This window comes from Streptomyces sp. NPDC006197, from assembly GCF_040613865.1.
GTDB lineage: Bacteria > Actinomycetota > Actinomycetes > Streptomycetales > Streptomycetaceae > Streptomyces.
On sequence record NZ_JBEXSZ010000008.1, the window covers coordinates 1 to 105,966 of the forward strand.

Annotated in this window: 84 protein-coding genes, 1 tRNA gene and 2 pseudogenes; 39 read left to right on the plus strand and 48 right to left on the minus strand. The window is 73.3% G+C overall.

The features are described from left to right. Window positions 1–190: 190 nt before the first annotated feature. Window positions 191–391, minus strand: a complete 201-nt coding sequence (locus tag ABZ318_RS03930) for a hypothetical protein (protein ID WP_185094539.1) — start codon at window positions 389–391, stop codon at window positions 191–193. A gap of 272 nt (window positions 392–663) precedes the next feature. Here ABZ318_RS03930 and ABZ318_RS03935 point away from each other — a divergent pair, with 272 nt between their 5' ends. Continuing rightward, complete coding sequence (locus ABZ318_RS03935; RefSeq protein WP_356900905.1) at window positions 664–3,780, plus strand: beta-N-acetylglucosaminidase domain-containing protein; 3,117 nt, start codon at window positions 664–666, stop codon at window positions 3,778–3,780. 34 nt (window positions 3,781–3,814) lie between these two features. Here the strand turns inward: ABZ318_RS03935 and ABZ318_RS03940 are convergent, their stop codons facing one another. Then, a complete protein-coding gene (locus ABZ318_RS03940; RefSeq protein ID WP_190156696.1) occupies window positions 3,815–4,378 on the minus strand; it encodes an HNH endonuclease in 564 nt (187 codons plus the stop codon). A 298-nt stretch (window positions 4,379–4,676) separates the two neighbouring features. On the opposite strand from ABZ318_RS03940, the gene ABZ318_RS03945 reads away from it, so the two are divergent. The 14 genes from ABZ318_RS03945 (at window position 4,677) to ABZ318_RS04010 (ending at window position 23,632) form a co-directional block, all read left to right on the plus strand. Further along, window positions 4,677–5,693 carry a mechanosensitive ion channel family protein gene (locus ABZ318_RS03945; protein ID WP_356900976.1) on the plus strand — a complete coding sequence of 339 codons (1,017 nt, stop codon included), beginning with the start codon at window positions 4,677–4,679 and terminating at the stop codon, window positions 5,691–5,693. A 162-nt stretch (window positions 5,694–5,855) separates the two neighbouring features. Then, window positions 5,856–7,070, plus strand: coding sequence for an ROK family transcriptional regulator (locus ABZ318_RS03950; RefSeq protein WP_356900906.1), 1,215 nt, complete (start codon window positions 5,856–5,858; stop codon window positions 7,068–7,070). A gap of 52 nt (window positions 7,071–7,122) precedes the next feature. Next, on the plus strand, window positions 7,123–8,466 hold the full coding sequence (locus ABZ318_RS03955; protein WP_356900907.1) for an ABC transporter substrate-binding protein: 1,344 nt from the start codon (window positions 7,123–7,125) through the stop codon (window positions 8,464–8,466). 6 nt (window positions 8,467–8,472) lie between these two features. Beyond that, window positions 8,473–9,414: a sugar ABC transporter permease gene (locus ABZ318_RS03960; protein ID WP_356900908.1), complete on the plus strand. Its 942-nt coding sequence runs from the start codon at window positions 8,473–8,475 to the stop codon at window positions 9,412–9,414. 3 nt (window positions 9,415–9,417) lie between these two features. Next, window positions 9,418–10,314, plus strand: coding sequence for a carbohydrate ABC transporter permease (locus ABZ318_RS03965; protein WP_356900909.1), 897 nt, complete (start codon window positions 9,418–9,420; stop codon window positions 10,312–10,314). A 6-nt stretch (window positions 10,315–10,320) separates the two neighbouring features. Continuing rightward, a complete protein-coding gene (locus ABZ318_RS03970; RefSeq protein ID WP_356900910.1) occupies window positions 10,321–11,586 on the plus strand; it encodes a 6-phospho-beta-glucosidase in 1,266 nt (421 codons plus the stop codon). Next, entirely contained in the window at window positions 11,577–12,566 is a 990-nt protein-coding gene (locus ABZ318_RS03975; RefSeq protein ID WP_356900911.1) for a BadF/BadG/BcrA/BcrD ATPase family protein, read from the plus strand. The genes ABZ318_RS03970 and ABZ318_RS03975 overlap by 10 nt, the downstream gene beginning before the upstream one ends. A 429-nt stretch (window positions 12,567–12,995) precedes the next feature. Then, window positions 12,996–14,285 carry a hypothetical protein gene (locus ABZ318_RS03980; protein ID WP_356900977.1) on the plus strand — a complete coding sequence of 430 codons (1,290 nt, stop codon included), beginning with the start codon at window positions 12,996–12,998 and terminating at the stop codon, window positions 14,283–14,285. A 152-nt stretch (window positions 14,286–14,437) separates the two neighbouring features. After that, window positions 14,438–15,397 (plus strand): glutamate ABC transporter substrate-binding protein, encoded by a 960-nt coding sequence (locus ABZ318_RS03985; RefSeq protein ID WP_356900978.1) that lies wholly within the window; start codon window positions 14,438–14,440, stop codon window positions 15,395–15,397. 56 nt (window positions 15,398–15,453) lie between these two features. Continuing rightward, on the plus strand, window positions 15,454–16,749 hold the full coding sequence (locus ABZ318_RS03990; RefSeq protein WP_356900912.1) for a hypothetical protein: 1,296 nt from the start codon (window positions 15,454–15,456) through the stop codon (window positions 16,747–16,749). A gap of 59 nt (window positions 16,750–16,808) precedes the next feature. After that, window positions 16,809–19,340, plus strand: coding sequence for a tetratricopeptide repeat protein (locus ABZ318_RS03995; protein ID WP_356900913.1), 2,532 nt, complete (start codon window positions 16,809–16,811; stop codon window positions 19,338–19,340). 2 nt (window positions 19,341–19,342) lie between these two features. Further along, window positions 19,343–20,815, plus strand: a complete 1,473-nt coding sequence (locus ABZ318_RS04000; protein ID WP_356900914.1) for a PP2C family serine/threonine-protein phosphatase — start codon at window positions 19,343–19,345, stop codon at window positions 20,813–20,815. 64 nt (window positions 20,816–20,879) lie between these two features. Continuing rightward, a complete protein-coding gene (locus tag ABZ318_RS04005) occupies window positions 20,880–22,205 on the plus strand; it encodes a VWA domain-containing protein (protein ID WP_356900915.1) in 1,326 nt (441 codons plus the stop codon). A gap of 41 nt (window positions 22,206–22,246) precedes the next feature. Further along, window positions 22,247–23,632 carry an FHA domain-containing protein gene (locus ABZ318_RS04010; protein WP_356900916.1) on the plus strand — a complete coding sequence of 462 codons (1,386 nt, stop codon included), beginning with the start codon at window positions 22,247–22,249 and terminating at the stop codon, window positions 23,630–23,632. A 16-nt stretch (window positions 23,633–23,648) separates the two neighbouring features. On the opposite strand, the gene ABZ318_RS04015 is transcribed toward ABZ318_RS04010, so the two are convergent. After that, the gene (locus ABZ318_RS04015) at window positions 23,649–24,608 is read right to left on the minus strand and encodes a methyltransferase domain-containing protein (protein WP_356900917.1); all 960 of its coding nucleotides are present in this window, start codon (window positions 24,606–24,608) and stop codon (window positions 23,649–23,651) included. A gap of 119 nt (window positions 24,609–24,727) precedes the next feature. On the opposite strand from ABZ318_RS04015, the gene ABZ318_RS04020 reads away from it, so the two are divergent. Beyond that, window positions 24,728–25,132, plus strand: coding sequence for a globin (locus ABZ318_RS04020; RefSeq protein WP_356900918.1), 405 nt, complete (start codon window positions 24,728–24,730; stop codon window positions 25,130–25,132). Window positions 25,133–25,296: 164 nt separating this feature from the next. Then, window positions 25,297–25,884 (plus strand): hypothetical protein, encoded by a 588-nt coding sequence (locus ABZ318_RS04025; protein WP_356900919.1) that lies wholly within the window; start codon window positions 25,297–25,299, stop codon window positions 25,882–25,884. On the opposite strand, the gene ABZ318_RS04030 is transcribed toward ABZ318_RS04025, so the two are convergent. From ABZ318_RS04030 to ABZ318_RS04070, 9 genes are all read right to left on the minus strand, one after another. Beyond that, the gene (locus ABZ318_RS04030) at window positions 25,874–26,263 is read right to left on the minus strand and encodes a GNAT family N-acetyltransferase (RefSeq protein ID WP_356900920.1); all 390 of its coding nucleotides are present in this window, start codon (window positions 26,261–26,263) and stop codon (window positions 25,874–25,876) included. The genes ABZ318_RS04025 and ABZ318_RS04030 overlap by 11 nt on opposite strands. Then, a complete protein-coding gene (locus ABZ318_RS04035; RefSeq protein ID WP_356900921.1) occupies window positions 26,260–26,919 on the minus strand; it encodes a hypothetical protein in 660 nt (219 codons plus the stop codon). Before ABZ318_RS04035 ends, ABZ318_RS04030 begins: the two co-directional genes overlap by 4 nt. Next, a complete protein-coding gene (locus ABZ318_RS04040; RefSeq protein WP_123452396.1) occupies window positions 26,916–27,341 on the minus strand; it encodes a thioesterase family protein in 426 nt (141 codons plus the stop codon). Before ABZ318_RS04040 ends, ABZ318_RS04035 begins: the two co-directional genes overlap by 4 nt. Window positions 27,342–27,348: 7 nt before the next feature. Continuing rightward, window positions 27,349–29,013: an energy-dependent translational throttle protein EttA gene (gene ettA / locus ABZ318_RS04045; protein WP_356900922.1), complete on the minus strand. Its 1,665-nt coding sequence runs from the start codon at window positions 29,011–29,013 to the stop codon at window positions 27,349–27,351. Between the two features lie 273 nt (window positions 29,014–29,286). Next, window positions 29,287–29,487: a dehydrogenase gene (locus tag ABZ318_RS04050; RefSeq protein ID WP_356900923.1), complete on the minus strand. Its 201-nt coding sequence runs from the start codon at window positions 29,485–29,487 to the stop codon at window positions 29,287–29,289. Window positions 29,488–29,896: 409 nt separating this feature from the next. Next, entirely contained in the window at window positions 29,897–31,333 is a 1,437-nt protein-coding gene (locus ABZ318_RS04055) for an LAETG motif-containing sortase-dependent surface protein (RefSeq protein ID WP_356900924.1), read from the minus strand. 225 nt (window positions 31,334–31,558) lie between these two features. Further along, complete coding sequence (locus ABZ318_RS04060; RefSeq protein WP_356900925.1) at window positions 31,559–32,008, minus strand: single-stranded DNA-binding protein; 450 nt, start codon at window positions 32,006–32,008, stop codon at window positions 31,559–31,561. Window positions 32,009–32,180: 172 nt separating this feature from the next. Continuing rightward, complete coding sequence (locus tag ABZ318_RS04065; protein WP_356900979.1) at window positions 32,181–33,992, minus strand: GTPase; 1,812 nt, start codon at window positions 33,990–33,992, stop codon at window positions 32,181–32,183. A gap of 4 nt (window positions 33,993–33,996) precedes the next feature. After that, entirely contained in the window at window positions 33,997–35,628 is a 1,632-nt protein-coding gene (locus ABZ318_RS04070; RefSeq protein ID WP_356900926.1) for a dynamin family protein, read from the minus strand. 301 nt (window positions 35,629–35,929) lie between these two features. On the opposite strand from ABZ318_RS04070, the gene ABZ318_RS04075 reads away from it, so the two are divergent. After that, window positions 35,930–36,002 (plus strand) — tRNA-Arg (locus tag ABZ318_RS04075). 269 nt (window positions 36,003–36,271) lie between these two features. Here the strand turns inward: ABZ318_RS04075 and ABZ318_RS04080 are convergent. After that, window positions 36,272–36,602 (minus strand): annotated as a pseudogene (locus ABZ318_RS04080) (hypothetical protein); the annotation flags it as partial. A gap of 123 nt (window positions 36,603–36,725) precedes the next feature. Between ABZ318_RS04080 and ABZ318_RS04085 the strand changes: the two are divergent. Then, window positions 36,726–37,718: a DUF3592 domain-containing protein gene (locus tag ABZ318_RS04085; protein ID WP_356900927.1), complete on the plus strand. Its 993-nt coding sequence runs from the start codon at window positions 36,726–36,728 to the stop codon at window positions 37,716–37,718. Window positions 37,719–37,897: 179 nt separating this feature from the next. On the opposite strand, the gene ABZ318_RS04090 is transcribed toward ABZ318_RS04085, so the two are convergent. Then, a complete protein-coding gene (locus ABZ318_RS04090; RefSeq protein ID WP_356900928.1) occupies window positions 37,898–38,182 on the minus strand; it encodes a hypothetical protein in 285 nt (94 codons plus the stop codon). Window positions 38,183–38,847: 665 nt separating this feature from the next. Beyond that, on the minus strand, window positions 38,848–40,047 hold the full coding sequence (locus tag ABZ318_RS04095) for a transposase (protein WP_356900929.1): 1,200 nt from the start codon (window positions 40,045–40,047) through the stop codon (window positions 38,848–38,850). Between the two features lie 159 nt (window positions 40,048–40,206). Here ABZ318_RS04095 and ABZ318_RS04100 point away from each other — a divergent pair, with 159 nt between their 5' ends. Then, window positions 40,207–40,461 (plus strand): hypothetical protein, encoded by a 255-nt coding sequence (locus tag ABZ318_RS04100; protein ID WP_356900930.1) that lies wholly within the window; start codon window positions 40,207–40,209, stop codon window positions 40,459–40,461. Window positions 40,462–41,061: 600 nt separating this feature from the next. On the opposite strand, the gene ABZ318_RS04105 is transcribed toward ABZ318_RS04100, so the two are convergent. Beyond that, window positions 41,062–42,579 (minus strand): MFS transporter, encoded by a 1,518-nt coding sequence (locus ABZ318_RS04105; RefSeq protein WP_356900931.1) that lies wholly within the window; start codon window positions 42,577–42,579, stop codon window positions 41,062–41,064. 103 nt (window positions 42,580–42,682) lie between these two features. Here ABZ318_RS04105 and ABZ318_RS04110 point away from each other — a divergent pair, with 103 nt between their 5' ends. Beyond that, window positions 42,683–43,621, plus strand: a complete 939-nt coding sequence (locus ABZ318_RS04110; protein ID WP_356900932.1) for a helix-turn-helix transcriptional regulator — start codon at window positions 42,683–42,685, stop codon at window positions 43,619–43,621. A gap of 211 nt (window positions 43,622–43,832) precedes the next feature. After that, window positions 43,833–44,762, plus strand: a complete 930-nt coding sequence (locus ABZ318_RS04115) for a PhzF family phenazine biosynthesis protein (protein WP_356900933.1) — start codon at window positions 43,833–43,835, stop codon at window positions 44,760–44,762. Here the strand turns inward: ABZ318_RS04115 and ABZ318_RS04120 are convergent. Then, complete coding sequence (locus ABZ318_RS04120; RefSeq protein ID WP_356900980.1) at window positions 44,737–45,033, minus strand: helix-turn-helix domain-containing protein; 297 nt, start codon at window positions 45,031–45,033, stop codon at window positions 44,737–44,739. The genes ABZ318_RS04115 and ABZ318_RS04120 overlap by 26 nt on opposite strands. Before the next feature lie 224 nt (window positions 45,034–45,257). On the opposite strand from ABZ318_RS04120, the gene ABZ318_RS04125 reads away from it, so the two are divergent. After that, on the plus strand, window positions 45,258–45,824 hold the full coding sequence (locus ABZ318_RS04125) for a carboxymuconolactone decarboxylase family protein (RefSeq protein WP_356900934.1): 567 nt from the start codon (window positions 45,258–45,260) through the stop codon (window positions 45,822–45,824). A 12-nt stretch (window positions 45,825–45,836) separates the two neighbouring features. Here the strand turns inward: ABZ318_RS04125 and ABZ318_RS04130 are convergent, their stop codons facing one another. Then, entirely contained in the window at window positions 45,837–46,724 is an 888-nt protein-coding gene (locus ABZ318_RS04130) for a LysR family transcriptional regulator (RefSeq protein WP_356900935.1), read from the minus strand. A 122-nt stretch (window positions 46,725–46,846) separates the two neighbouring features. Between ABZ318_RS04130 and ABZ318_RS04135 the strand changes: the two genes are divergently transcribed. Then, window positions 46,847–47,302 (plus strand): cupin domain-containing protein, encoded by a 456-nt coding sequence (locus ABZ318_RS04135; RefSeq protein ID WP_356900936.1) that lies wholly within the window; start codon window positions 46,847–46,849, stop codon window positions 47,300–47,302. On the opposite strand, the gene ABZ318_RS04140 is transcribed toward ABZ318_RS04135, so the two are convergent. Continuing rightward, window positions 47,281–49,065, minus strand: coding sequence for an IucA/IucC family protein (locus ABZ318_RS04140; RefSeq protein ID WP_356900937.1), 1,785 nt, complete (start codon window positions 49,063–49,065; stop codon window positions 47,281–47,283). The genes ABZ318_RS04135 and ABZ318_RS04140 overlap by 22 nt on opposite strands. A 73-nt stretch (window positions 49,066–49,138) precedes the next feature. On the opposite strand from ABZ318_RS04140, the gene ABZ318_RS04145 reads away from it, so the two are divergent. Then, window positions 49,139–50,752 carry an IucA/IucC family C-terminal-domain containing protein gene (locus tag ABZ318_RS04145; protein WP_356900938.1) on the plus strand — a complete coding sequence of 538 codons (1,614 nt, stop codon included), beginning with the start codon at window positions 49,139–49,141 and terminating at the stop codon, window positions 50,750–50,752. Here the strand turns inward: ABZ318_RS04145 and ABZ318_RS04150 are convergent. From ABZ318_RS04150 to ABZ318_RS04160, 3 genes are all read right to left on the minus strand, one after another. Further along, on the minus strand, window positions 50,727–52,067 hold the full coding sequence (locus ABZ318_RS04150) for an esterase-like activity of phytase family protein (RefSeq protein ID WP_356900939.1): 1,341 nt from the start codon (window positions 52,065–52,067) through the stop codon (window positions 50,727–50,729). The genes ABZ318_RS04145 and ABZ318_RS04150 overlap by 26 nt on opposite strands. Before the next feature lie 214 nt (window positions 52,068–52,281). Further along, window positions 52,282–52,683 (minus strand): hypothetical protein, encoded by a 402-nt coding sequence (locus tag ABZ318_RS04155; protein ID WP_356900940.1) that lies wholly within the window; start codon window positions 52,681–52,683, stop codon window positions 52,282–52,284. Between the two features lie 44 nt (window positions 52,684–52,727). After that, a complete protein-coding gene (locus tag ABZ318_RS04160; RefSeq protein ID WP_356900941.1) occupies window positions 52,728–54,500 on the minus strand; it encodes a DUF2079 domain-containing protein in 1,773 nt (590 codons plus the stop codon). 52 nt (window positions 54,501–54,552) lie between these two features. Here ABZ318_RS04160 and ABZ318_RS04165 point away from each other — a divergent pair, with 52 nt between their 5' ends. Both ABZ318_RS04165 and pucL read left to right on the plus strand, forming a co-directional pair. Continuing rightward, window positions 54,553–55,698 carry a winged helix DNA-binding domain-containing protein gene (locus ABZ318_RS04165; RefSeq protein ID WP_356900942.1) on the plus strand — a complete coding sequence of 382 codons (1,146 nt, stop codon included), beginning with the start codon at window positions 54,553–54,555 and terminating at the stop codon, window positions 55,696–55,698. 203 nt (window positions 55,699–55,901) lie between these two features. Further along, the gene (pucL, locus tag ABZ318_RS04170; RefSeq protein ID WP_356900943.1) at window positions 55,902–56,819 is read left to right on the plus strand and encodes a factor-independent urate hydroxylase; all 918 of its coding nucleotides are present in this window, start codon (window positions 55,902–55,904) and stop codon (window positions 56,817–56,819) included. A 6-nt stretch (window positions 56,820–56,825) separates the two neighbouring features. On the opposite strand, the gene crcB is transcribed toward pucL, so the two are convergent. Both crcB and ABZ318_RS04180 read right to left on the minus strand, forming a co-directional pair. Beyond that, a complete protein-coding gene (gene crcB, locus ABZ318_RS04175; RefSeq protein WP_356900944.1) occupies window positions 56,826–57,182 on the minus strand; it encodes a fluoride efflux transporter CrcB in 357 nt (118 codons plus the stop codon). Further along, window positions 57,179–57,595, minus strand: a complete 417-nt coding sequence (locus ABZ318_RS04180) for a CrcB family protein (protein ID WP_356900945.1) — start codon at window positions 57,593–57,595, stop codon at window positions 57,179–57,181. Before ABZ318_RS04180 ends, crcB begins: the two co-directional genes overlap by 4 nt. Before the next feature lie 384 nt (window positions 57,596–57,979). On the opposite strand from ABZ318_RS04180, the gene ABZ318_RS04185 reads away from it, so the two are divergent. Continuing rightward, on the plus strand, window positions 57,980–59,242 hold the full coding sequence (locus tag ABZ318_RS04185; protein WP_356900946.1) for a transposase: 1,263 nt from the start codon (window positions 57,980–57,982) through the stop codon (window positions 59,240–59,242). Between the two features lie 60 nt (window positions 59,243–59,302). On the opposite strand, the gene ABZ318_RS04190 is transcribed toward ABZ318_RS04185, so the two are convergent. The 4 genes and pseudogenes from ABZ318_RS04190 to ABZ318_RS04205 all read right to left on the minus strand — a co-directional run bounded on the left by ABZ318_RS04190 (window position 59,303) and on the right by ABZ318_RS04205 (window position 64,818). Beyond that, a complete protein-coding gene (locus ABZ318_RS04190) occupies window positions 59,303–61,330 on the minus strand; it encodes a helix-turn-helix domain-containing protein (protein ID WP_356900947.1) in 2,028 nt (675 codons plus the stop codon). A gap of 143 nt (window positions 61,331–61,473) precedes the next feature. After that, complete coding sequence (locus ABZ318_RS04195) at window positions 61,474–62,391, minus strand: AfsR/SARP family transcriptional regulator (protein WP_356900948.1); 918 nt, start codon at window positions 62,389–62,391, stop codon at window positions 61,474–61,476. 325 nt (window positions 62,392–62,716) lie between these two features. After that, window positions 62,717–63,199: a DUF1772 domain-containing protein gene (locus ABZ318_RS04200; protein ID WP_356900949.1), complete on the minus strand. Its 483-nt coding sequence runs from the start codon at window positions 63,197–63,199 to the stop codon at window positions 62,717–62,719. Window positions 63,200–63,232: 33 nt separating this feature from the next. Continuing rightward, a pseudogene (locus ABZ318_RS04205) lies at window positions 63,233–64,818 on the minus strand (von Willebrand factor type A domain-containing protein). Window positions 64,819–65,033: 215 nt separating this feature from the next. On the opposite strand from ABZ318_RS04205, the gene ABZ318_RS04210 reads away from it, so the two are divergent. Next, entirely contained in the window at window positions 65,034–65,753 is a 720-nt protein-coding gene (locus ABZ318_RS04210) for a DNA-binding response regulator (RefSeq protein WP_356900950.1), read from the plus strand. Window positions 65,754–65,759: 6 nt separating this feature from the next. On the opposite strand, the gene ABZ318_RS04215 is transcribed toward ABZ318_RS04210, so the two are convergent. From ABZ318_RS04215 to iolC, 6 genes are all read right to left on the minus strand, one after another. Next, the gene (locus ABZ318_RS04215; protein ID WP_356900951.1) at window positions 65,760–66,635 is read right to left on the minus strand and encodes an ABC transporter permease; all 876 of its coding nucleotides are present in this window, start codon (window positions 66,633–66,635) and stop codon (window positions 65,760–65,762) included. After that, the gene (locus ABZ318_RS04220; RefSeq protein ID WP_356900952.1) at window positions 66,632–69,310 is read right to left on the minus strand and encodes an alpha/beta fold hydrolase; all 2,679 of its coding nucleotides are present in this window, start codon (window positions 69,308–69,310) and stop codon (window positions 66,632–66,634) included. Before ABZ318_RS04220 ends, ABZ318_RS04215 begins: the two co-directional genes overlap by 4 nt. A gap of 174 nt (window positions 69,311–69,484) precedes the next feature. Next, the gene (mmsA, locus tag ABZ318_RS04225; protein ID WP_356900953.1) at window positions 69,485–70,987 is read right to left on the minus strand and encodes a CoA-acylating methylmalonate-semialdehyde dehydrogenase; all 1,503 of its coding nucleotides are present in this window, start codon (window positions 70,985–70,987) and stop codon (window positions 69,485–69,487) included. 23 nt (window positions 70,988–71,010) lie between these two features. Further along, a complete protein-coding gene (iolD, locus tag ABZ318_RS04230; RefSeq protein WP_356900954.1) occupies window positions 71,011–72,873 on the minus strand; it encodes a 3D-(3,5/4)-trihydroxycyclohexane-1,2-dione acylhydrolase (decyclizing) in 1,863 nt (620 codons plus the stop codon). Further along, entirely contained in the window at window positions 72,870–73,682 is an 813-nt protein-coding gene (gene iolB / locus ABZ318_RS04235) for a 5-deoxy-glucuronate isomerase (protein ID WP_356900955.1), read from the minus strand. The genes iolD and iolB overlap by 4 nt, the downstream gene beginning before the upstream one ends. A gap of 10 nt (window positions 73,683–73,692) precedes the next feature. Continuing rightward, window positions 73,693–74,640 carry a 5-dehydro-2-deoxygluconokinase gene (gene iolC / locus ABZ318_RS04240; RefSeq protein WP_356900981.1) on the minus strand — a complete coding sequence of 316 codons (948 nt, stop codon included), beginning with the start codon at window positions 74,638–74,640 and terminating at the stop codon, window positions 73,693–73,695. 175 nt (window positions 74,641–74,815) lie between these two features. On the opposite strand from iolC, the gene ABZ318_RS04245 reads away from it, so the two are divergent. Further along, the gene (locus tag ABZ318_RS04245; protein WP_356900956.1) at window positions 74,816–75,736 is read left to right on the plus strand and encodes a sugar phosphate isomerase/epimerase; all 921 of its coding nucleotides are present in this window, start codon (window positions 74,816–74,818) and stop codon (window positions 75,734–75,736) included. 304 nt (window positions 75,737–76,040) lie between these two features. Next, window positions 76,041–76,238 (plus strand): MarR family transcriptional regulator, encoded by a 198-nt coding sequence (locus ABZ318_RS04250; RefSeq protein WP_356900957.1) that lies wholly within the window; start codon window positions 76,041–76,043, stop codon window positions 76,236–76,238. Between the two features lie 64 nt (window positions 76,239–76,302). On the opposite strand, the gene ABZ318_RS04255 is transcribed toward ABZ318_RS04250, so the two are convergent. Beyond that, complete coding sequence (locus tag ABZ318_RS04255) at window positions 76,303–78,606, minus strand: MMPL family transporter (protein WP_356900958.1); 2,304 nt, start codon at window positions 78,604–78,606, stop codon at window positions 76,303–76,305. A gap of 164 nt (window positions 78,607–78,770) precedes the next feature. Between ABZ318_RS04255 and ABZ318_RS04260 the strand changes: the two genes are divergently transcribed. Next, complete coding sequence (locus ABZ318_RS04260) at window positions 78,771–79,424, plus strand: TetR/AcrR family transcriptional regulator (protein WP_356900959.1); 654 nt, start codon at window positions 78,771–78,773, stop codon at window positions 79,422–79,424. Window positions 79,425–79,471: 47 nt separating this feature from the next. On the opposite strand, the gene ABZ318_RS04265 is transcribed toward ABZ318_RS04260, so the two are convergent. Next, the gene (locus ABZ318_RS04265) at window positions 79,472–80,704 is read right to left on the minus strand and encodes a cation:proton antiporter (protein WP_356900960.1); all 1,233 of its coding nucleotides are present in this window, start codon (window positions 80,702–80,704) and stop codon (window positions 79,472–79,474) included. A 134-nt stretch (window positions 80,705–80,838) separates the two neighbouring features. Between ABZ318_RS04265 and ABZ318_RS04270 the strand changes: the two genes are divergently transcribed. Both ABZ318_RS04270 and ABZ318_RS04275 read left to right on the plus strand, forming a co-directional pair. Continuing rightward, window positions 80,839–81,063 (plus strand): cation transporter, encoded by a 225-nt coding sequence (locus ABZ318_RS04270; protein WP_356900961.1) that lies wholly within the window; start codon window positions 80,839–80,841, stop codon window positions 81,061–81,063. Between the two features lie 72 nt (window positions 81,064–81,135). Continuing rightward, a complete protein-coding gene (locus tag ABZ318_RS04275) occupies window positions 81,136–83,349 on the plus strand; it encodes a heavy metal translocating P-type ATPase (RefSeq protein ID WP_356900962.1) in 2,214 nt (737 codons plus the stop codon). A 368-nt stretch (window positions 83,350–83,717) separates the two neighbouring features. On the opposite strand, the gene ABZ318_RS04280 is transcribed toward ABZ318_RS04275, so the two are convergent. Continuing rightward, a complete protein-coding gene (locus tag ABZ318_RS04280; RefSeq protein ID WP_030685223.1) occupies window positions 83,718–85,007 on the minus strand; it encodes a citrate synthase in 1,290 nt (429 codons plus the stop codon). Between the two features lie 178 nt (window positions 85,008–85,185). Beyond that, window positions 85,186–87,411 carry an ATP-dependent RecD-like DNA helicase gene (locus ABZ318_RS04285; protein WP_356900963.1) on the minus strand — a complete coding sequence of 742 codons (2,226 nt, stop codon included), beginning with the start codon at window positions 87,409–87,411 and terminating at the stop codon, window positions 85,186–85,188. Window positions 87,412–87,700: 289 nt separating this feature from the next. On the opposite strand from ABZ318_RS04285, the gene ABZ318_RS04290 reads away from it, so the two are divergent. Continuing rightward, a complete protein-coding gene (locus tag ABZ318_RS04290; protein WP_356900964.1) occupies window positions 87,701–88,174 on the plus strand; it encodes a hypothetical protein in 474 nt (157 codons plus the stop codon). Window positions 88,175–88,274: 100 nt separating this feature from the next. On the opposite strand, the gene ABZ318_RS04295 is transcribed toward ABZ318_RS04290, so the two are convergent. The 3 genes from ABZ318_RS04295 to ABZ318_RS04305 are packed head-to-tail and all read right to left on the minus strand — an operon-like array spanning window position 88,275 to window position 91,374. Continuing rightward, window positions 88,275–89,048, minus strand: a complete 774-nt coding sequence (locus ABZ318_RS04295; protein WP_356900982.1) for a sugar phosphate isomerase/epimerase family protein — start codon at window positions 89,046–89,048, stop codon at window positions 88,275–88,277. Between the two features lie 26 nt (window positions 89,049–89,074). Then, the gene (locus ABZ318_RS04300) at window positions 89,075–90,226 is read right to left on the minus strand and encodes a dihydrodipicolinate synthase family protein (RefSeq protein ID WP_356900965.1); all 1,152 of its coding nucleotides are present in this window, start codon (window positions 90,224–90,226) and stop codon (window positions 89,075–89,077) included. After that, window positions 90,223–91,374 carry a Gfo/Idh/MocA family oxidoreductase gene (locus ABZ318_RS04305; protein WP_356900966.1) on the minus strand — a complete coding sequence of 384 codons (1,152 nt, stop codon included), beginning with the start codon at window positions 91,372–91,374 and terminating at the stop codon, window positions 90,223–90,225. The genes ABZ318_RS04300 and ABZ318_RS04305 overlap by 4 nt, the downstream gene beginning before the upstream one ends. A gap of 130 nt (window positions 91,375–91,504) precedes the next feature. On the opposite strand from ABZ318_RS04305, the gene ABZ318_RS04310 reads away from it, so the two are divergent. Next, window positions 91,505–92,551, plus strand: a complete 1,047-nt coding sequence (locus ABZ318_RS04310; RefSeq protein WP_356900967.1) for a LacI family DNA-binding transcriptional regulator — start codon at window positions 91,505–91,507, stop codon at window positions 92,549–92,551. Window positions 92,552–92,719: 168 nt separating this feature from the next. Here ABZ318_RS04310 and ABZ318_RS04315 read toward each other — a convergent pair whose 3' ends face one another. After that, entirely contained in the window at window positions 92,720–93,328 is a 609-nt protein-coding gene (locus ABZ318_RS04315) for an AAA family ATPase (protein ID WP_356900968.1), read from the minus strand. Then, window positions 93,325–94,320: an EamA family transporter gene (locus tag ABZ318_RS04320; RefSeq protein ID WP_356900969.1), complete on the minus strand. Its 996-nt coding sequence runs from the start codon at window positions 94,318–94,320 to the stop codon at window positions 93,325–93,327. The genes ABZ318_RS04315 and ABZ318_RS04320 overlap by 4 nt, the downstream gene beginning before the upstream one ends. 101 nt (window positions 94,321–94,421) lie before the next feature. Here ABZ318_RS04320 and ABZ318_RS04325 point away from each other — a divergent pair, with 101 nt between their 5' ends. Next, window positions 94,422–95,333, plus strand: a complete 912-nt coding sequence (locus ABZ318_RS04325) for a LysR substrate-binding domain-containing protein (RefSeq protein ID WP_356900983.1) — start codon at window positions 94,422–94,424, stop codon at window positions 95,331–95,333. 109 nt (window positions 95,334–95,442) lie between these two features. Then, window positions 95,443–97,269 carry a glycoside hydrolase family 3 protein gene (locus tag ABZ318_RS04330; protein ID WP_356900970.1) on the plus strand — a complete coding sequence of 609 codons (1,827 nt, stop codon included), beginning with the start codon at window positions 95,443–95,445 and terminating at the stop codon, window positions 97,267–97,269. A gap of 52 nt (window positions 97,270–97,321) precedes the next feature. Here the strand turns inward: ABZ318_RS04330 and ABZ318_RS04335 are convergent, their stop codons facing one another. The 4 genes from ABZ318_RS04335 to ABZ318_RS04350 form a co-directional block, all read right to left on the minus strand. Then, entirely contained in the window at window positions 97,322–98,773 is a 1,452-nt protein-coding gene (locus ABZ318_RS04335; RefSeq protein ID WP_356900971.1) for an aminopeptidase, read from the minus strand. Window positions 98,774–98,872: 99 nt separating this feature from the next. Then, window positions 98,873–99,298 carry a hypothetical protein gene (locus ABZ318_RS04340; RefSeq protein WP_356900972.1) on the minus strand — a complete coding sequence of 142 codons (426 nt, stop codon included), beginning with the start codon at window positions 99,296–99,298 and terminating at the stop codon, window positions 98,873–98,875. Window positions 99,299–99,377: 79 nt separating this feature from the next. After that, window positions 99,378–99,734, minus strand: coding sequence for a hypothetical protein (locus tag ABZ318_RS04345; RefSeq protein ID WP_356900973.1), 357 nt, complete (start codon window positions 99,732–99,734; stop codon window positions 99,378–99,380). 94 nt (window positions 99,735–99,828) lie between these two features. Continuing rightward, window positions 99,829–103,551 (minus strand): ABC transporter ATP-binding protein, encoded by a 3,723-nt coding sequence (locus tag ABZ318_RS04350; RefSeq protein ID WP_356900974.1) that lies wholly within the window; start codon window positions 103,549–103,551, stop codon window positions 99,829–99,831. A 149-nt stretch (window positions 103,552–103,700) separates the two neighbouring features. On the opposite strand from ABZ318_RS04350, the gene ABZ318_RS04355 reads away from it, so the two are divergent. Further along, window positions 103,701–104,072, plus strand: a complete 372-nt coding sequence (locus tag ABZ318_RS04355; protein WP_356900975.1) for a hypothetical protein — start codon at window positions 103,701–103,703, stop codon at window positions 104,070–104,072. A 111-nt stretch (window positions 104,073–104,183) separates the two neighbouring features. Here ABZ318_RS04355 and ABZ318_RS04360 read toward each other — a convergent pair whose 3' ends face one another. Next, window positions 104,184–105,866, minus strand: a complete 1,683-nt coding sequence (locus ABZ318_RS04360) for a thiamine pyrophosphate-binding protein (RefSeq protein WP_356900984.1) — start codon at window positions 105,864–105,866, stop codon at window positions 104,184–104,186. Window positions 105,867–105,966 lie beyond the last annotated feature (100 nt).

A 105,966-nucleotide genomic window follows, 5' to 3' on the forward strand; every position in this document is an offset into this window, starting at 1 on the left:
GCGGCTGCGGCTACGGCTGGGTCTCGGGGGCGGACTCGGAGGCGAGGCGGTCGGACGTGGACTGGAGATCGGCGTCCAGCTGGGAGAGGTCGGCGCCACGGTGGCGTCCGGCACGGGCACGGTGACGCCTTCTGACGGGCTGTGGGCGGTGGCGACGCCGTGACGGGCGGCGAGACGGGCCAGGGTCACTTCACACTCCGGGGGACTCCGGGCCGCCCGCGCTGCCGGGGGCGGTGGGTTCGCTGGTCAGGGGTGCCGCCACGGCCAGCGGCGGCTCGCTGGTGAGGGGGGAGGCGTCGGGCAGGGGCGGCTCGCTGGTCAGCGGTTCACCGGCTTGTGCCGACTGCTGGGGAACGCGTATCCGTCCGAGATGGCGGGCGGTCGTGGTCACGGGGGTCTCCCGGTTCGTCTCGACAGGTTTGACCTGGGCAATGACAGAGCCCTACCCAGCGCACCTCGTTTTACCGGCGGAACACGGCGAAATGACGTCACCTCGCCGACGGCTCGCCGGGCAAAGCCGACACATCGGCCACGCGCATTGACACCCTGTGCGACGGGTGGTGGGCTCGTGACCCACTCGTGACCAACCGGCGGAGTCGCCGGGGCCCGTCCTCCGGCCTGATCCGGAGGACGGGCCCTCCCCCGGCCGAAGGGAGACCACCCGTGCACCTCGGGCGCAGGAAGCGCACCGCGACGGCCGTCGCCGCCGCCGTCATCGGCGGCCTCCTCGGCGGCGCGGTGCCGGGCTCGGCGCAGGCGACCCCGACGGCCCCCGCGACCCCGACGACACCGGTGGCCCCCGTCTCCCCGGCCGCTCCCGCGGCTCCGTCGTCCCCGTCCCGCACGGCCCCCTCGACTCCTGCCGCTCCCGCCTCGCCCTCGGCCGGCGCCACCGGGTCGGCCCCGCCCGCCGTCTGGCCCCGGCCGCAGTCCCTGACCGCCGCCGGGTCCTCCGTACGCCTCGGGGACGAGGTGACGCTGCTCGCGGACGCCGACGCCGATCCGTACGCCCTCGCCGCCCTGCGCGAACTGCTGCGGGCAGCCGGGGTACGGACCGTCCACACCGGCCTGCCGGGCCGGGGTCCGGTCCTGCGGGCCGCCGGGCCCTCCGGCGAGGGCGCGGAGGAGGCCCTGACCGCCCTGCGCGTCCCCGAGCGGCTCGACCTCCCGCGCGGCGGCTACCGGCTCGCGACGGGCCGCTTCCGGGGGCGGGACACGGTCGTCCTGGACGGCGTCGGCGAGGACGGCCTGTTCCACGCCGTGCAGACGCTGCGTCAGCTCCTCGGCACCGGCCGGGAGGTCCCCGGCGTCGTCGTCCGCGACTGGCCCGGCACGGCCGAGCGCGGCATCACCGAAGGCTTCTACGGCCGTCCCTGGACCCTGGAACAGCGGCTCGCCCAGCTGGACTTCCTGGGCCGGACCAAGCAGAACCGCTATCTGTACGCGCCCGGGGACGACCCGTACCGCCAGGCGCAGTGGCGCGAGCCCTACCCGGCCGCGCAGCGGGGTGAGTTCCGCGCGCTCGCCGAGCGGGCCCGCGCGAACCACGTGACACTCGGCTGGGCCGTGGCGCCCGCCCAGTCCATGTGCCTGGCCTCGGACGGCGACGTGACGGCGCTGACGCGGAAGCTGGACGCGATGTGGGAGCTCGGGGTGCGCTCCTTCCAGCTCCAGTTCCAGGACGCCTCCTACGACGAGTGGCACTGCGACCGGGACGCCGACGCCTTCGGGCGCGGCCCGGAGGCCGCGGCCGCCGCCCACGCGCGCGTGGCGAACGCCGTCGCCCGGCGGCTTGCCGAGCGGCACCCGGGTGCCGAGCCGCTCACCGTGATGCCGACGGAGTACTACCAGGACGGCGCGAGCGCGTACCGGACGAAGCTCGCCGAGGCGCTCGACGCGGACGTGCGGGTGGCGTGGACGGGCGTCGGCGTCGTCCCGCGCACGATCACCGGCCGCGAACTGGCGGGTGCGCGCTCGGCCCTCGGCGACCACCCGCTGGTCACCATGGACAACTACCCGGTCAACGACTACGCCCAGGACCGGCTCTTCCTCGGCCCCGCCACGGGCCGCGAGCCCGCCGTGGCCGCCGGCTCCGCCGCCTTCCTCGCGCACGCCATGGAGCAGCCCGCGGCCTCCCGCGTCCCGCTCTTCACCACCGCCGACTACGCCTGGAACCCGAGGGGCTACCGGCCCCGGGAGTCCTGGCGGGCCGCGGTGGACGACCTGGCGGGGCCGGACCCGGCCGCCCGCGAGGCGCTGCGCGCGCTCGCCGGGAACGGCTCCTCGTCGATCCTCGACCCGTCGGGCGAGTCGGCCTATCTGAAGCCGCTCCTGGCCGCGTTCTGGGCGTCCCGCACGGGCACCGGCACGGCCGCGCGGGAGAAGGCGGCGCGCGAGCTGCGGGCCGCGTTCACCGTGATGCGCCGCGCCCCCGGAGGGCTCACGGCCGCGGCCGGCGGCACCCTCGACGACGAGACGGGCCCCTGGCTGGAGCAGCTCTCCCGGTACGGCCGGGCTGGCGAGACGGCGGTCGACATGCTCCTCGCCCAGGCGCGCGGCGACGGCGCGGCGGCCTGGCGGGCGCAACTGGACCTGGAAGGGCAGCGGAAGGAGCTGAAGGCGAGCCGGGTGACGGTCGGCTCGGGGGTCCTCGATCCGTTCCTCACGCGCGCGGTGGCGGAGTCCGCGGCCTGGACCGGCGCCGACCGGGCCCCGGCGGCCCGGGCCGACCGCATCCCCGGCTCGTACACCGTGCGGCTCGACCGGGCGCGGCCCGTGGAGGCCCTGACGGTCATGGCCGAGCCCGGCGGGGCCGGTGGCCGGGGGGACGCGCGCGTGGAGGCGTACGTCCCGGGCGAGGGCTGGCGTCCGCTCGGCCCGCTGTCGGCGTCCGGGTGGACGCAGACCGAGCTGAAGGGGCTGACGGCGGACGCGCTGCGGGTCGTGTGGAGCGGCGACGGTCCGGCGCCCGGGGTGCGCTCGCTGGTGCCGTGGTTCGCGGACGGGCCGCGGGCCGGTCTGGAACTCGCCCGGACCGAGACGGACGCGGAGATCGGCGGCCCGGCGCAGCGGGTGGACGTGGAGTTGACGGGACGGCGCGCGGGCGAGGTGCGCGGGGCGCTGACGGCGAAGGCCCCGAAGGGGATCGCGGTGCGGCTGCCGGCGCAGGCCGTGGTGGAGCGCGGCGCGCGGACGAGCGTCCCGCTGGAGGTGTCGGTGGCGGCGGGCGTGCCGGCCGGTTCGTACCGGGTACCGGTGTCCTTCGCGGGCGAGGAGCGGATCCTGACGGTGCGGGCCTTCCCCCGGACGGCGGGCCCGGACCTGGCGCGGGCGGCGACGGCCTCCTCCTCGGGCGACGAGACCCCGGACTTCCCGGCCTCCTCGGCGGTGGACGGCGACCCGGCGACCCGCTGGTCCTCGCCGGCGGAGGACGGCGCATGGTGGCAGCTGGAGCTGCCCGAGCCGGCCCGGATAGGGCAGGTGGTGCTGCACTGGCAGGACGCGTACGCCTCCCGCTACCGGGTCCAGGTCTCCGCCGACGGGCGGGTCTGGCGGACGGCGGCGACCGTCGCGGACGGCAGGGGCGGCCGGGAGTCTGTCCGGATGGACGCGGCGGACACCCGTTTCCTGCGGGTCCAGGGGGAGACGCGGGCGACCCGCTTCGGCTACTCGCTCTGGTCGGTGGAGACGTACGCGGTGGCCCCGCAGCAGGAGCCGAAGGCGTCCGAGGCGCCGGAGGCACCGTCCGGGGACACGCCGGAGGAGCGGCCCGCCCCCTGAGGGGCGTGCCGCTCCCGTACGCGAAAGGCCCGGCTCAACCCGTCGTCAGCGCCCTCACGGGGGCGTCTGCGACGGAGTCGATCCGGGCCATCACGTCCACGGCGCCGTACGGCTCCAGGTAAGGCAGCCAGCGGGGGTCCCGGTGGCCGGTCCCGATGATCCGCCAGGCCAGGCCGGTCGGCGGGGCGGGTTGGTGCCGCAGCCGCCAGCCCAGCTCGCGCAGGTGCCGGTCGGCCTTGACGTGGTTGCAGCGGCGGCAGGCCGCCACCACGTTCTCCCAGGCGTGCGTGCCCCCTCGGCTGCGCGGGATGACGTGGTCGACGCTGGTGGCGACGGCCCCGCAGTACGCGCAGCGCCCGCCGTCGCGCGCGAAGAGCGCTCTGCGGGTCAAGGGAACGGGCCCCCGGTAGGGGACCCGCACGAAGCGCTTCAGTCGCACCACGCTGGGAGCGGGGAGGACTTGGGACTCGCTGTGCAGGAAGGCGCCGGACTCCTCGAGGCAGAGGGCCTTGTTCTCCAGTACGAGGACGAGTGCGCGGCGGAGCGGTACGACGCCGAGCGGCTCGTACGACGCGTTGAGGACCAGGACGTGCGGCACGGATGCCTCCTATGACGCCGGCGGCGCGTGGCTCGCGCCGGGACGAACTGCTCTCAGTCTCTCCTCATGCCTGGTCGCGGCGCCACCACGTATCGGGATCGGGGTGGCGGCCCCGGGGTGTTCTCGACCACATCGGCATCTCTCCCTGGTATGTGCCCAGGTGAGGTCGGTCTCTCCCTCGAACAGGGCTACGGGACCACGCCCGACGCCCCGTTACTGTGGATGGCCTGCGTACGCGATGCCTGGAGGTTGTCCCGTGTCCTGGTCCGCCCTGGCGGCTGCCACCGAACCCGAACCGATGCCGGTGACCCTGGACGAGGCCGCGGAGCGGGCCACGAACGCGGCCAGCTGGGTGGAGGAGAACTGGTCCACCTGGCTGAACACCGGGCTGCGCATCCTGCTGATCCTGGTCGTCGCGCTGCTGCTCCGGATGGCCGTCCGGCGGGCCCTGACGAAGCTGATCGAGCGGATGAACCGCTCGGCGCAGGCGGTGGAGGGGACGACGCTCGGCGGTCTCCTGGTCAACACCGAGCGGCGGCGGCAGCGCTCGGAGGCGATCGGGTCGGTGCTCCGCTCGGTGGCGTCCTTCCTGATCCTGGGCACGGCCGCGCTGATGATCCTCGGCGCCTTCAAGATCGACCTGGCGCCGCTGCTCGCCTCGGCGGGTGTGGCCGGTGTGGCGATCGGTTTCGGCGCGCGGAACCTGGTGACGGACTTCCTGTCCGGCGTCTTCATGATCCTGGAGGACCAGTACGGCGTCGGGGACTCGGTCGACGCGGGCGTGGCCTCCGGCGAGGTCGTCGAGGTGGGTCTGCGGGTGACCAAGCTGCGCGGGGTGGACGGCGAGATCTGGTACGTGCGCAACGGCGAGATCAAGCGGATAGGGAACCTCAGCCAGGGCTGGGCGACGGCCGGTGTGGACGTCACCGTCCGGCCGACGGAGGACCTGGAGAAGGTGCGGGCCGTGATCGCCGAGGCGGGCGACGCCATGGCGAAGGAGGAACCCTGGAACGAGCGCCTGTGGGGTCCGGTGGAGGTGCTCGGTCTGAGCGAGGTGCTGCTCGACTCGATGACGGTCCGGGTCTCGGTGAAGACGATGCCGGGCAAGAAGCTGGGCGTGGAGCGCGAGCTGCGCTGGCGCATCAAGCGGGGTCTGGACGAGGCCGGCGTCCGGATCGTGGGCGGGGTCCCGGCGCAGCCCGAGGAGCCGGCGGCCGATCCGACGGCCGGGATGGCGGCTCCGTCGGTGTTCGCCTCGACGACCTCACCGCAGTCGACGGCGGCGACCCCGCTGCCGAAGGACCTCTCGAAGTAGCCCTTCGCCTCTTCGCGCCCCCGCGGGTAACGCTTCGGTTGCCTTCGGGGGCGTGTCGCGTTCCCGGGTATTGACGCCCCCGTGACGACCGCCTTACCTTCCTCCCAACCGAATAGGAAACTTTCCTAACAGTATGGCTCAGGCAGGAGCAGGTGGATCATCATGGCCGGTACGCCCCCCGGAACCCCCGGCACACCGCGCGTCCTGCGGGCCATGAACGACCGCGCCGCCCTGGACCTGCTCCTGGAGCACGGCCCCCTCTCGCGGACCCGGATCGGCAAGCTCACCGGCCTGTCCAAGCCGACCGCCTCCCAGCTGCTCGCCCGCCTCGAAGCGGCCGGTCTCGTCGTCGCCACCGGCACCACCGAGGGCCGGCCCGGACCGAACGCCCAGCTCTACGCGGTCAACGCGCGGGCCGCGTACGCCGCCGGACTCGACGTCGACCAGCACCGCATCCACGCCGCCGTCGCCGACGTCACGGGCGAGATCGTCGGCGAGTACGAGCTCCGCACCCCCGGCCGCTCCGCCTCCGGCGTCGTCCGCCAGGTCACCGAGGCCCTCGCCGGGGCCGTCGAGGCGGCCGGCATCGCCCGCGAGGACGTGCGGCGCCTGGTCATCGGCACCCCCGGCGCCTTCGACCCGGCCACCGGACGCCTGCGGTACGCCTCCCACCTGCCCGGCTGGCACTCCCCCACCCTCCTGGAGGAGCTGGCCGCCGCCCTCCCCATGCCGTTCGAGTACGAGAACGACGTCAACCTCGTCGCCGTCGCCGAGCAGCGCCTCGGCGCCGCCCGGGGCCACACCGACTTCGCCCTGCTGTGGAACGAGGGCGGGCTCGGCGCCGCCCTCGTCCTCGGCGGGCGGCTGCACCGCGGCTTCACCGGGGGCGCCGGCGAGCTCGGCTTCATGCCCGTGCCCGGCACCCCGCTCGTCCGGCAGGTCACCAAGGCCAACTCCGGCGGCTTCCAGGAGCTCGCGGGCATCCAGGCCGTGCCCCGGATCGCCCGCGCCGCCGGGATCGAGACGCCCGACCACCCCTTCGTGCCGGTGGTGTCCGGGCTGCTGTCCCGGGCCGCCGAGACCCACGAGGACGACCCCCGGTACGCGGAGCTGCTCGACCGCTACGCCGAACGCCTCGCCACCGGACTCGCCTCCCTCGTCGCCGTCCTCGACCCCGAACTGATCGTGCTCTCCGGAGACGCCCTCGTCACCGGCGGCGAACCCCTCCGCGCGCGCGTGCAGTCCGAACTCGCCGACCTCGCCCCTTCCCGGCCGCGGCTCGTGCTCTCCGCCGTACGCCGGAACCCCGTGCTGCGCGGCGCCCTCGAAAGCGCCCTCGCCACCACGCGCGACGAGGTCTTCGACACCTCGCGCTGACCGTCCCCGTCCCTCCGCCAAGTCCGCAACCCGTCCCCAGGGAGACCCCGCCATGCCCGTACGTCCGCGCAGAGCCGCCGCCGCGCTCGCCGCCACCACCTCGATCGCCCTCTTCGCCTCCGCCTGTACCGGCTCCGCGGACAACGCGGCCGCCGACGACCCGAACGCGCAGACGACGATCACGTTCTGGCACGGCTGGTCGGCGCCCGCCGAGGTCAAGGCGATCGAGGACAACGTCGCCCGCTTCGAGAAGGCCCACCCGAACATCAAGGTGAAGCTCGTCGGCGACATCAACGACGAGAAGCTCGGCCAGGCGCTGCGCGCGGGCGGCTCGAACGGACCGGACGTCGTGTCCTCGTTCACCACCTCCAACGTCGGCAAGTTCTGCTCCTCGGGCGCGCTCGCCGACCTGGCCCCCTTCATAGCGAAGTCGAAGCTGGACCTGGACAAGACCTTCCCGAAGGTCCTCCAGGAGTACACCCAGTTCGAGGGCAAGCGGTGCGCGATGCCGCTGCTCTCCGACGCGTACGGCCTCTACTACAACAAGGACGCCTTCAGGAAGGCCGGTCTCGACCCCGAGGCCCCGCCGAAGACCTGGTCCCAGTTCGCCGAGGTCGCCAAGAAGCTCACCGAGCACAAGGGCGACTCCTACGAGCAGCTCGGCTTCATGCCGAACTACCTCGGCTACGAGACCGTCGTCGAGCACTACATGTCGCAGTGGGACCACGCGTACTTCGACAAGGACGGCAAGTCGAACGTCGCCAAGGACCCGGCCTTCGCCGAGATGATGACGTACCAGAAGTCCCTGGTGGACTCCCTCGGCGGCTTCGAGAAGCTCGACAAGTACCGCACCACCTTCGGTGACGAGTGGGGCGCCAAGCACCCCTTCCAGACCGGCCAGGTCGCCATGCAGCTGGACGGCGAGTGGCGGCTGAACTTCATCAAGGACGCCAAGGTGAAGTTCGACGTCGGCGTCGCGCCGCTGCCCGTCGCGGACGACGAGGTCGCCGAGTACGGCAAGGGCTACCTCTCCGGCACGATCATGGGCATCGCGCCGCAGAGCAAGAAGCAGAACGCGGCCTGGGAGCTGGTCAAGTACATGACCACGGACACCGACGCCGTGGTGGGCTTCGCGAACGCCATCGGGAACGTGCCCTCCACCTTCGAGGCGCTGAAGTCCCCGAACCTGAAGTTCGACGACCGCTTCAAGACCTTCCTGGACATCGCCCGGCACCCGCAGTCCACCACCCCGGACGGCGCCGTGAACGGCCCCGCCTACCAGGAGACCCTCTCCGCCCTCGCCCACAAGTACGAGAGCGGAAAGATCACGGACCTCAAGAAGGGCCTCGCGGACGCCGCCGCCCAGATCGACCGCGACATCGCCGCCGCGAAGTAACCCGTCATGACCACGTACACGCTCCGCGCGAAGCGACGGCGCAACGCGCTGCGCGCCGCCCTGTTCATGTCGCCCTGGCTGATCGGATTCGGCTTCTTCTTCGCCTATCCGCTGGTCTCCACGGTGTACTTCTCGTTCATGCGCTACGACGGCCTCAACCCGCCGACCTGGCGCGGCCTGGAGAACTGGGCGTACGTCTTCTCCGACCTGCCGAAGTTCTGGCCGGCGATGCAGAACACCCTCTGGCTGGCGGTCGTCATGGTGACCTGCCGGGTCGTCTTCGGCCTCGGCGTCGGCATGCTGATCACCAAGATCAAGCAGGGCGCCGGGATCTACCGCACCCTCTTCTACCTGCCGTACCTGGCGCCGCCGGTGGCCGCCACGCTCGCCTTCGTCTTCCTGCTCAACCCCGGCACCGGCCCGGTCAACTCGTTCCTGGAGGCGGTCGGCATCCCCGCCCCCTCCTGGTTCAACGACGCGGACTGGGCCAAGCCGGCCCTCACGGTCCTCGCCGTGTGGGGCGTCGGCGACCTCATGGTCATCTTCATGGCCGCCCTGCTCGACGTGCCGAAGGAGCAGTACGAGGCCGCCGAGCTGGACGGCGCGTCCCCCTGGCAGCGGTTCCGGTACGTCACGCTGCCGAACATCTCGCCGATCGTGCTCTTCGCGGTCGTGACCGGGGTCATCGGCGCGATGCAGTACTACACCCAGCCGATCGTGGCCGCCAAGATCGCCTCCGGGGTGATGGGCGGCTCCGGCGCCGCCTTCCAGCCCGGCTACCCGGACGACTCCACGCTGACCCTTCCGCAGCTGGTCTACAGCCTCGGCTTCAGCCAGTTCAACTACGGCGCGGCCTGCGTGGTGGCGCTCGTGCTCTTCGCCTTCTCCATGGCCTTCACCGCGCTGCTGATGCGCCGGCGCGGCGGCCTGATCGGCTCGGGTGACTGAACCATGACGACCGCAACCGCAACCGCCACCGCCTCCGCCCGGACGGCGTCGAGCCCCGCCGAGAAGCGGGCCCGCCGCAAGGCGTTGCTGCACTGGATCGCCGTGCACTCGCTCGGCATCGCCGCCGCCCTGTTCTTCGTCCTCCCGTTCGTCTTCGTCTTCCTGACCTCCCTGATGGGCGACGAGCAGGCGCTCACCCGGGACCTGACGCCGAACTCCTGGCACTGGGACAACTACGTCCGGGTCTTCGAGACGGACGGCTTCCTGACCTGGTGGAGGAACTCCCTGCTGTACGCGGGACTCGGCACCGTCCTCGTCGTGGCGTCCTCGGTCCCCGTGGCGTACGCACTCGCGAAGTTCCGCTTCCGGGGCCGGCACCTGTCACTGCTGCTCGTCATCGCCATGATGATGCTGCCGCCGCAGGTCGTGATCATCCCCATGTACCTGTTCTGGGCGAAGCAGATGGACCTCTCCGGCACGCTGTGGCCACTGATCATCCCGATGGCGTTCGGCGACGCCTTCGCCGTGTTCCTGCTGCGCCAGTTCCTGCTGACCATCCCGAACGAGTACGTCGAGGCCGCCCGGATCGACGGCTGCGGCGAACTGCGCACCCTGGTGCGGGTCGTGCTCCCGATGGCGAAGCCCGGCATCGCCGCCGTCGCCCTCTTCCAGTTCTTCTACTGCTGGAACGACTACTTCGGGCCGCAGATCTACGCCTCCGAGAACACGGCCGCCTGGACGCTCAGTTACGGCCTGGAGTCCTTCAAGGGGGCGCACCACACCGACTGGAATCTGACCATGGCCGCGACCGTCCTGGTCATGGCCCCCGTGATCCTCGTGTTCTTCTTCGCGCAGAAGGCGTTCGTCGAGGGAGTCACACTGACCGGAGTGAAGGGCTGATACGAGATGAAGCTCGCTGTCGTGGGGGGCGGGTCCACCTACACCCCCGAACTGATCGACGGATTCGCGCGCCTGCGCGACACCCTGCCCATCACCGAACTCGTCCTCGTCGACCCCGCCGCCGAGCGCCTGGAGCTCGTCGGCGGCCTGGCCCGGCGGATCTTCGCCAAGCAGGACCACGACGGCAAGGTCGTCACCACGGGCGACCTCGACGTCGGGGTCGAGGGCGCCGACGCCGTCCTGCTCCAGCTGCGGGTCGGCGGACAGGCCGCCCGCGAGCAGGACGAGACCTGGCCGCTGGAGTGCGGCTGCGTCGGCCAGGAGACCACCGGCGCCGGCGGTCTCGCCAAGGCGCTGCGCACGGTCCCGGTCGTCCTGGACATCGCCGAACGGGTCCGGCGCGCCAACCCGGACGCCTGGATCATCGACTTCACCAACCCCGTCGGCATCGTCACGCGCGCGCTGCTCCGGGCCGGGCACAAGGCCGTCGGCCTGTGCAACGTGGCCATCGGCTTCCAGCGGAAGTTCGCGGGGCTCCTCGGCGTGGCCCCGTCCGAGGTCCACCTCGACCACGTCGGGCTCAACCACCTGACCTGGGAGCGGGCGGTACGGCTCGGGGGCCCCGAGGGCGAGGACGTGCTGCCCCGGCTGCTCGCCGCGCACGGCGACGCGATCGCCGGGGACCTCCGCCTGCCGCGCCCGGTCCTGGACCGGCTCGGCGTCGTCCCCTCGTACTACCTGCGGTACTTCTACGCGCACGACGAGGTGGTGCGGGAGCTCGGCACGAAGCCCTCGCGGGCCGCCGAGGTCGCGGCGATGGAGCGGGAGCTCCTGGAGATGTACGGGGACCCGGCGCTCGACGAGAAGCCGGCGCTGCTCGCCGAGCGGGGCGGCGCCTTCTACTCGGAGGCGGCCGTGGACCTGGCGGCCGCCCTGCTGGGCGGCGGGGGCTCGCCGTACCAGGTGGTGAACACGTACAACAACGGCACGCTGCCGTTCCTGCCGGACGACGCCGTGATCGAGACGCAGGCGGCGGTCGGCGCGCACGGTGCCACGCCGCTGCCGGTCGCGCCGGTGGACCCGCTGTACGCCGGTCTGATCGCGAACGTGACGGCCTACGAGGACCTGGCTCTGGAGGCGGCGCTGCGCGGCGGCCGTGACCGGGTCTTCAAGGCGCTGCTCGCGCACCCGCTGGTCGGGCAGTACGCGTACGCCGACGGGCTCACCGACCGGCTGATCGCGCACAACCGGGAGCACCTCGCGTGGGCGTGAACCTGGACGGCGTGCTCCTCGCGATCGACGCGGGGAACAGCAAGACCGACGTCGCGGTGGTCTCCCGGGGCGGGACGGTCCTGGGGTCGGCGCGCGGCGGCGGGTTCCAGCCCCCCGTGGTGGGGGTGGGGACGGCGGTCGACGGGCTCGTGGAGATCGTCGGGCGGGCGTGGGCGGAGGCCGGCGGTGCCGGGCTCTCCCCCGCGTTCGCGCACGTCGCGGCCTGTCTCGCCAATGCCGACCTGCCCGTCGAGGAGGCCGCGCTCCGGGCCGAGCTGCTCGGCCGGGGCCTGAGCCGGTCCGTACGGGTCCACAACGACACCTTCGCCATCCTGCGGGCCGGGCTCGACGAGCCGCGGGGCGTGGCCGTGGTGTGCGGGGCGGGGATCAACTGCGTCGGGATGACCCCGGACGGGCGGACCGCGCGCTTCCCCGCGATCGGGAAGATCTCCGGGGACTGGGGCGGGGGCGGCGGGCTGGCCGACGAGGCGCTGTGGTGCGCGGCGCGCGCCGAGGACGGGCGCGGGCTGCCCACCGCCCTCGCCGACGCGCTGCCCGCGCACTTCGGCCTGGAGTCGATGTACGCCCTGATCGAGGCGCTGCACCTGGGCGGGATCCCGATGGCGCGGCGGCACGAGCTGACGCCGGTGCTGTTCGCGGTCGCGGCCGGGGGCGATCCGGTGGCGCTGTCGCTCGTGCACCGGCTGGCCGAGGAGGTCGTCGCCATGTCGACGGTCGCGCTGCGCCGGCTCGGGCTCGACCGCGAGGAGGCGCCGGTGATGCTGGGCGGCAGTGTGCTCGCCGCGCGTCACCCGCAGCTGGAGGAGCGGATCCGCGAACTCCTCGCGGTGCGGGCGCCGAAGGCGGTGATCGGCTTCGTGACCGCGCCGCCGGTCCTCGGTGCGGGCCTCCTCGCCCTGGACGAGGTGGCGGCGGGCCCGGTGGCGAAGGCCCGGCTGCGGGAGCGGTACGAGGGCTGAACGCGGTGGGTGCGGGGCGTCTCGTCGTGCGCGACGGGGCGCCCCGCACGCATGTTCACCTGTTCGAGTGATGGCCGATACGGAACCGATCCGGGCCGGGCCACGTATTCAGAGTGAGGGGCTCGCCCGCTGATGCGTGGGAGGCATGGGGCACGATAGGCACAAGATCCAGTCAATCCCGGTGTGCGGACGGTCCCCTGAGGCCATACTGCTGGCCGGGTGGTCCACCACCGGAACCGGACTCACCGGCCGGCCGGAGGGACCGACGTCAGCGACCGAGGGGGAGGTCAAGTGACACACCCGCCGAACGCGCCCGCCGCCTCGGCGGCGCGGGGCACGGCTCAGGCGCCCGCGCGCCCCGCCGGCCTGCCCGCGCAGCCGTCGCCCGCGCCCGTCGCCGCCCCGCCCGCGGGGCGCGGCGCCTGGGCCGTGGGACGGGAGCGGCTGCGGGAGGCCGCGACCACCGAGCCCGGCCGCCTCCAGATCCTCGGGGCCGTACTGGCGCTGCTCGTCGTCGCGTTCGGAGCCGTCACCGCCCTGGAGGTCACCGGCCGGACCTCCGCCGCCGACGACGTCGTCAGCCGCAGCCAGCCCCTGAGCGCCGACGCGGCCGCCATCTACCGCTCCCTCGCCGACGCCGACACCACCGCCGCCAGCGGATTCCTGGCGGGCACCCTGGAGCCCGCGGAGTCCCGCGCGCGCTACACCCGGGACATCACCACCGCCTCCCGGCTGCTCGTCAAGGCCGCGGCGAACACGGACGGTTCGTCCGCCTCGGCCCGCGAGATCGCCACCCTCAACGAGCAGCTCCCCCGCTACACGGGCCTGATCGAGCGCGCCCGGGCCGCCAACCGGCAGGGCCTGCCGCTCGGTGGCGCCTATCTGCGGTACGCCAACCAGCAGATGACCAGCGCGCTGCTGCCGGCCGCCGAGCGGCTGTACGCGGCGGAGACCGCGCGGCTGCACCGCGACGACGACTCGGCCCGCGCCTGGCCGTTCCTGTCGCTCGCGCTCGGCCTGCTCGCCCTCGGCGTCCTCTTCTGGGCCCAGCGCCGCAACTACGCCCGCACCAACCGGGTCTTCAACCACGGGCTGCTCGCCGCCACCGCCGCCACCGCGGTCGTCCTGCTGTGGCTCCTCGCCGCGCACACCGTGACGCGGACCGAGCTGAACAGCGCGCGGGCGCACGGGCAGGAGTCCCTCCAGGTCCTCAACACGGCCCGGATCAGCTCGCTCACCGCCCGCGCCAACGAGAACCTGACCCTGGTCGCCCGGGGCGCCGTCCTCACCGAGGACGGCAAGAACGACAAGTACGAGGCGGACTACACGGCGAGCATGAGCGCCCTGACGACGGCGCTCGGCGCGGCGCGCGAGCTCGCCGACGACGACGCCGGGCGCGCCCCGGTGGACGACTCGGCCGCGCGCGCGGCGGACTGGCGCGAGCGCCACAAGGACGCCCGAGCGAAGGACGAGGCCGGCGACTACGAGGGCGCCCTCGACCGGGTCGTCGGCGCCAAGGGGTCCACGGGCCAGTCCTTCGACCAGGTCGACGCGGCCCTGGAGCGGGCCCTCGCGCACGAGCAGGCCGAGTTCACCCGCTCCGCCGGAGCCGCCAGGGACGCCCTGACCGCACTGCCCCTGGGCGCGGCGGCCCTCGGGATCCTGGGTGCGGCGGGGGCCGTGCTCGGCATCAACCGCAGACTGTCGGAGTACCGGTGAGAGGGGGCGGGATGCCGAACGGCACGGACCCGCTGGTGCGGCGGACGGCGAGCGGCGCGGACCCGCTCGTGCCGCGGACGACGGCGGGCGGCGCGGACCCGCTGGTGCGGCGGGCCGCCAGGCGGCTGCGGGGCTGGGGCGGGGTGGCCACCATGGCCCTGGCCTGCGGGCTCACCGCCTCGCTGACCCTGCTGCCCCTCACGCACGACGGGAGCGACGCGGCGGCCGCGCCCCGGACGCCCGGCTCCGGCGTGGGCACCGGCGTCCAGGTCAAGGCCGACACCTGCGAGCACCCCGAGGCCTCCCTCACGCCCTCGTCGGCGGACGGCCCGTCGGTCCGGGCGATCAAGGATCGAGGGAAGCTGATCGTCGGCGTCGACCAGTCCAGCTACCGCTGGGGCTACCGGAACCCGGAGAAGGGCGTCCTGGAGGGCTTCGACATCGACCTGGCCCGGGCCATCGCCAAGGACCTCCTCGGCGACCCGAAGGCGATCATCTTCCGCACGATCCCGACCAACCAGCGGATCGCCGCACTCAACAGCGGCAAGGTCGACCTCGTCGTGCGCACCATGACGATCAACTGCAAGCGGATCGAGCAGGTCGCCTTCTCCACCGCCTACTTCCAGGCCGGCCAGCAGGTCCTGGCGCCCAAGCTCGACAAGGGCATCACCGGCTACGACTCCTCGCTTCGCGGCAAGCGGATCTGCACGGCCGAGGGCTCCACGGCCTACGACGCCCTGGCGGAGAACTCCTTCGGCGCGGTCTTCAAGGACGAGGCCGACGGCACCAAGGACGACAAGGACCTGCTGACCGTCCCCAACCAGCTGGACTGCCTGGCCCGGCTCCAGATGGGCGAGGTCGACGCCGTCGTCACCGACAACGCCCTCGCGGCCGGCCAGGCCGCGCAGGACCCGGCGGTCGAGCTCAAGGGCCGGCCGTTCACCGAGGAGTACTACGGGGTGGCGGCCAAGCTGGGCAACGACGACCTGGTGCGCCGGGTCAACCAGGTCCTGGTGGGCTACCGGCAGGGCCCCTGGCAGAAGGCGTACCAGGAGTGGCTGGCCAAGGACCTCCCCGGGATACCCGGGCCACCCGCTCCGTTGTACAAGTAGCGGCCTTGTCCGCGCCCCGACGAGCAACCCTGTACACGAAGCGGAAGAGGTGACCGATGGGCGTCACGGGACCCCCCGGGCCGGTGATGGACCGGGACGAGGTGGACCGTGCGCTGGCGCGGCTCGGCGCCGAGCACAAGGCGATCGAAGACTCGCTCCTCGCGCTCCAGGACCACGCGGGCCGCAGGCTGCTCGAAGGGGCCGAGCTGACCGGGACGACCCGGGACCGGTGGGCGGCCGCCGAGCGGACCATCACCCTGCTCTGGACCTGCTTCGACGTGTACACCGGCGCCCTGCGGGACGCCCGTGAGGTGCGCGCGAGGCGCCGCTGGCCCGGCCGGGACGAGCTCGTGGAGCTGACCGACCGGCTGCGCGGCGACACCGTGCTCGTCCCGGGCGGGGCCGCCGAGGGCGCCCTGCTCACCGAGCGGTTCAGCCTGGAGGGGCTGGTCCGGCGGATGAACGAGCTGTACGCCTCCTCGCTCGACCTGGTCGTCACCGCCGACGCCGTCTGGTCGGCGCTGCCCGCCCGGATAGACCTGCTCGCCGCCGAGCTGGGCCGGACGCGTTCGCTGGCGCACTCGGTCGGCGTGCGGCCCGGGGAACACCCGGCGGGGGACGAGCTGGAGGCGATCACGGCCGAGCTGACCGCGCTGCGCTCCCAGGTCGTGACCGACCCGCTGGCGTTTTGGCGCCCGGCGGCCGGGAGTTCGGCGCCGGGCGGCGGAAGGCCCGACACCGAGCGGTACGACCGGGCCGCCCTGGCCCTGGAGGACGTCCGGCGCGAGATCGAGGCGGTCCTCGCGGTCCGGCAGGACTCCGAGGACCGGCTGCTCCGGCTGCGGAACGTGCTCTCGCGGGCGGACCGGACGCTCGCCGAGGCGCGGTCGGCGCGCGGCGAGGTCCTCGCGAAGATCGCCGCCTCCGAGGTGCCGGCCGTCAGCGGGCCGCCGATCGTGCTCCAGGAGCGGCTCGCGGCCGCCGCCGAGTACCGCCGGCGCGCCCAGTGGCACCGGCTCTCCCCGCTCCTGGAGTCCCTGGAGCGGGAGGCGGAGGACGAACTGCTGCGGGCCCGCGAGCAGTTGACGGCGGTCACGGCGCCGCTGGCGGTCCGGGCCGAGCTGCGCGGCCGGCTCGACGCGTACAAGGCGAAGGTGGCGCGGCTCGGTGCGGCGGAGGATCCGCTGCTCGTCGAGCGGTACGACGCGGCGCGCCGGATGCTGTGGAGCGCGCCCTGCGATCTGCGGGTCGCGGAGCAGGCAGTGCTGCGCTACCAGCAGGCGGCGGCGGACGTGCTGTCCGGACCGAGGGACACGAGGGACGCGGGAGACGCGGGAGGACGACAGTGGTGAGCGGGGAGACGGGTGTGGGGAGCTGTCAGCGTCCTTCGTGCGAGGGTTCGTACGAGGACATGGGAGGCGGCGAGCTGTACTGCGACACCTGCGGGCTCGCCCCGGTCGTCGCGCCCGGGGGGCTGATCGGGTCGACGCCGACGGGGATGGCCGTGCCCGGCAAGGGAGCGGGCGGCCTCGGCGGGCCGGACTCCGGCTCCTCGCGGAGCGGTTCGCGGGCCTCTTCGCGTGCCTCGTCCCGGTCCTCGACCTCGCGCCGGTCGGTCTCCGGCCGGCTCTCGCGCTCGCTCTCCGGCGCCTCCACGGGCCGCTCGGTGTCGGTGCGCAGCTCGGGCTCGTCGACCGGGCAGTCCGCCCGGAACCGGCTGGGCGCGGGCCTGGTGACGATCCCCGAGGTGCCGCGCCCCGACCCGCGGGCGGCGGTGATGGAGAACGCCGAGGTCCCCGAGCGGAAGCGTTTCTGCTCCCGTTCGGACTGCGGGGCCCCGGTGGGCCGCGCGCGGGGCGACCGGCCGGGCCGCACGGAGGGCTTCTGCACCAAGTGCGGGCACCCGTACTCCTTCGTGCCGAAGCTGCGCGCCGGCGACATCGTCCACGGCCAGTACGAGGTGGCGGGCTGCCTCGCGCACGGCGGGCTCGGCTGGATCTACCTCGCGGTCGACCGGGCCGTCTCCGACCGGTGGGTGGTCCTCAAGGGCCTGCTCGACACCGGCGACCAGGACGCCATGGCCGCGGCGATCTCCGAGCGCCGCTTCCTCGCCGAGATCGAGCACTCCAACATCGTCCGCATCTACAACTTCGTCGAGCACCTCGACCAGCGCACCGGCTCCCTGGACGGCTACATCGTCATGGAGTACGTCGGCGGCAAGTCGCTCAAGGAGATCGCCAACGACCGGCGCACGCCCGACGGCCGGCGCGACCCGCTGCCGGTGGAGCAGGCCTGCGCGTACGGGATCGAGGCCCTGGAGGCGCTCGGACACCTGCACAGCAGGAACCTGCTGTACTGCGACTTCAAGGTCGACAACGCCATCCAGTCCGAGGACCAGCTGAAGCTCATCGACATGGGCGCGGTCCGGCGGATGGACGACGACGAGTCCGCGATCTACGGCACGGTCGGCTACCAGGCGCCGGAGGTGGCCGAGGTCGGCCCGTCGGTGGCGAGCGACCTGTACACGGTGGCGCGCACGCTCGCCGTGATGACCTTCGACTTCCAGGGCTACACGAACGTCTTCGTGGACTCGCTGCCCGACCCGGAGCACATCGAGGTCTTCCGGACGTACGAGTCGTACTACCGCTTCCTGGTCCGCGCCACCGACCCGGACCCGGCCCGCCGGTTCGCCTCCGCGCAGGAGATGGCGGAGCAGCTGACGGGCGTGCTGCGCGAGGTCGTGGCGCTCCAGTCGGGCCGGCCGCGGCCGGCGCTCTCGACGCTCTTCGGCACGGAGGTGCGGGTCACGGACACCACGCTGTTCGCCGAACTGACGGAGGACGTGTCGCTGCTGGGGGCCCGCCGGGGCCGCAAGCGGCGCGGGGCGGCCGCGGCGGGCTCGCTGCCGGCCGGTGCGGTTCCTGGACAGGCGCCGGTCGCCGTACCCGGGGCCGTCCCCGGGCAGGCGCCGGGTGCCGGGGCGCACGCGCTCCCCGGTCCCGGGCTCGGAGGGCTGCTCGCGCCGCTCGACGCGCCCGCCACCGCGCTCGCGCTGCCCGTGCCGCGCGTCGACACGAGCGACCCCAACGCCGGCTTCCTCGCCGGTCTCGCGGCCGCCGCCCCGGGCGAGCTGCTCGGGGCGCTCCAGGGCGCGCCCGCCCCCTCCACCGAGCTGCGACTGCGCACCCTGCGGGCCCAGTTGGAGCTGGGCGACCTGCCCGCCGCCGCGCGGACCCTCGCCGGTCTGGAGGAGCGGGACCCGGACGACTGGCGGGTGGTCTGGTACCGGGGCGTCGCCTCCCTGGTGACCGGTGACCACGAGCACGCGGCGCTGGCCTTCGACGCGGTCTACGACGCCTTCCCGGGCGAGCCGGCGCCGAAGCTGGCCCTCGGGATCTGCGCCGAGGTCCTCGGCCAGCTGGACAACGCCGCCGAGTACTACCGCCTGGTGTGGGCCACGGACCCCAGCTTCGTCAGCGCGGCCTTCGGGCTCGCCCGGGTGCGGCTCGCGGCCGGCGACCGCGGCGGAGCCGTACAGGCCCTGGAATCCGTACCGGAGGCGTCGATCCACTACACGGCGGCGCGGGTCGCGGCCGTGCGGGCGCGGCTGCGGCGGCGCCCGGCGCACGAGCCGCTCGGCGCCGATCTCACGGCGGCCGCGGCGCAGGTCTCCGCGCTCCAGGGCTTCGGTCTGGACGCGGTGCGCCGGGAGCGGTTGTCGACGGAGGTCCTCGGGATGGCCCTCGACTGGGTACTCTCCGGGAGTCCCGGTGCGGCACCGGGCGGCGGCGCGCTGCTGCTCGGAAGTGAACTGGACGAGCGCGGACTGCGCTTCGGCCTCGAACGCTCGTACCGGGTGCTGGCCCGGCTCGCCCAGCGGGGCGAGGAGAGGATCGAACTGGTGGAGCGGGCCAACCGCTTCCGCCCCAGGACGTGGGTGTGAGGATGTCCCAGAAGCCGAAGCCGTCGCACGGACTCGCCGCCTGCCCGGGCTGCGCGGAGCCGCTGGAGTCGGGTGACCGGTTCTGCGGGGCGTGCGGCTACGACCTGTCGGCGGTGCCGTCCGCCGAGGCCGGTGCCGACCGCCCGACCGTGGTGATCGGCACCCCCGTGAACTGGCCGGACGCCCCGCCCCGCGAGCCCGGTTCGCTCTCGACCATGACCCAGCACCCGAACGACCTGCCGGGCACCGACTCCGGCGGCCGCGACCTCCCGACGACGGAGGTCCGCACGGACGGCCCCACGCCGCCCGAGCCCGCGTCCGCCGCGTCCGGTGGGGACTTCGAACTGGCCGCGCCCGACCCCCGTGCCGCCGTGCGGGTCGATCCGGGCCCGGCCGCCGAGGCCGCACCCGCACCCGCACCCGCCACCCCCGCACCCGCACCCGCACCCGCCACCCCTGCTCCCGCTGCCGCTCCCGCACCCGCCACCCCTGCTCCCGCTGCCGCTCCCGCTCCCGCCACCCCTGCTCCCGCTGCCGCTGCCGCTCCCGCCGCCGCGATCTGCGTGGCCTGCCGGGCCGGGCGGGTGGACACCGACGGGTACTGCGAGAACTGCGGGCACGCCCAGCCGCGCGAGCGCGACCACATGGAGCGGGAGCTCGCCGGCGTCGCCGCCGTCAGCGACCGCGGGCTGCGCCACCACCGCAACGAGGACGCGTTCGCCGTCTCGTCGACCACCCTGCCCGACGGCTCCCCCGCCACCCTCGCGATCGTCTGCGACGGCGTCTCCTCGGCGACCCGCCCCGACGAGGCCTCCGCCGCCGCCGCCGAGGCGGCCGGCGCCTCGCTGCTCGCCGCGCTGCCCCGGGGCACGCACCCGCAGCGGGCGATGCACGAGGCGATCGTGGCCGCCGCCGAGGCCGTCAACTCCCTCGCGGAGGAGCCCGGTCAGGACGGCGCGGAGCACGATCCGCACCGCCACCGCAACGCCCCGGCCTGCACCATCGTCGGCTCCGTCGTCGCCTCCGGCCTGCTCGTCGTGGGCTGGGTCGGCGACAGCCGGGCCTACTGGGTGCCGGACGACCGCAGCACCCCGCCCGCCCGGCTCACCGAGGACGACTCGTGGGCCGCGCAGATGGTCGCGGCGGGCCTGATGAACGAGGCCGAGGCGTACGCGGACGAGCGCGCCCACGCGATCACCGGCTGGCTCGGTGCCGACTCGTACGAACTGGACCCGCACACCGCCGCGTTCAAGCCGGATCGTTCCGGCGTGGTGGTGGTCTGCACGGACGGACTGTGGAACTACGCGGAGGCCGCGGAGGACATGGCCCGGGTCGTCCCGGCGGACGCCGCGGACCGCCCGCTGGGCGCCGCGCAGGTCCTCGTCGGCCACGCCCTGGACGGCGGGGGCCACGACAACATCACGGTCGCGCTCGTCCCGTTCACCGCCACGCCGCAAGGGGCAGGATCCGCCTGAGAGCGGTCGCCGATCCCCGTCCCCTTCACCGTTGTTGCGTCTGTCCCGTAGGAGCCGAAAACAGATGGCGAACTTCTCCAAGCCGACCGTGCCCCAGTTCTCCGTGGACGTCTACCAGAACGAGTTCCTGCCGGAGGGCGGCCGGGACGTCAGCGCGATCGTCACGGTCACCTCGACCGGTGGCGGCACCACCGGAGGCTTCGCGAACGGCGGCCCGGCCGCGGCCGGCGTCGTGATCATGGTCGACTGCTCCGGCTCGATGGACTACCCCGCGACCAAGATGCGCGGCGCGCGGGAGGCCACCGCCGCCGCCGTCGACACCCTGCGCGACGGCACGCACTTCGCCCTCGTCGCCGGGACGCACATCGCGAAGGAGGTCTACCCGGAGGACGGCCGCCTCGCGGTCGCCGACGCCCGGACCCGCGCCGAGGCGAAGGAGGCGCTGCGCCGGCTCTCCGCGGGCGGCGGCACGGCGATCGGCACCTGGCTGCGCCTCGCGGACCGGCTGCTCTCCTCCGCCGAGCTCACCATCCGGCACGGCATCCTGCTCACCGACGGCCGCAACGAGCACGAGTCGCCGGAGGAGCTGCGGGCCGCGCTCGACGCCTGCGCGGGCCGGTTCACCTGCGACGCGCGCGGGGTCGGCACGGACTGGGAGGTCAAGGAGGTCACCGGGATCGCCTCGGCGCTCCTCGGCACGGCCGACATCGTCGCCGACCCGGCCGGCCTCGCCGCCGACTTCACGACGATGATGGAGCACGCGATGGGCAAGGGCGTGGCGGACGTCGCGCTGCGCCTGTGGACCCCGGTGGGGGTCGAGATCATGTTCGTGAAGCAGGTGGCGCCGTCGGTCGAGGACCTGACGGGGCGGCGCACCGAGGCCGGGCCGCGCGCCGGGGACTACCCGACGGGCTCGTGGGGCGACGAGTCCCGCGACTACCACGTGAGCGTGCGGGTCCCGCGGGCGGCGGTCGGCCAGGAGATGCTCGCCGCCCGGGTCTCCCTGATCGCCCCGGACCCGGCGGGCGACGATCCGCGCCCGCTGTCTCAAGGACTGGTACGGGCGGTGTGGACGGACGACCTCGCGATGTCGACGTCGATCAACCCGCAGGTCGCGCACTACACGGGTCAGGCCGAGCTCGCGGACGTCATCCAACAGGGTCTGGATGCCCGCAAATCGGGCGATCGTGACGGCGCGACGGCCAAGCTGGGCCGTGCCGTGCAGCTCGCGGCGGCCTCCGGCAACGCGGACACCGCGAAACTGCTTTCGAAGGTGGTCGACGTGGTCGACGCGGCGACCGGTACTGTGCGTTTGAAGGCGAAGGTCGCGGAAGCGGACGAGATGACACTCGAGACCCGCTCCACCAAGACCGTTCGCGTCAAGAGGTAGCCCGGCCACCGGGCCGGACGACGAGAGGGGGAAGCACCGACATGCCGACCTGCCCGAACGGACACCAGTCGGTCTCCGACGACTGGTGCGAGGTCTGCGGCCATCGCATGGCCGGGGCGGGTGCGCCGACGGGTGCCGTACCGCCGCCTCCCCCGCCGCCGCCCCCCGCGTACGGATACCCCGGCCCCGCGAACCCCGGTCAGCCCGGTCCCGGCCCGGCCCCGATGGGCCCGCCGCCGGGCGCTCCCGGCGGCTTCGGTCCGGGAGGCCACGGTGGGCCCGGTGGCCCCGGCACGCCTCCGCCCGCGGCTCCCGGCGGTTTCGGCCCCGGTGGCGACCCGAACGCGACGGCCCAGGCGGAGCTGTGCCCGCAGTGCCGTACGCCGCGCGAGCCCATGGCGCCGTTCTGCGAGGAGTGCCGCTGGAACTTCCTCACGAACTCGGCGACCTCGTACACGCCGCTGTCCCCGCACAACGCGCCCCACAGTGCCCCGCCGCAGCAGCCCGGGCCGCCGCCCGGCCTGAACCTGCCGCCGGGCTTCCAGTCACCGCCGCCCCCGCCGCCGCAGCAGCCCCAGCAGCAGCCGGACCCGTTCGGCTACCAGGGCTCGCGGCCCTCGCAGGTGAACCGGCCGGCCGAGCCGCTGGGCGCCGAGCCCACGCACCACCAGGCCCCGCCGCAGCGCCCGCCGGCGCAGCAGCAGCCGCCTGCCCCGCCCGCGTACCTCCAGGCGCCCGCCCAGGCTCCGGCCCCGCCCGCGCCGCCGCAGCCGCGCGCGGACGACGACTGGGTCCTGTCGCCGCCGTCGCAGCACCAGCCGCCCCAGGCGCCGCCGGCCCCGCAGCAGCACCAGGCGCCGCCGCAGCACCAGGGCCCGCAGGCACCGTCCCACCAGGCTCCGCCGCCTCCGCAGCAGCACCAGCCCCCGCAGCCCCCGCCGCACCAGGGACCCCCGCCGCAGCACCAGCACCAGGGGCAGCAGCCTCCGCAGCAGTTCCAGCCGCCGCGGCAGCAGCAGCCCCTGAGCTGGACCGCGGTCATCGGTCCCGACCGCGAGTACTTCATGGCGATGATGCAGCGCAGCGGTCCGGAGGCGACGGGCCTGAACCTGCCCGCGTACTCGCCGGCCAAGCACCTGCCGCTCCAGGGCAACCAGGTCTCCATCGGCCGCCGCCGGCACTCCACCGGCGAGTCCCCCGACATCGACCTGTCGGTGCCGCCGGAGGACCCGGGCGTCTCGCACCAGCACGCCGTGCTGGTGCAGCAGCCGGACGGCTCGTGGGCGGTGGTGGACCAGAACTCCACCAACGGCACCACGGTCAACGGCGGCGAGGAGCCGATCCAGCCCTACGTCCCCGTCCAGCTCCAGGACGGCGACCGGGTGCACGTCGGCGCCTGGACCACCATCACGATCCGGCTCGCCTGACGAGGACCGAGCACCGTCAGACGGCCCCCGGCAGGGGCCAGGCGTACGGCCCTCCGGGGTCGTCCAGCCAGGCCCACTGCCGGTCGCCGCTGACCGTCACCCCGAAGCGCTCCCGCCCCGGCCGCCGCTCGCGCAGCCAGAGCGAGAGCGCTTCGCGCCTGTCGAGGGTCCCGCCGACCAGGCCCCACAGGAAGAGGAAGCGTTCGTCCCCGGCCGGGCCGGGGCGCGGGTTGTCGTGCTCCGGGACCCCGGCGGCGGCGCCCCGGAGCGCCACGAAGTACGCGGAGGTCGCGAGGAACCGTCCCTCCGCGTGCGCGGCGTCGCGCACCCTCAGCAGGATCAGCCCGGTGGAGAGCGGCGCGAGGACGAGCGCGCCGGGCCGGCACTGGGCGAGCCAGGGGTACGGGACGGAGGGCACCGCGCAGGTCGCCACGATCCGGTCGTACGGGGCGTGCTCGGGGCAGCCGCGGGCGCCGTCGGCGGCGAGCACGGCGGGCCGGTACCCGACGGCGGCGAGGTGGGTCCGGGCGGACTCGGCGATCTCCTCGTCGAGGTCGACGGTGATGACGTGCTCCTCGCCGAGGCGGTGGCAGAGCAGGGCCGCGTGGTAGCCGCTCCCGGCGCCGATCTCCAGGACGTCGTCCCCGTCGCGTACGTCCAGGGCGTCGAGCATCAGGGCCATCAGGGAGGGCTGACTGGCGGAGGAGACCAGCTCCCCGTCCCGTACCCGGGTGGCGATCGCGGTGTCCGCGTACGCCCCGCGCAGCCAGCGCTCCCGGCGCTCCGGCTCGGGGTCGCCGGCCCAGAGCCGCTCGTAGCCGCCGGGTGCGGAGACGTAGTAGTACGGGACGAAGAGGTGGCGCGGCACCTCGGCGAAGGCCGCCCGCCAGGCGGGGTCGGCCAGCAGGCCGTCCGCCTCGATCTCCCGCACGAGCGCGCGCCGCTCCCGCGCGCCGGCCTGGGCGAACTCGTCCATGGGTCCACTCTCCCGCTCTCCGGGGTCCCGGGGCGAGCGGCCGTACGGGCGGTCGTCACGCCCTCCGGGGACGGTCCTAAGCCTCCGGTCCTCGGCCGGGCATCTGAGACGATGGAACGGTGAACGAGATTCCCGGGGAAACAGTGCAGGAGCAGACCTTCTACGAGCAGGTCGGGGGCGAGGAGACGTTCCGCCGCCTGGTCCGCCGCTTCTACGAGGGAGTCGCGGCCGACCCGCTGCTGCGCCCGATGTACCCCGAGGAGGACCTCGGCCCGGCCGAGGAGCGTCTCGCCCTCTTCCTGATGCAGTACTGGGGCGGCCCCCGCACCTACAGCGACCACCGCGGCCACCCCCGCCTCCGCATGCGTCACGCGCCGTTCACCGTGGACCGGGCCGCCCACGACGCCTGGCTGCGTCACATGCGCGACGCCCTCGACTCGCTCGACCTCGCCCCGGAGCACGAGAGCGAGCTGTGGCGGTACCTGACGTACGCGGCGGCCTCGATGGTGAACAGCGCGACCTAGGGCCTGTCCGACCCTGATCCGCCGGACAGGTCCCAGCGGGCCGCCGCCGGCTCCCGGCGGCGTACGCGGAGGGCTGAGACCGGCGCGGCGCAACCGGGTACGGCGGAAAGGGCGTCCCCATCCACGGATCCGGCCGACTGCCGAAGTCGTTCACGGGGGTGCCCATGCGCAAGGCCGTGCCGTACGCCGGGGCGCTGCTCGTGCCCGCCGTCGCCGGAACGCTCCTGTGGTGGTGGGCGGGCCGGAGCCTGCGGAGCCCACACGGCCTGCCCACCGTGCTCGCGGTGGGCGGCGGCCTCGTGCTGACCGCCGTCGCGCTCCTGGCGCACAACGCGCTCTTCCGCGAGGGCGGCAGCATCGCCGCGGTCGTCCTGATCCTGGCGGGCCTGACGGCGGTCTGGGTGGAGGCGCGGGACTCCGCGGTCCGCGGCGCGGTCGCCGACTGCGTCGTCGTGGGCAAGGTCCGGGTGACCCACCACCCGGCCTTCGGCGAGGGCGCGCCGGCCCCCAAGACCCTGTACCACCACACGCTGGACTGCGTCGGCGGCTATCCCGTCGAGTTCTCGGCCGAGGAGCGGATCGCCGAGCCGGGCGGCCCGGTCCGGATCGCGTACGACCCCGACCGCCGCATGGACCCGGTCCTCGCCCGCGACAACGAGCCCCACGGCTCCCCGGTGATCCCGGCGTCCCTGCTGGTGCTCTCGGCGGCGCTGTCGGTGGCCGCGATCGCGAGGGAGGGCCTCAGCCCGTGAGGTCCATGAGCCCGGCGGCGGTGCGCCGGAAACCGCACCGCTCGTGGAAGGAAGCGAGGTGCGGCTCGTAGTCCACGTGCAGCCAGTGCGCGCCGCGCTCGCGGGCGGCCGCGGCGGCGGTCCGTACGAGGGTGACGCCGAGACCCCGGCGGCGCTCGTCGGGGTGGACGGTGGTGTCGAGGAGGAAGGCGTGGACGCCGCCGTCGCCGACGACGTTCACGTATCCGACGAGCCGCCCGGCACGGCGGGCGGTGACCCGGAGGAGGCTGCGGGCGAGGACGGGACCGAAGTCGGTGTCCCGGTGCCCGGGCCAGGCGGCGTGGAAGAGGGTGTTGAGCTCGTCCCCGCCGAGAGGCCCGTCGACCTGGACGTCGGTCACCGAGGGGTGAGACCCATCGCGATCGGCACGGTGCGCAGCGCGATCGAGCCGTACGGGGTACGCAGCCGCAGCCACGGCCCGGAGGCGAACAGGGCCGTCGGCGCCTCCCCCGGGGGCAGGAAGCCGAGGGACTGCGCGGCGTGCACGGCGCGCAGCGGCAGCCCGGTGGTGCCGAGGGTCCGGGACCAGATCTCGCGGCCGATGGCGTCGCGCTCGGCCCGGGTGCGCCGCTCCTCGGTCAGCTCCTCGTCCCGCGCGCGGAACTCGGCGACGGCGGCGGCGACCGCACCCCGCATCTCCGTGACGCCCGGCAGCCCGGGGACCGGCTCCCAGCCGCCGCGCGGCGGGAGGACCCCGGTCCACGGCGGGCCGGTCACGGAGTCCGGGACGACCGCCTTGCCGGCCGACTCCTCGATGCCTTCGAGGAGTTCACCGGCGGAGACGGTGACATCGAGGTCCACCGCGTCGACGAGCCGGGCGGTGCGGATCGCGAGCACCTCGAACGACGGCGGCCGTCCGAAGACCGCCAGCGCCCCGCCGCCGGCCTGGAGGCGGACGGCGGCGGCCCGGTCGTAGTGGACGAGCCGGGTGAGGAAGGCGGCGAGGGCCGCCGCCTCCCTGGCGTCGGCGAAGTGCAGGGGAGCGAGCACGGTCATGCGGCGGACGACATCCCGTCGTCCACGTACTCCTGGAGGAACTCGCGCTCCTCGGCGGAGATCCGCCGGGGCCGCTGCGCCTCCAGGTCGAAGGGCACGACGACCGTCGAGGCCCGTACGTACGTGACGTCCGGGTCCTTGATCTCGTACGCGATCGTCAGGGACGCCGCGCCTATCTTCGTGACCCACGACTCGATGGTCACCGGCTCGTGCCGGTGGACCAGCGGCCGTACGTAGTCGATCTCGTGCCGGGCCACGACGGACCCGCCGGAGAACGAGGGGGAACCGTCCCCCGGCGCCAGCCGGAACATGAAGTCGATCCGCGCCTCTTCCAGGTACCGCAGGAAGACGACGTTGTTGACGTGCCCGAAGGCGTCCATGTCCGACCAGCGCAGGGGACAGCTGTAGATGTGCCTCGCCATGAAGTGATCAGCCTCGGGTCAGCTTCTTGTACGTGGCGCGGTGCGGACGGGCCGCGTCCGGGCCGAGGCGCTCGATCTTGTTCTTCTCGTACGACTCGAAGTTGCCCTCGAACCAGAACCACTTCGAGTCGCCCTCGTAGGCGAGGATGTGGGTGGCCACTCGGTCCAGGAACCAGCGGTCGTGGGAGATGACCACGGCCGCACCGGGGAACTCCAGGAGCGCGTTCTCCAGCGAGGACAGCGTCTCGACGTCGAGGTCGTTGGTCGGCTCGTCGAGGAGCAGCAGGTTGCCGCCCTGCTTGAGGGTGAGCGCGAGGTTCAGACGGTTGCGCTCACCACCGGAGAGCACACCGGCCGGCTTCTGCTGGTCCGGGCCCTTGAAGCCGAACGCGGAGACGTAGGCGCGGGAGGGCATCTCGACGTGGCCGACGTTGATGTAGTCGAGCTCGTCGGAGACGACGGCCCACAGCGTCTTCTTCGGGTCGATGTTGGCGCGGCTCTGGTCGACGTACGAGATCTTGACGGTCTCGCCGACCTTGACGGAGCCGGAGTCCGGGGTCTCCAGACCCTGGAGCATCTTGAAGAGCGTGGTCTTGCCGGCGCCGTTCGGGCCGATGACGCCGACGATGCCGTTGCGCGGCAGCGTGAAGGAGAGGTCGTCGATCAGGACCTTGTCGCCGAAGGCCTTGGACAGGTTCTCGACCTCGACGACGATGGAGCCCAGACGCGGGCCCGGCGGGATCTGGATCTCCTCGAAGTCCAGCTTCCGCATCTTGTCGGCCTCGGCCGCCATCTCCTCGTAGCGCGCGAGACGGGCCTTGGACTTGGCCTGACGCCCCTTGGCGTTCGACCGCACCCACTCGAGCTCTTCCTTGAGCCGCTTGGCGCGCTTGGCGTCCTTCTGGCCCTCGACCTTGAGGCGCTCGGACTTCTTCGTCAGGTAGGTCGAGTAGTTGCCCTCGTAGGGGTGGGCGCGACCGCGGTCGAGCTCCAGGATCCACTCGGCGACGTTGTCGAGGAAGTACCGGTCGTGGGTGATGGCCACGACGGTGCCCTTGTACTGGGCGAGGTGCTGCTCCAGCCAGTTCACCGACTCGGCGTCGAGGTGGTTGGTGGGCTCGTCGAGGAGCAGCAGGTCAGGGGCCTCCAGGAGGAGCTTGCAGAGCGCCACGCGGCGCTTCTCGCCACCGGAGAGGTTGTTCACCGGCCAGTCGCCGGGCGGGCAGCCCAGGGCGTCCATGGCCTGCTCCAGCTGGGCGTCGAGGTCCCACGCGTTGGAGTGGTCCAGGTCGTCCTGGAGCTTGCCCATCTCCTCCATGAGCTCGTCGGTGTAGTTCGTCGCCATCTCTTCGGCGATCGCGTTGAACCGGTTGAGCTTGCCCTTGATCTCGGCGACGCCGTCCTCGACGTTCTCCAGGACGGTCTTGGTCTCGTCGAGCTTCGGCTCCTGCATGAGGATGCCGACGGAGTAGCCGGGCGACAGGAACGCGTCGCCGTTGGACGGCTGCTCGAGGCCAGCCATGATCTTCAGAACGGTGGACTTACCGGCACCGTTCGGGCCGACCACACCGATCTTCGCACCCGGCAGGAAGCTCAGCGTCACGTCATCCAGGATGACCTTGTCGCCGTGCGCCTTGCGCGTCTTGCGCATCGTGTAGATGTACTCAGCCAAGAGAAACCGTCCGGCAAAGAGTGAGTGGGCAGATACACCCCATCTTGCCTGACCGCCACCCCCCGGTGCGAACCAGTAGGCCGGGCTCCACCTGACCTGCACGTCCCCGGGTCGCCCTCGTAGCCGATCCGTCACTGTCGGTCGCCGGCGGCCGCGCCTTCCGGCAGGTCCGTGGCACGCCGGGCAGTCACCAGGTAGCCCGCGAAGCCGGCGTCCGGCCCGGCCTTCGCCCACCCGTCCGCCGACCCGGGCTTCTTGGTGTCGCCCGTGGTGTCAGCGGACCAGGTCGGGGAAGGGGCAGCGCTCCAGCGGTTCGTCCTCGCGGTCGGCCCAGTGCCACCAGAGAACTCGCTCCGGGCAACGCCACAGGGAGCGACAGACTCGCTTCCCGTCCTCCTCGCGCAGGCAGAGGACGTATCCCTTCCACTCCATGGGCCGGTCGCACTCGGGGCAGTGGAGGGGCCAGTCAGCCATGGCGTGCAACCTGTCTCGGGGCGTTGTCAGTGGTCGTCTGTAGCGTCGTGGTCAAGGTTGAGCCGGTTCGATGTTCCTCCGGGGAACACGGCGGCCAAGGGGGGTGGCACCGTAGGGGTCCCTGAGCTTTCACGCTTCGGGACCCTCAGCTCGGACCCCACCCCCCTCTCACCTTCCTCAACCGTGATCCCGAAGTCCCCTTCCTGCCTGACCGCCACCCCTGGGTGCGAACCGGTAGGTGAGGGGCCCCTCGGACGTGCGACGACCCCGGGCGCGGGTGCGGCCGGGGTCGTGCGGGGTCACGGGGTGGGGTGCGCAGGGGGCGGATCGCTCCGCGGCGTCAGCGCCTCACTCCGTGGGGTCGGGCTTCGGCCCGGTGCCGGGCGTGGGCCCGGCACCGGGGCTGGGCTCACTGGCCGGCGGTCTTCTTCTTGCGGAGGAAGAACACCGCGCCGCCGCCGATCACGACGAGCGCGGCGGCGATGCCGGCGATCATCGGGGTGGCGCTGGAGCCACCGGTCTCGGCGAGGTCGCCGCCACCGGTCGTGGTGGCGCCGGTGGTGTCACCAGTGGTGTCACCGGTCGTACCGCCCGTGGTCGACGGGGTGGAAGGCGTGGCCGAGGGGGTGGTGGAGGGGGTCTCCGACGGCTTCGGGCCGGGGGTGGCCGTCTTGCAGTCCAGGACGCCCTCGAAGGTCTCCTCGAAGTCGTTCGGGCCGGTGATCGTGAACTTGTACGCCTCGTCCTCGGCGAGCGGGACCGCGATGGTCTTCGTCTCGCCGGCGCCGACGGTGTACGAGGTGCCCTTCAGGTCGAAGGTCCAGGCCTCGTCGCCCTTGTTGCCGGCGACGATCTCCAGGCCGCCCTTGGCGCAGTCCTTGGCGACCGTGACGGACGGGACGGCACCCTTCTTGGCCCACGTGGCGGAGGCCTTGGCGGTGACGGTGGAGTCGCTGGAGCCGGCCAGGATCAGGGTCTGCGACGGGCCGTCGATGGAGACGAAGGCGCGGCCGAGCGAGACCTTGGTGGTGGCCTCGGCGGTCAGCTCGGCGGTGCCGTCGGCGGTGCCGGCCGGGACGTCGAAGTAGACCTGGTCGCCGTTCTTGGCCTCGGTGACCGGCTTGCCGGCCTTGTCGACGACCTGGACGCCGGCGGGGGCGCCCGGGGCGGCCGCGAGCTTGGCGGTGGCGTTGGTGGTGACGGTGATCGGGCCGAGCTTCTCGCCGGCCTTGCCCGCCACGGTGCCCGGGGACAGGCTGAGGGAGGCCGTCGGCTCGTCGAGCTCGACCGCCTTCTCCAGCAGGTAGCTCTTCAGCTTCTCGGCGTCCTCGTCCTCCGGCGTCGCGACGACGTTGTCGGAGAGGGTCCAGATCGCGGCCTGGGTGCCGGCGGCGGCCTCGCCCTTGGAGAGGTCGGCGCCCACCTTGGCGCCGAGGGTCTCGGCGGACAGCTTCGGGTAGGAGTTCTCCAGGATCCAGAGGATCTTGCCCGCGTTGCCGTTGTTGTGCAGGGAGGACTCGCCCCAGCCGACTTCCTTGTAGTCGAAGTCGTGCTTCGCCTCGGTGTGGAGGTCGATGCAGTAGGTGAAGAGGGTGCCCCCGCCGTCGACCTCCATCTTGAACAGACCACCGGTGACCGGCCGCTTCTCGCCGTTCTTCTCGGTGATCTCGACGGAACCCCGGTCCGCCGTGAAACCGCCGAACTTCGCCGTGACACCGCCGGCGCCCGGGGCGCCTTCATCGGCCAGGGCCGGGCCGGCGGTCGCTATCGCACCGGTCGCGACGAGGCCGGAGACCAGGATCGCGGCGGCGAGACGGGCAACGCCACGCCCACGAACTGAAAACATTGGATTCCCCTCCGGGCGAGACGCTCCGCGAACTTGGTCGATTCGCGTGGGGGGAGCACCCGCCAGCAAGACTCACAGACTCAATGGGCTCATGTGCCACATGAGTATCCGGGAATCCTAGGGATGCGGAGCCCCCGGGTGCCCTGTCATGTAGTCAGATAACCATTCCGTCTCGGAATCGTTATCAGCAAAGCGAGTTGGTCGACAAATCCCCACAACACAAGGTCAGGACGCGGTTACCAACTGGGGTGTCACGGCCGTTCCCTCCTCCGCCGCCACCGTCCACGGGTCCTGCTCCGGCTGCGGTTTGGGTTCCGTCCGGGCAGAGCGCCGGAAGGCCGCCGTCCCCCTGCTCAGGTCGTGCCCCACGGCCACCGCGTCCACGTCCACGAAGGTCTTGCGCTGCCCGTCGCGCTCCTCCTCACGGACCTTCAGCCGTCCGTGCACGACGAGTGGTTCCCCCACGGAGACCGAGGCGGCGAGGTTGGCGCCGAGCGAGCGCCAGGCCGACACCGTGTAGAAGCTGGTGTTCCCGTCGGACCAGAGCCCCCGCTCCCGGTCCCAGCGGCGCGCGGTCACCGCGAACCGGAAGCGGGCCACCCCGCCCGCCACCGTGTCCCGGTACTCCACCGCCGTCGCCACGTTCCCGACGAGCGTCACGGTCGTGTCGTTCATGGTTCGCCCCCACTCTCCCGGTGTCCTGCTGCGTGGACACCCCGTGGGAACCATGCTGGGGCGGCCGGGCGCACCCCGCTCGGGCCTGTGGACAACCACGCGCTTGGGGACGGCCCCCTCACCCGGGAGGGGGAACCGCCCCACAGCCCACGGCCCACACTCCACCGGGGGCCTACCTCACCCGCGCCCCCACCCGCGTCGCGCCCAGTCGGCTCGTGCCGGAGCGGCCGCCGCCGAGGACGATCCGGGACGTCGGCGGGCGCGAGCCCACCACCGTCGCGTACTGCTCGCGCACCTCCCGGTAGCGCATCAGCTCCGCCGCCACCGGGTCGAGGACCCGGGCCCGGCCGCAGGCGGCGGCCGCCTCCCGCAGGCGGCGTTCGGCCTCCTGCCCGTACCGGCGGGCCGGGCCCTTCACGGCGCCCTCGCAGGCCCATTCGACGAGCGGGCCGCCGATGATCCCGCCGAGCATCACGAGGACCGGCGGCAGCAGACCCGGCTCGACGACGCCCACGATCTGCCCCACCAGCCACAGCGCGCCGAAGATCTGCAGGAGCGTCATCACCGCCTGGGCGAGGACGGCCGCGGGCCACCAGGCGGGCCGGGGCGGCCGGGCGGCCGGGTCCCCCAGGGAGACCGTCAGCTCGTCCAGGGCCTCCGGCAGCCCCTCGGCCCCGCGCACCGCCGCCTCGCGCACCGCCTGGGCCCAGGGCACCGGGAGGCCCCGCGAGGCCTCGTCGGCGACGATCCGTACCGCCTGTTCGACGCGCTGGCGGGCCGTCAGCTCGTCCTCGACGGGGACTTCGAGGCGGGGGTCGGTGGAGCCGTGCGCACGCATCCGCTCGTACCAGCGGTAGAGCCGCAGCCAGGGGGTGCCGCAGGCGCGGATGGCGCCCCGGCGCCAGACCCGCTCGGCGGCCTCGCCCGCGGCCTGGGCGCCGACGGCGACGGCGAGCCGGTCCGTGAAGGCGTCCCGGGCCCGTTCGTCGAGGCCGGACCGCCCTTCGGCGACGTACGCCTGGCGCAGCCGGGCCGCGGCGGCGTCGACGTCGGCGGCGAGGCGGCGCTCGGGAGCGGTGCGTTCCTGGACGAACCGGGCCACGGACTCGCGCAGTTCGGGGACGCCCTCGCCGGTCAGGGCGGAGACGGCGAGGACGGTCGCGCCGGGTTCGCCGTGCTCGCCGAGTGCCACACCGTCCTCGTCGAGGAGGCGGCGCAGGTCGTCGAGGACGAGGTCGGCGGCCTCGGTGCCGAGCCGGTCGATCTGGTTGAGGACGACGAAGGTGACCTCGGCGTGCCCGGCGAGGGGTCGCAGGTAGCGCTCGTGGAGGGCCGCGTCGGCGTACTTCTCCGGGTCGACGACCCAGATCACGGCGTCGACGAGGCCGAGGACCCGGTCGACCTGGTCGCGGTGGGCGGTGAGGGCGGAGTCGTGGTCGGGCAGGTCGACGAGGACGAGCCCCTGGAGGTCGGCGTCGCCGGCGCCGCCCGCGAGGGGGCGGCGGCGCAGCCTGCTGGGGACCGCGAGCCGGTCGAGCAGTCCGGCGGCGCCGTCGGACCAGCTGAGCGCGATGGGTGCGGAGGTGGTGGGGCGGCGCAGTCCGGTCTCGGAGACGGGGACGCCGGCGAGGGCGTTGAAGAGCGTGGACTTCCCGCTCCCGGTGGCTCCGGCGACGGCGATCACGGTGTGCCGGGAGGAGAGCCGCTGGCGGGCGGCGGCCTCGTCGAGGACGCGTCCGGCCTCGGCGAGGGCCTCGCTCTCGACCCGGGTGCGGGAGAGCCCGACGAGCTCGTGGAGGGCGTCGAGGCGGCGGCGGAGGGGCCCGCCGTAGCTGCCGCCGAGGGGTGGCAGGGCGTCCTCCTCCTGCGGCCGGGGCACCTTCTCCTGCGCGGCGGCGGTCTTGTCGGCGGCCCGCTCGGCCGCGCGCCGCGCGATCAGCCCGTCGTCCCAGCGCGAGCGGCCGCGCTCCCGGTCGTCGTCCATCACGTCACTTCTCCTTCTGCAGTACGGAGAGCGCGGCGATCAGCTCCGCCTGCGGCTCGGGGGTCACGTCGAGGGCCTCCAGGGGGGCGAGGCGGCGGTCGCGCTCGGCGTGCAGGACGCGGTCGACGTACGAGAGGACGAGTTCGCCGCCCTTGTCGCGCAGCCGCAGGGCGGTCTGGGCGCCGAGGAGTTCGGCGAGGCGTTCGCCGGCGGCGCGGGCGCGGCGGCCGCCGAGGAGGGAGGCGGCGAGGAGCGCGGCGACGGTGTCGGGCTCGGGGACGGCGCCGGAGGAGCGGGAGCCGGAGAGACGGGAGCCGGAGAGGCGGTCGATGCCCCGTACCTCCTCCTCGGCCAGCTCCTCGAGCACGCGGCGCCAGCGGCGCGCCTCCACGCCGATCCGCTCCGCCGCCTCCCGGTCGCAGCCGGCCCTCGGCGGGCCGAGGGGCTCGGAGGCGGGTTCGCGGCGCCAGGCGTCCCGGACGTGCTCCTCGGCCGCGGAGACCGCGCAGTGGAGGAGGGCGGCGAGGGACTCGGTGAGGGCGTCCAGGAGCTCCTCGGCGGTGCTGTCGCGGGGGTAGGCGCGCCAGCGGGTGCGGGCGTCGCCGGCGAGGACGGCGCCGCGGCTGAGCTCCCTGCGCACCCGCTTGCCCTGCTCGCGGTACGCGGTCTCGACGACGCCGCCGAGCCGGACGGCGGCGGCGTACTGGGCGGCGACCGCGCCGGCCAGCTCGGGCAGCCGGGTGTCGAGGGAGTCGATGACCCCGGAGGCGGTCCGGTCGGCGGCCTGCTGGCGGGCGGCCGGGTCCTGGGCGCGGTGGGCGAGCCAGCCGCGCAGCTCGGCGACGGCGCTCTCGGGCAGCAGCCCGCTGCCGCCGCAGGTGGACTCGGGCAGCTCGGGGATGGTGAACCGGGGCACGTGGCCGAGACCGGCCTTGGCGAGCAGCGCCTCGTACTGCCGGGAGACCTCGCCGATGACCTGGTGGGGGACGCGGTCGAGGACGGTGACGAGGGTGACGTCGTACTCCTTGGCGGTACGGAGCAGGTGCCAGGGGACGGCGTCGGCGTACCGCGAGGCGGTGGTGACCATGACCCAGACGTCGGCGGCGCAGATCAACTCGGCGGCGAGGAGCCGGTTCTCGACGACGAGGGAGTCGATGTCGGGCGCGTCGAGCAGGGCGAGCCCCCGGGGCAGCGAGGAGGCCGTCTCGACGCGCAGCGCGTTCTCCTCGGGGGCGGGTTCGTCGACGGGGTGGTCCTCGTCGGCCTGGGGCAGCCAGACGCGGGTCAACTGCGGGAGCACCCGCAGGCCGGCGAACCAGTGGTGATCCTCGGGGTGGCAGACGAGCACGGGTGTCCGGGTGGTGGGCCTGAGCACTCCCGCCTCGCTGACGCGGCGCCCGACAAGGGAGTTGACGAGGGTGGACTTGCCGGCCCCGGTGGATCCGCCGACGACCGCGAGGAGCGGGGCGTCGGGGTCCTTCAGACGGGGCACCAGGTAGTCGTCGAGCTGGGCGAGCAACTCGGTCCGGGTCTGGCGGGCGCGGGGCGTGTCGGGGAGAGGCAGTGGGAGACGCACGGCGGCGACTCGGTCGCGCAGGGCGGAGAGTGCGTCGATCAGCTGAGGCCGTTCGTCCAAGGTCACCACATGCGAAGAATGCCCAATTTATGAGTGTTTTTGAAGCGTATGGGGACCCTGCGCGCCGAAGAGAAGGGCGGCGACCGGAAGGTCGGGCATAACGAGTGCACAACACCCGCCCCGAGCGACGTGAAAACCGCTGCGCGAATCGCACCTGCCTGCGATTATCGGTTCGCTTCACCGAACCTCCACATCGTGCCACGCAGGTGAAGCAACCGGGCCAAGGCGATCGGAGCCCTATCCTTGTCCCGGCAGGCACACCCCACCCACCAGGGGCTCCTGGCCACACGGCCACCACCCGGCCCCCGTAGCTCAGTGGATAGAGCAGGTGCCTTCTAAGCACTTGGCCGCAGGTTCGAGTCCTGCCGGGGGCGCAAGATCGAAGACCCTCCTTCGGGAGGGTCTTTTTGCTGGTCAGGGGTGGTTTTCGACCTAGGGCGAGGGTGCCGGGAAGGGCACCCCTGGTGGCTGGATCCGTCCGGCTGAATCCGGTCAGAGGCGGCCTCTGGCGGCTGTTTTCCCGAAAACTTCCCGAAGTTTCGGGGCCGCCCGCTGCCCTGCCTCACTCCGGTCCGCGTGCTCTTCGCTGCCGCCGGGTTCCTGGGTGGACGACAGCGAGCTGCCCCTCGACGCCGGCGGGGACCGCCACACCGAGGACGGTGGCCACGAACGAGAGGCCGATCGCCTCCAGCGGGCCGCGCAGCAGCGCGGCCAGGGACGGCTCGGCCGGCATGCCGGTCACCAGGGAGGTGACGGTGACGCCCAGTTGGGCACCGGAGAGCTGCACGGACGGCCCGCGGCGCACCCTCGGCGGCCCGCTCCAGCTCACCGCGCTCCACGGTGGTCAGGGAGAACTCCGCCGCGACGAAGACGGCACACGCGAGGGTGAGGGCGAGCGCGAGCAGAAGAGTCACCGTGCCACCCCGCTCCCCGGCTCGGCGCGTCAGGGCCGGCGGAGACGCGGCCTTCCACATCACTGTGAAGGAGAGGCAATCTCCGATCGAGAGCCCGCCCCTCCCCGCACGCCGCCGCCCGACCGGCGACTGCGATACTCCCCGTCGCCATCGCTCGTCGTCGATCACCAGGGGGAACGAATCGTGTCGGCATGGTTCGTCCGCATATCAAGCGTGCTCGCCTACGCGGCGGCGGCCGTCCTCGCCCTCTGGGCGACCGGCCTTCCGGCGGGCGTCCCCCTCCCGGTCCCCGGACTCGTACCGCTGGCCTGGACCGTGGTCGGTCTGGTGTGGCTGCGGGTGCTCGCACTGTGTCTCTGGTGGGCCGACGACAACTTCGGCTGGTTTCCGCAGTGGGGGGACGACGAGGCGTGGAGGACGTCGGCGGTCTCCCTGGAGAAGGGGCCTGCCCGGCCCTGCCGGAAGCGGCCCAGCCTGTTCCGGCGCCTGGCCTCGTACGAGTACGAAAGCATCCCGTGGGTCTTCCTGCGCCAGTCGCTCGTCTGGCTTCTCGTCGTGCTCGCTGTGGTGGCACTGGGCGGATTCAGCCGTGCCCACACCTCGCACCACGTCCGCTCCCTGGTACGGGCCGGGGCGGCGCACACGACGGCGACGGTGGTGAAGGTCGAGAACATCCACGAGCAGCGCAACGACGAGGACGAGGTGACGGGCTACAACGCCACCTTGGTCCTGACCGTACCGGGCGGTGAACAGGTCCGTATCGAGGACGCCTCCACCGCCGCGAGGCCCAAGCCGGGGAGCCGGGTGGACCTGTTGTGGGCTCCCACCGCACCGGAACTGGGCGGCGTGGTCGAGGAGGGGACGGACCTGGAGCGCTACCTGAACCGCACATGGGGAATCACCCTGTCCGGTCTGGCCTTCGGCCTCCTCCCCCTGCTCCTCGTACTGACCTGCATGCTCCCCACCGCGATCGGCGCGGACGCCGACAGCCTCCAGGAACAGGCGTGGTCCCCGCTGGACCAGACCGTCCACGCCGCCGCGATCACCGGCTTCCTGCTGCTCGTCCTGCCCTACCTCTCCGGCACGTTCACCGACGGCGGCGGCACTCTCGGAGCGGCCGGTCTCGGCCTGCTGGCCCTCTACATCGCCATGCCCGTCCGAGCCCTGATGACTTGAGCCACGCACACGGGGGATCGCGTCAGGGACTCGCCGCGGTGCGGGTGGTCGACAACTCCTGCATCAGCCTCGGAGCACCGGTGACGAGGATCTCTGCAAACGGCTCTGGCCGGAGTCCCGTGAAGGGCCAGGTCGCAGGAGTGGAGGTGGTGGGGCCCCGCTCCTCACTTCGCAGGCCGCTACCCCGCAGCCACAACCGGGCCGGCTGTGACCTGAGGAGCGTTGGGGAGCAGCGGCGCGAGGTTGTCCCTCACGAAGTCCGCCGCCCGCTTGATCGACTCTTCGGCCCCGGACCGGTCTTCGAAGACGCTGGTGGAGACCATCACTCCGTCCCCGGCGTCCACCCAGTAGTACGCCACGAAACCGGGGACCCGGCGCAGGAGAGGCACGAATCCCTCGTCCACTCGACGTCCCGCCTCGGCAGAGTCGGTCACTCCTTCGTAACGCCGAATCACTGCGTACATAGCTGATCTCCTCATGGATCCCAAGGCCACCTTGCACGCAACGACATACCCCCACCAAGCGGCTCTCGCTCGGTGGACCTCCGGAAACGACCTGAATAGGCGCACCAGTGAGCCAGACCGGCATCAGCTGTGGCCAGGACATTGGCGAACCAGGACTTCACGGAAGTCCGGTCAGAGCCGTTTGCAGGGCTCTGACCGCGATTCCGTGAAGGGCTTGGCGTGACAAAAAGTCTTGGCCGGCTGCTGGATCATGGCTATACGGGGAGACCGAAGGCCAGTCTGAGAACGGGGTGGGGATGGGCGTCAGCGATCTGGTGCGCGCCGAGCTGGCGCGGCACGATTGGACCGCGCTGAGCTGCGCCTGCGGTGACTCGGCAGAGCACTTGCCGCTGGTGTTCGAGACGCTTCTGACCGCCGAGAGCCCCCAGGACGCTCGCGGCTACGACCTGTCCGGGCATGTCGAGTACAGCTGCATCATCGCCGAGTGCACCGGGCCGGCGATCGGTGTCATCCTTGCGGCACTGGCGGGTGAGGTTTCGCCGGCGGTCAAGAGTCAGTTCCTGGAGACGCTGCTGTGTGCGGTCTACGGTTCGGGTTACGACGACGCGTCGCCTTCGGCGCGTGCGAAGGACGAGTTCCGGGCGATGGTGCGGGAGGGCTTCTGGCTACTCATGCAGGCCGGTCTTACCGGCAGTGCGCAGGACGCCGAGACGGTGGCCGACCTCTGCGAGTATTACGACCTCGGTGATCAGAAGTCGGCGCACTACCAGGCGCTGCTGCGAGAGCGCGTACGAGCGAAGACCAAGCGCCGAGTGGCGCGCCGATAGCGGGGCGGGTCGGTTCCGGAGCAGGACGCGGATGCGGATGCGGATGCGGAGCAGTCGGAACGAGGCCCGGCCGTACATGGCTCTCTTGATCGTTTTGATCCGATTCACGTTTCCTTCAACCTTGTCTGAGCTCCATTCGAGAGTGAGGCCGGCAGTCACGGCGTCGAGGTCTTGGCGGAGGAAGCCGGCGAACGAGCGGACCGGGGTGGGAGCGTCCTGTTCTGCCTGGCGGATCCAGTCCGGCAGCAGGCCGCCGCGCCGACTGACCAGAAGGTCGCGGAAGCATCGGGCCAGGTCGCAGGCCCGGGCGATGTCCGGGCAGGCGACCCTGACGTCGAGCAGTTTCTCCACCTCCTGGTCCGTGAGCGTTTCGCGGGGGCGCATGATCCACGAGGTGATGCGGCGCGGGCTGGGGATGCCGGCGCGGACCGGCTCGACGGTACCTTCGCGGAGTTTGGCCAGGTGACGGCGGCGGACGACTTGGATGCTGCCGGTGTAGCCGCGCTCCCGGATCTCGTGGAACAGCCGGGTTCCGCTGGTGGATCCGGCGGTGAGCCGGCTGTTCAGGTAGGGCTTGGACGGCTCCAGGAGCCTGGCCTTGTGGATGCCGAAGTCCTTCGCGGAGGCGAGGAGTTCGTCCAGTGGGGTGGTCTTGAAGCGGCGCACGGTCTTGCGGTCCAGGCCGAGGTGGCGGGCGATGGCGCTGATCGTCCATTTCTGCTCCAGTAGCCGGTGGACGTCCGCGTAGCGGGCACGGGTGCGCTCGACGAGTGGCGTACGGGGCAGTGCCGGCACCGGCAGATCGATCACCGGATGCTCGGGCGTTGGCTCCTCCTGCTCTGCGTGTTTGCGTAGGCAGAAGCGGTGCTGGTGGCAGGTCTCCTCGACGGCGGCCGCGAGGTTCTGGAGCAGAGGCCACCTGTCTGCCACCTCGACCGCGTCGGGGGCCGCTTCCTTGATCGCCCAGGTGTAGGCGGTGGTGCGGTCCGGCCGGTACAGGGCGCCTCCAGGCGGTTGAGGTTCTGGGCGGTCGTCCAACGTGGCGTGGCCACGGGGGTGTATCCGGTTCCTTGGGCTTCTTCCCCGTCTGCCTCCGGCGAACTGGCACGGCGGAGGGCCCGGCCGCGACCGAGCCCCCTGCCCCGATGTCGCGGCCGCTCTCAGCTCCTGTCAGACACGGGTGTGATGATCGGCCCCATGGCTCCCTGGCTCGACGGCACCGACTTCGCCCGTTACGCGCTCATCCCCGAGGGGCTCCTCCCGGCCTGGGAAGGGGGCGAGGCCGAGAGGATCCTCGGCTGCCTGCGGGACGCGGACGCGAACCCGGGCGCGGAGCATTCCGTGGAGGCGCTGCGCGTCGAACTTCCCCCTTCCCGCTACCGCGTCCAGTCGCTGACCGTCGATCCCGACCCGAAGACCCGGTTCCGTCTGGAACGGCTGCTGCCCGCATGACCGGTCCGCCCTCCGGCGAGTGTGCGGAAGCTCTTGTTCGTACGGTCCGGGTCCCGAACGTGGACGAGCCGGGCCGCGAGGGAAGCCGTACGGTCGACGGTCGGGAGACACACGAGAGACGGGCAGGTACGGGCAGGTGAGCGGTGTGGACAGCGTACGGCCGGGTGGCGCGCGCCCGAGGCGGCGGCTGCTCGTCGCGGCCGCGGGGGTCGTAGGGGTCGTCGTCGTGGCCGTCGGCGCGTTCTGCCTTCTGACGGACAAGTGGCTGTCCGACTCCGTCAAGCAGGAGAAGGAGTGCTGCTGGGAGGGTTCTGCCCCGACGACGTGGCTTCGCCCGACGCCGAGCACCTCGCGTACTGCGTGAAGGTGTTCTCTCACGAGTACACGACGGGCACGACCCGGATCTATCTCCGCTCGACGATCGAACCGGGGCTCACACCACCCCCTGCCTCTTAGTCGCCATGCCGTGTGCCGCGTGATTGGCCCCGGACGCCCCGAAAACGCCCGAAGTCTCGGGTGGGCGGGGGCGCCTGGGTCCTCTTTCGCGTGCGGGTCGGAGTGTGGCCCGCGGCTGCCGCGGAGGCCTCGTCCTTCGGGCGGTCAGGGCTGGTGCCCGCGCGGCAGCTTCAGTGCTGCCAGTGCGCTGATCAGTGCGCCGGCCGTGACGAGCATCGCCGTCACGAAGACGGCGTGCGCGGCGGACCCGTCGTCGGCCGTGCCCAGGTACACGCTGCCGTAGGTCGCCACCCCGAGCACCTGGGCGACCTGGGCCGTGGTGGTCATCACGCCGCTGGCGTCCGCCGCGTCCCCGGGCTCGACCCGGGCCAGCGCCACCGTCAGCAGCGGGCTGGTGACGTAGCCCATGCCGATGCCGACCACCAGGTGCAGGGCCGGGAGTGCGCTGCCCCCGTGCCCGCCGGAGCTCATGGTGAAGCCGATGCCGAGGTACCCGACGGCGGCGACCACGCACGCGGTGGCGATCATCGGCCGGTGGAGGCGTTCGGGCACCTTCTGCCAGGTGAGACTGCCGGTGGCGACGCCGATCGCGAGCGGCGCGAACGTCAGGCCGGTACGGGTCGCGGACTCGCCCAGACCGGACTGCATGTGCTGAGAGAAGGCGAACAGGAAGCCTGCGTACCCCGCCATCGCGAAGAAGTTCGCGGCCGCCCCGGAGACCAGACCGGGCGTCCTCAGCACCCGGGCCGGAACCAGCGGCGCTCCCGCACGGCGCGCGACCGCGCGCTCCACCAGGGCGAACACGGTCAGTGCGGGGATCGAGGCGAGGAGGGAGACCTTCGTCCACAGCGGCCAGCCCTGCTCATGCCCCGTCACCAGCGGCACGACGAGCAGCAGGAGCGCGGCGGTCAGCGTGATCAGGCCGGGGAGGTCCAGGCCCTTGGGCTCCGGCGGCCTGCCCCGCGGCAGCAGCCGCATCCCGGCGATCACCAGGACCGCGCCCACCGGCACGTTGATCAGGAACACCGGCCGCCAGCCGGCGCCGAACAGATCCGCGCTGACGAGGAAGCCGCCCGCGACCTGGCCGACCACGACGCCGAGCCCGATGACGGCCGCGTACAGGCTCAGCGCCCGGCCCCGGGCGGCTCCTTCGAAGCGCAGCTGGATCATGCTGTAGACCTGCGGCATCGTCATCGCCGCGCCGACGCCCTGCACCACGCGCGCGCCGATCAGCGTCGCCGGGTCGGGCGCGAGCCCGCAGGCGAGCGAGGCCACGGTGAAGGTGACGAGGCCGGACAGGAACACGGCGCGGAAGCCGTTGCGGGCGCCGAGGCGGGCCCCGGTGACCAGCAGCGTGGCGTAGGCGATCGTGTAGCTGGAGACGATCAGCTGCAGCGCGGAGCCGGTGGTGCCGAGGTCGGTGCGGATGGTCGGTGTGGCGACGTTGACGATGGTCGAGTCGAGCAGGGCCATGAAGACCGCGCCCAACATCACGACCAGCATCCGGTTGTCCCGGCGACGGTGAGGGTGCTGGTGCTGGTGCTGGTGGTGGCGTACGGCGGGGGTCGGGGGTGACGGTTCGGTGACCGCGGGTCGGGGTGGGGTGGGCCGGGCCGTGGCGGGGCGGGGTGGGGTGGCTCGGCTCTGGGGTGGCTCGTTCATGGCGGTGATGATCCTGGTGGCCGTATTCGGGTACCAGGCGTCCAGTTGTCCTGGTACCGGGGGTATCTGGATGCGCTGCCGCGCCCTCCTGCACACTGGGTTCGTGACGTCCGCCGACCCCGCCTCCCCACCCGGTCCCGCAGGTGGCGGGGGCAAGCGGCGTTCCGAGCTGGGCGCTTTCCTCAGGCTCCGCCGGGAGCGCATCGCCCCGGAGAGCGTGGGCCTCTCCCGGGGCACCCGCCGGCGCACGCCCGGGCTGCGCCGCGAGGAGGTCGCGCAGCTCTCCGGCATCGGCGTCGCCTGGTACACCTGGCTCGAACAGGGCCGGCGGATCAATCCCAGCGTCCAGGTGCTCGACGCGATCGCCCGGACGCTGCGGCTCGACCGGACCGAGCGCGACCACCTCTACCGCCTGGCGGACGTCCCCGGCGTGCCGGTGGACGTGTCGGCGGGGGCGCCCCGGCCACCGGAGCACCAGACCATCCTGGACGCCCTGACCCCGCTCCCGGCGACCATCGTGACCGCGCGCTACGACGTGCTCGCCTTCAACGACGCGTACGCGGCACTCGATCCGGGTCTCGTGCTGCTGCCGCCGCCGGACCGCAATGTGCTCCGGCACCTGTTCACCGCCGAGGAGCACCTGCAGCCGCTCGTCGACTGGGAGCGCGAGGTCTCCTTCATGGTCGCCCAGTTGCGGGCCGAGTCCGGCCGTCACCTGGACGACCCGCACTGGACCGGGTTCGTCCGGCAGCTGTCCGAGCGGAGCGCGCGCTTCGCCGAGATGTGGGCCAGGCACGAGGTCGCCTCGTCGGTCACCCGCCGCAAGTCCTTCTGGACCGTCGACGGCGACCGGCTCGGCCTGGTCGCGACGGGCTGCGCGATGGCCTCCGCCCCCGACACCAGGATGTGGATCTACACGCCCGACGACGAGGAGACGGAGCGGCTGCTCGGCGAACTCGTCGCCCGTTACCAGGAGACGGGCCCCGCCGGGTTGTTGGAGCAGGGCGCCCGGACCGGCCGCGGCCGGCGGTCCGCTCGCTGACGCTCCGGTGAGCCTCGTGTGCGGTGCGGCGATCACGAGGCTCCGGCGTCACGAGCTCGGGTTCGTGCTGGTGGACGGCGTGTCCCCCGTTCTGGCCGGGTTCGTGGCGCGGGGACGGTTCGGTCCCGGGTCCTTCCTCGGCTGAGCGGAGGTGTCACCGGGGGCGCTGGTGGGGTACGGGTGGGAGGTGGTGTTCTTCGGGGAGTCGGCCGTGACCGTCGTCCACGCGTGTGTACGGGACGGACTGGGCGGACGGGACAGGCAGGACGGGCAGGACGGGCAGGACCAGCGGGGCGGGCCGGACCGGTGGGGTGGCCCGGACGGGTGGGGTGGCAGTCCCACGGCCGTCCTGGACGACGGGCCGTTCGGCGAGAACGAGCGGCGGCGGGTGCCCGGGGCGGCGGGAGCCTCGCACGCTGTCTTCGTCACGCGCGAGGGCGAACGGGACGGGCGTCCCGCCTTCTCCCTCCGGTTCTTCACCTCCGAGGGGGAGTTGCCCTCCTGCGGGCACGGCACGATCGCCGCCCTCGGCTTCCTCGCCGCGCGGGCCGCCACCGACACGTACGAGGCGTCCCTCCGCGTCGCGGGCCGTACGTTCGCCGGCCGGGCCGTACGGAAGGGGCCGTACGCCGAGGCCGACTTCGCCTACGGGTCCGTGGAGCTCCGCGAGCCGACCGGGGCCGAGTCCGCGCTCGTCCTGCCGGCCCTCGGCCTGGACCCGGACGCGCTCGGGCCGGGGCCGCGGGTCGCCTCCGTCGGGCGGCCGCGCCTGCTGGTCCCGGTGGCCTCCCGGTCCGTACTCGCCGCCCTCGCCCCGGACATGGGCCGGCTCCGCGCCGCCTGCGACCGCCTCGGTCTCCTGGGCTGTTACGCGTACTCCGCGCCGTCGCCCTCGGGTCGGCTCGCGGCCCGGATGTTCGCCCCGTCGATCGGCGTCCCGGAGGACATCGCCAACGCCAACAGCACGGCCTGCCTCGCCGCCCACCTCGCCGGTCGGGGCATCGACCGCATCGCGGTCGACATGGGGGATTCCCTCGGCAGCCCCGCCACCATCGGCGCCACGACCCAGGCCGGTCCGTCCGGTCCGGTGGTACGGCTGGGCGGTGGCGTCCTGGTCAGGCGCCCGGGCCACCGTCCGTAGGACCTTCGGTCTCCCTCGCCCACCGGCCGCTCCAGGCCTCCAACGGGGCCAGTGCATCGACGAGTTCCGCGCCCAGGGGGGTGAGCCGGTACTCGTCGTCCGCGCGGGTGAGCAGCCGGGCCTCGGACAGCTCGTCGAGGCGGGTGCTGAGCACGCTGGAGGACATGCGCTCGCAGCGGCGCTGGAGCTCGCGGAAGCCGGCCGGGGCCTGGCTCAGTTCCCACAGGACGCGCAGGGCCCAGCGGCGTCCGAGCAGGTCGAGCGCGGCCATGACCGGGCGGCCGGACGCGGATCCCCGCACGGGCCGCCCCGGTACGGGCCGTGCGGGTACGGGCCGTGCGGGTACGGGGTGCTCCGGTACGGCCCGTCCGGATACGGGCCGCCCGGGCCGTGGTGTCGCCGCTCCGGTCTCTCCCACGCCACTCCTCCTCCTTGCGCTTCGCTTTCAGAAGCATCATAGTGGCGCTTCTGAAAACGAAGCAGGAGGTGCAGCAGATGCCCCGCATCGAACCGCTCGTCCCCCCGTACTCCCCCGCCGTCGACCGGGCCCTGCGCCGCTGGATGCCGCCCGGCGTACCCCACGAGCCGCTCCGACTCTTCCGGGTCCTGCACCGCAACCCCGAGCTGGCCTCCCGCATGTTCACCCTGGGCGCCGGGCTCCTCGGCCACGGGCTCCTCCCCGCCGCCGACCGCGAGTTCGTCATCGCCCGGGTGACCGCGCGCAGCGGCTGCGCCTACGAGTGGGGCGTCCACGCCGCGACCCTCGCCCCGCGGGCAGGGCTCGGCCCCGAACAGCTCCGCGCGACCACGGACGTGGACAGGGGCGTGAGGCCCGCCTCCCTGACCGGGCGTCACGCCGCCCTCCTCGCCGCCGTCGACGAACTGCACGACACCGCGCGCCTCTCCGAGCCCGCCTGGGATGCCCTCCGCGCCCACTACGAGGACGCCCAACTGCTGGAGTTCCTCGTCCTGGCCGGCTGGTACCGGACCATCAGCTACCTGGCCAACGGGCTCCTGCTGGAGGAGGAGCCCTGGGCCGAGCCGTTCCCCGTCGCCCCGTGACCGGCGCCGGGCTCAGCCGACGGCGCGCAGGGCCCTCAGCAGGTGCCGCAGGGCCGGTCCCGGCGGGCCCGGCCGGACGGCCAGCGAGGTGGTGACGGTGAGTCCGGCCAGCGGGCGCACCGCGACCCTGGGGACCCTCGGCAGCCCCCGCACCTCGTAGAAGAGGGTCCACGACGGCTCCCGGGCCGTGCCGATCGCCGTGAGCGTGGCCTGGAGGTCGCTGAACGGCGGCCCCGGGACCGGCTGGACCCCGGCCGCCTCGAACGCGCCGGTGACCAGCGCGTGGAAGGGCGGGTTGTCCTCCCGGGGAGCGAGCCGCAGCGGGAGGCCGGCCAGCTGGTCCAGGCGCGGTTCCGGTTCGGCCGCGAGCGGGTGCCCCTCGGGCAGGGCGGCGTACAGCGGATCGCTCCACAGGGGGAGCAGGGTCAGGCCGGGTGCCGCCCCCGGCTCGTCCGGCAGCGCCCGTACGAGGGCCGCGTCCAGCTCTCCGTCGCGTACGGCCGCCAGGCGGCGGGCGACGGGCAGCCGGTGCAGGCGCACCTGCAACCGGGGTGCTCCGGCGGCGAGTTCGCCCAGGACGCGGTTGATCCGGTCCCCCGGGCCGTGGATGCCGCCCAGGCGCAGGATCCCGTCGTCGCCCGCCGCGGTGTCGGCGGCCACGCGCGCGGTGCGGTCGGCGGCCGCGAGCACGGCGTGCGCCTCGGGCAGCAGCCGCTCGCCCGCGGCGGAGAGCCGCACGCGCCGGGTGGTGCGCTCGAAGAGCTCCACGCCCCAGTCCCGTTCGAGTCGGCGGATCTGCTGGCTGACCGCCGACTGGACGATGCCGAGACGCTCGGCGGCCCTGCCGAAACCGCCCTCTTCCGCCACGGTCACGAAGTACCGCAGCTGTCGCAGCTCCACCGCCGCCCCTCCCCCGCATTCATCACGAACGGTGATCCCCGACGACTGCAACCGCCTGTGGTGCGGCCTCTCTTCCCCGGGTCGAATGGAATCCGATGCCGACCGAGAAGGAGCTGTGCACCATGTCCGAGAACCAGAAGGCGCTGGTCGTCCACGCCGAGGAGGCCGAACGGGTCGACCTCCCCCACGGCGGCGGTTTCCGCCTCCTCGCCGACGCCCGCGACACCGGCGGCGCGCTCGGCGCCAACCGCCTCTCCCTCGGCGAGGGGGCGGCCGGCGCCCCGCCGCACTTCCACGCGCGGTCGACCGAGCTGTTCTACGTACTGGACGGGGTCATGCGGTTCACCCTGGACGGCCGTACGGCGACCGTGGCCGCCGGCGGGCTGGTCTCCGTGCCGCCCGGGACGCCGCACTCCTTCGGCGCGGCCCCCGGCTCGACCGCGGAGCTGCTCGTGGTCCTGACCCCCGGCGTCGACCGCTTCGGCTACTTCCGGACGCTCGGCCGCGTCCAGCACGGCCTGGAGACGTTCGACGCGCTCCGGTCCGCGCAGGACCGCTACGACGTGCACTTCCTCTGAGGCCGGTCCACGAGGGGGTTGCGCAGGGGGATCCACTCGTCCCGGTCCACGCCTCGCAGGCGCATCAGGGTGAGGGCCTTGACCCGGATCTCCGGGGCGAAGAGGGCCGCCCGGTCGGCGCGGTTCTCCGGGGTCGCCGGCAGGTCGTCGTAGGCGCGGTCGGCCGCGGCGGCGACGACCGCCCAGAGCCGGGCCCCGGCGGCCCGGTCGCGGTCGGCGAGGGCGGAGACCAGGGTCCCGAAGGCGGTTCCGAAGAGGTGGCCGAAAAGCATCGTACGGAGTACGGCCGGGTCGTCGTCGATCACCCGCCCGCCGACCGGAGCGGCGTCGAAACCGTGCCGGGCGAGACGGGCCGGGCTCAGCCGGACGTCGGCGAGGTCCCGGTAGACCAGCCGGCGGGGCCGGGCGTGCGCGTCGAGCACGACCAGGAGGTTCTGCCCGTGGGCGGCGGGGGCGACGCCCCGGCTCAGGAGGCGGACCAGCGGCGGGACCGCGAGGCCGGCGAAGGCGGCCAGCCAGTCGGTGCCCGCGTCCGGAGCGTCGGCGGACGCCAGGAGCGTCCGGATCAGGGGCGGCCCGTCGCCGGCGGGGCGGGCGGCGAGCGCCGCCACCGGCACGACCGTCTCCCCCGCCCGCAGGCCCGCGGCGGCGGACGGGGACTCGCGGAGCAGCACGGCGAGGTCGCCGCTGGGCTCGCCGCGCACGAGCGCGGAGGCGCCGGCGAGGTTGCGGGTGATCCGCAGCGTGTCCGCCAGGTCGGCCACGACGTGCGCGAGGAGGTCCGAGAGCGGCGCGCTGTTCTCGACGCCGCTCGCCGAGATGTCACGGATCGCGCTGGTCATCCGCGTGGACAGCGCCGTCTTCAGGTGCGGTCCGCCGTCGAGCGGCGCGAGGGTCCGTACGCTCATCAGCGGCCGGGCGGGGATCGCTCCGGTGGCGAACGGCCGGTGCCCGAGCCCCGGCAGGACGTGCTTGCTCTGCCAGGGGTGCACGGGCAGCAGCAGCCGGTCGCCGTCCCGCAGCCGCTCCGGCCACGCGCCCGCGACCCGGCACCGGTCGGCGGGGACCGCCACCAGGTCGAGTCCGACGACCGGACGGTGCTCGGGGGCGTACGCGAGCTGCTCGGCCACGGAGAGCCCGGGGCGGCTGCGGCAGGAGGGGTGGTACGGGTGCCCGTCGACGATGCTCTGCTCGACGTACGCGAGCGGGTCGCCGCCGCCGGGGCCGGAGGCCGTCGCCCCCGCCCGGGACAGTGCCAGGGAGGCGACTCCGTGGGCCAGGTCCGTGACCAGGGGAGCGGCGCCCGGGAGGTCTAGTGCGGCGAGGAGGGCGGCCGGGTGGTCGTGGGCGCGGTCGTCGAGCCGTACGGTCGTGTCCTCGCCGGGAACGACCAGGTCGTACGGGAGCCGGGGCGGGCCGCTCAGGACGCGCCCGTCGGCGAGACGCACCCGGCCGGCGTCCCCGTCGCGCTCCGCCACCCCCGGCAGCGGCTCGTGCAGCAGCGCGCGCCACAGCCGGGCGAGGACCGCCGCCCGGGCCGGGGCCAGCTCCTGCCGGTAGGCGGGGAGGAGCCGGGGAGCCACGTCCGCCAGCTCGGCGGCGACGGCCGCCTCGGCCGCCTCGGCCGCCTCGGCCGCCTCCGCCGCGAGAGCGGTCCCGGTGGCGGGGGCCGTCCCAGAAGCGGAGGCCTTCGCGGCGACGGCCGCCTCGGGGGCGCGCGGCGCGTGTCGTGCGCTCGTATCGTGATCCGGAGCGGAGTGCATGAAGGCTCACTACCCTGCGCAGGATGTCCCTATCGGTGGATGATCCGTCGGGGACCGGGTGGAAGGCGCTGTCGTGAGTGAAGCCAAGGGCGTGGCCGACGCCCTCTCCGCCACCGCCCTCCTCAACTGCCTGATCCGGGAGGTGGCCGAGACCGGGCCGCACACGGATCCGGACCACGCCGTGCACCGGCTCCCGGCGACCGGTCGGCTGCTTCGGGTGCGGGCCGGCCGCCGGCCCGCCGACCCGTGCGTCCGCACCGACGGCGGCTGGCTCCCGTTGACCTTCGAGGCCCTCGTGGCGCTGACCGCCGACGAGCTGGGCCGGCGCACCGGCGTCACCAACAGGACCGTCCTCGGCGAGATGACCGACAGCAGGGACGTCGTCGCGGCGCTGCAGGACGCGCGCGCGTCCGCGTGCCCGCCGGAGGACCCGTACCTGCGGTCGGAGCAGGCGCTGCTGGCGGGCCACCGGTACCACCCGGCGCCGAAGTCGCGCGGGGCGGGCGCCCCGGAGAGCTGGCTGCCGTACGCGCCGGAGGCGTACGCCCGGTTCCCGCTGGAGCTCCTCGGCGTCCGGGCCGACGTGGTCGCGGAGGACGGCGACCTGTCGCTCCTGGACGTCCTGGGCACGGAGGCGCCCGAGGGCTACGTCGTCCTTCCCATCCACCCCTGGGAGCTGGACCTGCTCCACGAGAGCACGCTGCCCGCGTTCCGTGACGGGCGGCTGCTGCGGCTCGGTCCCGGCGCGCCACGGGCGGGCCTGGCCGTGCCGACGTCCTCCGTGCGGACGGTCTACCTGCCGGAGGCCGACCTCTTCTGCAAGTTCAGCCTGGACGTGCGGATCACCAATGGGAACCGCCGTCTGGAGCTGCGCGACCTGCTGTGGCTGCGGACGGTCGCCGACCTCCTCGCGCCCGTCCTCGACCCCTTCCCCGCCGCGACGTTCCTCGCCGACCGGGGTTACCGCACCGCCGACCTCGGCGGGCAGCACGCCTACGAGGGCTTCGCGGTGATCGCCCGCGAGGGCCTGCGGCCGCATCTGCTGCCGGGGGTGACGCCGCTGCTCGCGGCGGGCATCGGCGAGGGCTTCCCCGGCAACCCGGTCGACGGGCTGACGCCGGAGCGGGCGCTCGCGTGGTGGCGGCGCTACCTCGACCTGCTCGTGCCGCCGGTGCTGCACGCCTGGCGGGCGCACGGCCTGGTCCTGGAGTGCCATCTGCAGAACGTCCTGGTGGGCGTGGACGCCACCGGCCTGCCGGCGCAGGTGGTCTTCCGCGACCACGAGGGCGTACGGATCGTCGCCGAGCGGCACCGCGGGCTCCTGGACCGGCACGGGCCGCGGGGGCCCGCCCCGGCCCTGGACGCGGCGCACGGCTGGGAGCGGCTGGCGTACTGCCTGGTGACGAACAACCTCTCCGAGATCGCCGGCGCCCTCACCGACCGCCACCCGGGGCTGGCCGGCGAACTGTGGCCCCTGGCCCGGGCGGTGTTCGCCGGGTACGCGGCGGAGCACGGCGGCCCGGCGGAGGTCTCCGCGCTGCTCGACTCGCCGCACGTGCCCGCGAAGACCAACCTTCTGCTGCGCTGGCTCGACGTGGACGGCGCCGACGCCCGCTACGTGCCGATGGCCAATCCGCTGCGGCCGCCCTCCCGGGGAGAGCTCAGCGCACGGGGCGGTTCAGCCTGACCCGTACGAGGGTGGTGTCCACGTCGCTGTCGACGAGGCGGCCGTTCGTGTCGAAGGCCTCCGGGCCGTCCGTCATCCCGAAGTCGTTGTCGTTGAGCAGGACGAGGGTCGAGGAGCCTTCGACGGCGACGCCCTCGATCTTGCCGGGGACGCCCTCGACCGTGCCGAGGTCGATCACGAGGCGCTTGTCGAGGACCGGGACCCGGGCCGCGGCCGTGTCGTCGAGCTGTTCCAGGGTGGGGCCGGCGGCGGTGTCCCAGGTGGTGCCGAGGATGTCGGAGCCGCGGCGGAGGCGGACCTCGTAGAGGCGGGCGGCCTTGTCGGTGCGCTCCTGGACGAGGAGGCGGTCGCCGCCGACGGCGACGAGCGCGGAGAGCTTCAGCTCGGAGGTCTTGGTCTGGCCGGGCTCGACGACGCCGACGGGGTCGAAGCGGTAGGCGTACTCGGCGGTGACCCGGTTCTCGCGGGGCGAGAAGCGCAGCAGGCGGGTGGTGCGGGAGTTCTCGCCGGAGACCTTGTCGGGGTTGAGCAGCGGGCTCTGCAGGCCGAGGACGAGGTCGCCGTCGGGCAGCAGCGCGAGGCCCTCGAAGCCGCGGTTGACCTTGCGCTGAAGGAAGATCGACGGGAGCGACTCGACGACGGGGTAGTCGGTGCCGGTCAGGCCGAGACCCTCGGGGACGTGGCGGGCGAGGACCCGGCCCTGCGCGGAGACGTGCACGAGCGAGGGCCCGTACTCGTCGACCAGCCAGAAGCCGCCGTCCCGGTCGCGGACGAGGCCCTCGGTGTCCAGGCCGTTCGGGTCGTACGCGAGCGGGGTGGAGGCGTCGTACGAGTACGGGGCCTCGTCGCGGCCGGGCTGGTTGGGCAGGCCGGTGACGGGGGCGCCGGAAGTGGTGGTGAGCGGGATGGACTTCAGGACCTGGATCCGGTCGCCGACGGTGCGGATCTTCACGATGGCCGGGTCGAAGCCGGGCACGGGGAAGGTGCGCCGCTTGTCCTTGCCGACGGCTATCTGGCCGTTGGGGCCCCGGTCGGTGACGGTCCAGTACTCGCCGCGCCGCCCGGCCGGGTACAGGTCGCTGCCGATGCCGCCGAGGTCGACGCCCCGGTCGTCGGCGACGCTGCCCGGCAGCAGGGCGTTGCTGAAGGCGGCCAGCGGGATGTCGGGCAGGGTCGCGGTGGAGACGACCCGGGCGGCGGGGCCGCCGTGGTGCGCCGGCGTGGCGTCGGCCGTCCCCACGACCACCGAGAGCGCGAGCGCGGCGGACAGCGGCAGGACCACGAGGGCGGGCCGGCGCAGGAGGCGCGGATTCATCAGAACTCCCTTGAGCACATGGAATGTCGCCGGTGAGGGCGGCCTCATGGTCCGGTCCTTCGCGCAACACGGGGCGACGGGTTCGCGACGGCGGGGCGAGTCCTGGGTGAACGCGCGTCTCCGTGCGCCCCGCTCCGTACCGGTCGAAGGCCGGCGCCGCCCCAGTTCTCCAGCTTGCCGGGGATGTCGTTGACGAGCCAGGTGCGGGCGGGGCTCAGGGTTCGTACGTTCCCTCGGGTCGCTGGTGGGCGCCGGGGACCTCGTTGCCCTCGGCGTCGGTGACCGTGGCGAAGAAGGACGTGGCCCAGACCGTGATGCGCCCCGGTTCGTGCGCCGTCTCGAAGGGGTGGTCGTCCCAGCGCCCGTACGAGGTGACCGTGACCCGCTCGCCGGGGCGCAGCCAGTAGTCCTGGCCGAACGGTTCGAGCCAGAGCTCCAGGAGTTCGCCGCCGTCGTTCCGTATCGGCAGGGGGACGGGGTTGCCGAGCCGCTGGATCGCCTCGTGGCCGAAGTCCCCGGCGTGGGGCATGTTCGCGAGGAGCGGGGCGGTGATCCGCTCGGCCGGGGTGGGCTGCCGGTGCTGTCGGTCCTGGTTCCGCTTGTCACGTCTCCACATGGCCCCGATTGTCTCCCCGGCGCTCGGCCGGCCCCCTACCGCCCTTACCGCCGCAGCAGGTTCGCGCCCACGTCCTCCGGGACGGCCTCCCGGACGGGGGTGCTGTCGGGGCCCGGGCGGTGCATGCCGGGGATCGGGACCGCATCCGTGCGGTGGAGGAGGACGGTGCCCTCCCGGTGCCAGACCGTCGTGTAGCCGTGGGTGAGGAGGAGCGCGACCCGCTGCCGCTGTTCCTCGACGGAGGCGAAGGGGAAGGTCCGGTCGTTCGTCCGGAGGAGGACCCAGTCGGCGCCGCGTGGCGTCCCGTCGACGATGACCACGTCCGTACGGGCGGTCAGGCGGGGCGCGACGGTGTTGTCGGCCTCGACCGTCGCGCCGTCGGGGATGAGCGCGGCGGCCGTGGCGAGGGGCCGTTTGTCCGGGGAGGGCCGCCAGGAGTCCGGCCGGACGAGGAGAGCGAGGCCGAGGACGACGGCCGCGGCGGAGGAGAGGACGAGCGCGGTGACCGCCCAAGGGCGGATCCCACGCCGCTCGCGCAGCCTCGCAAGCGTCTCCAGGGCCGCCGTCAGGAGGATCGGCCAGAGGAAGGCGTCGTAGTGGTTGATCACCGGCCAGTGGTTGGGGTTGTCGGAGAGGACGCGTTCCGCGAGGAGGGGGACGGCGAGCAGGAAGGTCGGGGAGCCGAGCGGGAGCAGGGCGAGGGTGCCGAGGATCCAGGCCACCATGGCGACCTTGACGAAGGGGGTCGCGGCGACCTGGGGCAGGATCCAGGGGGCGGTGAGGACGTGGGCCAGGGCGTCCGCCGGGTCGGCGCCGAGGCGTCCGTACGACCAGTAGTAGCCCTCGGGGCCGCCCATCGCCGGCAGGAACCAGGAGATCACGAGGGCGGAGACGAGCGGTCCGGCCAGGGCGAGCGCGACGCCCGTGGCGCGGCCGGCCCGGTGGCCGGCGCGGTGGGCGCGGACCGCGAGGACGAGGCCGTACGCGCCGACGACGAGGCCCATGTCCTCCTTGGCGGTGCACAGCAGGGCCGCCCAGAAGGCGGCGGCGCCGTACCGGTGGGCGAGTCCGCGCTCCAGCATGAGCAGGGTGAACGGCACGGCGAAGGCGACCTCGTGGAAGCCGTTGTAGGCGGAGCCGAGGAGCGGCCAGCCCAGCGCGTACACGAGTCCGCCGAGGTCGGCGGCGCGGCGCCCCACGCGGGGCGGCGCGTCCTGGAAGGCGTGCCGGGCGATGCGCCGGACCACCGGCACGCCCGCCGCGAACAGCGCGGCCTGGGCGAGGATCAGCGTCCGCGGGTCGTCCCACAGCAGGTAGAGCGGGGCGAGGAGGGCGAGCGCGGGCGTGAAGTGGTCGCCGAGGAGCGAGAAGCCGGGCGGGAATGCGTGGTGGACGTTCTTGATCGGCGACCTGGGGAGCTCGCCGTGTGCGTAGGCCCGCACGGCCTGGTCGAAGATGCCGAGGTCGAAGCCCGTGGCCCGCAGGGCCGTCCAGGACTGCAGCCCGAGGCCCGCGCAGACGAGGAGGCAGAGGGCGGTGAGGGCGAGGCCCCGGCCCCTGCCCCGCGCCCAGTCCCGGCCCCTGCCCCGCGTCCAGTGCCGGCCCCTGTCCCGTGCCTTGCCCCGCGTCCAGCCCCGTGCCTTGCCCCGCGTCCAGTCCCGCCTCCAGTCCCGGGCCCTGTCCCGCGTCCGGTCCCGTGTCCACCGTGGTCCCGAAGGCGCCGCCGAGTCCCCTTCGTCGGCCGGACGCGGGCGCGGCACGAGGCCGGTGCTCTCGCCGGACGGGCGGGTCGACGGATGCGGCGGTGTGTTCCCCATGATCACGACAGTACGTTGCGTGCGTGGGGGCGCCGGAAGGAAGAATCGCACCATGGTGATCTCCGCGCGCGCCCTCAACCGCTCCACTCTCCACCGGCAGTTGCTCCTGGAGCGCGCGCCGCTCGGTGTCACGGACGCCGTCCGGCGGGTGGTGGGTCTTCAGGCGCAGCATCCCGGCTCGCCCTACGTGGCCCTGTGGAACAGGGTCGCGGACTTCGACCCGGAGCAGCTCGACGGGGCCTTGCACCGCTTCGAGTTGGTCAGGTCGACGCTGATGCGGCTCACGCTGCACCTGGTGCACGCCGAGGACTACCGGGCCTTCCGGGAGGGCATGGAGCCGACGCTGCGCGGTTCGCGGCTGCACGATCCGCGGTTCACGGCGGCGGGGTTCACGGCCGCCGACGCCGACGCGCTGCTGCCCGGCCTCCTGGCGTACGCCGGGAGCGCGCGGACCGGGGCCGAGCTGCGGAGGCACCTCGAGGAGGGCCGGGGCGGGCCGGTGGAGGCCGTCGTCTGGCGGATGGTGCGGCAGTACGCGCCGCTGTGGCATGCGCCGACGGGCCCGCCGTGGTCGTTCGGCACCGCGCAGTCCTTCGTCACGGCGGCCGAACTGCCGTCGCTCGCCGACCCGGAGGCGTCCGCCGCCGGTCTCGCCGCCCTGGTCCGGCGCTGTCTGGAGGGCTTCGGGCCCGCGTCCGTGGCGGACGTGGCGCAGTTCACGACGGCCCCGCGCCGCCTGGTGCGGGAGGCGGTGAAGTCCCTGGAGGGGGAGCTGGACCGCCTGGAGGGGGCCGACGGGACGGTGCTGTACGACGTGCCGGGGGCGGTGCGGCCCGGCGAGGACGTCCCGGCGCCGCCCCGGCTGATGGCGATGTGGGACAACGTCCTGCTGGCCTACGCGGACCGCGGCCGGATCATCCCGCCCGCGTACCGCGGGCACGTCATCCGCGTGAACGGCGACACGCTTCCGGCGCTCCTCGTCGACGGGTACGTGGCCGGCGTGTGGCGGCCGGTCGACGGCGGGATCGAGGCGAGCGCCTTCCACCCGCTGACGGCCGGCGACTGGGAGGGGCTCGCGGCCGAGGCGGCGGCCCTGGGGACGCTGCTCGCCGACCGCGATCCGCGGGTGTACGGGCGGTACGACCACTGGTGGGCGAAGGGCCTGCCGTCGGTCGAGACCCGGGTCCTGCCCCGCTGACGCTCCCCCTCACCCATTGCCAGCCACCCTGAACGCACATATCTTCGAGCCGACACCTACGGACCGGGATGCTCGTCAGTCCCGGGGCGGTCCGCCGTTCACGGGCCGGACGGCGGGGAGCGACCCCCTGGAGGACTCCAGGGCGCTGGACGCCGGGCGTACGGGATATCCGTATCCACGTACCCGCAGGAGCTGAGCAGCACATGAGCAAGCACGTCCTCGCCCAGAACCAGTACGGCAAGGCCGAGAACCGCATCGTCACCGTCACCCGCAAGGGCAACGACGGCGCGTGGCACGAGATCCGCGACCTGAACGTGTCGGTGGCCCTGCGCGGTGAGTACCGCGACGTCCATCTGACCGGCGACAACGGCAACTGTCTGCCGACCGACACCACGAAGAACACGGTCTACGCCTTCGCCAAGGAGCACGGCGTCGACTCCCCCGAGGCCTTCGGCATCCTCCTCGCCCAGCACTTCGTGTCCTCGCAGGCCGTGATCCACGAGGCGCAGATCCGGGTCGAGGAGTACGCCTGGGAGCGGATCTCGGTGCCGTCGCGCAAGGAGCAGCACTCCTTCGCGCGCAAGGGGCAGGAGGTCCGCACGGCGCAGATCACGTACTCGGAGACCACCGGGCTCCAGGTCCTGTCGGGCCTCAAGGAGCTGACGGTGATGAACTCGACGAACTCCGAGTTCCACGGCTTCATCAAGGACGAGTACACGACGCTCCAGGAGGCGTACGACCGCATCCTGGCCACCAAGGTCACCGCCCGCTGGGCGAACTCGGCCTCGGCGGCGGCAAACGCGGAGCACGACTGGGACGCCTCGTACGCAAAGGTGCGGCGCCACATGCTGGAGGCGTTCGCGGAGACGTACAGCTACTCGCTCCAGCAGACCCTGCACGCGATGGCGGACCGGGTCCTGGACCACGTCTCCACGGTCAACGAGGTCCGGCTCAACCTGCCGAACAAGCACCACTTCCTGGTGGACCTGGAGCCGTTCGGGCTGAAGAACGACAACGAGGTGTACTTCGCGGCCGACCGGATGTACGGCCTGATCGAGGGCACCGTCCACCGTCAGGGCGTCCAGCCGGTGATCGCGACCAGCGACTGGATCACCGCCTGAGCCCACTCAGCGGAGCCCGGCCGCCGTCTCCACTCCCAGCCACACGGCTCCGAGTCCGGCGGCCAGGCTCCCCGTCACGTTCAGCGCCGCGTAGCCCTTCGCCCCGTTCTCGTACAGCCGGAACGTCTCGTACGAGAAGGTGGAGTACGTGGTCAGCGCCCCGCACAGGCCCGTGCCGAGGAGCAGCTGCGCCTGCGCCGAGGCGACGCCGGTCAGGAGTCCGAGGACGAACGAGCCCACGACGTTGACGGTGAAGGTGCCCCACGGGAAGACCGAGTCGTGGCGCGCCTGGACCGCGCGGTCGGTGAGGTAGCGCAGGGGCGCGCCGACGGCGGCGCCCGCCACGACGAGCAGCCAGTTCACGCGCGCCTCCCCCGGCTCCGCACGACCGCCCGGGCGAGGGCGACGCCCGCCCCCACGGCGGCGAGGGCGGCGAGCAGGGTCCCGCCCAGGTAGAGCAGACCGCGCGCCGGATCGCCCGCGCCCAACAGGCGCTGGGTGTCGAGGCCGTACGTCGAGAAGGTGGTGAACCCCCCGCAGAAGCCCGTGCCGAGGAAGGGCCGGAGCAGCGGGTGGGGGGCGGTCGTGGCCTCGGTGAGCAGGACCATGAGGGCGCCGAGCAGCAGGCAGCCGGTGGCGTTGACCGTGAGGATCGTCCAGGGGAAGGCGCCGGCGGGGGTGGGCCGGGAGAGCGTGGCGCCGTAGCGCGCGGCCGCGCCGAGGGCGCCGCCGGCGGCGACCACCGCGACGACCGGCAGTTCCTTGCGCAGCCCCATGCGCCCCAGGTTACGAGAGCGGGGGCACCGGCTTCGCCGGGCCGGGTGAAGGCGAGGCGCACGGACGCGGATCCCGGCCTGGGGCATTAACCGGGATCCGGCCCGTGCAGCCTCGCTCTGCGATGGTCCGGCCACGCCGTGCGACGGGTCAAAGCCCGGCCGACGAATCTGTCACATCCCCCGCGGGGTATTCCGGAAGGCCGGGACATGGGTCCGCGGCGGGTGGTGGCGCCGCCTCTGACCTGCGGGGACACGGCGAGAGGTGGCCGGGTCACCATCCGGCGGCCGATTCGGGTGCCGGGTACACCTCGTCCTCGCGTGCGGGTCCGGGCGAGGGTGGTGGAGCAGCGGGAGGGAGCTGCGCAACCTGAGGGCAGGAGTGTCGTGAGTACATCCGTCGCAACCAAGCGCAGGGCCGTCACCGGGGCCGTCGCCCCGGCCGTGCCCCTGGGCGTCGTCAGGTCCTCCGGCGGCGCGGCCGACTCGCGCGAGGACGTCTACGCCGAGCTGTGTGCCGCGCTGTTCTCCGGCTTCCCGCGCCGCGACCAGCGCCTGAAGGCCGAGCAGTACCTGCACGGCCTGCTCACCGCGCAGGGCCGCAAGTCGATCCGCAACATCGCCGCCCAGATCGGCGGGCCGGCGGCCGAGCAGAGCCTGCACCACTTCGTCTCCAGCTCCACCTGGGACTGGCAGCCCATGCGGGCCGCGCTCGCCCGGTACCTGGAGCGGCACGGCTGCCCGCAGGCGTGGGTGGTGCGGCCGATGCCGATCCCGAAGGCCGGGGAGCACTCGGTGGGGGTGGACCGGCGCTTCGACCCGGAGCGCGGGCAGGTCTTCCACGGGCAGCAGGCGTTCGGTGTGTGGTTCGCGAGCGACGAGCTGAGCGTGCCGGTCAACTGGCGGCTCTTCCTGCCGGACCCCTGGGTGAACGACCGCACGCGGCGTGACCGCGCGGAGGTCCCCCAGGAGGCCGGCGAGGAGACCATGGAGGAGTGCGCGGTCGCCGCGGCGCTCGACACCGCCCGCTGGTCCGACGTCACCCGCAAGCCGGTGCTGCTCGACATCCGGGGCGGCGCGGGGCGGGCCGCCCTGACGCGGCTCGCCGGGGCGGGCGTGCCGGTGGTGGCCCGGATCAACCCGGGCTCGCGGCTCGCGATCGCCGACCGCTCGCTGCCGGGCTTCGGCGCGGGCCCGCTGTCCGCCGTCCAGATCCTGGAGTCGCTCAAGGGGCTGCGCCGGCCGGTGAGCTGGGTGGACACGGTGGCGGGCACCCGGACCTCGCGGACCTCGCTCGCGACGGCCGTCCGGGTCGCGCTGCCCGCGCCCGGCGGGGAGCGGATGCGTCCGCTGGTGCTGCTCGGCGAGTGGGACGACCCGCGCCGGGCCCCGGCCCGGGTGTGGATCAGCGATCTGACGAACTCCCCGGTCGGTTCGCTGGTGCGGATCACGAAGCTCGGCCGCCGGGTGGAGCGGGACTTCGCGGAGGTCGGCGAGGGGGCGGGCCTGCGGGACTTCGTGGGCCGTTCGTTCCGCGGCTGGCACCGTCACATCACGCTGGCGTCGGCGGCCCACGCGGTGACGGTCATGGCCGGCGGCTGGGACGCGGCGTACGACACGGGCTACGGCTCGCGGCGCTCGGCGAGCTGAGGGGCCCGGTTCTTCCGCGCCGCGTTCCGCCGCGCTCCGGCGGGCACGCCGCCCGGAGCGTCACGCACCGCGCTCCGGCGGGCCCGGCTGTCGGGCCGGGTCCGCCGTCACGCGCCCGCGGGCCAGGACCTCCCGGGTGCGCTGGAGGCGCAGCGCCAGCTGGACCTCCAGGACCTGCCCGGGCTTCTGCCACTCGGGGCCGAGGAGTTCGCCGATCCGTTCCAGGCGGCGGGAGACCGTGTTGGGGTGGACGTGGAGCGCCTCGGCCGCGATCGAGGGGCTGCCGCCGGAGGCGAAGTACGCCTCCAGGGTGTGGGTGAGGTCGGTGAACCGCTCGGCGTCGTAGTCCAGCACGGGTCCGATCGCCGACTCGACGAAGCCGTCGACGTCGTTGTCGTCGGAGAGCAGCAGCCCCAGGAAGCCGAGGTCCTGCACGGAGGCGGCCGAGCCGGTGCCGCCGAGCGCGCTCATCGCGTCCAGGCAGCGGTGGGCCTCCTGGTGTATTCGTCCGACGCCGTCCGGGCTCTGGGCGGGGCCGGCGGCGGCGACGGAGACGGGGTGCCCGAGCAGCGGGGACAGTTCGGCGGCGACGGCCTTGGCGGCGGCCGAGGCGTCGATGCCGGGGAGCAGCAGCACGATGCAGCCGCCCTGCACGGTCTTGAGGCCGGAGAGGCGGTACGCGTACGAGGACGCCCAGACCACCGCCCGGCCCTGCTCGCCGCCCTCGGGCCGGGCGAGCACGAGGACGTGCGGCCGGCGCAGGTCGACGCCGAGGCGGCGGGCCCGCTGGGCTATCTGCTGGGGGGCGTGCGGCGGGTCGGCGATGAGGTCGTCGAGGAGTTCGTCGCGGACGGGTCCTTCGGCGACGGCGGTGGAGCGGCGCATCAGGAGGAGGAAGGCGACGCACTGGGCGGCCAGTTCGAGGAGGCGTTCGTCCTCGCCGGTGAGTCCGCCGGCGGCGCGGATGACGAGGCCGCCGAGGTCCTCGGAGCCCGCGATGACCGGTGCGACCCAGGTGTCGTCGTCGGTGAGGACCGGGCGGCGCCGGGCGTGGGCGTCGAGGGAGGCCTTGGCGACGGCCTCCTCGTCCAGGCAGGGGATGTCTCCGGCGGAGGCGAGGGGCCGGCCGCCGGGGTCGCGGACCAGGACGGTGGCGTCGAGGGCGTCGGCGGCGGCCTTGGCCACGTTGCACAGGTCGCCGCCGGCGAGGACGAGGTTCATGATGCGGCCGTGGGCCTCGCTGACGTGCCGCATCCGGGCGAGGCTGGTGCGCACCCGGGAGCTGTCGCGCTCCAGTTCGGAGACCTCGGCGCGGGTGCGGTCGAGGAGGCCGGCCTTCTCGACGGCGAGGGCGGCGAGGTCGGCGAGGCCCGTGAGGAGTCCGATCTCCTCCGGGGTGTGGTGGCGGACGCGCCGGTCCGCCCCGTAGAGGGCGCCGACGACGGTGTCCCCGCTGCGCAGCGGGGCGGCCACGATGGCGTGGACGCCCTCGGCGCGCAGGGCGGATTCGGCGGCCTCGTCGAAGGCGGGTGCGTGGACGCCGGCGTCGAGGGAGCCGGAGGGGGCGAAGCGCTCGTCGGCGAGGTAGTCGGCGGTCCAGACGGGGCCGCCGTGGAGCTGGACGGCGCCGCCGAGTCCGTATCCCTCGGCGATCCGGAGGCCGGGGGTGAGGCGCGCGCCGGGGCCGGCCGCGGGGCGGGAGCCTTCGGAGGTGTGGACGTAGCTGGCGCCGTGCGGGCCGCGCAGGGTCACGTAGGCGAGGTCGAGGTCGAGGAGCCGCCGGGCGCGGCGGATGACGACGCGCAGCAGGCTGTCGAGGTCGTAGGAGAGGGTGAGGTCGCGGGCGGTGTCCGTGAGGGCGGCGAGGCCGGCCTCGCGGCGGGCGTCGCGCGCGCGTCCGGCGTGGACCGCGCCGGCGAGGTCCACGGCCCGCTCCAGGCGGTGGAGTTCCTCGCCGGCCAGTCCGGTCCGCCGGGCCTCGTCGAGGAGGGTGTCGAAGTGGGCGGGCGGGGCCTGCCGGGCGAGCAGTTCGAGGACCGTGAGCAGCGCGTCGGCACCACCGGCTCCGTCCGCGCCGTGCACTGTCATGGCCCTTGCTCCCGTGGTCGAGCGAAATCGGGCACCTGGGAGGAAACCCGTACTGCTCGCCGAAAGTAATTCGGCTTCGGGAGCCGGTCAACGGTGAGTTGCCGCACTTCATTCCCGCTGACGGGTGGTCACGCCACCGCCGCTCAGCCGACGGAGCCCGCCGGGACGAGCCGGGGGCGCGCGGGGCCGTACTGCGCCGTGCCGTACTGGGCGGGGACGTACGGGGCCGGGACGTGCCGGCTGGGGATGTACTGGGCGGGGATCCGGGGGCCGTACGCGGGGCGGCCGGTCGTGTCCCGCACGGCCAGGACCGAGCGCTGGAGCCGGCGGAGCCGCGCCGAGGGTTCCATGCCGCTCTCGCTCTTGAGGGCCGCGCGCAGCCGCTCGTAGACGAGGAGGGCCTCGTCGTGCCGGCCGCAGCGCAACAGGGCGACCATGAGGTGGGCGTGGAGGGGCTCGTTGGTGCGGTAGCGGGCGACGAGTCCGGTGAGTTCGGAGACGAGTTCGGCGTGCCGGCCGAGGCCCAGCTGTGCTTCCAGCCACTGGTCGAGGACGCTGAGCCGGGATGCCTCCAGGCGCTCGATCTCCCGGCGGAGCCGGGGGCCGGCGGCCACGCCCGCGTAGGGCTCGCCGCGCCACAGGGCGAGCGCCTCGCCGAGGCGGAGGGCGGCCCGGGACAGGTCGCCGGCTTCCATGGCCCGGTAGCCGGCGCCGGCCGCGCGCTCGAACTGCCAGACGTCGTTGGGGCCGCCGCCGGTGTCGAGGCGGTAGCCGCCGGGCTGGGAGACGAGGATCGCGTCGGCGCTGCGCCGGTCCGACCAGCCGGGGCGCGGCTCCGCCGGGGCGGCGTCGCGCAGGGCGCCCGCGATGAGGGTCCGCAGCTCGGCTATGTGCGCCTGCAGTTCGGCGCGGGCGCCGCGGGGGGCGCCGGACGGCCAGAGCTCCTCGGTCAGGACCGTCACGGGGACGACCTGGTCGGCGCTGGCCGTGAGCAGGGCGAGCAGCTGCCGGGGCGCGGCCGCCGTCGGGGTGATCGACACCCCGTTCTCACGTACCGACAATCCCCCCAGGATCCGGACGTCCACCTTGCCCCCTCAGTGCCTGTGCGGTGTCTGCGCGCGGATGACTCCCGATGATTAGAAAAGACCCCCGTAGTCATGTCAATAAGAAACCGGAGGGTACGGAATGACACCTTGAGATATCGGGGTGATTCACCCTCTTTGTCCGGTTATCTAGGAGTGGGGTTTCCGTCACTGGCGCAGATCTTGTGTATGCCGAGAGACTGTTTCCGGACTCGAAGGTACGCTTTTGAAGGACTCTTGCGGATGCGGAGGGGGCCGTCACCCACGAGTTCACGCCAGAAACCGGCACGGGGGTACGGTTTCCCTAGAGCACCGCGGCGGCGGTGAGCAGCCCGAACGCGAGGGTGATCAGAGCCGTACGGACGCGGTGGAAACCGTTCCAGCGCTTCTCGAAGGCGGCCCGGACCGCGGACGGATCGCCCGCCGGGTCGCCCGCCGGGGCCTTCTCCGACGCCGCGAGGGCCGTGTTGAGCGGGACGTTCCCGCCGACGGTCACCGCGTGGTTGAGGACCGCGGCCACGAGCCCCGCGAGGATCAACCACCTCTGCGCGTCCGTCCGTCCGTCGACGGGGACGAGGAACGCGGCGGCGGGGAAGGCGACCACCCCGAGGAAGACCGCGAGGAACACGGCCCTCGGCACGCACTCGTTGATCCGGCGCATCGCCGTGACGAACTCCGGGTCCGTCAGACGGCCGAGGGCGGGCATGATGCCGGTCTGGAAGATCAGCATGAAACCGGCGTAGAGCCCGGTGGTTCCGACGGCGAGGGCGAGCAGCAGAGTGGCCATGCTGCCATTCTGTCCCGCTGCCCGCCCCGCGCGTCAGCTGTAGGGATCTCCGGACTTCGACTCGCCTTCCCCGTACGGAACTTCACCCTGCCCGGGGCCGAGCAGTCCGGAGGCCTGCCGGATGGCGTCGGCCAGCTCGGTGACCACCGCCGAACCCGACCGGTCGGCGATCGCCCCGGCGCGGTCCGCGAGCGCCGGAAGACCGGGAGCACCCGGCAGGTCACCGCGGCGCAGGGCGTCCGCGAAGTAGGCGGCGATCGCGGTCAGCTGCAGGCTGTCGTGGCCTTCGCCCCAGATGTCCCCGGTCAGCGCGGCCGTCCCGAGGGTGCCGGAGCGCTCGTGCGGGGCCCGGGTGACCGGGTCGAGCCAGCGGACCGTCGCGGTGGCGAGCGGACCCGCGGCCCCCGAGCGGGTCTTGACCGCGTAGAGCGCGGTGACCGTGTGGCCGGCGCCGATCTCGCCGCCGTCCACCCGGTCGTTCCGGAAGTCGTCGTCGGCGACCGCCCTGTTCTCGTACCCGATGAGCCGGAACCTCTCGACGGTCCGCCGGTCGAAGGCGACCTGCGCCTTGGCGTCCCGGGCGCGCAGCTCGACGTGGGAGGGCAGCTGGTCGACGAAGACCTTCCGGGCCTGCGCCGGGGTGGAGACGTACGTGGTCTGCCCGTCGCCCTTGTCGGCGAGCCGCTCCATGAACGCGTCGCCGTACTCGCTGCCGACGCCCACGCCGAAGAGCGTGATGCCGTACTCCCTGCGCTCCTCGGCGATGCGGGCGAGGATCGGATCGGCCTCGGTGTCACCGGTGTTGGCGAGCGCGTCGGAGAGCAGCACCACCCGGTTGGTGGCGCCCTTGCGGTGGCCCTCGACGGCGACGTCGTAGCCGGTGCGGACGCCCGCCCCCACGTTGGTGGAGGAGCTCGTCGCGAGCGAGTCGACGACCTCGTGGATCCGGTCGCGGGCACCTCCGACGCGGGTCATGGGCAGCCGGGTCTCGGCCTCGTCGCTGAAGGTGACCAGCGCGATCGAGTCGTCGTCGCGCAACTGGTCGGCGAGCAGCCCGAGGGACTCCCTGACCAGGTCGAGCCGGCCCGGCTCGTCCATCGAGCCGGAGACGTCGACGACGAAGGTGAGGGCGGCGGGCGGGCGTTCGGCGTTCCGGTCCGCGCCCCGGGTGGCGAGCCCGACCCGGAGCAGGGACCAGCCGTCGGCGCCGGTGCGGGCGCCGTCGAGGGTCACGCTGAAGCCGTTGTCCTTCGGGCGCGGGTAGTCGGGCCGAAGCTGTTGACGAACTCCTCGGGACGCACGGTCGCGGGGTCGGGCAGCCGCCCCTCGGCGAGGGTGCGGCGGGCGTAGCCGTACGAGGCGGTGTCCACGTCCAGGGCGAAGGTGGACAGGTAGTCGGGGGCGGGCGTCGGGGAACGCTGCTCGCCCTCCTGGGGCGCGGCCGTCCCGGTGCGCGCGCCGCCGGGGACCGCGCCGCGCTCCTTGGAGTCCCGGGCGCTCGTGTGTTCGGAGCCCGCGCTGCATCCGCCGACGGCGAGTCCGGCCGCGAGCAGGGCCGCGACGACGGCCGGGAACCGCGTCCCGCGCCGCCGGGCCCGCCCCTCGTTCTGTCGTTCCATCTCATCTCCCCCTTGTCTTCGGGCACTTGTGAATGTGACGAACGGGAGGCCCGGGCGGAGCCGTCGGAGGAGTTGCGGATGGATCTCGATGCGGCAACGGCGACACGGGTGAAGCGGCGTGGCATGGATTCGCCATCCTTTTCAACAGGGGTTGTCACCGTGTGCAGTCACATGCGTACATGGAGTGGACATCGATCGGGCGGGGGTGGTCAGCGGTGGCAGAGAGCGCGGGCTCCGTGATGCTCGCCCGTTCGGCGATGAACCGGGCCGCGACCGAGGGACAGCGGCCCGCCGGGCGGCCGGTCCGGGGCGCGCGGCGGATCAGTGCCGCACTCGCCGGGCTGGCCGCCTCCACCCGGCACGAGCTGCTGACCTTCGACGACCCGGTCGCGTCCGTGGGCTTCGCGATCCCCGAGCCGTTCCTGGAGCTGGCGGGAGCGTGCATGCGAGCCGCGGTGGAGCGGGCCGAGGAGGTCAGACGGATCGTCCCGAGGCATGCCCTGCACCGGCTCGAAGGAGGGCTCCGGTTCCCCGGCCGGGCCCGCCTCGCGGAGACCATCCCGTTCAAGATGATCGTCGTCGACCGGACGGTGGCCGCGATCCCGCTCGATCTGGAGCTGCTGTACAACGGGCTGCTGCTGATCCGGGACCCAGTCGTGGTGCAGGCCCTCGTCCGGGCGCATCACGCCTCCTGGGCTGCGGCCGAGGAGCCGACCCGCGCGGCGGCGCCCCCACCGCCGCCGTGCGAACTGCCCCCTCAGCTGCGTCCGGTGCTCGACGCCCTCCTGTCGGGGGTCACGGACGAGACGGCGGCCGCCCGGCTCGGCATGTCCGCGCGGACGTACAGCCGCAGGGTGGGCGAGCTGATGGCCGCCCTCGGCACGACGAGCCGCTTCCGCGCGGGTGCGGAAGCGGCTCGAAGGGGGTGGCTGTAGGACCGGTTACGAGACGATGTCCTTGCGGGCGAAGCCCCGGAAGGCGAGCGCGAAGAGGACCAGGGCGTACGTCACGGAGATCGCCGTGCCCTTCACCATGCCGCCCCACTCCAGCTGGGGCTGGAGCGCGTCGATCCAGGCGAACTGCCAGTGCGCGGGCAGGAAGTCGCGCCAGTCGCCGAGCGCCGTGACGGCGTCCAGGACGTTGCCGACGATGGTCAGGCCGACGGCGCCGCCCACCGCGCCGAGCGGGGCGTCGGTGCGGGTGGACAGCCAGAAGGCGAGGCCTGCGGTGACCAGTTGGGAGGCGAAGACGAAGACGACGGCGATCCCGATCCGCAGCAGGGCGTCCCCGGCGGGGACCGCGCCGCCGGTGGGCAGCCGGAGCGGCCCCCAGCCGTAGGCGACCGTGCCCGCGGCCAGGGCCACGAGCGGAAGGAGGACCATCGCGGCCGCGCTGTAGCCGAGGGCGACCGCCAGCTTGGAGGCGAGGAGCCGGGAGCGCGGGACGGGCGCGGCGAGCAGGTACCGCAGGGAGGACCAGCTCGCCTCGGAGGCGACCGCGTCCCCGCAGAACAGCGCCACCGGGATGACGAGGAGGAAACCGGCCGAGACGAAGAGGCAGGTCGCGGCGAAGTTGGCGCCGGAGGCCGTCGCCGTGTCCATCAGGGTGATGCGGCCGTCGCGGCCGTCGCCCCCGGAGCCGCCGATCGCGAAGGCCGCGATCAGCACGAACGGCAGGGCGACGAGGATGCCGCCCATGACGAGGGTGCGGCGGCGCTTCCACTGGCGGAGGGCCTCGACGCGCAGGGGCAGGGTGCGCCCGGGCCGGTAGCCGGGGGCGTTCGTCGACGTGGGGGACGTGGTGGCCGTGGCGGTCACGCGGCTCCTCCGATCAGGGTCAGGAACGCGTCTTCCAGACGCCGGTGGGGGCCGACGCCGGTCAGCGGCACGTCCAGGCGGACGAGTTCGCCGATGAGGGCGGTCGGGTCGGTGCCGTCGAGGCGGACCAGGAGCCCTCCGTCGGTGCGGGTCGCCGCGCCGATGCCGGTCAGGGCGTCGATCTTCGCGACGAGGGCGTCGTCGATCTCCTCGGCCAGGCTCACGAGGAGGGTGTCGCCGGAGCCGGTGATCTCGGCGACCGGTCCGGCCTGCACCAGCTGCCCCCGGTCCATGACGACCAGATGGGTGCAGGACTGTTCGACCTCGGCGAGGAGGTGGCTGGAGACGATGACGGTCCGGCCCCCGGCCGCGTACCGGATCATCACCTCGCGCATCTCGCGGATCTGCGGCGGGTCGAGCCCGTTGGTCGGCTCGTCGAGGATGAGCAGGTCGGGCAGGCCGAGCATGGCCTGGGCGAGGGCGAGACGCTGCCGCATGCCCTGCGAGTAGGTGCGGACGGCGCGTTCGAGGGCGCCGCCCAGGTTCGCGATCCGCAGGGCCTCGTCGACGTGGGCGTCCTCGGCGGGACGGCCGGTGGCCTTCCAGTACAGGTCCAGGTTCTCCCGGCCCGACAGGTGCGGCAGGAAGCCGGCGCCCTCGACGAAGGCGCCGACGCGGGAGAGCACCGGGGCGCCCGGCCTGATGGCCTGGCCGAAGACCCGGATCTCGCCCGCGTCGGGGGTGATGAGGCCCATCAGCATGCGCAGGGTGGTCGTCTTTCCGGCCCCGTTCGGCCCGAGGAGGCCGAGGACCTGGCCCTGTTCGACGCGGAAGGAGAGGTCGCGGACGGAGTACCTGTCGCCGCCCTTGTACTTCTTCGACAGGCCGGTGATCTGGAGGGGTACGGCGGCGAGTTCGGGGTCGGGTGCGGGGGCGGCCGTCTTGCGGCGGGCGGTGAGCAGCAGGGCGGCGGCGCCGGCGAGGCCGAGGAGCGGCAGGCCCCACACCCACCGGGGCAGGGCGGCGGCCTGGGTGGAGAGGCCGGACGCGGTGGGGACGGTGAGCGGGCCCTCGACGGCGACGGTGTAGCCGGCGGGGACGGCCGGGGAGGCGTAGCCGAGGTCGGTGGCCGCGACGACGAGCCGCAGCCGGTGTCCGGCCTCCACCTCGTGGTCGATCGCGGGCAGGGTCAGCGTGAGGCTCTTCCCCGCCTTGGCACCGTCGACGCGGACGGGGGTGACGAGCTGGGCGGGCAGCACCTGCTGCCGTCCGTCGGGCCCCACGTCGTACGCCTTGGCGAAGAGGACGGCGGAGCCGTCGGCGGCGGTGGAGGTGACCTTGACGCGGACGGTGGGCGTGCCGGTGATCCGCAGGGGCTCGGCCTGTGGCTTCGCGTCGAAGCGGGCGTGCTGGCCGGGGAAGTCGAGGGAGAGGCCGACGCCGAGGGAGGAGAGGCCGGAGAGTCCGCCGCCGAGGCCGGGGACGGCCGACACGGCGGGCGGTGCGGCGCCCGGCGGGTTGGTGAAGGTCTGCGGCGGGCCGCCGAGGGCGATGCGCGCGGTGCCGGAGGTGAGGCCCGGGTAGCGGTCGGCGGTCGCGGCGCGGAGGGTGGCCTGCCCGTCGGTGGAGTCGACGCCGCCGGTGCGGCTGACGCGGAAGGCGGGGCCGGTGTCGACGGAGGCGTCGCGCTTCAGCCAGCGGTCGAACCAGGTGGTGATCCGGCGCTCGACGCGCTCGGTCTCGCGGTCGCCGCCGTCGTGGCCGCCGGCGATCCAGTCGACGGCGACGGGGGCGCCGTTGGCCGTGAGGGTGCGGGCCATGGCGTCGGACTGGGCGAGGGTGAAGAGCGAGTCGGACCGGCCCTGGACGAGGAGCGCGGGCGCCTTGATCCGGGAGCCGACGGCCGAGGGGCTGCGGGCTTCGAGGAGGGCGCGGGCCGCGGGGTCGGGCTTCCCGGAGACGGCGACGCGCTGGTAGAGGGAGCAGAGTTCGGCAGTGAACCGGCCGCAGGTACCGGTCTTCGCGGCCCCGGGCCGCCCCGCGGGGCGGCCTCCGGCGGCCTGGCCGGCCGCGGGCGACTCGCCCGTGGAGAAGAAGATCCCGGCCCACAGCTTCTTGAAGACGCCGTTCGGGAAGAGGGCGTCGGCGAGGTTCCAGTAGGTGATCTGGGGGGCGATCGCGTCGACGCGTGGGTCGTGGCCGGCGGCGAGCAGGGAGATCGCGCCGCCGTAGGAGGCGCCGGTGACGCCGACGCGCGGGTCGCCGGGCTTGTCGAGGAGGACCTCGGGGCGGGCCGCGAGCCAGTCGATCAGCTTCCGGACGTCCGCGACCTCGTGGCCGGGATCGTTGAGGCCGATCTCGCCGGTGGAGGCGCCGAAGCCGCGGGCGGACCAGGTGAGTACGGCGTATCCGTCGCGGGCGAGGCCCTCGGCCTGGGCGCGGACGTCGTCCTTGGAGCCGCCGAAGCCGTGGCCGAGGAGGACGGCGGGGCGCCGGCCGCCGGAGCCGTCGGTGAAGTACGAGGTGTCGATGCGCACCCCGTCGATGTCGAGGGCCCGGTCCGCGCGCCGCACGGGCGGCGCCTCGTCCGTGGCGACGGCGGTCCAGGTACCGGCGCCCGCGAGGACGGCGAGGACGGCGGTGACCGCGGCCCACCGGGGAAGTCGGAGTCGCATGGCGTCGAGCCTAGGGGGCACGGGCGCGGAAGGCGGCTGTCCACGGAGGGAGATCGGCGGCCTTCTCAGGTCGTACGCGGCGCGGTCCGCGTACCGCACCCGCTGTACGCGGACACGGGGACGGCCCCCGGGGTGTGCTGTCCGGCACCCCGGGGGCCGTCGGTCCTCCGTGGATCAGTGGTTGCGCGGGAAGCCCAGGTCGACGCCCGCGGGGGCCTCGGACGGGTCCGGCCAGCGGGTGGTGACGACCTTGCCGCGGGTGTAGAAGTGCACGCCGTCGTTGCCGTAGATGTGGTGGTCGCCGAAGAGCGAGTCCTTCCAGCCGCCGAAGGAGTGGTAGCCCACCGGCACCGGGATCGGCACGTTCACGCCGACCATGCCGGCCTCGACCTCCAGCTGGAAGCGGCGGGCGGCGCCGCCGTCGCGGGTGAAGATCGCGGTGCCGTTGCCGAACGGCGAGGCGTTGATGAGGGCGAGGCCCTCCTCGTACGTCTCGGCGCGCAGCACGCACAGGACCGGGCCGAAGATCTCGTCCTGGTAGGCCTTGGCCGTGGTCGGCACGTGGTCCAGGAGGGAGAGGCCGATCCAGTGGCCGTTCTCGTGGCCGTCGACGGTGTAACCGGTGCCGTCGAGGACGACCTCGCAGCCCTCGTCCGCCGCGCCGTGGACATAGGAGGCGACCTTGTCGCGGTGGACGGCCGTGATGAGCGGGCCCATCTCGGAGGTGGGGTCGGTGCCGGGGCCGATCTTGATCTTCTCGGCGCGCTCGCGGATCTTCTGGACGAGTTCGTCGCCGATGGAGCCGACGGCGACGACCGCGGAGATCGCCATGCAGCGCTCGCCGGCGGAGCCGTACGCGGCGGAGACGGCCGCGTCGGCGGCGGCGTCGAGGTCGGCGTCGGGGAGGACCAGCATGTGGTTCTTGGCGCCGCCGAGCGCCTGGACGCGCTTGCCGTTGGCGGAGGCGGTGGTGTGGATGTACTTGGCGATCGGGGTGGAGCCGACGAAGGAGATCGCGGAGACGTCCGGGTGCTCCAGGAGGCGGTCGACGGCCACCTTGTCGCCGTGGACGACGTTGAAGACGCCGTCGGGGAGGCCCGCCTCGGCGAGCAGCTCGGCGATCTTCAGGGACGGCGACGGGTCCTTCTCGCTGGGCTTGAGGATGAAGGTGTTGCCGGTCGCGATGGCGATCGGGAACATCCACATCGGCACCATGGCCGGGAAGTTGAAGGGCGTGATGCCAGCGACGACGCCGACGGGCTGGCGGATGGACGCCACGTCCACGCGGTTCGACACCTGGGTGGAGAGCTCGCCCTTGAGCTGGGTGGTGATGCCGCAGGCCAGGTCGACGATCTCCAGGCCGCGGGCGACCTCGCCGAGCGCGTCCGAGTGGACCTTGCCGTGCTCGGCGACGATCAGCTCGGCGATCGCGTCGCGGTTGGCGTCGAGCAGCGCGCGGAACTTGAAGAGGATCGTGGTGCGCTGGGCGAGCGAGGAGGTGCCCCAGGTGGCGAAGGCGTCCTTCGCGGCGGCGACGGCCGCGTCGACCTCCTCCACCGAGGCGAGGGCGACCTGGGTGGTGACGGCACCGGTGGCCGGGTCGGTGACCGGGCCCCAGTTGCCCGACGTGCCCTCGACGGTCTTGCCACCGATCCAGTGGTGGACGCTCTTCGTCATGACGAGTTACTCCTTCAGAGCCTTCAGAGATGGCGGCGTCGGGCGGTGACGTGCCGGTCGTACTCCTCGCGGGCCTTGACCGCCGACGGGCGGGTCGAGATCTCGGCCACGGGCACATCCCACCACGCCTGGGCCGGGGGCGGGCCCGACACACTGTCTGCCGTTTCGGTCTCGACGTAGACACATGTGGGATCCGTGGCCGCCCGGGCGTCCGCGAGGGCTTCCCGCAGGTCACGGACGGTGCGGGGGCGCAGTACGCGCATCCCGAGGGACGCCGCGTTGGCACCGAGGTCGATGGGGAGCGGGGGGCCGGTGAAACCGCCGTCGTCGGCCCGCAGGCGGTAGTCGGTGCCGTACCGCTCGGCGCCCACGGCCTCGGAGAGGCCGCCGATGGAGGCGTACCCGTGGTTCTGGAGGATCACCAGTTTCAGCGGGAGCCGTTCCTGCACGGCGGTGACGATCTCGGTGGGATTCATCAGGTACGTCCCGTCTCCGACGAGCGCCCAGACGGGCCGGCCGGGCGCGGCGAGGAGCGTGCCGACGGCGGCGGGGATCTCGTAGCCCATGCAGGAGTAGCCGTACTCGACGTGGTACTGCTCCGGGGAGCGGGTCCGCCACAGCTTGTGGAGGTCGCCGGGGAGCGAGCCGGCGGCGTTGATCAGGATGTCGCTCGCGTCGACCAGAGTGTCGAGTACGCCGAGGACCTGGGTCTGGGTGGGGCGGGCGTCCTCGTCGGGGACGGCGTACGCGGCGTCGACGCGGGCCTCCCAGCGGAGTTTCTCCTCGGCGTACTCGTGGACGTAGTGCGCGGTGACGTGGTGCTGCTCCAGGAGCGCGTGGAGCTGCTCCAGGCCTTCGCGTGCGTCGGCGACGAGTGGGAGCGCCGCCATCTTGTGGGAGTCGAAGGCGGCGATGTTGAGGTTGACGAACCGTACGTCGGGGTGGCCGAAGAGGGTGCCGGAGGCGGTGGTGAAGTCGGTCCAGCGGGTGCCGACGCCGACGACCAGGTCGGCGGTGCGGGCCAGGTGGTCGGCGGCGGCGGTGCCGGTGTGGCCGATGCCGCCGACGTCCTGGGGGTGGTCGTGCGGCAGCGATCCCTTGCCGGCCTGGGTGGAGGCGACCGGGATGCCGGTCCGCGCGGCGAGGTCGGAGAGCGCCTCCTCGGCCGCGCTGTGGCGGACGCCGCCGCCGGCGACGATCAGCGGACGGGTGGCCCGGGCGATCGCCGCGGCCGCCGCGTCCAGCTCGTCCTCGTCCGGGGAGGGGCGGCGGACCCGCCAGACCCGCTCGGCGAAGAACTTCTCCGGCCAGTCGTACGCCTCCGCCTGGACGTCCTGGGGCAGGGCGAGGGTCACGGCGCCGGTCTCGGCGGGGTCGGCGAGGACCCGGACGGCGGCGAGGGCGGCCGGGATCAGGGCCTCGGGGCGGGTGACCCGGTCGAAGTACCGGGAGACGGGGCGGAGGCAGTCGTTGACGGAGACGTCGCCCGCGTGGGGGAGTTGGAGCTGCTGGAGGACGGGGTCGGCGGGGCGGCCGGCGAAGGTGTCGCCGGGCAGCAGCAGGACGGGGAGGTGGTTGATCGTGGCGAGGGCGGCGCCGGTGACGAGGTTGGTGGCGCCGGGGCCGATGGAGGTGGTGACGGCGTGCGCGGAGAGCCGGTTCGTCCGGCGGGCGTGGCCGACGGCGGCGTGCACCATGGCCTGCTCGTTGCGGCCCTGGTGGAAGGGCATGTGTTCCTCTTCGACCAGCGCCTGGCCGATCCCGGCGACGTTCCCGTGGCCGAAGATGCCCCAGGTGGCGGCGATCAGCCGGTGCCGGGCGCCGTCGCGTTCGGTGTACTGGGCGGCGAGGAAGCGGACGAGGGCCTGCGCGACGGTGAGCCTCATGCGTATCCCTCCGTGTGGTCGGGGTGGAAGCAGATCTTCCACTCCCGTTCGGGGCCGGGGCCGGCCATGACGTTGAGGTAGTAGAGGTCGTGCCCCGGCTGGGCGATGGAGGGCCCGTGCCAGCCGTCGGGGACGAGGACCGCGTCGCCGCCCCGGACCTCGGCGAGGAGCTCGGCGCCGCCGGGCCGGGAGGGCGAGATCCGCTGGTAGGCGAGGCCGCCCGGGCCGGCGATCTCGTAGTAGTAGATCTCCTCCAGGACGGACTCGGCGCCCGGGCGGTGCTCGTCGTGCTTGTGTGGCGGGTAGGAGGACCAGTTCCCGCCGGGCGTGACGACCTCGACGGCGATGAGCCGGTCGCAGGCGAAGGCGTCGGCCGAGGCGAAGTTCCGCACCCGGCGGGCACGGTTCCCGCTGCCCCGGGTCTCGACGGGAACCTCCGGCGCGGGGCCGTAGCGGGCGGGGAGTCGTCGCTCGCACTTCGCTCCTGCCAAAGCGAAGCGGCCTCCCGCGCCGGAGGCGATCTGGGCGTGGGCGTCGCGGGGCACGTAGGCGAAGTCGCTCACCCCGCCGAACACGCTCGCGCGGCCCAGGAGTTCGATGGTCTCGCCGTCGACGCGCACGCTACAGGCACCGGAGAGGGGAAGCACGACCCATTCGGAATCCCCGCTCTCGAAGGAGTGGTTCTCCCCCGGTCCGAGGACGAGGACGCGGAGGGCGGAGTACGTCCATCCGGCCTGCTCGGGGCCGATGTCGACGTCGTACGGCCCCCGGGCGGCGGTCCCGGCGGGGAGGTGGAGACGCGTTTCCATGACCGCTTTCCTACCCCTTTCGCGGGAGCGTTCCCGTGCCCGCCGCGAGGGCTTCGGCGATCTCGTCCCCGGTCGGCATGGCGGAGGAGCAGGCGAGTCGGCCCGCGACGATCGCGCCCGCGGCGTTCGCGTGGCGCAGGACCGTGCCGAGGTCCCGGCCGGCGAGCAGTCCGTGGACGAGCGCCCCGCCGAAGGCGTCGCCCGCGCCGAGCCCGTTGACGACCTCGACCGGCAGCGGCGGCACCTCGGCGCGGGTCCCGTCGGCGGCGAGCGCAAGAACGCCCGCGGGGCCCTGTTTGACGACGGCGAGCCGGACCGCGCCGGTCGCGAGGAGGGCGCGGGCGGCGGCCTCCGGCTCCCGTTCCCCGGTGGCGACCTCGCACTCGTCGAGGTTGCCGACGGCGACGGTCGCGTGCCGCAGCGCCTCGGTGTAGTACGGGCGGGCCGCCGCCGGGTCCGTCCAGAACACGGGCCGCCAGTCCAGGTCGAGGACCGTCGTCGCCCGGCCGGACCTGGCCCGCAGCGCCTCCAGGGTCGCGGTGCGGCTGGGTTCGGCGCACAGGCCGGTGCCGGTCGCCCAGAAGACGCGGGCGGCCCGGATCGCGTCGAGGTCCAGCTCGTGCGGCCGGATCTCCAGGTCGGGGGCGCGGGGGCGGCGGTAGAAGTACAGCGGGAAGTCGTCGGGCGGGAAGAGCGCGCAGAAGGTGACGGGGGTGGGGTGCTCGGGGACCTCGGTCACCCAGCGGTCGTCCACGTCGAAGCCCTTGAGCTCGCGGCGCAGGTAGGTGCCGAAGGGGTCGGCGCCGGTGCGGGAGACGAGCGCGGTGCGGCGGCCGAGGCGGGCGGCGGCGACGGCGACGTTGGCCGCGGAGCCGCCGAGGAACTTGCGGAAGGTCTCGACCCGGTCGAGCCCGACGCCGGTCTGGAGCGGGTAGAGGTCCACGCCGAGGCGCCCCATGGTGATCAGGTCGTACGGCTCCGTCTCCACGCGCCACCTCTCGGTCGGGCCGCCGTCGGCTCCGCATCCAGGTCTAACCGTCCGCCGGGAGGCGTGTCAACGATATGTCCGGACATTCGGACGACCGGTCCGGACCGCTTGACGGTGCTCTCGGGGCGCCGTCAAGGTGGCACTCATGACGAAGCCGTCGCCGCAGCCGTCGCCACCGTCCCGGATCCGTATCGGATCGGCCCCCGACTCGTGGGGGGTGTGGTTCCCCGACGATCCCCGGCAGGTGCCGTGGCAGCGGTTCCTCGACGAGGTGTCGGGCGCCGGCTACACGTGGATCGAGCTGGGTCCGTACGGCTATCTGCCCACCGATCCGGCCGTCCTCGCGGAGGAGACCGCGCGGCGCGGGCTGCGGGTCTCGGCGGGGACCGTCTTCACCGGGCTGCACCACGGCCCGGACGTCTGGGACCGGACCTGGGCGCACGTCGCGGAGAACGCCGCCCTCGCGCAGGCCGTGGGCGCGGGCCATCTGGTCGTCATCCCGTCGTTCTGGCGGGACGACAGGACCGGCGAGGTCCTGGAGGAGCCGACGCTGACCGCCGGGCAGTGGCGGGATCTGACCCGGCTGACGGAGCGTCTGGGGCGGGAGGTGCGCGAGCGGTACGGGCTGCGGATCGTGGTCCATCCGCACGCCGACACCCACATCGACGGCGAGGAGAGCGTGACGCGCTTCCTGGACGCCACCGACCCGGACGCGGTCGCGCTCTGCCTGGACACCGGGCACTACGCGTACGCCGGCGGGGACAGCGTCAAGCTGATCGAGACGTACGGGGAGCGGATCGGCTACCTCCATCTCAAGCAGGTCGATCCGGAGGTGCTGGCCGGGGTGGTGGCCGAGGGGGTGCCGTTCGGTCCTGCGGTGGGGCGGGGTGTGATGTGCGAGCCGCCGTCCGGGGTGCCCGCGCTCGAACCGGTGCTCGCGGCCGCTGCGGCGCTGGACGTGGACCTGTTCGCGATCGTCGAGCAGGACATGTACCCGTGCGAGCCGGACGTGCCGTACCCGATCGCCCTGCGGACCCGGCGCTTTCTCCGCTCCTGCGGCGTATGACGGCGGGTCGTGCGACGCGTGACAGGTGTGCGGCCCGGCGCATACCGCTCTGACCAGGGGTGACGCACGCGGACACACCGGTGGGCGTGTGTGCCGCTTCCGTCACGCGGATCACTCCGCCGTCACATATGTCTCCGTTACGCGGGCTTTGCGTCACAGGCGTTCGACAGCCGCTCCCCTCCTGTCGGGAGGGGCGTTGCAAGGGGCACAGGCTGGATTGATCGCTTGATCGCCATCGCCCGCCCGCAGCGCCCCCGAACGGCACCCCCGCCGCCGCTGCGCGGCGCGCAGGGAGGTACCGGGCATGACGGACAGAAGGCTCTGGTCGTACAAGGACATCGCGGCGCACATCCGGGTGCAGCCCGACACGGTCCGCTCCTACCGGAAGCACGGGCTTCTCCCGGAGCCGGACCGGGTGGAGTCGGGCAAGCCCTACTGGTACGCGGACACGATCCACGCCTGGGTCGCGAGCCGCCCCGGCAACCGGGCCCGCCGCGACTGAGCCCGCCGCGGACGGGACGCCGGGCCCCGGATCCCCCACCGGCCCGGCGTCCCGCCGTGTCGGGTCAGCGGGCGGCGCTGTACTCCCGCTCCCCGGTGCCGGTGTCGGTGCCGGTGCCGGTGTCGGCATCGGCCGGGGCGTCCGCCTCGCTGATGCCGAAGCGGTCGTGGAAGCGGCGCAGCGGTCCGGGTGCCCACCAGGTGAGGCGGCCGGTCAGCTTCATCACGGAGGGGACGAGGAGGCTGCGGACGACCATCGCGTCCATGAGGACGGCGAGGGCGACGCCGAGTCCGAGCATCTTCGTGTTGGTGACGCGGGAGGTGCCGATGGCGACCATGACGACGGCGAGGATCACGGCGGCGGCGGTGATCAGACCGCCGGTGTGGCGCAGTCCGAAGCGGACGGAGCGCTCGTGGTCGCCGGTGGCGTCGTACTCCTCCTTGATGCGGGAGAGCAGGAACACCCCGTAGTCCATGGAGAGTCCGAAGGCCACGCAGAACATGAGGACGGGCAGGGTGGTCTCGATGTCGCCGGTGGAGGTGAAGCCGAGGAAGCCGGCGAGGTGCCCCTCCTGGAAGACCCAGACGACGGCGCCGAACATCGCCGTGAGGCTGAGGGCGTTGAGGAGGACGGCCTGGACGGGGACGACGACGCTGCCGGTGAGCAGGAAGACGAGGAGCAGGGTGACGAGGACGATGATCCCGGCCGCCCAGGGCAGCCGCTCGGCTATGGCGTCCTTGGAGTCGACGAGGACGGCGGCCGGTCCGGTGACGGAGGTGGCGAACGGCGCCTCGGCCGTGCGCAGTTCCCCGACGACCCGCTGGGCGTCGGCGCCGACGGTCTCGCCGTCGGGCACCACGGTGAAGTAGGCGGCGCCGCCGCCGGTGACGGGCCCCTCGGCCCGGGCGACGCCGTCGAGGGCGGAGATCCGCTCGCGGTAGTCGGCGTACTGCGCGGGGGTGGCCGTCCCTTCGGCGAGGACGGTGATGCCGCCGCCCGGGTTGCCGGGGAAGCCGTCCCGCAACTGGTCCTGGACGACGCGGGAGGAGGCGGAGACGGGGAGCTGGCGGTCGTCGGCGGTGCCGAACTTCACGCCCAGGAAGGGCAGTCCGAGCAGGACGAGTCCGGTGGTGGTGACGACGGCGAAGACGGGCGCCCGGCGCATCACCAGGGCGGCGGCCCGCCCCCAGCCCGCACCGTCGCCGGCGTCCCGGCCCGCGTCGGTGCCGGCGTCCCGGCCCGTGCCGTCGCCGGCCTCCTTCGGCGACCGGCCGCGCCGGAGGAGGCGTCGCAGGTCGAGGGCGTTGACCCGGTCGCCGAGCAGCACGAGGGCGGCGGGGAGCAGGGTGAGCGCGGCGGTGGCGGCGAGCAGGACGACGGCGATCCCGGCGTACGCGAAGGAGCGCAGGAAGTACTGCGGGAAGACCAGCATCGCGGCCAGCGAGACGGCGACGGTCAGGGCGGAGAAGAGCACGGTCCGTCCGGCCGTGCGCAGGGTGGTGCGGACGGCGGTGTACGTGTCGGCGCCGGCGGCGAGCTCCTCGCGGTAGCGGCGGACGACGAACAGGGCGTAGTCGATGGCGAGTCCGAGTCCGAGGGCGGTCGTCAGGTTCTGCGCGAAGACGGAGACGTCGGTGAACTCGGTGATGCCGCGCAGGACGGCGTTGGTGCCGAGGATGGCGACGATGCCGACGCCGAGCGGCAGGAGGGCGGCGACGGCGCTGCCGAAGACCATGACGAGCAGGACGAGGGTGACGGGCAGGGCGATGAGCTCGGCCCGCAGCAGGTCCTCCTGGATGACGGTCTGCATCTCGTGGCGGACGGCGAGTCCGCCGCCGAGGGAGACCTCGACGGGGCCGTGGGTGCCCCGGTAGGCGGGGGCGATCCGGTCGAGGACGGCGGCGGCGTCCTTCTCCTCGCCGGGTATGCGGGCGGCGATCACGGCCTGGCGGCCGTCCTCGGAGCGGAGGGCGGGCGAGCCGGTGGACCAGTAGGAGCCGACGCCCTCGACGTCCGGTTCGGCGTCGAGCCGCTCGGCGAGCTTCCGGGCCTCGGCGGCGACGGCGGGGGCGTCGACGGCGGCGGCTCCCCCCGTGGTCGGGGCGTCGCCCGCGTCGACGAGGAGGAGCACGTTCGGCTGGGAGCCGGGGAACTGCCGCTCCAGGGCCTTGGTGGCGTACGTGGACTCGGCGGCCGGGTCCTCCCAGCCGCCGCTGCCCATGCGGTCGGCGACGCCGCCGCCCGCGAGGACGGCGAGGGCGGTGAGCACGAGGGCCACCAGGAGGGTGAGGCGCGGCCGGGCGGTGACGAACCGCGTCCATCCGCCGCCACGCCCGCCCCCGGACGCCGTTTTCTTGACTTCGGACATGACGCGGTGTCCCCTTCACCGTGGCCCCTGCACGCGCTTCCCGGCAGGTCGCAGGGGCCGCCCATTGCCATAGACTGGCAAACACGAGTGATCACTCGCGTTTCACAAGAATGCGAGCGACCTCTCGTGTTTGTCAAACGTGCCGAGGAGAGCTGGGGACAGCCATGTCCGGAGACGTGTCCGAAGAACCGAAGCCGCGCCGCCGCCAGGCCCGTGGCGAACGCCGCATCGCGCAGCTGCTCCAGGCCGCCGCGAGGGTCTTCTGCGCGTCCGGGTACACGGCGACCAGCACCAACGCGATCGCCCGGGAGGCGAGCGTCTCGCCCGGCACGCTCTACCAGTACTTCCCGAACAAGGAGGCCATCGCGATAGAGCTCGGCGAGCGCCTCCTGAGCGAGATGCGGGAGGCCCACGGCCAGGCGTTCACCCCGGAGAACCTCGCCCTGCCGCTGCCCGAGATGCTGGACGTCGTCGTCGACCCGCTGATCGCGTTCAACTGCGAGAACCCCGTCTTCCTCGCCCTGATGCACGGCTCCGAGGTGCCGGGGCGGATCGCCGAGGAGCACGACGCCCTGCACGCCAGCCTGCTGGCCTCGGTGCAGGAGGTGATCGCGCACTACGCCCCGGCGCTGTCCGACGCCGAGCGCGCCCGGATCGCCGACATGACCTTCGCGATCTTCAAGGGCGGGCTGGGACTCGTCCTGGCCGCGCCCGAGGGTCCCGAGCGGGACGCGACCGTCGCCGAGCTGAAGACCGTCCTCCTGCGCTACCTCTGCCCCCTGGTCGAGGCCCCGGTCACGACGCCCCCACCCCGCTGACCCCCGGGCCGGTCACCACGCCTCCGCCCCGCCGACCTCCGGGCCGGTCACCACGTCTCCGCCCCGCCGACCGACTCCGGGGGCCGCGCCTCCTCGCCGGGGCCCGCCCCCGAGCCCGTCCGCGCCCGCAGCTTCATCGCGAGCAGCGGGAAGACGAGGACGGAGAGCATGGCGGCCCCGACGAGCGCCGCCGCCTCGCCGGCCGTCATCTCCTTGTCGTCCACGCCGATGGTGGTGATGGCGACGACGAGCGGCAGCGCCGCGGAGCCGTACAGGACGAGGCCGCGCCGGTCCTCGCGGTCGAGGTCGCGCGGGGCGAGGAACCGGATCGGCCCGCCGCGCACGACCAGGAAGAGCGCCAGGAAGACCGGCAGCAGGAGCAGGGTCCGGCCCCCGCCGAGGAGCGAGTCGAGGTCGAACTCGATGCCGGTGACGACGAAGAAGACCGGGACGAGGAAGCCGAAGCCGACGCCCTCGACCTTCTCCAGGATCTGCGGCCCGGAGTCGGGCGCGGCCCCGGTCAGCACGAGCCGGGTGATGAGCCCGGCCGCGAAGGCGCCGAGCAGCACGTCGAGCCCGAGGGCCGTCGACGCCCCGAGCATCAGGGCGAGCAGCAGGAAGACGAAGCGGACCGCGAACTGGCCGCTGCTGTGCAGGGTCCTGGCGATGACCTTCGAGAACCACGGCGGGCGGGGCCGCAGCGCCCAGAGGACGGCCACCGCCGTGAGCGCGGCGAAGACGGCGAGGAGGACGGTGGACTCGGCGGCGCCCCGCCCGCTGAGCAGCAGCGCCATCGCGATGATCGGGCCGAACTCGCCGACCGCCCCGAAGGCCATGACGACCGAGCCGAACCGCCCGTGGAGGTCGCCGGCGTCCCGCAGCACCGGCAGGACGGTGCCGAGCGCGGTGCTGGTCAGGGCGACGCCGATGAAGACGCCCTTGGTGTAGCCGCCGCCGAGCAGGACGCCGGTGGCGAGCCCGAGGCCGAGGGCGATCACCCAGGCCCACACGGAGCGCCGGAGGGTGTCGCCGCGGACCTTGCCGAACTCGATCTCGTACCCGGCGAGGAAGATCAGCATGGTGAGGCCGAGCTGGGAGAGACCGTCGATCAGCGCGCCGGGCCGGGCCCAGTCGAGGACGTCGGGGCCGATGAGGATGCCGAGCAGGATCTCGAAGATGACGAGGGGGACGGGGAGCCTGCGCCCCACCGCGTAGGCGAGCAGCGGCGCCAGGACGGCGATCGCCATGATCAGGATGAGCGTGCTCCCCGAATGCGACATGTCGGGTATTTACCATGGGCTCGGGCCGGAACCCGGCCGCCCTGCCCACCCCCGCCGCCCCGGACTGGAATTTATACCCCCTAGGGGTATAGTCTCGTCATCGTAAGACCCTGAACCCCCAGGAGGAGAGCGCCATGTCCGCAGAGACGAAGACCGAACTCACCACCGTCTACCAGGTCAAGGGCATGACCTGCGGCCACTGCGAGGGCGCGGTCTCCGGCGAGATCTCCGCGATCCCCGGCGTCTCCTCCGTCACCGCCGTCGCCAAGACCGGCGAGGTCACCGTCGTCTCCGACACCGCCCTCGACCGCGAGGCCGTCGCCGCCGCCGTGGACGAGGCCGGCTACGAGCTGGTCTGACCCCCCGCCGCACAGGCGTCGCAGGGCCGTACCGTTACCTGGTACGGCCCTGCTCCCCTTTGGAACCCGCACATGCCAAGCACCACCGTCACCGAGCTGACGATCGGCGGGATGACCTGCGCCTCCTGCGCCGCCCGCGTCGAGAAGAAGCTCAACCGGATGGACGGCGTCACCGCCACCGTCAACTACGCCACCGAGAAGGCACGCGTCGAGCACGCGCCGGACGTCGGCGTCGACGAGCTGATCGCCACCGTCGTGAAGACGGGCTACACCGCCGAGGAACCCGCCCCGCCGGTGGACGAGCCGGAGGAGCCGGACGAGCCGGAGGACCCCGAGCTCGCCTCCCTCCGGCAGCGGCTCACCGTCTCCGCCCTCCTCGCGGCGCCCGTGGTCCTGCTCGCCATGGTCCCCTCGCTCCAGTTCGACGACTGGCAGTGGCTCTCGCTCACCCTCGCCTCCCCCGTCGTCGTCTGGGGCGGACTGCCCTTCCACCGGGCCGCCTGGACCAACCTCCGGCACGGCGCCGCCACCATGGACACCCTCGTCTCGGTCGGCACCCTCGCCGCGTACGGCTGGTCCCTCTGGGCCCTCTTCCTCGGCGACGCCGGCATGCCCGGCATGCGGCACGGCTTCGACCTCACCGCCGACCGCGCCCACGCCTCCTCCGCGATCTACCTGGAGGTCGCCGCCGGGGTCGTCGCCTTCATCCTCCTCGGCCGCTACCTGGAGGCCCGCGCCAAGCGGAAGGCCGGCTCCGCGCTGCGGGCCCTGATGGAGCTCGGCGCCAAGGACGTGGCGGTCCTACGCGAAGGGAGGGAGGTACGGGTGCCGGTCGGCGAGCTCCGTACCGGCGACCTCTTCGTCGTACGCCCCGGGGAGAAGATCGCCACCGACGGCACCGTCGCCGAGGGCGCCTCCGCCGTCGACGCCTCCCTGCTCACCGGCGAGTCGCTGCCCCTGGACGTCACCCCCGGCTCCACCGTCACCGGCGGCTGCGTCAACGTCTCCGGCCGGCTCGTCGTCGAGGCCACCCGCGTCGGCGCCGACACGCAACTGGCCCGCATCGCGAAGCTCGTCGAGGAGGCCCAGAGCGGCAAGGCCGAGGTGCAGCGGCTCGCCGACCGGATCTCCGCCGTCTTCGTCCCGGTGGTCCTCCTCATCGCCCTCGCCACCCTCGTGACCTGGCTTCTCGTGACCGGCGACGTCACCGCGTCCTTCACCGCCGCCGTCGCCGTCCTGATCATCGCCTGCCCCTGCGCCCTCGGCCTCGCCACCCCGACCGCCCTCATGGTCGGCACCGGCCGCGGCGCCCAGCTGGGCATCCTCATCAAGGGCCCCGAGGTCCTGGAGTCCACCCGCCGCGTCGACACGGTCGTCCTCGACAAGACCGGGACGGTCACCACCGGCCGCATGCGGCTGACCGGCGTGCACGTGCACGGCGGGCGGTACGGCACCGACTCCGCCGACGAGACCGAGCTGCTGCGCCTCGCGGGCGCCCTGGAGCACTCCTCCGAGCACCCGGTCGCCCGCGCGATCGCGGCCGGCGCCGCCGAGCGCTGCGGAGAGCTCCCCACACCGAAGACCTTCGAGAACGTGCCCGGCCTCGGCGTGCGCGGCTCCGTCGACGGCCGCCTCGTCCTCGTCGGGCGCGCCGCCCTGCTCGCGGCCGAGGGCGTCGAGGCGCCCGCGACGACGGAGCCCGGCGCCGTCCACGTCGCCTGGGACGGGGTGGCCCGGGGCACCCTGACCGTCGCCGACACCGTCAAGGACACCAGCGCCGAGGCGGTCGCCCGGCTGCGGGCCCTGGGGCTGCGGCCGGTGCTGCTCACCGGGGACCACCGGGCGGTCGCGGAGGCGGTGGCGGCCGAGGTGGGCATCGACGAGGTGATCGCGGAGGTGCTGCCCGAGGAGAAGGCCGAGGTGGTCCGGCGGCTCCGGGCTCAGGGCCGTACGGTCGCGATGGTGGGCGACGGGGTGAACGACGCCGCCGCGCTCGCCGGCGCCGACCTCGGGCTCGCGATGGGGACGGGCACCGACGCGGCCATCGAGGCGAGCGACCTGACGCTGGTCCGGGGCGACCTGCGGGTCGCGGCGGACGCCATCCGGCTGGCCCGGCGGACCCTGGCGACGATCCGGGGGAACCTGGGCTGGGCCTTCGGCTACAACCTCGCCGCGCTCCCCCTCGCGGCGGCCGGACTCCTCAACCCGATGATCGCGGGCCTGGCCATGGCCTTTTCGTCCGTGTTCGTCGTTTCCAACAGCCTTCGTCTGCGCCGGTTCAAGTGAATTCGCTTACGTGTGACGCACAGGACCTTCACAAAGAGATCTAGATCACAGATATTGGGGGGTAACCATCTGGGCTGTTCGCGAGTCTAAGTGGGCGATGCCAAGAACGTCTTGGGGGACGTTCATGGGATGTCTTGGGGGACGTCCCAGGCAAGCGCGGCCGGGGCACGTGCACCGGGGAGCTTTGAGCGGCCCTCCCGTACGTACCCCGGCAGACCGCGCACAGGACGCCCGGCCAGGATCCCGTGGGGGGAATCCGCACCGGGACATGGAAAGCGCCCCGCTCGCCGACCCGTGGGGGGATCGGTGGCGGGGCGCTTTTCGCCTTTTCGAGGCTCGGTTCGCCTCCGGGGCGCGTCAGCCGGGCGTCAGCGGGCCTCGACCGGGACGAAGTCGCGGAGGACCTCACCCGTGTAGATCTGGCGCGGGCGGCCGATGCGGGAGCCCGGCTCCTTGATCATCTCGTGCCACTGGGCGATCCAGCCGGGGAGCCGGCCGAGCGCGAAGAGCACGGTGAACATCTCGGTCGGGAAGCCCATCGCGCGGTAGATGAGACCCGTGTAGAAGTCCACGTTCGGGTAGAGGTTGCGCGAGACGAAGTACTCGTCGGAGAGCGCGTGCTCCTCCAGCTTGAGCGCGATGTCGAGCAGCTCGTCGGACTTGCCGAGGGCCGAGAGGACATCGTGCGCCGCCGCCTTGATGATCTTGGCGCGCGGGTCGAAGGACTTGTACACCCGGTGGCCGAAGCCCATCAGGCGGACGCCGTCCTCCTTGTTCTTCACCTTGCGGATGAAGGAGTCGACGTCGCCGCCGTTGGCCTGGATGCCTTCCAGCATCTCCAGGACCGACTGGTTGGCGCCGCCGTGCAGGGGGCCCCACAGGGCCGAGATGCCGGCGGAGATCGAGGCGAACATGTTCGCCTGCGAGGAGCCGACCAGGCGCACGGTGGAGGTCGAACAGTTCTGCTCGTGGTCCGCGTGCAGGATCAGCAGCTTGTCGAGCGCGGAGACGACGACCGGGTCGAGGTCGTACTCCTGCGCCGGGACCGAGAAGGTCATGCGCAGGAAGTTCTCGACGTAGCCGAGGTCGTTGCGCGGGTAGACGAAGGGGTGACCGATCGACTTCTTGTACGCGTACGCCGCGATCGTCGGAAGCTTGGCGAGCAGCCGGATCGTGGAGAGGTGACGCTGCTGCTCGTCGAACGGGTTGTGGCTGTCCTGGTAGAAGGTGGACAGCGCGGAGACCACCGAGGACAGCATGGCCATGGGGTGGGCGTCCCGCGGGAAGCCGCGGAAGAAGTTCTTGACGTCCTCGTGGACCAGCGTGTGCTGCGTGATCTCGTTCTTGAAGGTCGACAGCTCGTCGACCTTGGGCAGCTCACCGTTGATCAGCAGGTACGCCACCTCAAGGAAGGTGGAGCGCTCGGCCAGCTGCTCGATGGGGTAGCCGCGGTACCGCAGAATGCCCTGCTCACCGTCGAGGTAGGTGATGGCGGATTTATAGGCGGCGGTGTTGCCGTATCCGCTGTCCAGGGTGACCAGACCGGTCTGGGCTCGGAGTTTGCCGATGTCGAAGCCCTTGTCGCCGACGGTGCTCTCGACCACCGGGTAGGTGTACTCACCGTCCGCGTACCGCAGTACTACAGAGTTGTCGCTCACGTCATCCCTCACCGACGTAGTGCCTCTTCTTCGAGGTGCCCTGACTGTCTCTACCATCCCCCATTTGGCTCAGGAGAGTGCACTCGGGGTCGCTCATTGGGCCATTCGGCGGCACTCAGTGCCGCCAACCTTCATATCCTGCCCCCTTCGCCCCGGTTCCGGTAGTCCCCGTGATCTTTCACACGAGGGCGTCCCCTGTGAGCCGATGGGCGAGTGCGGTAAAGCGCCTGCCCGCCGAGACCGTACGGACCGCCTGGGCGATCGCCCGGCGCGAGCCGACCAGGACGACCAGTTTCCGGGCCCGGGTCACGGCCGTGTAGAGCAGGTTGCGCTGGAGCATCATCCAGGCGCTCATGGTGACCGGGATCACCACCGCCGGATACTCGCTGCCCTGCGAGCGGTGGATGGTGACCGCGTACGCGTGGGCGAGTTCGTCCAGCTCGTCGAAGTCGTACGGCACCTCCTCGTCCTCGTCCGTCCGCACGGTCAGCCGCTGTTCGACGGTGTCCAAAGCCGTGACGACGCCGACCGTACCGTTGAAGACCCCGTTGGCCCCCTTCTCATAGTTGTTCCGAATCTGGGTCACCTTGTCACCGACCCGGAAGACCCGGCCGCCGAACCGCTTCTCCGGCAGGTCCGGGCGGGCCGGGGTGATCGCCTGCTGGAGCAGCCCGTTCAGCGAGCCCGCGCCCGCCGGGCCCCGGTGCATGGGGGCGAGGACCTGGACGTCCCGGCGCGGGTCGAGGCCGAACTTGGCCGGAATGCGCCGGGCCGCGACGTCCACGGCGACCCGGGCCGCGTCCTCCGTCTCCTCCTCGGCAAAGAGGAAGAAGTCCGGCAGGCCCTGGGTCTGCGGCGGGGTGCCGGCGTTGATCCGGTGCGCGTTGATCACCACCCCGGACTGCTGGGCCTGCCGGAAGATCCGGGTCAGCCGCACCGCCGGTACGGGGCTGCCGGGGGAGAGCAGATCGCCGAGGACCTCGCCCGCGCCGACCGACGGCAGCTGGTCGACGTCCCCCACGAGCAGCAGATGGGCACCCGGCGCCACGGCCTTGACCAGCTTGTTCGCCAGGAGCAGGTCGAGCATGGAGGCCTCGTCGACGACGATCAGATCGGCATCGAGCGGCCGGTCCCGGTCGTAGGCCGCGTCCCCGCCCGGCTTCAGCTCCAGGAGCCGGTGGACGGTGGAGGCCTCGGCTCCGGTCAGCTCGGCGAGCCGCTTGGCGGCCCGCCCGGTGGGGGCGGCGAGCACGACCTTGGCCTTCTTGACGCGGGCCAGCTCCACGATCGAGCGGACCGTGAAGGACTTGCCGCAGCCGGGGCCGCCGGTGAGCACGGCGACCTTGCGGGTGAGGGCGAGCTTCACGGCCTCCTCCTGCTCGGGCGCGAGCGTCGCCCCGGTCCGGTCGGCGAGCCAGGCCAGCGCCTTGTCCCAGGCCACGTCCCGGAAGGCCGGCATCCGGTCCTCCTCGGTCCGCAGGAGCCGCCGGAGCTGCCCGGCGAGCGACAGCTCGGCCCGGTGGAAGGGGATCAGGTACACGGCGGTGACGGGCGCCCCCTCGGGCCCGGGCACGACCTCCCGTACGACCCCCTCGGGATCGTCGGCGAGCTCGCCGAGGCACTCGATGACGAGCCCGGTGTCGACCTGCAACAGCTTCACGGCGTCCGCGATGAGCCGCTCCTCGGGAAGGAAGCAGTGCCCCTGGTCGCTGGACTGCGACAGCGCGTACTGCAGGCCGGCCTTCACCCGGTCGGGGCTGTCGTGCGGGATGCCGACGGCCTGCGCGATCCTGTCGGCGGTGAGGAACCCGATGCCCCACACGTCGGCGGCGAGGCGATAGGGCTGGTTCCTCACGACGGAGATGGAGGCGTCCCCGTACTTCTTGTAGATCCGCACGGCGATGGAGGTCGAGACGCCGACGCCCTGGAGGAAGACCATCACCTCCTTGATGGCCTTCTGCTCCTCCCAGGCCGCGGTGATGTTCCTGGTCCGCTTGGGACCGAGCCCGGGGACCTCGATCAGGCGCGCGGGGGCCTCTTCGAGGATGTCGAGGGTGTCGAGCCCGAAGTGCTGCGTGATGCGGTCGGCGAAGACGGGGCCGATGCCCTTGATCAGCCCGGAGCCGAGATAGCGCCGGATGCCCTGGATGGTGGCGGGCAGGACGGTCGTGTAGTTGTCGACGGTGAACTGCTTGCCGTACTGCGGGTGCGACCCCCAGCGGCCCTCCATCCGCAGCGACTCCCCCGGCTGCGCGCCGAGCAGCGCCCCGACCACCGTGAGCAGGTCCCCGGCACCCCGCCCGGTGTCGACCCGGGCGACCGTGTACCCGCTCTCCTCGTTGGCGTAGGTGATCCGCTCCAGAACCCCTTCGACCACTGCCGGTCCGCGGCCTTCGTTGGACATGCCTCGACCGTAGCGAAGAGGTCGGACATCGTGCGGCGGGCGGCGGGATGGCGTTGATCCGCCACGGCGCGCGCTTGATCGTCCCGTCGACGACGGCCGCCGTACGGAATGCGCTGCCCATCCCCGTAAAGGGCGTTTGAGCAGCCTCGTCAAGACAGCCCCGCTTGCCACCACACTGTCCTGATTCGCCCTTCAAGCCGTCCCGCGCCACCGGAACGATGGGCGTGCCCTCGGGGGCGGCAGTCACGACGGGGGCGTCGAAGCCATCAACGTGAAGGGGAACAGCGGCATGAAGTGGATCAAGAGCCTGGCGATGACGGGGGCGGCCGTGGCGCTGGCCGCCGGCCAACTGCTGGCGGGCACCGCGTCGGCCGCGCCCGCGGCCGACCGGGCGGACGGCCTCCAGCAGAAGGTCGACGCCTACCTGGCGAGCCATCCCGGCGAGCGTCAGCTCGCCGAGGGCAAGGCGACCATGCCCGGCGGGTCCGTCACCTTCTCCACCCCCGGCACCGCCGACGCCGCGGCCATCAGCTGCAGCTACGGCCACCTGTGCATCCAGGACGGCAACGGCAGCCGCTGGGACTACTACTACTGCGGCTACTACGACTTCTCCGGCGTCGGCGACGGGTACTTCAACAACAACCAGACCTCGGGCACCGTCGCGAAGTTCTACAACAGCGACGGCAGCCTCCGCTGGACCAGCAGGGCCCCGCAGAGCGGCACGGCCTCGTGGACGCCGGTGTACCACATCCGTCCCTGCTGACTCCTCGGAGTCCGGTCGTCCGGTGCTCCGCCTCCCCGTCGGTCGGGGGCGGAGCACCGGGCGGGGCGTCCGAGGACCCTCCGCGCCGGCCGGTGGCGCGTCAGACCGCCTGGAACGCCTCCAGCGTCTCCTCCAGGACCTCCGTGCCGTTCCTGGACCACAGTTCGTCGTTGAAGAGCTCCACCTCGACCGGGCCCGTGTAGCCGGCCTTCTCCAGCAGGGCCGACCAGGCCGGCAGGTCGATCGCTCCCGTGCCCAGTTGGCCCCGGCCGTTGAGGACGCCCGCCGGGAGCGGGGTGGTCCAGTCGGCGAGCTGGAAGGAGTGGATGCGGCCCGCCGCGCCCGCGCGTTCCACCGCCGCCGGGGCCCGGTCGTCCCACCAGAGGTGGTACGTGTCGACCGTGACGCCGACCTGGGAGGCGGGGAAGCGCTCCGCGATCTCCAGGGCCTGGTCCAGCGTCGAGACCGCACAGCGGTCCGAGGCGTACATGGGGTGCAGGGGCTCGATCGCCAGGCGGACGCCCCGCTCCCCCGCGTACGGGGCGAGTTCGCCGATCGCCTCCGTGATGCGGGCGCGGGCGGCGGGCAGGTCGGGGCAGGCCGGGGTGAGGCCGCCGGAGACCAGGACGAGGGTGTCGGTGCCGAGGGTGACGGCCTCGTCGATCGCCGCGCGGTTCTCCGCCTCCCAGCCGTCCGAGGTGAAGAAGCCGCCCCGGCAGAGGGTGGTGACGGCGAGCCCCGCGTCCCGTACGAGGGCGGCCGCGGCCTCCACCCCGTACTCCCGGACCGGTTCGCGCCACAGGCCCACGCCCGGGACGCCGAGCCGGACGCACTCCCGCACGAGCTCGGGGAGGGTCAGCTGCTTCACCGTCATCTGGTTGAGGGAGAAGCGGTCGAGGTTCACTGGGGGACTCCGTACACGGTGAGGAGCGAGCGCATCCGGGACTCCGCGCGGGCCGGGTCCGGGAACAGGCCGAGGCCGTCGGCGAGTTCGTAGGCGCGGGCCAGGTGCGGGAGCGAGCGGGCGGACTGCAGGCCGCCGACCATCGTGAAGTGGTCCTGGTGGCCGGCCAGCCAGGCGAGGAACACCACGCCCGTCTTGTAGAAGCGGGTGGGGGCCCGGAAGAGGTGCCGGGAGAGTTCGACCGTCGGGTCGAGGGTCTTGCGGAAGCCCGCCACGTCGCCGGTGTCGAGGATCCGGACCGCCTCGGCCGCCAGCGGGCCCAGCGGGTCGAAGATGCCGAGGAGGGCGTGGCTGAAGCCCTGCTCGTCGCCCGCGATCAGCTCCGGGTAGTGGAAGTCGTCGCCCGTGTAGCAGCGGACGCCCTCCGGGAGGCGGCGGCGCAGCTCGACCTCGCGCCGGGCGTCGAGGAGGGAGACCTTGATGCCGTCGACCTTGTCGGGGTGGGCCTTGATCACGTCGAGGAAGGTCTCGGTGGCCGCGTCCAGGTCGGTCGAGCCCCAGTAGCCGTCGAGCACCGGGTCGAACATCGGGCCCAGCCAGTGCAGAACCACGGGCTCGGAGGCCTGGCGGAGGAGGTGCCCGTAGAGGTCCGCGTAGTCCTCGGGGCCGGACGCCTCCGCGGCGAGGGCGCGGGAGGCCATGAGGACGGCCTGGGCGCCCGACTCCTCGACGACCGCGAGCTGTTCCTCGTACGCGGCGCGGATCTCCGGCAGGGTGCCGCCCGTGATCTGGTCGGTGCCGACGCCGCACGCGATCCGGCCGCCGACCGCCTCGGCCTCGGCGGCGGACCGGCGGATCAGTTCGGCCGCGCCCGCCCAGTCGAGGCCCATCCCGCGCTGGGCGGTGTCCATGGCCTCGGCGACCCCGAGGCCGTGGGACCAGAGGTGGCGGCGGAAGGCGAGGGTGGCGTCCCAGTCGACGGCGGCCGGGGAGTCGGGGGTGGTGTCGGCGTACGGGTCGGCGACGACGTGCGCGGCGGAGAAGACCGTACGGGAGGTCAGGGGGCCGGCCGGGGAGAGCGCGAGCGGTTCGGTGCGGGGCTCGTACGCCCGCGTCGAGCCGCCGGGTCCGGGGAGGTGGATCGTCACAGCGTCACCTCCGGGACCTCCAGGCGGTGGCCCTCGGCGGCGGACCTGAGGCCCAGCTCGGCGAGCTGGACGCCGCGGGCGCCGGCGAGGAGGTCCCAGTGGTACGGCTCGTCGAGCGCGACGTGCCGGAGGAACAGCTCCCACTGGGCCTTGAAGCCGTTGTCGAACTCGGCGTTGTCGGGGACCTCCTGCCACTGGTCGCGGAAGGAGTAGGTCGCGGGGATGTCGGGGTTCCAGACCGGCTTGGGGGTCAGGCTCCGGTGCTGGACACGGCAGTTGCGCAGGCCGGCGACGGCGGAGCCGTGGGTGCCGTCGACCTGGAACTCGACGAGTTCGTCGCGGTTGACGCGGACCGTCCAGGAGGAGTTGATCTGGGCGACGGCGCCGCCCTCCAGCTGGAAGATGCCGTACGCGGCGTCGTCGGCGGTGGCCTCGTAGGGCTTGCCGTGCTCGTCCCAGCGGCGCGGGACGTGGGTGGCGACCTGGGCGGTGACGGAGGTGACCCGGCCGAAGAGCTCGTGGAGCACGTACTCCCAGTGCGGGAACATGTCGACGACGATGCCGCCGCCGTCCTCCGCGCGGTAGTTCCAGCTGGGGCGCTGGGCGTCCTGCCAGTCGCCCTCGAAGACCCAGTAGCCGAACTCGCCGCGCACGGACAGGATCTCGCCGAAGAAGCCGCCGTCGATGAGGCGCTTGAGCTTGAGCAGGCCGGGGAGGAACAGCTTGTCCTGGACGACGCCGTGCTTGACGCCCTTCTCGGTGGCGAGGCGGGCGAGTTCGAGGGCGCCGGCGAGGTCGGCGGCGGTGGGCTTCTCGGTGTAGACGTGCTTGCCGGCGGCGATGGCCTTGGTGAGGGCGTCGGCGCGGGCCGAGGTGACCTGGGCGTCGAAGTAGATGTCGATGCCGTCGTCGGCGAGGACGGCATCGAGGTCGGTGGACCACTCGGTGAGGCCGTGGCGCTCGGCGAGGGCGCGCAGGGCGTGCTCGCGGCGGCCGACGAGGACGGGCTCGGGCCAGAGGGTCTCGCCGTTGCCGAGGTCGAGGCCGCCCTGTTCGCGCAGGGCGAGGATCGAGCGGACGAGGTGCTGGCGGTGGCCCATGCGCCCGGTGACGCCGTTCATGGCGATGCGGACTGTCCTGCGTGTCACGAAAGGTTCCTCTCCGCTGTGCTCCGCGCCCTCGCCCCATCCGGATCCATGGATAGAAAGCGCTTTCCATCGAGGATGACGCTAGCCTGCCGACATCGCTGCCGACAAGGGCCCTGGAGGTACGCACGCGATGACCGTCACCCTGGCGGACGTGGCCGCCCGCGCACGGGTCTCCCCCGCCACCGTCTCCCGCGTCCTGAACGGCAACTACCCGGTCGCCGCGTCGACCCGGGAACGGGTGCTGAAGGCCGTGGACGAGCTCGACTACGTCCTCAACGGCCCCGCGAGCGCCCTCGCCGCCGCCACCTCCGACCTGGTCGGCGTCCTCGTCAACGACATCGCCGACCCCTTCTTCGGAATCATGGCGAGCGCGGCGCAGAGCGCGATCGGGGAGAGCGCCACGGGGCGCGGCGGGGGCGAGAAGCTCGCCGTCGTCTGCAACACCGGCGGCTCCCCCGAGCGCGAGCTGACCTACCTCACCCTGCTCCAGCGGCAGCGGGCCGCGGCCGTGATCCTCATGGGCGGCTCCCTGGAGGACCCCGAGCACCTCGCGGCGACGGCCGGCAAGCTGACGAAGCTGGCGGAGGCGGGGACCCGGGTCGTGCTGTGCGGGCGGCCGCCGGTGGCCGGCGACGCGAGCGCGGCGGCCCTCGTCTTCGACAACCGCACCGGCGCGCGCCTCCTCACCGAGCACCTGCTCGGCCTCGGACACCGGCGGATCGGTTACGTGGCGGGCCCGGCCGACCGCACCACCACCCGGCACCGCCTGGAGGGCCACCGGGAGGCGCTCGCGGCCGCGGGCGTCCCCGAGGGGCCGACGGTCCACGGGTCGTACGACCGCCGCTCCGGCCACGAGGCCGCGGCCGAACTCCTCGCCCGCGACCCGCACCTCACGGCCGTCGTCGCGGCCAACGACACGGTGGCGCTGGGTGTCTGCGCGGCCCTGCGGGAGCGGGGGCTCTCCATCCCCGGGGACGTGTCGGTCGCCGGCTTCGACGACCTGCCGTTCTCGGTGGACGCGGTCCCCGCCCTCACGACCGTCCGCCTCCCGCTGCACGAGGCGGGCGTACGGGCGGGCCGCCTGGCGATGGGCGCGGAGGAGCCTCCGGCGGGCGGCGAGGAGACGGTGCCGGGGGAGCTGGTGGTCAGGGGGTCGACGGCGGCGCCGCGGGGGTAGCGGGGCGCTACCCGAGCAGGAGACGATCCCCTTCGGCGAGGACCTCGTCCTGCCCCTCGAAGGACGCGAGATCCTCGTGAGGACCGACGGCTTCCCCGCTCCGAGGGCTGAGCGCGCCGCACCCGCCGGTGGGGGCGGCGCAGGGACGCCCGGGGACGCCGGCGACCGCTACGAGCCGGCCGGGCCGTTCGGCTTCGCGTCGCCCTGAGGGGTGTTCGCCGCGGCGGTCAGGCCCGTCGCCGCGAGGACCGCGTCGACCGTCTCCTCGACCGTCTGCTCCGCGTTGTCGATCCAGACGCCCTCGCCGGAGAGTTCGGCGCGCATGGCCTCGTCCAGGAACGCCCAGTTCGTGGTCAGCTTCTTGTGACGGGCGTTGTTGCGCTCCCAGGCCTTGTCCGGGCCGGGGGCCAGGACGACCACGTGGAGCGGGACCGCCTGAGCGTGGGCGCGGTAGAAGTCCAGGTGGGAGCGGCGCACGACCACGTCGTCGAGGACCGGCAGGAAGCCCGCCGCGGCGAAGCTGTCCGCGAGGAGGCAGCCGTTGCGGGCGCGCAGCAGGATCTGCCGGTCCGCCTCCGTGTCACCGTCCGGGCTCGGCCAGTGGCCGCCCCGGACGATCAGCTCCTGGAGGTGGTCGCCCTCGATGTGCGCCGCCCGGGCGAAACGGGCGGCGAGGGCCGCCGCGACGGTGCTCTTGCCGCTCCCGGGGATGCCCGCCAGCAGGACGGCGCCGGGAGCGGGCCCGAGGCTGTCGACGGTGACGTTCTCGAAGGTCATACGGGCCTTTCCTCACGGGCGGGACGCGGGAACGATACGGCCACGGGCTCACCGGACGCCACGGGTTTCCGGCCCGGGTCCCCTCCCGTGCCCCGTCGCGGCGCGAAGGACGTCAGCGCCACTCCCCCCACGAGCAGCGCCGCCGCGCACCAGCGGAGGAGGCTCACTCCCTCCCCCAGGAACAGCGCGGCCGAGGACATGCCGAAGACGGGGACGAGGAGGGAGAAGGGGGCGACGGAGGAGGCGGGGTGGCGGCGCAGCAGCCAGCCCCAGGCGCCGAAGCCGAAGACCGTCGTGATCCACGCGACGTACACGATCACGCCGACGCCCGCCCAGTCGAGCTCCCGCAGGGCCGCGAGGTCGCGCTCCGGACCCTCCAGGAGGAGGGAGAGGGCGAGGAGCGGCAGGACGGGCACGGTGCTGACCCAGACCATGAAGTTGAGCGCGTCGGGCGGGGCGGCCTTGCGGGTCAGGACGTTGGAGACGCCCCAGCAGGCCGCCGCGGCGATCACCAGGGCGAAGCCGGTCACGGAGCCCGCCGCACCCTCGTCGACGGCGGCGACGCCGATGCCGGCGAGGGCGACGGCCATGCCGGCGAGCTTGCGGCGCCCGGGGCGTTCGCCGAGGGCGGCGAAGGCGAAGAGGGCGGTGAAGACGGCCTGGACCTGGAGGACGAGGGAGGAGAGCCCGGCCGGGGCGCCGAGGTCCATGCCGGTGAAGAGGAGCCCGAACTTGGCCACACCGAGCACGAGGCCGACCCCCAGAATCCACTTCCAGGCGACCTTCGGGCGGCCGACGAGGAACACCGCCGGCAGGGCGGCGACGAGGAAGCGGAGGGCGGAGAAGAGCAGCGGCGGGAAGTGGTCGAGGCCGATCTCGATGACGACGAAGTTGACCCCCCAGACGGCGGCGACCAGGGCGGCGAGGGCGATGTGGGCAGGGGCGAGTCGGCCCGGGCCGGAACCGGCCGGAGCGGTGCGTGCGGGGTGCATGCGATCGAGCATGGCCGCCGCCGACCGTGTAGCACCAGCACGGATTCCTTCATGGTGAGATGAAGCGTTCCTACATCCGCCCCTCCATCCGGGAGCTGCCCGTGCTGGATCTCGGCCGTCTTCGCGCCCTGCACGCCGTCGCCGTCCACGGCAGTGTCGGCGCCGCCGCCACCGCTCTCGGCTACACCCCGTCCGCGGTCTCCCAGCAGATCGCGAAGCTGGAGCGGGAGACCCGCACGACCCTGCTCGAACGCAGCGGGCGCGGCATCCGGCTCACCGACGACGCCCACCAACTCGCAGCCACGGCGCGGCAGTTGCTGGCACTCGTCGAGGAGGCGGAGGTACGGCTCGAAGAGCGGCGGGGCCGGCCCGCAGGGCGGCTCACGATCGCCTGCTTCGCGAGCGCGGCACGCGGTCTGATGCCCCGGGCGCTGGCCGAGCTGGCCCGGCTCCACCCCGAGCTCGACGCCCGCCTCTCGGAAGTGGACCCGCACCTCTCGATCGACCTGGTGGCGCGGGGCGTGATCGACCTGGCGGTGGCGCACGACTGGGACATCGCGCCACTGCCGGCGCCGCCGGGCGTCGAGCAGGTGGTCATCGGCGACGACCTGTGCGACATCCTCGTCCACCGGGACCATCCGCTGGCGGCGCGGGAGTCGGTGCGCCGGGAGGAACTGGCGGCGGAGCGGTGGATCTCGCAGCCGCCGGGGACGGTCTGCCACGACTGGCTCACGCGGACGCTGCGGGCGACGGGGTACGAGCCGCTGATCGCCCATCAGGCGGAGGAGAACCACACGCAGGTGGCCCTGGTGGCGGCCGGCCTGGGGATCGCCCTGGTCCCGCGCCTGGGGCGGGGCGCGCTGCCGCCGGAGGTGGTGCCGGTGCGGCTCGACCCGACGCCGACGCGCCGGCTGCACGCCATCTGGCGGACGGGGGCGGCGCGGCGCCCGGCGATCCGGGAGACGGTCCGTACGCTCCAGGAGCTCTGGCCCTCGATCGCGTCGGCCGCATGAGGAGTGCGCGGGTGATTCCTGCGCGGGTCCTTGACCTGGCAGTTACTTTCGGGCTATCCGTGACACCTTGGAAGTTTCCTTCAACCTTGCACGGCCGGAAGGAGCATCAGTGCACCACCGCGCCCCCGCCCCCTCCCGACGCACCCTCCTCACGGTGACCGCCGCAGCCGCCGCGGCGGCCGTCACCGGCGCCCTCGCCCCCGCCGCCCACGCGGAGACGAACGACCGCGGACTCCAGCGGATCATCGACCGGATGTCGCTGGAGGAGAAGGTCGGCCAGCTCTTCGTGATGCGGGTCTACGGCCACTCCGCCACCGCCCCCGACCAGGCCGACATCGACGCCAACCTCGCCGAGATCGGCGTCCGCACCGCCGCCGAACTGGTCGAGCGCTACCACGTCGGCGGGATCATCTACTTCGCCTGGGCCCACAACACCCGCGCGCCCCAGCAGATCGCGGAACTCTCCAACGGCATCCAGCAGGCCGCGCTCGCACAGCCCACCCCCGTCCCGGTGCTCATCTCCACCGACCAGGAGCACGGCATCGTCTGCCGGGTCGGCAAGCCGGCCACCCTGCTGCCCGGGGCGATGGCCCTCGGCGCCGGCGGTTCGCACGCGGACGCCCGCAAGGCCGCCCAGATCGCGGGCGAGGAACTCGCCGCCGTCGGCATCCGGCAGAACTACGCCCCCGTCGCCGACGTGAACGTCAACCCGGCCAACCCCGTCATCGGCGTCCGCTCCTTCGGCTCGGACCCGCAGGCGGTCGCCGGACTCGTCGCCGCGCAGGTCAAGGGGTACCAGCGGGCCGGGGTCGCGGCCACCTCCAAGCACTTCCCCGGCCACGGCGACACCGCCGTCGACAGCCACTACGGACTGCCGACGATCACCCACACCCGGGAGCAGTGGGCGGAGCTCGACGCGCCGCCGTTCCGGGCGGCGATCGACGCCGGCATCGACTCGATCATGACCGCGCACATCGTGGTCCCCGCGCTCGACCCCAGCGAGGACCCGGCGACCCTCTCCCGGCCCATCCTCACCGGCATCCTGCGCGAACAGCTCGGCTACGACGGCGTGGTGGTCACCGACTCCCTCGGCATGGAGGGCGTGCGCACCAAGTACGGCGACGAGCGCGTCCCGGTCCTCGCCCTCAAGGCCGGGGTGGACCAGCTGCTCAACCCGCCCAAGCTCGACGTGGCCTGGAACGCGGTCCTCAAGGCCGTCAGGGACGGTGAACTGACGGAGGCCCGGCTCGACGAATCGATCCTGCGGATCCTGCGGCTCAAGGCGAAGCTCGGCCTCTTCCGGCAGGCGTACGCGACCCGGGCGGGCGTCGAGCGCGTGGTCGGCAGCGAGGAGCACCTCGCCCACGCCGACCGGATCGCCGAGGCGACCACGACCCTGCTGCTCAACGAGGACGGCTTCCTGCCGCTGAGCCCGGCCTCCCACCGCTCGGTCCTCGTCGTCGGCGCCGACCCGGCCTCGCCGTCCGGCACCACGGGCCCCCCGACCACGACGCTCGCGACCGCCCTGACGGAACTCGGCTTCACCGCGACCGCGCTCTCCACCGGGATCACCCCGACGGCCGCGAAGATCGAGGAGGCGGTGGCGGCGGCGGCCGGCAGGGACGTGGTCGTGGTCGGCACGTACAACGTCGGCGCCACCAGCCCGCAGCGGACGCTCGTCGCGCGGCTCGTCGCCACCGGGGTGCCCGTCGTGACGGTCGCGATCCGCAACCCGTACGACATCGCGCGTCTCGGTGGACAGCGGGCCTCTCTCGCGGCCTACTCCTGGACGGACGTCGAACTCCGGGCCGCCGCCCGCGTCCTGGCCGGCCGGGCCCGGCCACTCGGCCGGCTCCCGGTCCCGGTCCAGAGCGCGGAGGCCCCGGGGCGGGTGCTGTATCCGGTGGGGCACGGCTTGTCGTACTCCCCACGCTGACCGGCGGGGCCCGTGTGGGCAGCGGCCCCGTGGAGCGGCTGCCCACAACGGGTCACGGGCGCAGGCCGTGTTCCCGGGTCGCGTCCTCGTCGACCGCCGTGTCGATGCGCGCGTCGAACCGCGCCAGCGGCTGCGCCGCCTGGACCGCCGGGGCGGGGACCCCGGCCCAGGCCAGGATGCGGGCGGTGGCGTTGGCGCGCTCGGACTCGACGAGCCCGGCGACGTTCGCGCCGTGGTTCATGCCCGGCGCCACGTACACGTAGCTGTCACGCGCACCCTTGCCGAGGCGGAACTGCTCGGAGCCCCACGGGTCGTTGCCGCCGTAGACGAAGAGCATCCGGTTCGCGTTCTTGCGGACCCAGTCGTCGACGTCCCGCATGACCTGCGGCTTGAACTTCATGGGGATCTCGCGCGGCACGAAGCTGCTGGCCGGCTGGTAGCCGTAGCGGCTCAGGCCGTTCAGGTGCGGCTGCTTGATGGTGGGCGAGCCGAGCTCGGTGGCCGCCTGGTAGTAGTACGGCGTGTAGTACTCCAGGCCCTGGTCGGTGTAGGCGGACCAGCCGGAGTAGGCGTCGATCGTCTCGTAGACGGTGTCGTCGCTCGCGGTCGCCGCGTCCGGGATCTGGTCGCAGACGTCCTGGCCGTAGTACTGCCAGAAGCCCCACACGAAGTCGAGGACGACGGCCTCGTACGCCTTGTCGAGCGAGCCGACCGTGTTGAAGGTGGCGCCCTCGGACTCGGCCCAGGCCTTGTACTTCTTCTCCAGCGGCTCGCGCCGGACGAGGGCCTCGCGCTGCATGGCGTTCAGGCGGTCGCGGCAGTCCTTCGTGCCGACGGTCTCGAAGAACCGGTCGTAGGCCGAGTCCTCCTTGTTGACCACGTCGTTCGGGGCCACGTAGGCGACGACGCCGTCCATGTCGCGCGGGTAGAAGCGCTCGTAGTACGTGGCGGTCATGCCGCCCTTGGAGGCGCCGGTGGAGAGCCACTTCTGGCCGTAGACCGACTTCAGCGCCGTGTAGATGCGGTGCTGGTCGCTGGCCGCCTGCCAGATGTCGAGCTTCGACCAGTCGGCGGGCTGGGGGCGGGACGGCGTGAAGAAGCGGTACTCCATGGAGACCTGGTTGCCGTCGATGATCCGCGTCGGCTCGGTCCGGCTCGGCGTGGTGGAAAGACCGTAGCCGCTGGTGCGGAAGACGGTGGGGCGGCTCGTGTCCTTGTGGAGGATCGAGATCCGCTGCTTGAACGTGCCCGCCCACGGGCGGTGGTGGTCGATCGGCTGGACGTACTCCAGGACGAAGTAGCGGTAGCCGGCGTACGGCTTCTCCTCGATCAGGCTCATCCCGGGGATCGCCAGGATGCGGTCCTTGATGTCGGTGCTCGTGCTCTGCGAGTCGACGACGGTCGCGCTGCCGGTCTCCGTGTCCGCGGCGGTAGCCGCACCGGTCGACCCGACGGTGCCTATGAGCACCGAAAGCGACAGCGCCCATCTCAGCGACTTGCGCATTCACCCTCCCCTTGGTTCACAACGGTGTCGCGAACCTAGCGGGGGCAACGTGCGGACCGCCAGACCCAGTTGATCCTTACTCTTGGACTTATCCGTCCATCAGCACAGGATCCAGCCCGTCGCCGTGCCCCGGCCCGCCACCGAACCGGTCGCCTTGACGCAGCGGTTGAGGGCGTGGACGGTCAGGGGGCCCGCCTGCCGGTCGAAGCGCCCGGCCCGGACGACGGGGCGGGCGCCGCGCGGCTGGAGCGAGACGGCCATCGGGCGGCGGGGGCCGGGGCGCGTGGCGACGGTGACGGCGCAGACGTACTGGCGGGTCCGGTAGAGGCGCAGTTCCCCGGTGGCGAAGGTGATCGTCCGGGTGGGCCGGCCGTGGCAGACGGAGGCGGCGTCGGCGGTCCCGCCGCCGGGGCCCGGGCCGGGGAGGAGGAGCAGCGCGAGGGCGGCGAGGAGCGGGGCGAGCACGCGGGCGAGGGCGCGGGCGGGTGCGGGGCGGTGGTGCCCTTCGGACCGGTCCGTGGTCATGCGTTCCCCTCCCTGGGCGAGTCGTCGTACGGCCGTACGACGCACGACACCCCGGAATGGTTGCCTCCGCGTGTGCCGGTTACCCGAAGGTCGTCATGACCAGCATCACGAAGACGGCCTCCGCGCCGAACTGGACGCGGAACGCGGTCCGGGCGACGGACGTACGAGCCGCGCTCTGGGCGATCACGAAGGCCACGGCCGCCACGGCGAGGCTCCCGAGGTACGCGTAGCCGGGGGTGGAGCCGCAGCCGTCCCCGTACCCGACGCAGCGGGCGGCGTTCTCCGTGGTGAGGGCGACGATGCCGGCGAGCACGGTCGCCGGGACGAAGAGGCCCGCCCAGATCAGGGACAGCTTCCGCAGGCGCCGGCCGGCCACCTCGGCGGCCGGGGGAACGGCGGGCGAGGCGGTGGCGCGGGCGCGGGTCTCGTTGCTCATGTCCCCGATCCAAGCCCACGGGACGACGGCGGGGGATCCGCCGGGATACTCACCCGGCGGATCCCCCGTACTCAGGCCCGCTGCTCGGAAGCGGTCAGACCCGCTCCGGCTCCGGCTCCTCCGCCTCCCCGATGAAGGTGTTCCACAGCGTCGCGTAGCGGCCGCCCAGGGCGAGGAGCTCGTCGTGGGTGCCGTCCTCCGCGACCCGGCCGTGGTCCATGACGACCACGCGGTCGGCACGGGCGGCCGTCGTCAGCCGGTGGGCGACGACGAGCGTCGTGCGGCGGCCCGCGAGCCGGTCGGTGGCCTGGTTGACCTGGGCCTCGGTCGCCAGGTCCAGGGCCGCCGTGGCCTCGTCCAGCAGCAGGACGTCCGGGTCGACGAGCTCGGCGCGGGCCAGGGCGATCAGCTGGCGCTGCCCGGCGGAGAGGTTCCGGCCGTGCTCGGCGACCTCGTGGAGGTAGCCGCCGTCGAGCGTGGCGATCATGTCGTGCGCGCCGACCGCGCGGGCCGCCGCCTCGACCTCGGCGTCGGTCGCCTCGGGGCGGCCGTACGCGATGGCGTCGCGGATCGTCCCGGCGAAGAGGTACGCCTCCTGGGGGACGACGCCGAGCCGGTGGCGGTACGCGGTGAGGTCGAGGTCCCGCAGGTCGGTGCCGTCGGCGGTGACCCGGCCGCTCGTCGGGTCGTAGAACCGAGCGACCAGCTTGACCAGCGTGGACTTCCCGGCTCCGGTCTCGCCGACGAAGGCGACGGTCTGCCCGGCGGGGATCCGCAGGTCGATCCCGGTGAGGGCCGGCTCCTCGTCCCCGTACGCGAACGACACGTCCTCGAAGGCGATCTCGCCGCGCAGCGAGGGCACGTCCAGGGGCGCGTCGGCGGCGGCCGTCGACGTCGGCTCCTGGAGGAGCTCCTGCATCCGCTTCAGCGAGACGGCGGCCTGCTGGTAGCCGTCGAAGACCTGCGAGAGCTGCTGCACGGGGGCGAAGAAGAGGTCGATGTAGAGGAGGTAGGCGACGAGGGCGCCGGTGGTGAGGGTGCCGGCCTCGATGCGGTTCGCGCCGACGATCATGACGGCGGCGGCCGCGACCGAGGACAGCAGGGTCACGAACGGGAAGTAGACCGAGATCAGCCACTGGCCCCGGACGCGCGCCTCGCGGTACGCGTCGCTGCGCTCCGCGAACCGGGCCGCGCCCGAGCGCTCGCGGCGGAAGGCCTGCACGATCCGCAGGCCGGAGACCGACTCCTGGAGGTCGGCGTTGACGACGCTGATCCGCTCGCGCGCCAGCTCGTACGCCTTCACGCTGGAGCGGCGGAAGTAGTACGTGCCGATGGCGAGGACCGGCAGGGTCGCGAAGACGACCAGGGCGAGCTGGAGGTCGAGCACGAGCAGCGCGACCATGATCCCGAAGAAGGTGACGACCGAGACGAAGGCGGTGACCAGACCCGTCTGCAGGAACGTCGACAGGGCGTCGACGTCCGTGGTCATCCGGGTCATGATCCGGCCGGTGAGCTCGCGCTCGTAGTAGTCGAGGCCGAGCCGCTGGAGCTGGGCGAAGATCTTCAGGCGCAGCGCGTAGAGGACCCGCTCGCCGGTGCGGCCGGTCATCCGGGTCTCGGCGGTCTGCGCGACCCACTGCACGAGGACGGTGACCAGGGCGAGCGCGGAGGCCGCCCAGACGGCGCCGATCGCGAGCCGGTTCACGCCCTCGTCGATGCCGTGCCGGATCAGGACCGGAAGCAGCAGGCCCGCGCCCGCGTCGAGGGCGACCAGACCGAGGCTGATGAGCAGCGGGACGCCGAAGCCGCGCAGCAGCCGGCGCAGGCCGTACGCGTCCTCGGGCGACACGGCCCGGGCCTCGTCGACGTCGGGGACGTCGGTGGCGGGCGGCAGGGCCTCGACGGCGGCGAGCAGCTCGGGGGTCGCCCCGGGCGCGGGGCTTTCGCGGCCGGTGGTCTCGTCCCGTACCCACAGGGTGGGGGTGATGCCCCGCTCGGCGTCGAACTCGGCGTCCAGCTCGGCCCGCAGCGTGCGGTCCTCGGGGAGCTCGTCCGGCGGCGTGACGTGGCCGGGCGAGACGGCGCCGAGCTCCTCGGGGTCGGTGAGGAGGCGGCGGAAGAGCGGGGAGCGCTGCTCCAGCTCGGCGTGGGTGCCGATGTCGGCGAGGCGTCCCTCGTCGAGGACGGCGATGCGGTCGGCGAGGCCGAGGGTGGAGCGGCGGTGTGCGATGAGCAGGGTCGTGCGGCCCGCCATCACCGACTTCAGGGCCTCGTGGATCTCGTGCTCGACCTTGGCGTCGACGGCGGAGGTGGCGTCGTCGAGGAGGAGGAGCCGGGGGTCGGTGAGGATCGCGCGGGCGAGCGCGACGCGCTGGCGCTGGCCGCCGGAGAGGGTGAGGCCGTGCTCGCCGACCTTGGTGTCGTAGCCCTTGGGCAGCTCGGCGATGAAACGGTCCGCCTGGGCGGCGCGGGCGGCGGTCTCGATCTGCTCCCGGGTGGCGTCGGGGACGCCGTACGCGATGTTCGCCGCGACCGTGTCGGAGAAGAGGAAGGAGTCCTCGGGGACCAGGCCGACGGCGGCGCGCAGCGAGTCGAGGGTGAGTTCGCGGACGTCGTGGCCGCCGACGAGGACGGCGCCGTGGGTGACGTCGTAGAAGCGGGGCAGGAGGAGCGAGACGGTCGACTTGCCGGAGCCGGAGGCGCCGACGACGGCGACGGTCTCGCCGGGCCGGATCTCCAGGGAGAACCCGTCGAGCACCGGTCGCCCGTCCTCGTACGCGAAGGAGACGTCGTCGAACTCGACGGTCGCGGGCGCGTCCGCCGGAAGCTCCTTGGTCCCGTCCTCGATCACCGGCTCGGTGTCGATGAGGTCGTAGACCCGCTCGACGCCGGCGCGGGCCTGCTGGCCCACGGTGAGGACCACGGCGAGCATGCGGACCGGGCCGACGAGGGAGGCCAGGTAGGAGGAGAAGGCGACGAAGGTTCCGAGGGTGATCTGGTGCCGGTAGGCGAGCCAGCCGCCGAGCGCGAGGACGGCGACCTGGCCGAGGGCGGGCACGGCCTGGAGGGCGGGGGTGTACTTCGAGTTCAGCCGGATCGTGCGCAGCCGGCCCGCGAAGAGCTTCCGGCCGGCCTCGCGGATCTTGCCGGTCTCCTGGTCCTCCTGGCCGAAGCCCTTCACGACCCGGACGCCGGTCACGGCCCCGTCGACGACGCCGGCGACGACGGCGGCCTGCTGCTGGGCGTGCCAGGTGGCGGGGTGGAGGCGGGTGCGGCTGCGTTTGGCGATCCACCAGAGGGCGGGGGCGACGGCGAGCGCGACGAGGGTGAGCGGGATCGACAGCCAGGCCATGACGGCCAGCGAGATGAGGAACAGCAGGATGTTCCCGATGGTCATCGGGAGCATGAAGAGAAGACCCTGGATCAGCTGGAGGTCGCTGGTGGCACGGCCGACGACCTGTCCGGTGGACAGCTCGTCCTGCCGGCGCCCGTCGAGCCGGGTGACCGTGCCGTACATGTCGGTCCGCAGGTCGTGCTGGATGTCGAGGGCGAGGCGTCCGCCGTAGTAGCGGCGGACGTAGGTGAGGAGGTAGACGAGGACGGCCGCGCCGATGAGCAGCCCCGTCCAGACGCCGAGGCTCCGGGTCTTCGTCCCGATGACGTCGTCGATGATCACCTTGGTGACGAGCGGCACGAGGGCGAGCACGGCCATGCCCGCCAGTGAGGATCCCAGGGCGAGCAGCGTGTTCGCCTTGTACCGCCACGCGTACCCGGCCAGCCTGCGCGCCCAGCCCCGCTGTTTCTCCCCGACCGCCACGAGGTCCTCCCATTCGTCCTGCTCTACCGGAAGGCCCAACACGGCCGACGTGCGATTTCATCCCGCCGCAACAATTGCCGCCGGAGCGGGTAGGACTCCTCGGGGCCGCCGACGGGGCGGTGCCGTGGGCGGAGGGGAAGGGGAGGTCCGTGGGGAAGGTCGAGGACGGCAGGCCGTACCAGTGGGGGCGGCTGTACGCGGCGCTGCGGGCGGTACGGGGGCTCGCGTCGGCCGGCCGGGTGGTCCCGGCGACGGACCGGGAGCTGAGGGACACGACCAGCAGGCCGCGGACGGTCTTCGAGGGCTTCCTACGGACCGCGGGCCTCGACGTGCTGGCCGCCCGGGGGCGGGGCGGAGCCGTCGCCGAGGCGGCGGCGGTGGCCTTCGCCGACGTGGCGCTGCTGATACCCCCGGAGGCCATGGGCCGCGAGAACCTCACCCCGCAGACGGAGCACTTCCGCCAGGGGTACGAGGCACAGCTCGCCGCGTACCGGAAGGCCTGGGAGGGGCTCGTCGACTGAGCGGACGACCCGCCCGGCCCGCGTGGGGGCCGGGCGGGTCCGCTCTCAGTCCGTCGCGGGCCGGGCGGGTCCGCTCAGTCCGTCGCGGGCCGGGCGGGTCACCGGCGCCCGTCACAGGTGCGTCGGCTCGAACATCCTCAGGAGGGCCGGGAGGACCACCACCGACGGGCCCGGGGTGGCGAGGGCCTTCGCGAGGTCCGTCGCCAGGTTCTCCGGGGTCGTCAGGGCGGCGGGGACGCCGAAGGACTCGGACAGGGCGACGAAGTCCGGGCGGGTGAGCTCGGTGGCCGTGGCCTCGCCGAACGCACCCGTCATGTACTCCCGCAGGATCCCGTAGCCGCCGTCGTCGACGATCAGCCAGGTCACGTCGAGGCCGTACTGCTTCGCCGTCGCCAGCTCCGCGATCGAGTACATCGCGCCGCCGTCGCCGGAGACCGCGAGGACCGGCTGGGACGGGTCGGCGGCGGCCGCGCCGAGGGCGGCGGGGAAGCCGTAGCCGAGGCCGCCCGCGCCCTGGGCGGAGTGCATCGTGTTCGGGTGCCGCGCGTCGAAGGCCGACCACGCCCAGTACGCCAGGATCGTCATGTCCCAGAAGCTCGGGGCCCGGTCCGGGAGCGCCTCCCGGACCGCCGCGACGATCCGCTGCTCCAGGCCGAGGTCCTGGGCGGCGATCCGGTCCCGCACCTTGCCCAGGACGGCCGCGACCCGCTCGGCGGCGGCCGGGTCCGTCCGCTCCCCGACCGTCTCCAGGAGCGCCTGGAGCGCGAGGCGGGCGTCCGCGTGGATGCCGAGCGCGGGGTGGTTGGACTCCAGCTTGCCCGCGTCGGCCTCGATCTGGACCACCCGGCCGCGCGGGGCGAACGTGTGGTAGTTCGAGGACAGCTCGCCGAGGCCCGAGCCGACGACGAGGAGGACGTCGGCGTCCTCCAGGAAGTCCGTGGTGTGCCGGTCCTCCAGCCAGGACTGGAGGGACAGCGGGTGCTCCCAGGGGAAGGCGCCCTTGCCGCCGAAGGTGGTGACGACGGGGATGTCGAGCTTCTCCGCGAGCGCGAGGAGCTTGCCGGAGGCGTCGGAGCGGACGACCCCGCCGCCCGCGATGATCGCGGGCCGCTCGGCGTTCTCCAGGAGGTGCGCGGCGAGTGCCGTCAGCTCGGGGCGCGGGACGACCTCCTCGGGCGTCGCGTCCATGGCGGTGACCACCGGCAGGCTCGTCCCGGCGAGGAGCACGTCCTGCGGGATCTCCACCCAGACCGGCCCGTGCGGGGCGGTGAGCGCCGACTCCCAGGCCGCCGCGATCGCGGAGGGGATCTGGGACTGCGTACGGACCGTGTGGACGGACTTCACGACGTCCCGGAAGGAGGCCTGCTGGTCGCGGAGCTCGTGGAGGTAGCCGTGCCGGCCGCCGCCGAGCCCGGCCACCGGGATCTGGCTGCCGATGGCGAGGACGGGGGCGGAGGCGGCGGCCGCCTCCTGGAGCGCGGCGAGCGACATGAGCGCGCCGGGGCCGGTGGAGAGCAGCAGCGGGGCGGCCTCGCCGGTGATCCGGCCGTACGCGTCGGCGGCGAAGCCAGCGTTGTTCTCGACGCGGAGGCCGACGTAGCGGAGGTCGGAGCGGCGGAGGGCGTCGAACATGCCGAGGGCGTGCTGGCCGGGGAGTCCGAAGACGGTGGTGGCGCCGAGGCCGGTGAGGGTCTCGACGACGAGGTCACCGCCGTTCCGCCCTGCGGGCGGGTTGAGCGCGGCCTCGATCTGTGCGGCGGTGGGCCGGAGTACCAGGTCGTGGTCGTGGGTCATCGGCGGCGCCCGGGTGTACAGCTGGATCGGCGGAGACCGCCCCGACGAGGTGGCGAGCGAGGCCCTGGCCCGCAAGAACGAGGGCTTCACCGCCATCAAG

Coding starts and splice junctions, on each gene's coding strand:
- ABZ318_RS04315 (WP_356900968.1), bottom strand. CDS start 93,328: ATGACCTTCGAGAACGTCACCGTCGACAGCCTCGGGCCCGCTCCCGGC.
- ABZ318_RS04155 (WP_356900940.1), bottom strand. CDS start 52,683: ATGTGGAGACGTGACAAGCGGAACCAGGACCGACAGCACCGGCAGCCC.
- ABZ318_RS03960 (WP_356900908.1), top strand. CDS start 8,473: ATGACCACGTACACGCTCCGCGCGAAGCGACGGCGCAACGCGCTGCGC.
- ABZ318_RS04255 (WP_356900958.1), bottom strand. CDS start 78,606: ATGTCCGAAGTCAAGAAAACGGCGTCCGGGGGCGGGCGTGGCGGCGGA.
- iolD (WP_356900954.1), bottom strand. CDS start 72,873: ATGAGGCTCACCGTCGCGCAGGCCCTCGTCCGCTTCCTCGCCGCCCAG.
- ABZ318_RS04050 (WP_356900923.1), bottom strand. CDS start 29,487: ATGGCTGACTGGCCCCTCCACTGCCCCGAGTGCGACCGGCCCATGGAG.
- ABZ318_RS04200 (WP_356900949.1), bottom strand. CDS start 63,199: ATGGCCACTCTGCTGCTCGCCCTCGCCGTCGGAACCACCGGGCTCTAC.
- ABZ318_RS04015 (WP_356900917.1), bottom strand. CDS start 24,608: ATGGACGAGTTCGCCCAGGCCGGCGCGCGGGAGCGGCGCGCGCTCGTG.
- ABZ318_RS04160 (WP_356900941.1), bottom strand. CDS start 54,500: ATGGGGAACACACCGCCGCATCCGTCGACCCGCCCGTCCGGCGAGAGC.
- ABZ318_RS04035 (WP_356900921.1), bottom strand. CDS start 26,919: ATGACCGTGCTCGCTCCCCTGCACTTCGCCGACGCCAGGGAGGCGGCG.
- ABZ318_RS03945 (WP_356900976.1), top strand. CDS start 4,677: ATGCCGGTGACCCTGGACGAGGCCGCGGAGCGGGCCACGAACGCGGCC.
- ABZ318_RS04000 (WP_356900914.1), top strand. CDS start 19,343: ATGTCCCAGAAGCCGAAGCCGTCGCACGGACTCGCCGCCTGCCCGGGC.
- ABZ318_RS04120 (WP_356900980.1), bottom strand. CDS start 45,033: ATGGCCGCGCTCGACCTGCTCGGACGCCGCTGGGCCCTGCGCGTCCTG.
- pucL (WP_356900943.1), top strand. CDS start 55,902: ATGAGCAAGCACGTCCTCGCCCAGAACCAGTACGGCAAGGCCGAGAAC.
- ABZ318_RS04265 (WP_356900960.1), bottom strand. CDS start 80,704: ATGTCGCATTCGGGGAGCACGCTCATCCTGATCATGGCGATCGCCGTC.
- iolB (WP_356900955.1), bottom strand. CDS start 73,682: ATGGAAACGCGTCTCCACCTCCCCGCCGGGACCGCCGCCCGGGGGCCG.
- ABZ318_RS04180 (WP_356900945.1), bottom strand. CDS start 57,595: ATGGGGCTGCGCAAGGAACTGCCGGTCGTCGCGGTGGTCGCCGCCGGC.
- ABZ318_RS04310 (WP_356900967.1), top strand. CDS start 91,505: ATGACCGTCACCCTGGCGGACGTGGCCGCCCGCGCACGGGTCTCCCCC.
- mmsA (WP_356900953.1), bottom strand. CDS start 70,987: ATGACGAAGAGCGTCCACCACTGGATCGGTGGCAAGACCGTCGAGGGC.
- ABZ318_RS04060 (WP_356900925.1), bottom strand. CDS start 32,008: ATGAACGACACGACCGTGACGCTCGTCGGGAACGTGGCGACGGCGGTG.
- ABZ318_RS04345 (WP_356900973.1), bottom strand. CDS start 99,734: ATGAGCAACGAGACCCGCGCCCGCGCCACCGCCTCGCCCGCCGTTCCC.
- ABZ318_RS04190 (WP_356900947.1), bottom strand. CDS start 61,330: ATGACAGTGCACGGCGCGGACGGAGCCGGTGGTGCCGACGCGCTGCTC.
- ABZ318_RS04010 (WP_356900916.1), top strand. CDS start 22,247: ATGCCGACCTGCCCGAACGGACACCAGTCGGTCTCCGACGACTGGTGC.
- ABZ318_RS03955 (WP_356900907.1), top strand. CDS start 7,123: ATGCCCGTACGTCCGCGCAGAGCCGCCGCCGCGCTCGCCGCCACCACC.
- ABZ318_RS04105 (WP_356900931.1), bottom strand. CDS start 42,579: ATGAACGAGCCACCCCAGAGCCGAGCCACCCCACCCCGCCCCGCCACG.
- ABZ318_RS04150 (WP_356900939.1), bottom strand. CDS start 52,067: ATGAATCCGCGCCTCCTGCGCCGGCCCGCCCTCGTGGTCCTGCCGCTG.
- ABZ318_RS04290 (WP_356900964.1), top strand. CDS start 87,701: ATGAAGTGGATCAAGAGCCTGGCGATGACGGGGGCGGCCGTGGCGCTG.
- ABZ318_RS04270 (WP_356900961.1), top strand. CDS start 80,839: ATGTCCGCAGAGACGAAGACCGAACTCACCACCGTCTACCAGGTCAAG.
- ABZ318_RS03990 (WP_356900912.1), top strand. CDS start 15,454: ATGGGCGTCACGGGACCCCCCGGGCCGGTGATGGACCGGGACGAGGTG.
- ABZ318_RS04100 (WP_356900930.1), top strand. CDS start 40,207: ATGGCTCCCTGGCTCGACGGCACCGACTTCGCCCGTTACGCGCTCATC.
- ABZ318_RS03995 (WP_356900913.1), top strand. CDS start 16,809: ATGGGAGGCGGCGAGCTGTACTGCGACACCTGCGGGCTCGCCCCGGTC.
- ABZ318_RS04135 (WP_356900936.1), top strand. CDS start 46,847: ATGTCCGAGAACCAGAAGGCGCTGGTCGTCCACGCCGAGGAGGCCGAA.
- ABZ318_RS04125 (WP_356900934.1), top strand. CDS start 45,258: ATGCCCCGCATCGAACCGCTCGTCCCCCCGTACTCCCCCGCCGTCGAC.
- ABZ318_RS03985 (WP_356900978.1), top strand. CDS start 14,438: ATGGCCCTGGCCTGCGGGCTCACCGCCTCGCTGACCCTGCTGCCCCTC.
- ABZ318_RS04220 (WP_356900952.1), bottom strand. CDS start 69,310: ATGCGACTCCGACTTCCCCGGTGGGCCGCGGTCACCGCCGTCCTCGCC.
- ABZ318_RS04320 (WP_356900969.1), bottom strand. CDS start 94,320: ATGCACCCCGCACGCACCGCTCCGGCCGGTTCCGGCCCGGGCCGACTC.
- ABZ318_RS04360 (WP_356900984.1), bottom strand. CDS start 105,866: ATGACCCACGACCACGACCTGGTACTCCGGCCCACCGCCGCACAGATC.
- ABZ318_RS04275 (WP_356900962.1), top strand. CDS start 81,136: ATGCCAAGCACCACCGTCACCGAGCTGACGATCGGCGGGATGACCTGC.
- ABZ318_RS04040 (WP_123452396.1), bottom strand. CDS start 27,341: ATGGCGAGGCACATCTACAGCTGTCCCCTGCGCTGGTCGGACATGGAC.
- ABZ318_RS04250 (WP_356900957.1), top strand. CDS start 76,041: ATGACGGACAGAAGGCTCTGGTCGTACAAGGACATCGCGGCGCACATC.
- ABZ318_RS04295 (WP_356900982.1), bottom strand. CDS start 89,048: ATGACGGTGAAGCAGCTGACCCTCCCCGAGCTCGTGCGGGAGTGCGTC.
- ABZ318_RS04065 (WP_356900979.1), bottom strand. CDS start 33,992: ATGGACGACGACCGGGAGCGCGGCCGCTCGCGCTGGGACGACGGGCTG.
- ABZ318_RS04005 (WP_356900915.1), top strand. CDS start 20,880: ATGGCGAACTTCTCCAAGCCGACCGTGCCCCAGTTCTCCGTGGACGTC.
- ABZ318_RS04140 (WP_356900937.1), bottom strand. CDS start 49,065: ATGCACTCCGCTCCGGATCACGATACGAGCGCACGACACGCGCCGCGC.
- ABZ318_RS04260 (WP_356900959.1), top strand. CDS start 78,771: ATGTCCGGAGACGTGTCCGAAGAACCGAAGCCGCGCCGCCGCCAGGCC.
- ABZ318_RS04335 (WP_356900971.1), bottom strand. CDS start 98,773: ATGCGCAAGTCGCTGAGATGGGCGCTGTCGCTTTCGGTGCTCATAGGC.
- ABZ318_RS04340 (WP_356900972.1), bottom strand. CDS start 99,298: ATGACCACGGACCGGTCCGAAGGGCACCACCGCCCCGCACCCGCCCGC.
- ABZ318_RS04090 (WP_356900928.1), bottom strand. CDS start 38,182: ATGTACGCAGTGATTCGGCGTTACGAAGGAGTGACCGACTCTGCCGAG.
- ABZ318_RS03970 (WP_356900910.1), top strand. CDS start 10,321: ATGAAGCTCGCTGTCGTGGGGGGCGGGTCCACCTACACCCCCGAACTG.
- ABZ318_RS03965 (WP_356900909.1), top strand. CDS start 9,418: ATGACGACCGCAACCGCAACCGCCACCGCCTCCGCCCGGACGGCGTCG.
- ABZ318_RS04165 (WP_356900942.1), top strand. CDS start 54,553: ATGGTGATCTCCGCGCGCGCCCTCAACCGCTCCACTCTCCACCGGCAG.
- ABZ318_RS04025 (WP_356900919.1), top strand. CDS start 25,297: ATGCGCAAGGCCGTGCCGTACGCCGGGGCGCTGCTCGTGCCCGCCGTC.
- ABZ318_RS04245 (WP_356900956.1), top strand. CDS start 74,816: ATGACGAAGCCGTCGCCGCAGCCGTCGCCACCGTCCCGGATCCGTATC.
- ABZ318_RS03950 (WP_356900906.1), top strand. CDS start 5,856: ATGGCCGGTACGCCCCCCGGAACCCCCGGCACACCGCGCGTCCTGCGG.
- ABZ318_RS04285 (WP_356900963.1), bottom strand. CDS start 87,411: ATGTCCAACGAAGGCCGCGGACCGGCAGTGGTCGAAGGGGTTCTGGAG.
- ABZ318_RS04055 (WP_356900924.1), bottom strand. CDS start 31,333: ATGTTTTCAGTTCGTGGGCGTGGCGTTGCCCGTCTCGCCGCCGCGATC.
- iolC (WP_356900981.1), bottom strand. CDS start 74,640: ATGGGGCGCCTCGGCGTGGACCTCTACCCGCTCCAGACCGGCGTCGGG.